Genomic DNA, 112,980 nt, shown 5'->3' on the forward strand with positions numbered 1-112,980 from the left:
AACTTTTGCCAGGCAAGCCTGCATTGCTTCCGAGTCTTTGCCCGATTTAAGCGCCGCGCAGATCTGATGACCCAATTGCACCATTTGTACGCGCTTCTCCGTGGAATCCGGTTTGGCAATGGCCTCTTCGATTAAACCGCTAAGACACCAGGATTTACTCAGTTTTTTGCCCAAGTCCTGCAAGGTAAAGCCCAGGACTTTTTTCTCGGCTTCGCGATTGTTTAACCCGCTTTTTTCGATTTGTTCGTGGACTTTTTTGGATTGCGGATTGCCGGAGCACCAGAAGGCTATATGGCCGATATTGTGCAGCAGGGCCGCGATAAACACTTCCTCGGGCGATGTGTCACCCATGCTCAGCGCCAAGTCTTTGGCTTGCACAGCAGCGTGCAGAGCCAGTGCAATTTCCCGATTGGCTCTGTCCTTGTTGGTGGACGACAGCATCGCTTCGAAAAACGAACAGGCCAGGGTCAGTTCCCGTATCACTTCTGCACCCAGCACGACAATGGCCCGCGATACGGTGCTCATCTTTTGCTTGGATGGATTGTAATAGGGACTGCTACCGACCTTAAGCAGTTTGGCGGTGAGGTTGGGATCTTGCAGAATCACCGTCGCCAGCTCGATGGCCCCCTTATGCCTGTCGTCCAACGCCGCGTAGATGTTATGCGCGGTGTTGGAGAAAATCGGCATTTCCTGCACACGTAGCAGCTCTGTCCATTCGTCCAGAGTTTGCGGTGGCTTTTGCGCGGTGCCGGTGGGGGTCATATGTTTACAAGGCTTTGATTTTGGCGAATTGCTCGTTCAGGCTTTTTAAGGATGATTGCAAGCCCGCCAATTTCTCGCGTTCTTTGTCAATCACTTCCGGCGGCGCCTTGTCGACAAACGCAGCATTGCCGAGTTTGCCTTCGATGCGCGGTAGTTCTTTTTCGATACGTTGAATTTCTTTTTCCAGTCGGGCCAATTCGGCGTCTTTGTCTATCAGGCCGGCCATCGGAATTAGGATTTTCATGTCGCCGACCAAGGCAATCGCCGATTCCGGTGTATTGTCGTCCGCCGCCAGCCAGGTAATACTTTCCAGTCTACCCAGTTTCAACAGATAGTTTTCGCCTTCTTTCAGGTAGGCCTGGTCGGTGGCGCTGCCGTTTTGCAGTAACACATTCAGAGGCTTGCCGGGGGCAATATTCATCTCGCCGCGTATCCGGCGAATGCCGAGGATGAAGTCCATTGCCCACTGAACTTGGGATTCGGCATCGGTGTTGATGGCAGTGTTGTCGTTTTCCGGATACGGCTGCAACATGATGGTGGCGGCGGTTACTCCAGCCAACGGCCCAACCCGCTGCCAGATTTCCTCGGTGATGAAGGGCATGATTGGATGTGCCAGACGCAGCACCGTTTCCAGCACTTTCAGCAAAGTCTGGCGAGTGCCGCGTTGCAAGGTTTCATCTTCGCTTTGCAGCGATATTTTCGCCAGTTCCAAATACCAGTCGCAGTATTCGTTCCAGGTAAATTCGTAGATCGCTTGCGCGGCCAAATCGAAGCGATAGCTATTGATTGCATCGGTAGTTGTAGCGATGGTGCGATGCAAGCGAGACAGAATCCACAAGTCGGCTTGGCTATAAGTGCATTCCGCGCAATCGATGCCGTTATCCTGTTCTTCGGTATTCATCAGCACGTAACGCGCCGCGTTCCACAATTTGTTGCAGAAGTTGCGGTAGCCTTCGGTGCGCTGCAAGTCGAAACGAATATCACGGCCAGTCGATGCCAAGGATGCGAAAGTAAAACGCAACGCGTCGGTACCGAAGGATTGAATGCCGTCCGGGAATTGCTTGCGGGTGGCTTGTTCAATCTTCTTAGCCAGATGCGGCTGCATCATGCCGGACACACGTTTGGCCACCAAGGCTTCCAAGTCAATGCCGTCGATGATGTCGATCGGATCGAGCACGTTGCCTTTGGATTTGGACATTTTCTGGCCTTCGGCGTCGCGTACCAGGCCATGGATATAGACTTCCTTGAACGGCACTTCGCCTTGGAATTTCAGGCCCATCATGATCATCCTGGCTACCCAGAAGAAGATGATGTCAAAACCCGTGACCAATACGCTGGTGGGATAATGTTTCGCCAATTCAGGGGTTTGTGCCGGCCAACCCAGGGTCGAGAACGGCCATAAAGCCGACGAGAACCAGGTATCCAGCACGTCCTCATCTTGCTTCAACGGGTAATCAGCAGCCAGGCCGTGCGTGGCGCGAATTTCCGCTTCGGAATGGCCGACATAGGTATTGCCCTGGTCGTCGTACCAGGCCGGGATACGGTGGCCCCACCAGATTTGCCGGGAGATGCACCAATCCTGGATGTTGCGCATCCACTCGAAATAGGTGTTTTTCCAGTTGTCCGGCACGAATTTGATTGCACCGGTTTCGACGGCTTCGATGGCTGGTTTAGCCAGCGGGGCGATTTTCACGTACCACTGGTTGGTCAACAGAGGTTCGATCACCGCGCCGGTACGGTCACCGCGCGGCACCATCAACTTGTGGTCGGCGATTTTTTCCAGTAAGCCTTGCGCATCCAGATCGGCGACGATTTTCTTGCGGGCTTCGAATCTGTCCAGGCCGATATAGGCATCAGGAATAATCGTAAAGCCGTCGTCGTTGCCGCGTATCGCCGCATCGACGGTAAAGATATTGATCAAGCCGCCATGCGGCAGGTCGGCGATGGCCGAGATTTGTTTGTGTCGCGACCAGACTTCGTAGTCGTTGAAATCGTGGGCAGGGGTGATTTTTACGACACCGGTACCGAATTCAGGATCGACATATTCATCGGCAATAATCGGAATGCGGCGACCGGTCAGCGGCAGTTCGACAAATTCGCCTAGCAAATGTTTGTAACGTTCGTCATCGGGATGAATCGCCACGGCCGCGTCACCGAGCATGGTTTCCGGGCGGGTGGTTGCCACCAACAAATGGCCGGTACCATTGGTCAATGGGTAACGCATATACCACATCGAACCGTTTTCTTCTTCGGACAGCACTTCCAGGTCGGAAACGGCGGTGTGCAATACCGGGTCCCAGTTCACCAAACGTTTGCCGCGATAGATCAGGCCTTCTTCGTACAATTTGATGAACACTTCCTGCACCGCGTCCGACATGCCGTCGTCCATGGTGAAGCGTTCTTTCTCCCAATCCAGCGACGAACCCATGCGCCGCAACTGGCGAGTGATGGTGCCTCCGGATTCTTCCTTCCATTCCCAGACTTTCTCGATAAACGCCTCGCGGCCAAGGTCGTGGCGAGTTTTGCCGTCGGCGTTGATGATGCGTTCCACCACCATTTGCGTGGCGATACCGGCATGGTCGGTGCCGGGTTGCCAGAGGGTGTTGTAACCTTTCATCCGATGATAACGAGTCAGCGCATCCATGATGGTGTCCTGAAACGCATGCCCCATATGCAAACTGCCGGTGACGTTGGGTGGGGGAATCATGATGCAATACGACTCGCCATCTTGCTTGGCCGCAAAGTAGCCACTCTCTTCCCAAAGTTGATACCAGCGTTGTTCGATAGCGTGCGGGGAATAGGTTTTTTCCATGTTTTGTGTTGGATGAGCTGGGGTTTAAATTAGGGTTAGTATTTTAACCGTAAATGCGCGAGGGGATAGAGTTAAACCCATCACGGGTGAAGGGTCAGGTTGTTGTCGATATTTCTGTTTGGCAGTGACCTGCCTATCGGATAGAGGATGCTTGCTTTGGCGCAGGAAAGTTATTGTTAGCGTAACGCACAAACATATATCATCGCTTCCTTGATGATATACGGAAACTACTAAATTACTTGTTAGGTCTATGAATAGCTTTATTCGCAAGCACCCAAATTTGAATCATGGCCTTCGATTGCTGAAGGTCCAGTGGTGGCGATTATCTGAGTGCAGAGTTTGGAGGCATCTGCGAGCAGTCACCGCAAGAGAGCATTTACATGCGCATAAAAAGGACTACCGTGTGTTGCCTTGTGCCGCATTACTTCGACGACGCCGAATTCAGCTAGCAACGTATTTCGCTTCACAAGGATTAGCTATCGATCCAGCCTTACTCCAGTACACTTTACCCAAGGAGTCTTCTGGTTACTGGCTTCAGGAAATCTGTCCGATTAAAGGTCCTAACAACGCCTTTTAGAGAGATCTCGGAAAGCGCTGCGCACTTCCCTTGACCTCTCAAGGCGAACGTTAGAGCTTATCAAGGCTGGACCAATGACGATTGAGAAAGATGACTGGCGATTGAGTTTTGGCAAGGAACCATCCTTCTATAGCCACTACAAGTGGTCCCTGAAGAAATGGACAAGAACTCATCCGCAGTGGGATCACGATCATTGCGAATTCTGCTGGGAGAAAATATCGGACATTGATAGCCCAGGCATCGAACACGAGGGGTGGTCCGATGACGAGGAAACTTATTGGGTCTGTAAAACGTGTTTTGAGGATTTCAAGGAAATGTACAAATGGAGCTTAAATTGAGAACTCGTAGGACTGTAGGCTGGGTTGAACAGTGTGAAACCCAGCATTAAAGGCCTTTTGCTGGGTATCGCTATCGCTCAACCCAGCCTACAGGGCTATCGCACCTACCACATATCTACCCGATCATGATTCTCCGCGACCTCACCCAACAATACGCTTCGGAAGGCCGAATCGAAACCATCGTTTTGCGTCCGGCGCGCGGCGAGCCGGCGGTTGTGGTCGATGAAGCCCGCGCTGAGCCGGGGCGTGGATTGATTGGCGACCGGCGGGCAAACGCCGCTCGTTCCGGTAGGCAATCGTCAAAACGCGAACTGACTTTGTTTCAAGCCGAGCATTTACCCATTGTCGCCAACTGGTGTGGACTCGCGGAATTGGAACCGAGTCGGCTACGGCGCAATCTCGTGGTTTCGGGACTCAACCTTATCGGTATGCGCTCGCCGTTCCCGGATATTGTGTTGGAATGGGCCGTGGGTGATCAGGTGATTATTCAAGTCACCGGGCCTTGCGATCCGTGCTCGAAAATGGCTGCCGTATTGGGGATGGGGAGTTATAACGCGCTACGCGGACATGGTGGGATGACGGCGCGAATTTTGGCGGGTGGCGCGATTCGAGTAGGTCACCGGGTGCGCTTGAACGCGATCCGGCATGTGGAATAATGTAGGCTGGGTTGAGCAGCGCGAAACCCAGCATTGAAGGCGTTTTGCGGGGTATCGTTTCGCTCGACTCAGCCTGCAACGGTCACGCCCTTTGCCGCTGCAACACCATTGCTGTTTTGGTGAAGGCCTGCAATACCGGCCCCGCCCCGGCAATAGCCACCGCATCGACTAAGCAATACCAAGCCGCTACACCGCTAGGCGGGTTGCCTTGCGGCAGGTGCGAGGCGGGATCAATCTCGGCCCAAGCCCAAGTCCCGGCGCTGGTGCCGACGATTTCCAGCCAGGAGGTGATAAAGAACGCGCCCAAGTAAACCATGGGCGAGCGGCCTTTGAACAAGTAGCCCAAGAACACCACAAACAGCACCGCGCCGATGATGTCTAATCGCCCGAGGCCGCTCAACCCCCACGCCACCCAGGTGCCGCAAGCCGCCACAACCAAAACCGCAATGCGGCGGGCGTGTTGCTGAAATAGTCCGGAGCGGCCCAATGCGACGGCGGTGAGATACACCAGTCCGTGGCCGGCCGGTACGTAAGCCGGAACATTGCCGAAGCGGTAGATATAGCCTTTCATGTACACGGATGCGAAGTATTCGCCGATCACCGCAAAGGTTACCGCTACGGCTACTTGGGTGCGCACATATTTGCATTCGCCGCGCAACCAGGCTATCAAAAACAGCCAGCCGAAAAACGCCAGAACGTATTGCATAAATTGCGGCGCGAAGCCGTCCATCGTCAAACAGATGGTGGTGGTGACAAAGGTAAACGCGGCAATCTGATAATCGCGTTTATTGTGCTCAGCGACTGTATTGACGGCGGGGAAGTGCGGTAAGGAAAACAAACTCATGGCTTAGACAAAGGCGTAGGCGACGGCGATATAACGCAACACTTTACCTAAAAAAATCGCCAACAGCGAGGATAGGATGGAAAGGCGCAGCCAGCCGCCGGCAAAACACAGGCCGTCCCCGACCAGCGGCAGCCAGGAAAACAGCAAGGCCCAACTGCCCCAACGGCGCACGGTATTTAGCGATTTTTGATGTTGCTTGGCTAACGCTTCGGCGGGATATTTTTTGGCAGCCCATAGGCCCAGCCACCAGGTGGTCATGGCGCCCAAGGTGTTGCCGATACTGGCGATAGCGACCAACTGGCTGACGGAATGTTGTTGGCTGTTAACCAGGTAGGCCAGTACGGCTTCCGAACCGCCGGGTGCGACGGTGGACGAAATGAAAGCGCTGATAAATAATCCCAGAGGGCCGAGCGATTCTAACTGCATTTGTTTGGCTCATAAAAAAAGCCCCTGAAACTACTGTTTCAGGGGCTTTTTGCTTAGTCTTTATTTGTCCGGTAAGGCGATGACGTTTTTGCCGGATACCATTTTGATCAGCTTGCCGATCAGTTGCATGACATAGCCAACAGCGTGAGCGACTTGCTCCAGTACGGTAGCAACAATTTCGCCGGCGCTCATGCCTTTAAAGCGTTTTGCCAGCCAAGGTGCGGCAATAAAACCGATAGCCAAACCGACTACGGTGGTGCCGGAAACAATCGAATCATCGACTGCGGCAACAGGCACAGGTGCCGCTGCCACTACTGGGGCTGCCACGGGTGTGCTGGGAGCTGGCGCGTCGAGTTTAGGATCGTAGGGTCTGCCGCTGTAATCATCCGGGAAAATCGCCGCGGTTACCCCAGGAATGCTGGGCAAGTCCTCGCTGCCTTTGCCGACCTTCAATTGGGCTTTCATACCTTTTTCCATGTGTTGCGCGATGTCGCAATGCACTAAGTAGGTTTTGTCGCCCGGCGGTAGGATTAGCGTGCCGGATACTTTGCCGGGACCGCTGACTTCCAAATGGAACATGCCTTTGGGGTACAAATATTTGGGTAATCCGTGCATCATCCATTGATGACGGATTTCATCTTCATTGACGAAATGTACAGTCAGTTTGGTGCAAGGTTCGAATTGAAACTCCTGCTGATCGAACGCAAACATGGTGCCGGGGAATTTCTCGGAATATTTGTGCCCGGCATGCACGGTAATTTCCTTGGTTGCGGCAATTTTGTCGCAGCCGCCGGGCAAGGTGTCGGTGTTCTGGCCCATGACCATGCCGCCATCCATATCCATCAAATGGCCGTCGCCGTGGTTCATCATCTGATTGTGATCCTGCATTTCTTTTGCGGACGCAGCAGTCACAGATAAGGCGCAGACCAGTGTGGCAAGTGATACGAATTTGAACATTATTGCATTACCTCAAAGGGGCTTCGTGTATAGCGTGGATTATGCCGCGATAGTTCTGATTGACAAGGCTGCCGGACATGACGTTATTCCGCCGCGCAGCATAGGCGGAATAACGGTTCTTGCGGCGTAATTCTTAGATTTCTTTCGCTTTACCAATTATGCCGTCAACTTTGCGTTTGAAACCGGCGTTAGACAGATAAAGGACGTACAAGCCAGCGAACAACACCAATGCATACAAGGCATAACTACCTTTGCTGGTCGGTTGACCCGCACCGGCTTTAAAGCTCATGTGTGCATCCAATCTTTCGCCATTATCTTGCAGTAGCGTGATGTGAATCAAATGTTTGCCGGCTTCCGGCACGCCTTGTGGCAGGTTCAGAATGACGGTGCCTGATTTATGTTTTTCGGCTGCTTGGAAGAAAACCCGTTTGCCTTCAGGCTCTTTGGTCACTTCAAATTCGATAGCCATGCCGCGATAGCGTTGGTCTTGATAGTCGAAGACCAATTGAGTCAATGTGTTGATATCGGGAATATTGCCGCAGAACTCTTCAGCCGGGTAAGCGTTTGGCTGGTAGGCGGTGTAATGGATCCAGTGATCTTTTTCCAGTTCGAACTTACATTGGTCAGTATCAGTACCCGCGGCGCCACCGTGTGCCAATACTGCTGATGAAAAAATCAGGCCCAACAAGCCCAGTAAACCGTTTCTTAATATGCGAGAGCTTCTCATAAATACCCTTCCCGTGTTAATAAATGCTGTAGTTTTTATTATTTTTCATGTGGTTATACATGAACATGTTTAAATCATTGGCGAACGTAACTGCCTGATTTCGATCAAAACAGCGCTTAACTCTAGCACATCGCCCTAGCCAAAGAAAGGCTATCGTGCCGTAGTTGAGATGATCGATTCAAGCTGTAATTTTTTTTGTCAGCAATCAAAGACAATCCTTATAATGGGGTTATGAATCATCCCTTTAAATTGCCTCTGCCTGTTCAGGTCTACTGAAATATCCCCCTATCCGGTTAATTAAATAACAACAATATGTCCAAATTAATAAACTCTGCCGAATGGAATGCCGTTAAGCAACATCACCGCGAGATTGCCGGCAAATTTTGCATGAAGGATGCGTTCGATAAAGATCCGCAACGCTTCGACAAGTTTTCCGTGACATTTGGCGATTTGCTGTTCGATTTCTCTAAAAATCTAATTACCGAAGAAACTTTGCCTTTGTTGATTGAATTGGCAAGCCGCGCGGAGCTTTCCGCCAAGACCGAAGCCATGTTTTCCGGTTCCATTATTAATACCACGGAAAAACGCGCTGTCTTGCATACCGCTTTGCGCAATCGCAGCAACAAGCCGGTATTGTTTCGCGGTAAGGACGTGATGCCGGAAATTAATAAAGTGTTGGCGAAAATGCGGGTATTTACGGAACAAGTCCGTTCCGGTGCCTGGACCGGCTACACCGGCAAGACTATTACCGACATCGTCAACATCGGCATCGGCGGTTCCGATTTGGGGCCGAAAATGGTCGATACTGCATTGGCGCCTTACGGTAAAGACGGTTTGAAAGCCCACTTCGTTTCGAATGTTGATCAAACCGACATCGTGGAAACCCTGAAACCGCTCAACCCCGAGACTACCTTATTTTTGATCTCGTCAAAAACATTTACGACTCAGGAAACGATGACCAACGCCCGGTCGGCGCGTAACTGGTTTTTAAAAGCGGCGGTTGACCCGGCCAATATTTCCAAACATTTCGTGGCGATCTCGACCAATGTCGAAAAGGTCAAGGAGTTCGGTATAGACCCGGAGAACATGTTCGAGTTTTGGGACTGGGTCGGCGGCCGTTATTCCCTGTGGTCCGTGATCGGCATGTCCATTGCCCTATACATAGGCATGGACAATTTCGAAGAATTGCTGATGGGCGCGCATATCGCAGACGAACATTTCCGCAGTGCGCCATTCGAAAAAAACATCCCGGTCATCATGGGCTTGCTGGGCATCTGGTACAACAACTTTTTCGAAGCGGAAACCTACGCGATTCTGCCGTACGCGCAGTCCTTGAAATATTTTGCCGATTATTTCCAGCAGGGCGACATGGAAAGTAACGGCAAAAGTGCTACCATCAACGGTGAAAAAGTCGATTACAACACCGGTCCGATTATCTGGGGCCAACCCGGTACAAATGGTCAGCATGCCTTTTTCCAATTGATCCATCAGGGCACCAAGCTGATTCCCGGCGATTTCTTGGCGGCCGCGCAAAGCCAATACGACCTACCCGACCACCACGATATTCTGATTTCCAACTTCCTGGCCCAAGCCGAAGCGCTGATGCGCGGTAAAACCGAGGCGGAGGTTAGGGAGGATTTAAGCCATGAACCCAATCTGGATGACGCCCTGATTGCCTCCAAAATCTTCGAAGGCAACAAGCCATCCAACTCGTTTTTATTCAAAAAGCTGACCCCCAGAACCTTGGGTACTTTGATTGCGTTTTACGAACACAAAATCTTCGTACAAGGCGTGATCTGGAATATCAATTCCTTTGATCAAATGGGTGTGGAATTGGGGAAAGTGTTAGCGCGGGCGATTCTGCCGCAGCTGAAAAACGACGAGATGGTCACAGACCACGACAGCTCCACCAACGGCTTGATCAACGCTTATAAACGCCTGCGCAAATAAGCTTACACAGTAGGCTGTTTTAGAAAACGCACATTCTGTCTTTGGTGGGCAAGCCGTTTTCTAAACCTGAAGGTTGCAGCATATTTTCGCAGCCTTCAGGTGTCTTAACCCATTCAAGCATGCTCTGTCTGGTTAACCTTCCGGGTCGCGCCGCTCACAGGCGCACAAATTGATAAAAACAAAAGCTAGGCTGAGTTACTACTGAGCATAATCCCGCTTAGGGTAACGCATTAGGCTTGGTGTCATTCGGCTGTTTGCTCAACAAGACTTCGTGGATTGCGGAAATGACGGACTCCGGCTTCTCCAGTGGAATGACGTGACCGCTATCTACCCAGCGTTGAATTGCCCCCGGATATAGCCGCGCAATATCCTTGCGTTTTTGATTGGCGTCGAGCGCCAGCTCAGAGGTATCCTTAAGAGGTTGCGCAGCGCTCAGCACTATGATCGGTCCGCCGCTATAGGGCGGGGCGGCCAATACTTCGTCACCGGTCAGGTCCAGAGCGGCCAGCTCTTGTTCGGCAGTTGCCGATGTCATCAAATCGAACAGCCAGCGCACCCAGAGCGGCCAGTTCTCGATTGCCCCGGCGCCTTTGAGTTGAGCAGGATGAGTGGAATCAACCAGAATCAAGGCCGCCACTTCATCTGGATGATGCCGGGCATACCATTGCATATACAGCCCGCCCAGCGAATGCCCCACCAGCACATAAGGCGGCGTTAGGCCTTGGCTGACAAGCAATCCGCGCAACTCTTCGACAATATGCCGGCCGTCCCTCGCAGTGGCCGCCTCTTCGCTATTCCCGTAGCCGGCACGGTTGTAAACCAAGGCCGTGTTATCGCGCGCTATCGTCGGATAAATTTCTGCCCACCCTTCTAAAGCCCCGCCCAGTCCGTTTTCGAAGATGACTGGTACAGTCTGGTGTTTGCTAAGCGCAAATTCCACCTGCCGGCCGGCGACTTCTGCCGTTGTTATGGCGGGGATGGTGGCGGCGCAGCCGCTTAGCGCGATTAGCCATAGCAGAAAATTGACCGTTATGGATGGTCTAAATTTCATCGGCCGCTTCCTCTGTCAGTTGAATTAGCGCTGGGTGTGCTTCACGATGGTTATTCCTGGGGAAATTACAGGGGGCGATGATTTTGCCGACGCTTGCCGCGAGCCAGCAAACCGGCCAGACCCGCGCCGAACAGCCAAGCGGCGCCGGGCAGCGGTACCGCCGCGACATCGCCGTCGCGCACCGCCCAGACGTAATAATTGGTGCCTTTGCTGATGTAGTTTTGCATGCCGGTTGCGGTGCTCAGGTACCAGGCTTTGCTGGCGTCGCCAGCGTAACTGGTGCCTAGCCAATAACCAAAGGATTGAATATGGCTGAACAGACTTTCGTCGGCGGCAGTTGCCGGATCGTCGACGATGCCGTAGCCGGACTGCGGCCCGCCACGCGAATCGAGGGAGCCTTTGTTACCGAAGTCGCCGTAATAAAGATGCGCGAGCTCCGAACTGGCCGTGGAGACGTTGAATCCGCAATCGCTACCGCTGTATCCATAGTCGCAACCGGGCACGCCCAGGTCGTTGAAGGTCGGCAAGCGCCAATCGCTGTAGGTGGTGCCGCGCACGCTGTCCGAGTAGCTGAGACCGTCCACCCAGGCCACGGCGTTTTGCCAGCTCATCTTGCCTTCGGCGTCGAAGCCGCTGGTTTTGGCGTAATTGGCGTCCGCCAGCCAGGTGACGTTTTGCGCGCTATCGTAGATCAGGCCGCCGCCGCGGTCGAACAACTGGGCTTCGGCGCTACCCGTCGCTAGCGTGCAGAGCGCGGATAACCCGGCGCATATAGCTTTATGTTTCATCATTTTTTTCCAAAAAGTTAGTTATCGAAGGCATGTAAATACTCGTAAACCTGCCTAGCGGCACCGAGCTTAAGGAGCATTATCGGAAGGTGCGTGTAGCCAGGGAACCCTACCGGAGTAGGGTGTTGGCGCGTTAGGAAGTTTTGTTAACATGTATTTTTAATTCAACTATTAGAGCGATAATTTCAAGAGGAATTTACAATGAAACGCAGTCTGAAATGCCTTGCCCTGGGCTTAATGCTGCCGGTATTACCGGCACACGCCAGTGTTTTGTATACTCTGGTGGATCTCATGCCGGAGAGCCCGTTAGTCAATTCGGGGGCGCGCGCTGTCAGCGATACCGGGCATGTTCTGGGTTTTACGGGGGATGGTGAAAGCTTTGTTTACAAAAACAATAGTGTGAGCTGGCTGTCCGTACCCAGATATGCAAACCCTACCGGGATCAATTCAAGCGGTGTGGTGGTGGGCAATTCTGCCGGGCGCGGCATAGTGCACAGTAATGGTGTCACCCAAATAATCGGTGGTTTCAGCGGCAGTCCTTATTCCAGTGTGGCCTACGGCATCAATGACGCCGGGCAAATAGTCGGCAGTGCATGGAATGCCGAGGGCAATCAACGAGCCACTATTGCCGGTAACGGCAGCTTGACTGATCTGGGAACCTTGAATGGTGGCCAATGGAGTGCGGGGAATGCGATCAACAATAGTGGTCAGGTCACTGGCGAGAGTCAAACGCCTAATGGAGGTCACGCTTTTATTACCCGTAATGGTCAAATGGTGGATCTGGGCGCTTTTGCCTGGGGTGTCAGCAGAGGTTATGCCATCAACGACCTCGGTCAGGTGGCCGGCACATCCCATGTCACCAACAATGAAAAGCACGCTTTCATTACAACGCTTGATGACCACATGGTTGATATAGGTTTGTCCGGCTATAGCAGCGAGGCATTCGGTATCAATAATGCCGGACAAGCCGTGGGATATTTCGGCGACAATTTTGGTGGATCCAAACGTGCGTTCGTTACACTCAATGGCGTCATGACAGACTTGAACACACTGATTGCAGCCAATATCGGTTGGACGCTGATGACGGCTTACGATGTCAACAATAGTGGACAAATCGTTGGGGTGGGGATCACCGCGAACGGCGTGCAACGGGCCTTTCTATTAAATCCGATTGCTGCTGTGCCCATACCCGGCGCCATCTGGTTGTTTGGTTCTGCTTTACTCGGTTTCGTTCCGCTGCGCCTGCGGGCTCGATTCTGAAAGCGCATGGAGGTTGTGGAGCTAACGCTTAGCTGCAACTTGGACAAGCAGCTCGTTACCCGGATTTAGCAAGGTTGCCGGGATTCTGAAGACGCGACAATTGGCTGCGCCTGCAAAAAAACAACCCATAACACCGCGTTAATCTCGAGCGCTTTGGCCTCTGGAAGCCACCAAAGCGCCTTTGCTTACCTGCGTTAGGCATATTTTTCGCTCCTGTGCCCAGCGCTTCTATCAATCGGAGCGCTGGAGAATCAAAATGCTGCAAAAATTTGTAACGGTAACTTTCTTCTTGATCCTTTCCGGCTGTGCCACAACGGCAAGCAACCCTCCCGCCCAGGGAAGCAACAAAGCGGAAGGCAAAATATCAATGGCGATTGGCCGTGAAATGGGCAACTTCAAAATCACCCATTCACAGGCAACCGAAGCCCCCGCCGGTTATAACGGCATGCAGTACACCGTTAAAACTGACGACGGGGCGACCTTTAAATGTGAGATTTTAGAGCCGTCGGGGTTTGGTAAATTCGCGACCTGGGGCATGGCAAGCGGAGCGGACGCCATGTGCACCGATTTCACCAAAGGATCGAGCGACGTAGGCAAAACCAACAAGGCAAGTTGCAACGCTTTGCTGCAGGCGGCGGGCAAATGCTGAAGTAAGACTCGACACGGAGCTCAAGGCGACGCTCCGTGCTCCTTTGCCGCAGTGCCGATGGCTAGCGGAAGGTTATAAAACCGCATGTTAACGAAGGAGTATCCGGACACGAAAACCTGACTAACGGCGCCAAGGCTGGGCGGCAACAGAATCGGAATAGCAAAATGGAAAAGCTTTTTTCTAATCCTCGCCAAGATGGGGCGGTTTGCTTCTCGGACATCAGTCCAAACGGTCAACTACGCCTACTGGACTTGAGTTTCGGGCGTATCGCCTTCGGTTTTGGCTTGATCCCCGTGGTAGCGGCACCGTTTATTGTCTGGCTGCATCAAATCGACCGGGACGCTCGCGCCTTTTGGGCTTGGGCCAGTATTTTTACATTGGTGGCGCTGGCCGTCCGTCTGTTGTTCCGCCGCTATCGGCGCGACGGCGCACAACTGGGCGCCGAACGGGCAATGCACCATTGGCTGCGCAAGGTGCATGCGCTGGCGCTGCTTTACGGGTTCAGCCTGTCGGTACCGGTGATGATTATGTGCAGCGGCGACTATCCCTTTGAGTTTGCGATGCTGTTTCTGGTCACCTGCGCGTCGATAGTGGCGGGCAACGCCACCCACCAGTCGCCTATCCTGAGTGCTTTCCAACGTTTCTTCGCTGCCAGTTGGGGCGTCTCGACACTGCTAATGCCGTGGGTATTTCCAGCTCATTGGCCCTACGTGATGCCGCTGACTGCGCTCTACATTCTGTCGATTTACAAACACGCGGTGCTCGTGCACCGGTTTTTTTTGCAACAGATATTCCTGGAAGAAGGCTACCGCGCCGCCAAGGATCTAGCCGAAGCCGCCTTACGCGCCAAAAACCAGTTCCTGACCACGGCCAGCCACGACTTGCGCCAGCCGGTGCATGCCATGGGCTTTTTGATCGAATCCATTTCCCGCCGCAACCGGGATTTACTGTTAGGCCCAGCCTTACAGGATTTGCGGCAAAGCGTGCAGTCGGTCACGCAGATGTTCAACTCGCTGTTGGATTTGTCCAGGATCGAGCTGGGCGCCCAGCCGGTCAATCTACAAACCGTGGCCTTGGACCCGTTGATGAACGACGTCGCGACGCTGTTCAGGGAAGAAGCCCGCGTCCGCCAAATCGAGCTGCGCGTGCGCACCAGCGCCGGTAAAGCCTCGGTGCGCGCCGACCCGCTATTGCTGCGCCAGTCGATGATCAACCTGATGCAGAATGCCTTGCGTTATACCCAAAGCGGCGGCGTGCTGATGGCGGCTCGCCGCCGCCGCGACGCCTGGCAGTTCGAGGTCTGGGATACCGGGGTCGGCATCGCGGAAGATGACCAACAGCGGATTTACTCGCCGTTCTTCCGCCCCGAACATGCTTGGCGGATAGACAACGCCGGTCACGGCTTGGGTTTGGCGGTGGTGGCGCGCTGCGCGGATTTGATGGGCGCCAGCCAGGGCTTGAGTTCGCGGGAAGGCCGAGGCTCGCGGTTTTGGCTACGGCTGCCGTCCGCGCGCATCGAGGAGCGGCGCGCGGTGGCGCGCGACCGGGACTTTGCGCCGGCCGGCCGTGGCGAAATGCTGAGCGGCCGTTGTCTGGTGATCGACGACGAACCGCAAGTGCGCAACGCCTGGCAAGCCTTATTGAATTCGTGGGGCGTGGAAACGGCTTGCGCCGCGTCCGCCAACGACGCTTTGGCCTTGCTCGATGCCGGCTTCGAACCGCAGGCCATCTTTTGCGACCAGCGCCTGCGCGCCGGCGAAAGCGGCTTCGAGTTGTTTCAAGCCTTGCTGGAGCGCTGCCCAGACGCCGCCGGGGCGATGATCAGCGGCGAATTCGATTCGACGGCCCTGGCCCAAGCCGAGCAGGAAGGTTACCTGATACTGCATAAGCCCTTGGACCCGGAGGCCTTGTACGCCGTGCTGAGCCGGCTATTGCCATCCAATCCGCTAACAGGGATAGCCAAGAAAAATGCAATCGCCTAACAATAGTCTTGCCGGATGGCTGGGGCTGGCTTCCTCAGGTCTGTTGGCTTGGGGTAACTGGCACTACGCCCAAACGCTCCCCAACTACGACGCCATGCGCCAGACCATTAGCGAATTGGCTGCGTTCGGGACACCCTTGGCGGACCCAATCAATTACGGACTTTTCCTGCCGGTGGGCTTGATGCAATGGCTGGCGCTGGCCTGCCAGTACCGCACGCTCAAGCAGAACTCCACGCTACTCCGGGGCTTACTGGCGTTTTCCTGGGTGGGAACGGCTTATGTCTTTTGCGCGCTATTCCCGTGCGATCCCGGCTCTCCGCTGATGGGCTCCTGGCGCCAGCAAATTCATAACCTGTTCGGTGCGCTTGAATATCTGGGAGGCGGTTATGGCTTGCTGCTGTTTGGGCGTATTCCCGGCTCCCGCATCGCCATCCCTTTGAAAATTTCCGGCGTGCTGGTACTGACGGTTCTGGTGTTGCTGGCCATCCCTTTTCTGGCGGACTACAGGGGCCTGATTCAACGCATTGCCGAAAGCGTGTTGTTCGGCTGGTTGACGTTAGCGAGTGCTGTGCAATTGGCCCGCCTCTATATTGACCCCATTGCAATCGCAAGGTAACCGAATAAAAGGCGCAAGTGGTATTAAACGTTACACGACCTTGACTCTAACCAGGCTTTTTTCGTAAAGCTACCAAGCGGAAAAAAGTCCTTCATCGGGCGGTCGATAAAGCAAGCGATGCAACCGACATCTAGCTCGGGTGCGCTTAGTGGCCTAGCCATCAATGCCAAAAATCATGCAACTTCATCGAGCCGACCGATGGCGCTAATGTTTGCCGACAACCTGCTGTAGACGTCGAGCGAATTCGATGGATTTGCCGTCGGCTGGCAGCGAGTCCGGTAAATAAATCTTAGCGTTCCAAATACTGCCATCATCCGCCTCTTTACTCATACATTGCTTTTTGCCATCCGCGTTGACGACGCATCGGCGCTGGTAACCGTTGGGAAGCGTATAGGTTTCCGATTCTTGTACGGGCCTGCTATCCGGCGCCTTAAGATTTTCCGGGGCAACCGCCAATTTGCGGCGATCAAACTTATTTCCCCCTGCAAGTTCGGACGATTCTCGGGCGACTTGGCGCATATCGTCCAATACCTTGGATAGGTCGAGTTTGGCAGACTCGGGGTGTGCAGGATTCGCAGCCCCGTCGGTCCGCGGCGCGGCGTTGTTCGTTTGCCTCGGCGAAGAGCCGCCATGATCCGGCAAAATCGGCGCCGGCTTTGGTGGCGTCCTCGATCTGCCTCCAGCCAACCTGGGCGGCGGGCTTAGCGGCAACTGATTTTGCCTGCCTTGTTCCGCTAAGCGTAGGATCTTGAATTCCACCGATAGCGCTGTCAAACGGTCCGCCGATTTTCTCGGCCGGTCTATATCGGTCAACGTCAACACTATCCCAAGATGTATCGACAGAGAGACGATCAGGCATAAGACAAACTTGCGTGGCGCCGATTTGATCATTGGCATCAGCTATTGCCATTCTTGTAATGTATTACTAAACAGCGCGTTGGTCTCGGAAGATGGTTTTCGACTGGGCAAAAACAATAGATCGAGTTAACCATGGCGGGTAAAACCCAATCGACCTAACTGGCTAGTTGGCTCGCGAGCTCACCCCGATAAACGCCTGATCGCTTCGGACATCGCATTTGAGCAAATAGGTTTGGCCTGCTTGTAAAACCAGGGTTTTCTTGGGTCTATGACTCGAAAATCCTTTAAAGCAATAGACTTGAATGTCGTACTCTCCAGGCAAGACATGAATCTCGCTGGGGTAGTCCGTAAAACCCGGCCAGCCAAATGCCTTTTGTTCGCCCGCGCCGTTGGCTTCAATCTTCGTATAGCCGATGATGGTCGCGTGATAGGCATCGGCAAAAGGGGTGCCCACAACACTTTGGATTACCGCAATCTCGTCAGCGCTAAGCGTGTCGCCCGCATATTGTTTGGCTGGCGTCATAAAACCGCATGAACAGAGCATGGACGTGGCAATCATGGTCATAACATTTTTCATGGATTCTCCTTGTCATTGCCGCGCAAACGTAAAGCATGCCCACCAAGGGTTAAAACAACCATAACCGGTAACAATGGAAAGTACGTTTTCATAGCGTCGCCTCTTTTTAATTGATAAACCTAAGGTTGATGTAACGGCATCGAATGTCTTATAAAACTCGTCATGGGCTGCTTTTATTGATTAATAAATCAGTGAGATCAAAAAGCGTTCTCCAAACAGCCGTTTTGCAGGGATGAAAATGCCCGGAACCCCGATGGACGGCGACGAGCCTGGGCAGCATTATCGGAAGCGCGGTGCGGCGGCGTAACCCTACCGTAGTAGGGTATTGGGGCGCATCGGCTGTTTGTTAAGATGTAATTATTTTGCATGTTTTAGCGATAGCCTGGTTCGACGCAAAATGCCGAACCAGGCTATCGACCATTAGGGAGAGTTGAGCGTGACAAATTCGGCTAGTGCGTTGGTTATCGACGACCATCCGCTGTCGGCGAGCGGTATCGCCGATTTTTTGCTATCGCATTGCGGCTTCGGTCAGGCTCGGCCGGTATCCAGCATCGCCGAGTTTTGGGCGATTCTCGATGCCGCCCAGCCGCCGTCGTTGGCCGTGGTGGATTTTTGGCTGCCGGAAGGTGCGTCGCTGCCGTTGCTAGTGCAAATGAAACGCCAGTACCCGGCGACACGTTTGCTGGCAATCAGCGCGGACGACAATTCGGCCGTGTCGGACAAGGCACGCGAGGCCGGCGCCGACGGCTTTCTGCACAAGCAGGAAGCGCCGGAGATTTTCGGCCGTGCCGTGGCCGCGTTGCTGCGGGGTGACACTTGGTTTCACAGCGGTCCATTTGCCGTGACAGGCAGCAATCAGCCGCTCAAGGAACTGCCGGTCACCGCCGCCGAGCTGGGTTTGACCGCCCGCCAAGGCCAGGTGCTGGCGATGATGCTGAAAGGCTTGCCCAACAAACGCATCGCCTTGAACCTGTCGCTGTCCGAGCAAACCGTCAAGGAGCACGTCACCGGTATTCTGGAGCGGCTGGGGGCCCGCAACCGGATCGAGGTGATTACCATGCTGCGCGGCAAAAAGCTGGAAGGCTCCTGATGCAAGCCACACTGGCCGATTCAACGGACAGCAAGCCGCTGCGCTTTGCCGACATCAGCCCGGCCGGCCAAGCTCGATTGCTGGACATGACGCATAACCGGCTGGTGTACGGGATCACCATTATCCCGTTTGTAGGCTTGCCCTTCGTGTATTGGAAGCATCAACTCGATCAAGACGTCTTGGGATTGCTGGCGTGGACGGTGTCGTATTTTCTGGTCGTGCTTGCCGTGCGCCTGCAACAGCGGCAATACTTGCGTGACAGGGCCAGCCTTGATCCGCATGCGGCAGTCGCCCATTGGCTACCCATCATTTTGCGCATGGCCTTGGCGCATGGGCTCGGCTTGGCGGCGCTGGTGCTTATCATCGCCGGTCGGGTCCCGTTCGAATATACCTTGCTGCTTTACATGAGTTTGGCGGCAATCATGGCGGCTAACGCCACCCACCAATCACCGGTATTCAGTGCGTTTCAGCGGTTTTTCGGTGCCGCTTGGGGCGGTTGCACACTGTTGACCCCATGGGCGTTTCCCGAGCATTGGCACTTAATCATGCCTCTGTGCGTCAGTTACGTCTTATCGATACACCGGCACTCGTCGATTGCCCATGGCTTTTTCCTGCAGCAAATAAAACTGGAAGAAGATAGCGCCAAGTTGGCCGAGAATTATCGGCGCGCCAAGGAGGAAGCCGAAGCCGCCTTACGCGCCAAAAACCAATTCCTGACCACGGCCAGCCACGACTTGCGCCAGCCGGTGCATGCCATGGGTTTTTTAATAGAATCGATTTCTCGCCGCAATCAGGAACCGAGTTTGCAGCCTGCATTGCAAGATCTGCAACAAAGCGTGCAATCGATTACACAGATGTTCAATTCGTTGCTGGATTTGTCCAGGATCGAGCTGGGCGCCCAGCCGGTCAATCTGCAAACCGTGGCGCTGGACCCGCTGATGAACGATGTCGCCACGTTGTTTCGTGAAGAGGCCCGCTCACGGCAAATCGATCTTAGAGTGCGGTTGAGCGGCGGCCGGGCCTTAGTCACCGCGGATGCCATGTTGTTGCGCCAGTCTATGATCAACCTGATGCAAAATGCCTTGCGCTATACCCAGCAAGGCGGGGTGCTGATGGCGGCGCGGTGGCGCAGTGCTTGCTGGCAGTTCGAGGTCTGGGATACCGGCGTCGGCATCGCCGAAGATGATCAACAGCGTATCTATTCGCCGTTCTTCCGCCCCGAACATGCCTGGCGCATCGACAACGCCGGACACGGTTTGGGTTTGGCGGTAGTGGCGCGTTGCGCGGATTTGATGGGCGCCAGCCAGGGCTTGAGTTCGCGGGAAGGCCGCGGTTCACGCTTCTGGTTGCGATTGCCGGCCGCCGCTCCCAGCCACGAGCGGTGGGCTATGGCGGCTGACCAGCCCGTCGCACCGGTCGAGCAAGCCGCAACGCTGAGCGGCCGCTGTCTGGTGATCGACGACGAACCGCAAGTGCGCAACGCCTGGCAAGCCTTATTGAATTCGTGGGGCGTTGAAACGGCGTGCGCCGCCTCCGCCAACGATGCATTGGCCTTGCTCGATGCCGGCTTTGAACCGCAGGCCATCTTTTGCGACCAGCGCCTGCGCTCCGGCGAAAGCGGTTTCGAGTTGCTGCAAGCCTTGCTGGAACGCTGCCCGGATGCCGCCGGGGCGATGGTCAGCGGCGAATTCAATTCCCCGGCTTTGGCCCAAGCCGAGCAGGAAGGTTACTTGGTGCTGCATAAGCCTTTGGACCCTGTGGCGTTACATGCCCTGCTGAGCCGGCTATTGCCGGCGGCCGACAATAACTACTCGTAAAAGACGCCAATTCGACAATCCCAAGCCTCAACAAATGGCGTTTATTTTGCTGGGTGCGATGGACACACACCCTAAAACCAGGAGTTTGCGATGAATATTTCGAACATAGGACCCAACCTTGCCGCTAGCCGCGCAGTCAGCGGAAAAACTTTGCCGTCGCCGGCAATCGCTAAAGCCGCCGAGGTAGCCGATCAAAGCCAAGCGCCGCGGACCGTCGATATGCGCCGGGTCTCGCTCAATGAAATCAACGCCTTGATCAAATCCGGCGTGGACGGTTTGCTGGATGTCGTGCCTTATATTCCCACCGCCACCATCAACTCCTCCGGCGCAGGGGATGCCGGCGACGTGAAGGTGGATTATTTGGGCCAGATCGAAGCGCAGATCGAATTTCAGAAAAGCCGTCACGAAGACACCGCTTTTCTGGAAAAAGTGTTGAGCAACGTTAAACGTCTCGACGGCATGGCCTTGCCGCCGAAACTGGATGTGATGGCTTGAGGCCCAGGACGCTGCCATCAACAGTTTAATAACCCAGTTCCAATCTATTTATCTTAACCATGGTGCTTGACCCTGACGCAACGTCACGCTCTATGCTGGCGGCACGCATAACGAAGGAGCCAAACCATGTTGCTTAAAGTGGGCGATCTTGCCAAACGCTGCGGACTGACGGTCCGTACTTTGCACCACTATGATAGCATCGGTTTGCTTAAGCCTTCCGCGCGTTCCGATAGCGGCTACCGGCTGTATAACCGGGCGGACATTTCCAGATTGCATCAAATTCAAGCCTTACGGCGGTTTGGGCTGTCGCTGGCCGACATCGGAGACATTTTGGCAAACCCCGGACTGAATTTAGCGACTATCGTCGAACGGCAGATTGAAGCCTTGGACCAGCAGATCGCGCAAAGTAAGGCCTTGCGTGACCGCCTGTCCGGCCTGCAACTGCAATTGATGCGCGGAGAAGAACCGGAGCTTGCCGATTGGCTAACCACATTGGAGATGATGACCATGTACGATAAATATTTTTCCGCCACCGACTTAAAGCGCTTGCCGCTACTGGATATAGACGAGACCTCCACCGCCGGCGAATGGGCGGCACTGGTTCAAGCGGTGCACGAAGCGATGCAGGCCGGGGTCGCGCCCGAGAGTGCCGAGGCCCAGGAATTGGCAAGGCAATGGATCAGCATGCTGGAACGCGACACCCAAGGCGATCCTCGGCTACTCGTTAAACTCAACGCCATGATGGTCGGCGAACCGACGATGCAAGCCAAAACCGGCGTGACGCCGGAAGTCGTCGCTTACATCCAGCGCGCGTTCATCGAGACCAAATTGACGATCTACGAAAAATACCTCGCAGCCGATGAATTCAGCTTTATGCGCGAAAACTACGGCAAGCGCGCCGACGAGTGGCCACCACTGATCGCCGCGATACGCCAACACAGGGAAGACAGCACACCGCCGAACGATTCGCGCATGCAGCAACTGGCGCGGACGTGGCTGGAATTGTTCCGCGCCTACGCCGGCGACGATCCGGAAACCCACGCCAAAATTCGTGCCGCGAACCAGGCTGAACCCTACCTGTTCTTTGGTACGTTTATCGACCAGCCGCTATTGGCTTATGTGTTTCAGGCGATGGCCGAACTGCGTCAAGCCCGATTGTCGGAGAGCTGTGTAGCCTAAGGTGAATGAGCAGGTTGGCCTTCTTTTACCGAACCCGGTGGCTCAGTCTAAGAATAAGTTGCTAACCAAAATGTGAGGCTGACAGAAGTGCGAAATCAACAACGCTCTTTGTTGTTTAGGAACAGTCCGAGGGGAGAACTTTTCCGAGAGTTTGGGCGGAATCGCCCATTAGCTCAACATCGCACTTCGGCTTCAGTGACCGCAGTGGAATGGATAGTCACCTAATAGCGTTTATGTCTGTACGACCTGAGCTGGTCTTGCGTAGCCTCGATGCAGCGTTAGCGGAATCGAGGGGCTCTTCTGACCGTTATCAGACGAACATCGACAATTGAAAGGCGTTGGTCTTCGAATCCTCGATTTCATCGAGGCTACTTGCTAGTGTTCTACTAACAATAAGCTACTAATAAGACTAGCTTCACACCTTGTTATTAATAACTCGCTGCAACATTAACTAGTAGGGATACCGAAATATGTATCCTAAATAACAACCACTAGTTCATATATGTTTATTTAGCACTCCGCTATCTACTGTTAACAGAAAAATCACCTTATTGACCAATAACGAATGCCGCAATACACTATATGTGTTTGTTTTTATTGTATTATTTAATTTTAAAAAGGTAATTGCTATGGCTTTCTTAACCAAGGTTCTGAATAAAAATGTTAAACATCCATTCTGTTCTTGGAAAACCGCCTGTCTGAATTCTGAAGCATTTTCGCATATCAATGGAGCAGGCCCATTCGAAGAATATACTTGGAATGGAGATTATCTGGATGCAGAGCCAAGCGCTGGTTACGCAGAAAATATACATGAACGACATAAAGGGCTACAAGTTGAGCTGTATGAAGATAAAATTGCAATAACCTTAGTGAAATCTGGCTATGGTTTTGTTAAAGGTTACATGTATCCTAAAGAATACTTTTCGTTAGTTGAAGATCAAGTATTCAAAGTAAAGCTTGAAAAATATGAGAATGGGGAGCGTATTAGAGAGCATCTATCAAAATTACAACAGCTTAAAAGTGAATATCCAAAAGAGATTTTTAATTTAATTAAAAAAATCTCAAATAATTAACCCTTCAGGGCCGTTGGCTGGGTGGAGAGCCAGCGATACTCAGCTTTAATGGCTTCTAGCTGGGTTTCATTATCATTCAACCCAGCCTACTTCCACAAACCAGATTCAGATTAGTATCCATTAGCAGGCTGGTGAAAAACTCGAAAAGCCAAGTAAGCTAAGGCATAGATGAGCCGCCAACTGTTAAAATAGGCTACCTAAATTTGGAGCCTTTCAATGCGCGGACACGATGCTATCCAAAACAACTGGTTCAGCTACATCAACCTGGAAGACCGCATTCCCAAGCAGCATCCGTTGCGCCGTTTACGGCTGTTGGTCGATGGCGTACTGGCCTCGATGGATGCCGTCTTTGCCGCGCGTTACTCGCACACTGGCCGTCCCTCGATTGCCCCCGAAAAACTGCTGCGCGCCTTGCTGTTACAAGTCCTGTATACGGTCCGTAGCGAGCGTCAGTTGATGGAACAACTGGACTACAACCTGTTGTTTCGCTGGTTTGTTGGTTTGGGTATCGACGATGCTGTCTGGGAGCGCAGCGTGTTCAGCGCCAACCGCGAACGCCTGCTGTCCGAAGCCCTGAGTCGCGAATTTTTTGAGCGGGTACTGGCCATAGCCGAATGGCAAAATCTGGTGTCCGACGAACACTTCAGCGTCGACGGTAGCCTCATTGAAGCCTGGGCCTCGCATAAAAGCTTCGTTAAAAAAGACGGCAGCGGCCCGGACAAACCCGCCGGCCGCAATCCCGAGGTCGACTTCAGCGGCGAAAAGCGCAGCAACGCCACCCACCACAGTACGACCGATCCCGAAGCCCGGCTTTACAAGAAAGGCGAATACACCGAGGCCAAACTGCGTTACATCACCCATGCCTTGTCCGAGAATCGCAACGGCCTGATTGTCGATGTCGAAACCACTCAAGCCACCGGCACCGCCGAAATCGAAGCCGCGCAAAACATGATCAAACGCCGCGTGCCCCAAGGCGGCAGCGTCGGTGCCGACAAAGGCTACGACCAAGCGGCGTTCGTCAACGGACTCGAGTCCCGTGACATCAAAGCCCATGTGGCCCGCAAAAAGACCGGCAGTGCCGTCGATGGCCGCACCGCGCGCGGCAAAGGTTACGCCCAAAGTCTCAAGCGCCGCAAAATCGTCGAAGAAGCCTTTGGCTGGGTCAAAACGGTCGGCGGCCTGCGCAAAACTCGTCACATCGGCTTAGCCAAAGTCGCGGGTCAGGCCTTGTTTTGCTTTGCCGCCTACAACCTGACGCGCATGCTCAACCTATTGGTGTTCACGCCGAAACCGGCGTGGAGTGCACCCGCCTAGGGTGAAGTTCGCCTGAAAACCGTCCACAGACGGCTTCAGGCGAATAAAAAGCCCTTGAAACCGGGGCAAAACGCTTGAAACTCGATGTCATGACCGATTTCAACTCGAAAAAATCACTTACATCGTGGGTAAGGGGAAATATCGGCGGGTTTTTCACCAGCCTGTTAGCGGTCATTGGGAAGCTCAACTGACTGTCGCTTTAGGCTCGACTACCGATTTTAACGCCTCAAAATCAACGACTTTGGATCGAATCGTCTGCAAGATTATTTAATCGATACGGTTTATCAGTAACTTTTCCGCTTGCCGAAAATTCAAACCCAAAATACCCGATTTTTGCATGGATTGCTTCAGCGAATAGGCCAGCGTCGCGGCAAGTACTCGGGAATAGTAAGGCAGGGTTTCCATATAGACCGGCAATACATCGTCGATTTTTTCGGCTTGTTGCAGTGTCTGTTCCAGTTGCCGGCGCTGATCCGCAATCTCTTGGATAAACGCACCGTCATTGGCGCAAGCCTCGGATAAGGCCAAAGTCCAGGTTAAATCCGACTGCAATTCGCAAGTGCCTATGAATCGGCCGGACTGGCTTGACAGCCATTGTTCCGGGGCAATCAACGACAGGCGGTATTGCTCATCCTTAAAATACATCCAATACGCTTGCCCCGTGGTCGGTTTAAACCGAATTTGGCTATTGAGAACAAACAGAGAGGTAAATAAATCGCTGCTGATCTGCTGAATGGTTTTGGCGGGGGCAATCAGCTGCTTTTTGGCTTGCTGCAAACTTTCCAATACAGCAACAGCTCCCTTTCCCTGAGGATTGGCCGGTTTAATTGTTAAATTCATCATTCCAAGTATTCGCTAAGTTTACAAAAACAGTATCCAGCAGGTTTAATCAACGCAGAGAATTCGAACGATCATTGATGGTTTTCCCCTCATCCTAGCCTTCTCCCGGAGGGAGAAGGAGAGTTTATATCACGCCTATAGCGATGAATCACCGAGCGGCGGCAATCGGGTATAGTCTTTGTTTTCAAAGCCTTTCCAAATCCTCTAACACTGTTTCCGCGCGCCGGGCTATCGCCTCAAGCTCAGCCGCCGCAAACCGGTCCAGATTGCGATAGACCATACTCAGGCGCGAGTTGTGATTTAGCTTGTCGCGATGGCGGATAAAAAAATCCCAGTACAGCGCATTGAATGGACAGGCTCGCTCGCCAGTGCGGGCTTTTTTGTCGTAGTGGCAGCCCTTGCAATAATCGCTCATCCGGTCGATGTACGCGGCGCTGGATACATAAGGTTTGGTGGCCAGTAAGCCGCCATCGGCAAACTGGCTCATGCCCAGCGTGTTGGGCAATTCCACCCATTCAAAGGCGTCGATATACACGCCCAGATACCAACGATGCACGGCTTCCGGTGCCAGGCCCGCCAGTAGGGCGAAATTGCCGATTACCATTAGCCGCTGGATGTGGTGAGCGTAAGCATATTGCAGCGATTGGCCGGTGGCTGCTGCCAGACAATTCATCCGGGTTTCGCCGGTCCAGAACCAGACGGGTAATGGTCGGTCATGGTCGAAATAATTGTGCGCGGCATAGTCCGGCATCTTTGCCCAATACACGCCGCGCACATATTCGCGCCAACCGAGAATCTGCCGGATGAAGCCTTCGGCTGCCGCCAGTGGCGCATGGCCTTGGCGATAAGCCTGTTCGGCGCGTTCGACCACTTCACGCGGATTGAGCATTTTGGTGTTCAGCGCAAACGACAGCAGCGAATGAAACAGCCGCCAACTGCGCCGGCTCATCGCATCCTGAAAATCGCCGAACTGCGGCAGGCCGTCGGCGATAAAGGTGTCTAGTTGTTGCAAGGCTTCGGTGCGATTCAGCGGCCAGCGGAAATCATCGGCGTCGGCTACGCCGAAACTATTCACGCCAGCCGCGAGGATGCTTTGCCAAATTGCTGTGTGGTAGTGGCGGGGCCGAGTGTCAGTGGGTATCGGCGGCGTGCCGGGCCCGGCTTTGCGGTTGTCGTGGTCGTAATTCCATTGTCCACCCATCGGGCGCTGATTGTCTGCCAGTAACACCCGGTGTTTGACGCGCATGCGCCGATAGAACATTTCCATCAGCCAATGCGGCCGAGAGCCAAACAGCTCTGCGGCTTCCTCGCGCTGGCTATAGAAATGCTCACTGTCGCAGGCTCGGTTGCTGATGGCCAACTGTTGGCAATAGCTGCGCAATTGCTGATCCAAACGCCATTCGTCGGGGAGTTGGTATTCCAAATGCTTAACCCGATACTGCGTAATCAACGCATCCAAATTGGCAGTCAGCGATTGGCGGTTGCCGCTATCGTCAATTGGCAGGTAGTGCACGCGATGGCCTTGGGCCGACAAATGCTGAGCAAAATCGCGCATTGCCGCAAAAATGCCGATGATTTTTTGCGCATGATGCAAGACGTAATCGGTTTCCTGGCGGATTTCCATCAGCGTATAAACCACGTCGCCATTGGTTTGCCCAAACCAGCTGTGCCGCGGATTTAACTGGTCGCCCAGAATGAGCCGCAAGGTCGTCATGCGGTTTTCGCCGTGCCGCGTTGCCGGCGGCAACGCTCTGAACAATATTTCACCGTATCCCAGTCTCGGGCCCATTTTTTACGCCACAAGAAGGGGCGACCGCAGACTGCGCAGAGCTTGGCAGGCAGCAAGGCTTTTTGGTGCATTAAAAATCCAGCTGGGTTTGTACCCAGTCGCCGGCTGCGGCTTGGGTTGGTCGGCGGCGGGTGGGCTGCTTTCGCGAGCCGTGTTTCTCGACGATAGCCGCCTTGGCGGCTTTCACGTCGGCGCGGCCTCGCACTTGGTAAAGACGGGTTTTGGCCTGCCGGGTAGCGGATTCCAGATCGACCAGCGGTTCGGCAATATCCACACCGACCCTCACGCCGCATTGTTGTTGCAGTTTTACCGGCATCCGCCAGGGTTCGAATAGCCATTCTTTGGGCACGCTGCGTAAGGCCGGCAGCCAATGTCTGACAAAATGGCCGTGCGGATCATGGTCGCGGGCCTGTTTGATCGGGTTATACACCCGCGTGGTGTTAATGCCGGTGGTGCCGGCCTGCATTTGCATCTGGCTCCAGTGGATGCCGGGTTCGTAATCCAGAAATTGCCGGGCCAGCCAAGTGCCAACCGGTTGCCAATGCAGCCACAAAGGATAACTGGCTACCGATACCAGCATGGCCCGCAAGCGAAAATTCAGCCAGCCGGTTTGATTCAACATCGCCACACAAGCATCGACCAGTGGCCAACCCGTCTGGCCTGCGCTTAAGGCCTGAAAATGCGCCGGATTCCAGTCCGCTTCGCGCAAGCCGTCATAGCCGCGATGCAGATTGGTAAATTCCAGTTCCGGTTCGCTTTCCAGCTTTTGCATGAAATGGCAATGCCAATACAAGCGGCTGACGAAGGCCGTCAAACCGGCACGACGGGCATCGCCGCGCGGTAAAGCAGCCAACTGGCGGCGGGTGGCTTGCACGACCTCCCGCAAACTCAAACAGCCTAAGGCCAGATAAGCAGAAAGCCGCGAACAGGCCGTCGGTGCGGATAACGGCGAGGAAATCCCGCCGCGATAAGAGCCGCAACGCTCGAACAGAAAGTCGCGCAAGGTTTCGATGCCTTGGCGGCGGCCGCCCAGTTGCCGCAGCGGCAGGTCGGGCTGAAGTAAGCCCAGGGATTTGGGTTTGGGCCAGGTGAGAGGTTCAGGTAGCGCTATCCAATCGCAAACGGGAGGTTCCAGGCAGGGTTCGGCCATCAGCGCGTCCCAATGTGCTTTCCACAAGTCTCGATTTTGCAAGCGCCGCACCACACCGAATTGAGCAAACTCGTGCCAACACAGACCGTGTTCCCGGCACCAGCCTTGCACGGCCAAGTCGCGCTGAAAGCTCAGCCAGTTGCCGGTTTCCTGATGCGAATACAAAGCCAGGAAGGGCGCCTCCTGCCAGAGCCGCTGCAAAACCGCCACTGCTTCGCCCACTTCGATACGCAAGCCGCCGCCGCGTTTGCGCAAGGCAAGTTCCAAATCAAGCAGGCTTTCGCGTAAAAATTGGTAGTGTTGCGTGGCAACGTCGTCGGCCGCCCACAAGCTGGGTTCGATGATGAACAAACACAGCACCGGCGCGTTGCGGCTGGCGTAAAGCAGCGGTGCATGGTCGTGTACCCGCAGATCGCGCTTGAACCAGACCAGGTTATAGCTCATCGCTCAGTGCCAACCCTGGCGCCAGTTGTTGGTATTAAGCAAATCCCGCCACGGCATTACTTGCGCTCGTTTGCTATACACCGCCTCCAACTCGATCATTTCCAGCGGTACGTCCGGGTCGTTCGGCCACAACAACTTGCTGACAATGAAGTGTTTTTCCTTGTTTTGCGGGTAACGGCGGTCCATTTGCTGAGCAGTAATTTGTTCGGGTTCAGCCTGGGTGATTTGGCGGTCGGCATGGCTTGGTCTGCTTAAGGAATATAGCTTCCGAGCATACCAGCCGATCCCGAAATGGCGAGATCGGCGCCATGCCGAAGAATCAATTTCCTGGCTGTAAGGTTACTTCGACGTCCCGTTTATTGCCGTTATTGACGACCTGGATTTTCACGACATCGCCAACCTTCTGGTCGTCCAGGCGGGCGAACAGTTTTGAGAGCGTATCGACGTCCTTACCGTTAATGGCGACGATGATGTCGCCCGGCACCATGCCGTTGGCCGTTATCGATACGCCTTGTAGGCCGGCTTTTTCCGCCGCCGAACCGGGTTGCACCCGCAATACTGCGACGCCGGCTGTGCCGGTGAAAGCCGCTAACTGCTCGTTCATCTGTTGGTCTATTTCGATACCCAAGGCCGGACGGATGTATTTGCCTTGTTTAATCAATTCCGGCACGACCCGCATCACCGTATCCACCGGCACCGCAAAACCGATGCCGGCGGAGGCGCCGCTCGGGCTGTAGATTGCGGTATTGATGCCGATCAACCGGCCGGCGGAATCCAGCAGCGGGCCGCCGGAGTTGCCGGGATTAATCGCGGCGTCGGTTTGAATTAAATGTTCGACGGCCGGACCTTCCTGACCGCCCAGGGAGCGGTCCAGCGCGGAGACGATACCGCCGGTCAAAGTCCAGTCCAAACCAAATGGGTTACCGATCGCAAACACTTTCTGCCCGACTTTCAGATCGCGGCTGGTGCCGACCGGTACTGGCGGCGGCCGTTTGAAGCCGACGCCGATTTTCAATACCGCAATATCATGCACCTGGCTGGCGCCAACCAGAGTGGCCTTGTAATCGCGGCCGTCGGCCAGTTTTACCGTGGCTTCATTGGCGCCGGCGATGACGTGGAAATTTGTCACCACGTGGCCGGCTTCGTCCCAGATAAATCCGGAACCGGTACCCTTTGGCACTGAAAATACGTCGCGGGTCCAGACATTGCGCACCAGCGTGGCGGTGCTGATGTAAACCACCGAATCTCGCGATTTTTCGAACAGTTCGATGGTGCTTTTTTCGTCCGCTGCCAAGTCGCCGCGCGCGGCGACGGTTCTGACCGGGGCGGATTCGGTCGCCGGTGCTCCCGGCTGCCAATGCCAAAGCAATATCAGCGCTGCGGCGACTGCACCGGCGGCGAATACACGTTTAATGAATACATCGGGCGAATTGGGATGATTGGGATGTTGCATGTCGGCCTCCGGTTTGTTGGTTCCTACCCAGAATCGTGCGAACAGATCAATACTGTTTTAAACGGCGGCAGCGCGGGATATTCAATTCCACTGAGCCGCTACGACGGCAAAATGGGAGCGCGTTTAGCAAATTTCAAGCGAGTCAGATACGTGTGTTTTTAATCAACAGTGGATGTAGGAACTATCGTCAATTCGCAAAGTCTCGAAAACGCCTGGATCGTTTGCCACTGGATAGGAGTGATCATCATGAAACGAGTTAAAAACACGATAAAACTCGCCATATTTGCCGTTTTGAGTATGGGATTAACAGGTGCCGCTATTGCTGAACATCATGAAAATGCCACGCTCAAAGCGCCATTGCAAACCGAGGAAGAATCTGAAGTGGAGCTTTACGATTACCACTCGGGTGTGACGTATACCGGTACGCTACAGCGTTTTATGTTTCATCGGCATTTGGAAAATGTAACCGAAGAGTCTGAGAATAGACATTCAGAATCGACGCAAATGAAGTAAACAGGCTGTGTAATTGAGAGTTGAAGACAGTTTAGGCAGGCATGATCAATAAAAAATCCTGCTCGCCAAAGCATAAAAGAGTTAAGAGGGTTGTTATCAAGGTACTTTACGCATCAATAACTGCAAGCGGATCCAGGCAATCGGCAGGCAGCTATTCGACACGCTGGCAGACAGGCCAATAGAACAAATTGTTCGGGTCGGATGTATTATCGGTTTTTCGACTGCTGGCGTCTGGCTTTGAAAAAATCGCTGAGCAGTTCCGCGCAATCCGCCTCCAGAATCCCCCCCGTCCATTCCACGCGATGATTTAAGAACGCCGCGTCGCTGAGTTGCAGCGCATGGCAGACCGCGCCGCGTTTGGGATCGTAAGCGCCGAATACCAGACGTTTGACGCGGGCGTGGGCGATGGCGCCCATGCACATCACGCAGGGTTCCAAGGTGACGTAGAGGGTGGTGTCGATTAGCCGGTAATTGTTTAAGGCTTGGCCGGCCTTGCGTAGCGCGACCATTTCCGCGTGGGCGGTGGGATCGTTGCTCTGGATGGGTTGGTTCCAGCCTTCGGCGATGCAGCGGCCTTCATAAACCAGCACCGCGCCGACCGGCACTTCGCCTTGGCTTTCGGCGCGCTGCGCCAGACGGATGACATGGCGCAGCCATTCCTCGTCGGTCATGTTAAACCGTGGCTTTATTCAGGCGGTCGTTGACCGCTGCCCAGGCTTCGTTGTCGGGCGGCTGTTCGATCAGAATGGTGTCGAGTTGCAGGTTATCCAGGGCACGTAGCGAGCTGTACAACGCCGGTTCGTAAAGTTCGGCATCGGCCGGTAATCTGAGTAAATGCAGGCAGGGAATTTCGGCGATTTCCGTGCTGAAGGCCAGGATGCCGATGTGTTTGCCTTGCGCGCACAAATCGTCGGTCATTGCGATCAGGGTGTCGGCCGGGCACAGCAAGGCCATGGTATTGGGCGCGTAATGTACCGCCATCATGCCCGGCGCCCGAATTTTGGTTTGCGACGACAGCCGAATGTCGGTATGCAGCACGGCTTTCAGTTGGCTGCGGGTAATCCGGCCGGGCCTGAGAATGGCGGGGATGCCGTCGCTGAGGTCGATGATGGTCGATTCCACGCCCACCGAACAAGCGCCGCCGTCCAGGATGCAGCCCACGCTATCGCCGAGTTCCTCCGCGACATGCTCGGCTTGAGTTGGGCTGATATGGCCGAAGCGATTGGCGGATGGTGCGGCGATGCCGCCGCCGAAGGCTTGTAATAATTGCAGTGCGACCGGATTTGCGGGTACCCGTAAACCCACCGTATCCTGGCCGCCGGTAACGGCGGCCGGTACGGTCGATTTTTTATTCAATATCATGGTCAGCGGGCCGGGCCAGAAGTGTTCAGCCAACCTTAATGCCGCCTCCGGCACGGCTTCCGCCCAATCATGCATTTGTGCGGCGCTGGCAATATGCACGATCAGCGGATGATCGGCTGGCCGGCCTTTCGCGGCAAAAATTTTGGCAACCGCATCGGGATTGGCTGCATCCGCGCCCAGTCCGTATACGGTTTCGGTTGGAAAGGCGACCAATTGGCCTTGCCGTAACAGTTCGACGGCGTGGCGGATGGATTCTTCGGTGACGGGTTTAGGATTCAAAGTAATCAGGCGAAAGATAAAAATCTAAAAAGACGAGCAGCCGACATAATTGTAGTGGCGAATTCATTTGCCAAAGTAAGCAGCTATAAATATATGGAAGCCATCCTCACGGCAAACACGCCATTTTACCTTTCGCCTTTAGTCTTTTCTCCTAATTAATTTCGACCAGCACCTCATTAGGGTTAACTGCGTCACCTTTTGCCACATAAATGGCTTTGACGATGCCGGCTATCGGCGCGGTGATCTCAGTTTCCATTTTCATGGCTTCAGTCACCAGCAAAGATTGACCGGCATTGACTTTTTGACCTTCCTTGACCAATACGTCGATGATATTGCAGGGCATGCTGGTGACCACATCGCCCGGCTCGCTGGGGCGGCGGCGTTTGCTGGCGATGGCACTTTGCACCGCGCCTTGGGCGCCGCCGTCTAGCACGATTTCGTCCAGGGTTTCGATGACGATTTCTTCCGGCATGCCGTCCACGGTGAAGTAAAAATGCCGCAAGCTTTGGTTTTTCGGCCCGGCACCGGTGACTTTCACGTGGTAAGACTCGCCGTGTAGCGCTACGTTGAATTCCGTGGGGGCTTTTTTCACTTCGGCGGACGCCGGGGCTTCGTCCAACTCCAGGGGTTCGGCTACCAGACTGTCGGTGGAACGCAGCTCCAGAAATTGTTTACCGATTTCCGGGAACATCGCGAAGCTCAGCACGTCTTCGTCATTCATCGCCAGGTGGGCGATTTCGTTGCGCAGGTGTTCGAATTCGGGTTTGAGTAAATCGGCCGGACGGCACTCGATCACTTCTTCTTTACCCACGGCCTTGGCTTGCAGTTGGGCGTTAACCGGCGCCGGGGCTTTGCCGTAGCCGCCGTGCAAATAGCGTTTCACTTCGTTGCTGATGGTTTCATAGCGCTTGCCGGTCAGCACGTTCAACACGGCCTGGGTGCCGACGATTTGCGAGGTGGGCGTGACTAATGGCGGGTAGCCTAAGTCTTTGCGGACTTCGGGAATTTCTTTGTACACCTCGGCCATGCGGTCCAGGGCATTGCGTTCTTTTAACTGGTTGGCCAGATTCGAGATCATGCCGCCCGGCACTTGAAAGATGTGGACGCGGGTGTCGATGCCGGTAAATTCGCTTTCGAAGCGGCGGTATTTTTTTCGCACGTCCAGAAAGTACTGATTCACGGCTTGCAGTTTATCCAAATCCAGGCCGGTGTCGTAATCGGTGCCGCGCAGGGCGGTGACTAAGGATTCGGTCGGCGGGTGGCTGGTGCCGCCAGCCCAAGAGGACAGCGCAGTATCGACATGTTCGCAGCCGGCTTCAATAGCCTTGAGCTGGCACATTTCCGCCAAGCCGGCGGTAGCGTGGCAATGTAGGTGCAACGGCAAATCGACGGCATCTTTCAGGGCTTTGACCAGTTCGCCGGCGACGTAAGGGGTCAACAGACCGGCCATATCCTTGATGGCAATCGAATCGCAGCCCAAGTCGGCCAGGCCTTTACCCAATTTGATGAAACTGGCGATGTCATGCACCGGACTGGTGGTATAGCAGATGGTGCCTTGGGCGTGTTTGCCGGCCTCGCGAGTGGCCTCGATAGCGGTTTCCAAGTTGCGGATGTCATTCAGTGCGTCAAAGATACGAAACACGTCCATGCCGTTGCGCGCGGCCGTTTCGACGAATTTACGCACCACGTCGTCGGAATAATGCCGATAGCCGAGCAGGTTTTGGCCGCGCAGCAGCATTTGCAGGCGGGTATTGGGTAGGGCGGCTTTCAGCTTGCTCAGCCGTTCCCAGGGATCTTCCTTTAAAAAGCGCAGACAGGCGTCGAAGGTGGCGCCGCCCCAGCATTCCAGCGACCAATAGCCGATGTCGTCCAGCATGGCGCAGGCTGGCAGCATGTCTTCGGTGCGCATGCGGGTGGCGATGAGTGATTGGTGGGCGTCGCGGAGGATAACGTCGGTTACGTAAACTTTGCTCATTGGGGTTCCTTGGGTTTACAGGCCAGTATGAGAGGCGACAACGGCCGCCAGCACGCTGGCCAGAATTTCCGGTCGCGGCTTGTTGGAATAGTTGATCAGGTCGGGATTGGCTTCGACAAAGCCGGTGTTGAACCGACCGCGGCGAAAATCCGGATGACCGAGAATTTTTAAGTAATACGGAATCGTGGTTTTGATGCCGAACAAGCCCATATCTTTCAAGGCTCGCTCGCCCCGATTTATCGCGTCTTCCCAGGTCATCGCGCTGACGATGACTTTAGCCAGCATCGAGTCGTAAAAGGGCGGGACTTCGTATCCGGTATAAATTGCGGTGTCTGTACGCACGCCGGGGCCGCCGGGGGCGTAGTAACGGGAAATGTGGCCGAAGCTGGGCAGGAAATTGTTTTTAGGGTCTTCGGCGTTGACGCGGAATTGAATGGCATAACCGCGACGCACAATTTCTTCCTGTTTGAAACGCAGCGGTAAACCGGCGGCAACCCGGATTTGTTCCTCAACAATATCCACACCGGTGATCGTTTCGGTGATGGTGTGTTCTACTTGCACCCGGGTATTCATTTCCATGAAATAAAAACGGCCGTTGGCGTCCAACAGAAACTCCACGGTGCCGGCATTGGTGTAACCGACCGCTTTCGCCGCCATCACTGCCAAGCCTCCCAGATACTGGCGTTGCGCTTCATCGAGTTGCGGTGATGGGGCGATTTCGATCAGCTTTTGGTTCCGCCGCTGCACCGAGCAATCGCGCTCATAAAGATGGATGGTGTTGCCGAAATGGTCCGCCAATACCTGCACTTCGATGTGGATCGGATTGACCACGCATTTTTCCAAAAACACGTCGGCGCTGCCGAAGGCCTTGGTGGCTTCGGAAATTACCCGCTGATAGTTTTGCCGCAGTTCGTTGGGGGTGTCGCAACGCCGGATGCCGCGCCCGCCGCCACCTGAAGTGGCCTTCAGCATGATCGGATAACCGATTTGTTCGGCCACCTGCAAGGCATGCTCGACGCTATCCAGGTTACCGTCCGAGCCCGGCGTGACGGGTAAACCGGCGGCTATCATCGCGCTGCGGGCTTCGGTTTTGTCGCCCATGCGTTGGATCACTTCGGCGGAGGGGCCGATAAACACCAAGCCGCGTTCCTGGCAGGCTTTGGCGAACTGGGCGTTTTCTGACAGGAAACCGTAGCCGGGATGAATGGCGTCGCAGCCGGTGCGCAAGGCTAAATCTACCAAGCCGTAGATGTTTAAATAGCCGGCCAGCGGCTCGCTGCCGATGTAATGCGATTCGTCAGCTTTTTTGACGTGCAAGGCAAAGCGGTCGGCTTCCGAATAAATAGCCGCTGAACGAATGCCCATTTCCGCGCAGGCCCGAATGATTCGGACAGCAATTTCGCCGCGATTGGCGATCAGTATTTTGCGTAACATGATGCTCCCGAGTCTTAGTGTTCAGTCACTTGCCTACTACTCTAACAATTTATGGCTATCTTTCAACAAGAAAACCGCCGTTTGCCGATGGGAGATTAGCCTTTAGCTTGGGTGGTGGCGGTGTTGCCGGCCACTGGATTCAGACAGAAAATACTGGTTATTTCCGCGATGTTGGCTACTACGACTTTGATGAAGTCGCTAGCCGCTAAGTTGTTGTGTTAGCAGCATTTAATTGGCTTTTTGTGGCTTCTATACCAACAAGTTTAAAGGGTGGATGGGAAATGTTGATATAAAACAGCCTCTTGCAATTGGCACGCATAGTGCTATCCTCCTGTGTATGGATGCCTATACCATAAGCCGTTGCCAGCCGTAATCGGTCCGGTTTGTGCGAATAGGGTTTCACCTCTTAACTAATTGATTAATTCTGGGGTTTTAATATGGACACAAACAAGCCGTTACTTTCCGCGTTATTTTTTATTGGTCTATCGTTTTGGGGGATACAGCTTGCGCAAGCAGCTACGACCGAAAATACGTTAAACCCGCTCGAATCCTTCCAAACGATTTTGCCGGATTTGCCAAGTGCTTACCAGGAGCAGCCATTGAATCCAGTAGCGGATAAGCCCTTGCAGGACTATGCGCTCACACTGTTTACACGGGTCAAGACCCGTGCGGTCGTAACATTTCAGCAAGCCTTGTCGGACATAGCAGGGCTTGGCGATATGGTTTCGCAAATGGGTTTACTTGGCCTGCTTGGCACGGTTTTCCAGCCAGTGATAGACGAAAGCAAAACAGCTGAATTGAAAGCCGCCTTACCCACGGCGGCCTGGTTTTTTCTCAGCGGCATGCTGGGTGTTCTGGGCTTGAAAAAACGCAGCAATTTGCTGGATACCAAAGCGGTTTTGAATTCAGTCCGGTAAGCGCCGTTATAGATGTGCTGAGGGTTTGGGCAGTGCGCGTGTTGCCCAAGCCTCAACTTTTCCTGCTCCTTCAATCCTGTTATAACGACGCTGTCGTTTGGTATTGCAGCAAGTTTGCACCGATAATAGTTTTCGATTGTCGCTGATGCCTTTGCTAACGATAGTTAGGCCTGGCTAATCATTTCCTGCACTTTTTCGAGAAAGCCTATGTCCGCTGTTGCAGACCATTTTGTCTATGGACCTATCCAACCGGCGGATATTCCGGATTGCATTCGGATTGCCGTTGCCAATTTCGAGGAGTTTCAGCAACACCCCGAATACATCCAGCAGTGGTTCGAGCGCCGTATCGCGCATAACCCCTGGCAGAACGCTTTGCCGTGCGTCGGCGTCGGGGTTTGGCACAATGGGAGTTTGGCCGGTTTCCGGGCCATGTTCGTACAACCCTGGTGGTTGAACGGCGAATCCGTAACGCTTGCCTTCGGTTCCAATACCTGCGTCGATGAACAGTTTCGCGGGCAGGGCTTAGCCACCAAGCTGATCGAACACAGCCTCGAATTTGCCCGTTTCAACGGCACGGTGACTGCCGGCGTGATTACCCAGAAAGCCTTCAAAAAATGCGGCTTCGTACCGATCGGCGGTAGCGATAACGACTTTTATCGTTTGCGCGTCGGTTATCGCGGCTCCTGGGAGAAACGCGCCGGCAAATCATTGGGCTATTGGTTGGGCAGCCTATTTGACATCAACTTGCGCTTACGGAATGTCAAATTGCGTAGCGGCGGTTTTACCTTAGCGGAGGTTTGGCATTGCGACACCGAGTTTGATGCGTTGTGGGAGCGGGTCAAAGCGGGCTACACCTCTTGTCTGGAACGTAGTAGCCGCTACTTGAATTGGCGTTTATTCGATTTTCCGACCTGTCCTTTAAGGCTTTTCGCGCTGCGCGACGCTGCCGGCAAATTGCGCGCTTATGCCATCTGGCATCAGCAAAGCTTTGGAGAGGCTATCAGCATGGCCGTACTGCGCGATGTGTTTTATCCCTTGGACGATGAGCCGGCCTTACAGACCCTGTTGTATTACCTATTTGCTTATTGGCGGGAGAACGGGGTTAGTTGGGGGAGCCTGGAAGTCGCCTCGCCGTCATTGATTAGTCTGTTCCGCAGTCTTGGCTATGAAAAGGTGCCGTCGCGCGGTAATCGGTATTGGATCTACAGTGAGCCGCCGCTAGCCGACAATATTTTGCAAAATTGGTACCGCAGCGGGATCGATGGCGATTATTTTGATCATCCACTGTAATATTGCCCAATCCAACATTCTAAATTCGGTCTGCCGCCTATGTTAAACGCCTCCGTGATTATCAGCACCCGCAACAGAGCGTCGATATTGCCGCGCTTGTTCGACGCATTGGCCGCCATGCGCCTGAATAACGAGACCCGCTGGGAATTGCTGATGGTTGATAACGGCAGCAGCGACGACACCGTTGCGGTGATCTCTGCCGAAGCTGAGCGTGGTCGGTTGCCGGTGCATTGCGTCTCGGAGCCGATTCCCGGTAAGTCCCGCGCTTTGAATCGCGCCATCAAGCAAGCGCAAGCTGAGTTATTGGTGTTCACCGACGACGATGTCGAACCGCAGGCAACTTGGTTGCAGGCTTACATTGATGCCGCCGCGCTGCATCCGGAAATCGACGGTTTTGCCGGCAAAGTATTACCCAAATGGCTGGGCGACATCCCCGCCTGGCTGCATACAGAAGGTGAGTTTGCCTTGCCGCGCGGCATTACCAATACCCGCGATTTTGGTATGTCTCAGCAAATTTTGGATGAACAGGTGATTCCGGGTGGCGTCAACACCGCGTTAAGAGCCGAGGCCGTAGCCAAAAACGGCTGGTTTCGCGAAGAACTGGGGCCGGGTACCTCGGTACCGTTTACGGAAGACACCGAATACATGGGCCGTTTTCGGCGTGGTGGCGGCGAGTTTTGGTATGTGCCGGAAGCATTGCTGTATCACTGCAACATCCCGGAGCGGATGACTAAAGCCTATGTCTGCCGCTGGATGTTCGACGTGGCCCGCTGTCAGGTGCTGGCTTATGCCGATGTACCTGCCGGGAAGAACATAGCCGGTATCCCGCTATATTTGCTGCGGCATTACCTGAGCAGGATCGTGAGTTTTTGGTTGGAACCGCGCGAGCAGCAACGCCTGCAAAAAAAAATGAAATGGATGTTTACGGCCGGCGAAATCGCCGGTTATCGGCAACTGCCGGCGTTTAAGCAAACGTTGGCGGCAGATTAGCGACTTGCCTACAGCAAGGCTTGTAAATATCCCCAAATCTTTTCGGCAATCACCGGTTGTGCCAGCTCATTCGGGTGCAGGCTGTCGGCCTGCATCATCTCCGGGTTTAATGCTACCTCTTCGAGGATAAACGGCACGTAAGGGATCTTCAATTCCGCGGATAGCTGCGGAAAAACCTCGTAAAACATCTCGACATAACGCTTGCCGTAATTGGGCGGAATCTTCATCCCCAGCAGCATCACTTTGGCGCCGACGTTTTGCGAACGCCGGGTGATTTCGGTCAGATTATTTTTCATTTCCGCCGGCGATAAACCGCGTAAGCCGTCGTTGGCGCCCAGTTCCACCAACACAATATCCGGTTTATGCCGCGATAAAATTTGCTCCAGTCGCGCCAGGCCGCCAGCGGAAGTATCGCCGCTGATGCTTTCGTTACTGATAACATAGCCGCTATGCAGGTCGGTTAGCTTGTTTTGCAACAAAGCCACCCAGCCAAGCTGAACTTCGATGCCGTAACCGGCACTAATACTGTCACCCAATACTACTATCGATTTCGCCATGGCGCTGATTGGTAGTAAACCCAGAATTACGGCAAGGACCACGCTATACATGTTGAATACTCATATTGATAAGACCAGTTCCCCGATTATCGTTACCGAACAACTCGGTAAATCGGTGCCAACTTCCGAAGGCATTTTACACATCTTGTCCTCGGTGAATTTAATCATCAATCCGGGCGAGAGTTTGGCCATTGTCGGCGAGTCCGGTTCCGGTAAATCCACCCTGCTCAGTTTGCTGGCTGGATTGGATACGCCCAGCACCGGTCGAGTGGTGGTCAACGGCCGCGATCTGACCAAGCTGGACGAAGACGGCCGCGCCTTGTTGCGCAACGAATTGGTCGGTTTCGTGTTTCAATCCTTTCAACTGCTGCCGGGGTTGACGGCTCTGGAAAACGTCATGCTGCCGCTGGAACTCAGCGGACATGCTCAAGCGGCGAGCGCTGCCCGGGCCTTGCTGGATAGAGTGGGCTTGTCGCAGCGCTTGACGCATACCCCCAAACAATTGTCGGGCGGCGAACAGCAACGGGTGGCTTTAGCGCGGGCTTTTGTCACCCAGCCTACCATCCTATTTGCCGACGAACCGACCGGTAATCTGGACAGCAAAACCGGTGCGCACATCATCGATCTGCTGTTCGAGCTCAATCAAGAACAACATACCACTTTGATTTTGGTGACTCACGACATGACTTTGGCCGGACGTTGTCAACGCACCATTCGCCTGGACGCCGGGAGCGTGGTATGAAGCGCGTCAATCTAGCCATGAAACTGTTGTGGCGCGATAGTCGTTCCGGAGAGCTGACCTTATTGCTGCTGGCTTTGCTGATTGCGGTCAGCAGTTCCACCGCTATATCGCTATTCGCTGATCGCTTGCATCGGACCATGACGGTGCAAGCCGCCGAGTTTTTAGCCGGTGATCTGGTGGTGGCTGCGCCGGCGCTCATAGTCGATACCTGGTTGGCCAAGGCCGGCGAATTGGGCTTATCCCATTCGCAAACCAGCGAGTTTGCCAGCGTTTTGCTGGAAAACCAGGAAATGCTGTTGGCTTCGGTAAAATCCGTCAGCAGCGGCTACCCGCTGCGCGGGAAATTGAAAACCAGCGATGCCGAGTCGCAGGATGAAATCGTCGCCAGCCAGGGTCCGGAACCCGGCTCGGCTTGGGTAGACAAGCGCATACTACCGGCTCTACATCTAAAAATCGGCGATACGCTAACCGTAGGCGAAAAACCTCTGACCATCGGCCGGGTGTTGAGCTACGAGCCGGACAAGCGCGGTGACTTTTACAGCTTTTCGCCGCGGGTGATGATTAATCAAATCGATTTGGCTGCCACCGGCGTCATTCAACCCGGCAGTCATGTGCGTTACGCTTTCCAGTTCAGCGGCGACGAACAGGCTTTACTTGCCTTTAAAACCTGGTTGAAACCGCAACTGAACAGTTCGCAAAAAATCCTGGATATACATGAGGATCGCCCGGAGCTGGGATCGGCATTGCAGCGCGCCGAGCGTTACCTGGGCTTGTCCAGTATCGTGGTGATCTTGATTGCCGGCGTGGCGATTGCGATGGCTACCCGCCGTTACACCGAGCGGCATTTCAACGCCACTGCCTTGTTGCGTTGCCTGGGGTGTAAACAAGCGGAAATTGTCTGGCTGTACGGTTTGCAGTTTTTGGTGTTGGGCCTGTTAGCCAGTAGCGTCGGCTGCGGCTTGGGCTGGTTGGCGCAATTTGGTTTATTCGAGCTGTTAAAATCCTTGTTGCCGGAAGAGTTGGCCAGTCCCAGCTGGTTGGCGGTATTTTTTGGCTTGACTTCGGGCTTGGCAATCTTGCTGGGTTTTGCTTTACCGCCGTTGCTGCGCTTGCAAAAAGTCTCACCGTTGCGGGTATTGCGCCGTGAGTTGGAACCCTTACCCACCAGTGGTTGGTTGATTTACGGTTTGGCGCTGGCGATTATCGGCGGCTTGATTTGGCGCTACACCCAAGACCCGAAAATGACATCTACCATATTGGGGTTGGGTGCGCTAACACTATTGGGTGTAGGTGGCGCGGTATATGGTTTGTTATTGCTGGCGCGCAAGCTGTTGCCGAGGATGGGCTTGAATTGGCGTTTTGGCTTGCAGGGATTGCTGAGGAACAGCCAGGCCAGCGTCAGCCAGATATTGGCTTTCAGCATCACGCTCACCGCCATGGCCCTGAGTTTTACGGTGCGCAGCGATTTGATCGACAACTGGCAACAGCAATTGCCGGAACAGGCGCCGAATCATTTCGCCTTGAATATCCTGCCGGAACGGCAGCAGGCATTTCAAAGCGAATTGCAGCAGGCGCAAATCCCCAGCAGCCGGTTTTATCCGGTGGTACGCGGACGCCTGGTGACGATTAATAACGAAGCGGTGCAAGGCCGGGTCAGCAAAGACACCCAGGGCGAAGGCGCCACTCAACGCGAATTGAGCCTGACCTGGGCGGTGCAATTGCCGGACGATAACAAAGCCACCGATGGCGGTGCTTGGCAAGCCGATCGGCCGGGTCTGGTATCGGTGGAGCAAAAACTGGCGGAAAGCTTGAAAATCAAGGTGGGCGATGAATTGACCTTTACGGTGGGGAGCGCGCAATTCAGTGCCAAGGTTTCCCAACTTCGCAGTGTGCAGTGGGATACGATGCGGCCCAATTTTTACATGATCTTCTCGCCCGGCACGCTGGATAACTTTCCGACCATGTACATGACCAGCTTCTATTTGGCCGATACCCAAAAAATTCTGTTGAATACGTTGCTGAAAAAATATCCGGCGATCACGATATTGGAAGTTGATCAGATCTTGAAACAATTCAAGATGATCCTGACGCAGTTGACCAAGGCCATCAATCTACTACTGTATTTTGCCTTGGCGGCTGGTTTTACCGTGTTGTTTGCCGCCGTCTACGCCACGTTGGATCAACGGATCTACGAAGGTGGGCTGATGCGGACTTTGGGCGCTCGGCGCGGCTTTTTACGTACCACGCACGTGATTGAGTTTGGCTTGCTCGGCACCTTGGCTGGCGTCATGGCGGCTCTGGCTAGTGAAGCGATTCTGTATGCGTTGTATACCCGCGTGATGCAGATCGATTATCGTCCGGGCTACCATTTGTGGGGAGCATTGCCGGCGATAGGCGCGATAACGGTGGGGCTGGCAGGGTACTGGGGGGTTAGGCAGGTGGTCAATCAGCCGCCCCTGCAAGTATTGCGGCGTTAATCTCCGGCGCTTTGGTATTACTTCCGCTCTCGGCTTTCTCGCCCGACTTGTCTCAGCGTATGATTGCCGCTTTAATTTTGCACCCCATGGCACGAAGTTCGGCCTTTCCCTTTTAAGGACCATGCATGAAATATAGAGATTTACGAGACTTTATCGCCCAGCTGGAAAAACAGGGCGAACTGAAGCGCATCAAACAGGAAGTCGATCCGGTGTTGGAAATGACGGTGATTTGCGACCGGGTATTAAAACAGGGCGGCCCGGCTTTGCTGTTCGAAAATCCGAAAGGTTCCAACATTGCCGTGCTGGGCAACCTGTTCGGGACGCCGAAGCGGGTGGCGATGGGGATGGGAGCCAAAGATGTGTCCGAATTGCGCGGTATCGGCGAGTTACTGGCCTATCTGAAAGAGCCGGAGCCGCCGAAGGGCATGAAAGACGCGCTGGAAAAATTCCCGGTATTCAAGCAAGTGTTGAATATGGCCCCGAAAATAGTCAGTTCCGCGCCCTGTCAGGAAGTGGTTCGGGTCGGCGACGAAGTCGATTTAAGCGTTTATCCGATTCAAACCTGCTGGCCGGAAGACGCCGCGCCTTTGATTACCTGGCCGCTGGTGATTACCAAAGGGCCGAACAAAGACCGGCAAAACCTGGGGATTTACCGCCAGCAAGTCATAGGCAAAAACAAAGTCATCATGCGCTGGCTGGCGCATCGCGGCGGCGCATTGGATTTCAAGGAATGGCAGCAAGCGCATCCTGGCAAGCCGTTTCCGGTTGCAGTGGCTCTAGGAGCGGACCCGGCGACGATATTGGCGTCGGTCACACCCGTGCCGGATTCTCTGTCCGAGTATGCCTTCGCGGGTTTGTTGCGCGGCAGTAAGACCGAAGTGGTCAAATGTTTGTCCAACGATTTACAAGTGCCGGCCAGTGCGGAAATCGTGCTGGAAGGCTTTATTTATCCGGGCGAAACCGCGCCGGAAGGGCCGTACGGTGATCACACCGGTTATTACAACGAAGTCGATGAGTTCCCGGTGTTTACGATCGAACGCATCACTCAGCGGCAGGTGCCGATTTATCACAGCACCTACACCGGCCGTCCGCCCGATGAACCGGCTATTTTGGGTGTGGCCTTAAATGAAGTCTTCGTGCCCATCCTGCAAAAGCAGTTTCCGGAAATCGTTGATTTCTATCTGCCGCCGGAGGGCTGTTCCTATCGGATGGCGGTGATCAGCATGAAGAAGCAATATGCCGGCCACGCCAAGCGGGTGATGCTGGGTACCTGGTCGTATTTGCGCCAATTTATGTACACCAAATTTGTGATCGTGGTGGATGACGATGTCGATGTACGCAATTGGCAGGACGTGATTTGGGCGATTACCACCCGCATGGACCCGGCGCGCGATTTGACGATTTTGGAAAACACGCCTATAGATTATCTGGACTTTGCTTCGCCGGTGTCGGGCTTGGGGTCCAAGGTCGGTTTCGATGCGACCAACAAATGGCCGGGCGAAACCAGCCGGGAGTGGGGGCGTCCGATTGTAATGAGTGAGGATGTCATCAAAAAAGTCGATTCTATGTGGGATACCCTATTTAACTAGGGTAGACTGCCGGTTCGCTTGAATAACGGTACAGTTCCTAATGAAAATATTGGTTGTCGACGATATCTACGAAAACAGGCTATTGCTCGACAAATTACTGAGCAGGATGCAGCATGAAGTCATTTTGGTCGAAAATGGGGAGCAGGCGGTTCACGCTCTGGCCAGCGTAAATCCCGATCTGATTCTGATGGATATTATGATGCCGGTCATGGATGGCCTGGAGGCTATCAAAGCAATTAGAGAGCGAACCCTGGACAAGTGGGTGCCGATTTTTGTGCTCAGCGCGCTAGCCGATGACCAAAATGTCTTGGATGGGCTGCAAGCCGGTGCTGACGACTATCTGCAAAAACCGTTCAGTCGCGCTGTTCTTGCCGCTAAATTGGGTTCGGTGCAGCGTGTGATCGATATGCAAAATCTGATTATTGCCGATACTCAGCTACTTAAAGCCTATCGCGACGAAAACGAAGCGGAGCAGCAGTTTTTACAGAGTATTTTTGAAAGGTTAATTAAACAGAGCGATCTGAAAGACGATCATTTGCAGTTTTGGTTATTGCCGGCCAAACGCTTTAGCGGCGATTTGATTTGCGCCAGGCGCGTCAGTAAGCAACAAATTTACTTTATGCTCGCCGATTCGACCGGCCACGGCTTGGCGGCAGCGTTACCGACGGTGATTGTCAATCAGGCATTCCAGGCGATGACGAAAAAGGGCTTGGCCGTACCCATCATCGTCCGCGAGATCAATCGCCTGGTGCATAGCCAGATGCCGACGGGCCGTTTCGTAGCTTTGGTATTGGGCATGATAGATGCTGAAAAAAAGACGGTGGAGTTGTGGAATGGCGGCTTACCCGATGTTTATGCGCTGGATGGCGATGGCAAGCCGGTTCACACCTTTCGTTCCTCACACCCCTCTGCCGGCATTCTCGATAACCGGCAATTCGACGATACTTGCGAAATCTGGCATTGGCGGGAGGCTTGCGAGTTATTTATGTACTCTGATGGCTTGACCGACACCCTGGGTCCTGACGGCGGTTTATTCGGCCAAGAGCGCGTCCTGCAGATTCTCAAAACGGCGCCGCCTGGCGCTGAAGTGGCGGCGATCCAACAGGCCCTGGAAGCGCATATGCTGAACCGGGAAGCGCAAGACGATATTTCCTGTATGGCCATTCGCTGCCGCTGAATATTTCGACGTTGGGCCGGCTGGTTTTTATTTCTGGAATCTTTTGGGCTGTTAGATTGAATGCTGGCGTCAGGCTGTAAAAAGCAGACTCAACTAATTTGTCTATACTGAGAATCTCGCGGATAACCCATTCAGCAGGCGCGGCTCGGTACGAGTCGGACTGCTAGGTTTTCGCTCCCAACTTCATGATTCTTTGAAAACAGCAACGTGGACTTAAAACAGCATATTCTGCAAGCCGCCATTCTCATCGTCGACGACGAACCCGCTAACGTCAAATTGTTGGAAAAAATTTTGCAGCGCCAGGGTTATCGGAATATTCAATCGACCTGCGATTCTCGCGAAGTGACTTCTCTGTGTGATACCACGCGATTCGATGCCTTTTTGTTAGACATCCGCATGCCGCATTTAAGCGGCTTCGATGTCATGGAACAATTGCAACAGCGTTTCAGAGACGACTATTTACCCGTGTTGGTGCTGAGTGCGCAACCGGACATGGAGACCCGCTTGAAAGCGTTGAGTTTGGGGGCTAAGGACTTTTTGACCAAGCCCTTCGATCAACTGGAAGCCGTTACCCGCATCCACAATCTGCTGGAAGTGCGCTTGATGCATAATCAGATACGCGATCAAAACCGCCTTCTTGAACAACAGGTTAAAACCAGAACCGACGAATTGTATCGTACTCGTCAGGAAGTCATACGCAGACTGGGGCTGGCCGCCGAGTATCGGGATAACGAAACCGGCAACCATATCATTCGCATGAGTAAATATGCGCAGCTGTTGGCTTTGGCGTATGGCTTAACTGAGCAGGAGGCTGAAATTATTCTGAATGCGGCGCCGATGCACGATATTGGTAAGATCGGTATTCCGGACCGGATTCTGTTAAAAACCGGCAAGCTCGACCCCGAAGAATGGCGGATCATGCAGACCCATGTGCAAATAGGCGCCAATATTTTATCCGGCTCGCCGACCGAGTTGATGCGGGCCGCGCGTACCATAGCGCAACATCATCATGAAAAGTGGGATGGCACCGGCTATCCGAATGGCTTGCGGGAAGAAGATATATCTATTGCCGGCAGAATTTGCGCGCTAGCCGACGTGTTTGACGCGCTGACGTCGCAACGACCGTATAAGCCGGCCTGGGCGGTAGAAGAAACGTTGGCTTATATCGCCTCGGAATCCGGCAAACACTTCGACCCTAAATTAGCGCCGCTGTTAAAAAAGAATTTGCCGGAAATTTTGATTATCAAAAGCGAATATGCAGACGCCGAGGTTATTCGGGATTTGAACTAATCGCGGGTTGTTTTAAGTATTTAAGCTGTGCGAATCGATTCCACACCGCTAATCAGCTCGGCTGAAGCCAATTCCATGCCGCGCTTGAAGTAATCGCAGGCTTGATCCTTGTCGCCCTTGCTAAACAATAATTCGCCCAGTAATTGGTAGGTCGCCACCGACGCTTCGGTATTCAGGCTTTTCAACAAATACTGTTCGGCTTTCTCCATTTGCTCGGCTTTCAAAGCCAACTTGCCCAGTACTCTTAACAATACAGCGTTGCTGGGGTAAACCGCCAGCCATTGTTCGACCGACTGCAATTGCTTGGCTTTATCTTCGGCTTCAATATTGGAAACCAACACCAGCAAGGTGTCGTCCCAGTGCCGGCCCAATTGCTTGAGCATCGCCGATTCCACGCTACTACCGGCACCGGCGGCAATCATCGCCGCAAAATAGATATTGGCGATGCCCGGCAGAGTCTTTATGTGATCGGGGATGCCTTCCCAGCAGGTTTGGATCGTCTGGCGGTCACCCTGGGCGATGGTTTGTTTCAGCAGTCGGCTGAAGGTTTCCGTTTCCAGCAACTTAACTTCGGTTTCCATCAACACTTTATGCTGTTGCAGCGAAGGCAGTATCTTGCTCAAGCCTTCCCAGTCGCCAAGATGTTGATACGCCTGGTGCATCATTTTCAGCACCCGCGCATGGCCGGGATTGATTGAATGCAATTTGCCCAGGGTTTCCAAGGCTTGCTCGAATTGTTTTTCAGACAGATGCAATTCGGCTTGGGTCAAGCCGACGGTCATATTGGTGTCCGAGGATTGTTCGCTGGCTTTTTGCAGATACTCGTCGCGCTTGTCCAGTGCGCCGCGCGATTGCGCTGCTCTGGCGGCCGTCAAATAATGCAGTAATGGTGCACCGCTATGCGCGGCATGCTTGATCAGCACTTTCTCCGCGCGCTCCCAATTGCCGTCTGCCGCATCGAATAAGCCGGCCACCAGGGCTTCCTGTGAACGATTGAAACGAATATTGCGGCGACGCTTGGCAAATTGGTTGGGCATGCGAATCAACACGCCCATCAAGCGGAAAAAGTTGTAAAGAACGAAAAAACCGATCACTTGCGCAACCGCAAATACGGTCAAAGAGGTTTCCAACGACCAGTGGCCGAAACCGATTAACACATAACCGGGATCGTTTTGTTTGACCAGCCAGCTGTGCAGCAAAAACGCCACCAGAACGGCGCAAAGCAAGGAGCCTAGAAAATACATGAGATTTTTCATAATGCCACTCGCTTATTGCTGGCCGGCAGAGGGTATTGCCGGCGAGGCCGTTTCCGCTGGCGGATTATTCAGCACGGCTTTATCGGATTCGATACGCAATTTACTGATGTCTTTCAGCAGCTTTAACGAACCGCTGACATCCGGATATTGGCTGCGGATTTGCACACTCGCCAGTTTGTCCAGTTCAGCCACGAAGTTATCGGTTTGCTGATTTTCCGCGAAATTTTTCTTCAGCCATTGTTTGGCGTCGGCGATGCTGCTGGCAAACAAGGTATCGTTTTGTTGTACCAGGGCAATTTCGATCATTTCCAGCCTGACTTTCAGCTGCTGCTTGATAAAGTGCGCTTCTTCGGGGGTCAAGATGGCATTGACCGGCTGTTCGGTGTGGCGCAACACGACATAGCCTTCCAACTGTTTGGCCACCGTATTCAAGATTTCATGGCCGTGTTCGGATAGGTCGCTATTGGGTTCGGGCTTTTCCGGCTGCTTGCCTGCGTGCGGCAGAAATACCGATAAGCCTTCCACTGCATCCTGTAAGTGCTGGATGCCGCTGTAGATGCCGACGATGTCCGGTACGGTGGCGCCGTTTAACAAGGCGATTTCCTTGGCAATTTGCTCACGGACTTTAAATACCGCCGCGTCGCCGCTTTCTCTTAGCCGTTGATCGGCCGCTTCCAGCGCTTCGCGGGTGGTGGTGACGTCACCGACCAAATGCAAACGCTGATTGGCAACGGTCAACAGATATTCGGCATCGGCCAGTAGCCAGTCGCCGCGGGTTTTACCCAGCTGCCGTTGCAAAGCCACAATGGAGGCTTCCAGCTCTTTGCGCGCCGTGCTCAGGCGCTCATCATGCAGCTTGGAAAAATCAGCCAACGTTTCATTAAAATGGTTATCTTTGCCGGTCATTTCGGCATTGACGTTGGCGATTTGCGTTTGCACGCTATTCAACTGTTCGCGCAGGCCGTTAAGTTCTTTGTCCAGTTCCAGTATCTTCAGGTTATCCTGATTGTTTTCGGTATCTTGACTGAAGCGCAATTGCTGGAAAAAGAAAAAGCCTGCACCCGCCAAAGCAATCACCAATACGATAGAGGTGATGCCTATCCACAATCCGGCGTGAGACTTTTTAACCACCACTACCGGAGCTGGATTTTCTTGTTGTTCTTCAATTACTTCGGCCACTGTTTTCCCCGTTAAATAACGTCGTCAAGGTCTCTAAAATCGCTGCATCCGTGGGCTGTGCGCTCACTGCAATCTGTTTAAATCCGAAATCTTCGGCCGCTTGGCCGATCCGCTTGCTCACGACGACTAAAAGTATCGATTTCAACCATACTATCGACTCGTCATCCAGCATCGCCAACAAGTTTTGTAAAGCTTCGACGCTGGTGATCGTCACGGCAGCCAGTTGCCCTTGGGCTATGTCGGTCCGTAAATCCTTGCTGTCTGCCATCGGCTGCCGGCGGCTATACACTTCCAGATAACTCGCTTCCGCGCCGCGGCTGCGCAAGCTCTCTGCCAGTTTTTCCCGGCCACCGACACCACGCACAATGACGCAGCGCATGCCGGCGACAGCGTGCAATTCAGGTTCAGCCAATAAGCCTTCGCTGTTGAATTCGCTGGCCGGCACGCAATCAACCGGCCATTCCGCTTGCTGCAATGCGTTGGCGGTTGCGGCGCCGACAGCCGCGACTTTGAATTTACGCAAGGCCGGCATTTTGCCACCGAACGCCTTGATAGCAAAATCCACCGCGTTGGTGCTGGTAAAAATCAGCCAGTCGCTGGCGGCGGCTTGGCCTAGCAAGTCCGGATCGGGCTGGGTTTCGACGATTTCCAGTGTTGGAAAGCGTATTGGCACGCCGCCCTGTTGTTCAATCAAATGACATAAATTCTCAGCCTGAGCGGCGGGCCGCGTTACTAGAATGCGTGCACCGTTTAAAGCCGAGTTCACTGGTATAGCTCGCGCAATATCCTGTCCGCGCCTTGCGCTAATAAATCCTCGGCAACGGTTTTGCCCAACGCTTCGAAGTCGCTAAGGCTGCTTTCCGCCTCGGCTCTATATAACAAAGTACCGTCGGGGCTGCCGACCAGGCCGCGTAGCAATAAACGCTCGCCTTTGATTTCAGCAAAACCGGCAATCGGTACCTGGCAGCCGCCGTTGAGTCGGGCATTCATCGCTCGCTCGGCGCCGACCCGGATGCTGGTGTCCTCGTCGTGCAGTACCTTTAAATACTCGTGAATCTCGGCGTCGTCGATCCGGCACTCGATGCCGATAGCGCCTTGGCCCATCGCCGGCAGGCTTTCTGTCGGCTGCAATTGAGCGGTGATTCGTTCGCCCATTCCCAGACGTTTCAAACCGGCCGACGCCAGGATGATTGCATCGTATTCGCCGGCATCCAGTTTAGCTAGCCGCGTGTTGACGTTGCCGCGCAAACTCAGGATTTCCGCATTCGGGAATTTTTCCTTGATTTGGCATTGGCGGCGCAAGCTGGAGGTGCCAATGCGCGCGTTAGCGGGCAATTCGGCCAGGCTGCGATAGTGATTGGAAACAAAGGCGTCGGTCGGATCTTCTCTGTCCAGAATTACCGCCAGATGCAAGCCTTCCGGAAACTCCACAGGTACGTCCTTCATGGAATGCACTGCGATGTCGGCTGTGCCTTCCAGCATGCCTTGTTCCAGTTCCTTGACAAACAAACCCTTGCCGCCGACTTTGGCTAGCGGTGCGTCGAGAATTTTATCGCCGCGGGTGACCATTTTGACCAATTCGGTTTGTAAGCCGGGAAATGCCTGTTGCAGCCGTGCCGCGACATGCTCGGCCTGCCACAAGGCCAGCGGGCTTTGCCGGGTAGCGATGCGAATAATTCTGTCTGCCAAAACTGCTCCTGCCGATTGCTGGCGGGCGTCTAAGCTGCGCCCTTTGTTGAGAATAAATGTTGTCTATTGTAATCCGATTTAGGGGGGAAGGTGGGTAGAAGTTATAAGCGTTGCAGAGACGGCGGGAATGGGGCGAGAGAATTGGCTTCAAACGTTGTTCTTGGTTAAAGTTCTCTAATTTCAACAATCAGACGAATTTTAAATTCGCGTCCATTGGAATATGTACGAACTTTTACTACTACTAGCGGGAGCAGCCATTGCGATTTATATCGCTGCTCAGTGGTTGATATATTTTGTGCAGATCAATTCTTGGCTAGCCTTATCTCTGGCCTTGTTGGTGCTGGTTTTGTTTTCAGTCGGATTATGGCTAAAAGTCCGCGTCTGCGGTTACATATTGGCCGCCATTGCCAGCGCCGTCTGTGTGTTTGCGCTTTCAGGTGATATTCGCGTTCTGTTTCCCTATTGACGAACGCATGCGCATTGATCAGGCAATACCTACCTAATCTCAAACAACTCAAAATGCTCGCTTGCAGCATGTGGATTGACGATTACTTCGGAGACTTTGGCCAACATCGGCCCTTTATGGCACCACGCCACCAGTTTTTGCAGGTCGTCAGGATGGCCGTTGCCGATGATTTCCACCGAGCCGTCGGCCAGATTTCTGACAAAACCTTTCACATTTAACTTCACCGCCTGCTTCTGGGTATAGGCGCGAAAATACACGCCTTGGACCCGGCCCTTGACGATGATGTGTAGACACTCGCTCATCGCGTAATCCTCCAGCAATAATGAATTTTTTGATCGCGGGCAAAATCCTCCGGAATGGTTTTCGCGCTGATGTCTTCTATCTGCAAATCCGCCAAGGCCTGTTTGTCCAATTTGAAGCGGCGGAAGTTGGTGGAAAAATACAGCACGCCTTCCGGTGCCAGCAAAGCTACGGCATTGCGCAGCAAATGCAGATAATCGTTTTGAATATCAAAGGCTTCGTCCATTTTTTTGGAATTGGAAAAGGTCGGTGGGTCGAGAAAGATTAGATCGAACTGCACTTTGTCTTTGGCGCCGGCTTGTTCCGCCAGCCATTCCACGCAATTGGCACGCAGCAGTTTGTGATCACCTTGGATGCCGTTTAAATCAAAATTGCGTTTGGCCCAGTCCAGATAGGTGTTGGACATATCGACCGTGACGCTGGACGCCGCGCCGCCGACTGCCGCATGCACGCTGGCGCTGCCGGTGTAAGCAAACAGGTTCAGGAAGCGCTTGCCCTTGGCTTGCTTTTGTATCATCAACCGAATCGGCCGATGGTCCAGAAACAGACCGGTATCCAGATAATCCTCGAAATTCACCCAAAACTTGCAACCGCCTTCCTCGACGATATGAAAGCGGCCGGATTCTCCCTGCTTTTCATATTGATCGGTGCTTTTCTGCTTGCGGCGGATTTTTAGAAACACCTGTTCCTTGGGTATTTCCAATACTTTGGGAATTTCCACCATCGCCCCAGCCAGGCGTTGGTTGGCTTTGGCCGGATCGATGGTTTTCGGCGATTCGTATTCCTGGACGTTGACCCAGGTCTTGTCGCCCTGATAGACATCCACAGCTACCGCGTATTCCGGCAAATCGGCGTCGTACAGCCGGTAGCAACTGACCTGGTTTTGTTTGGCCCATTTGCCGATTTTTTTCAGATTCTTGCGCAAGCGGTTGGCGAACATCTCCGCTTGATTGTCGGGCTGCTCGGTTTCGGTGCGCCGGCTGATTTGCTCGATGCGTTCTTGCTGGGATTTGGCTTTGGGTTCGAAGAAGGTCTGTTCTTCGATATTAAAACGCAGCAATTTGCACTCCAGCGCGCCGTTGAACAAGGTAATCGGCTTTTGCGAACGTACGCCCAATCTAAAACCCAGTTCTGGATTGCTGATGATCATCGCCACCTGCCAACCGACGAAGCGCTGTTTTAGTACCTCTCCAAAGCGGCGATACAATTCGGAAGTTTCCGTCTCGTCGCCCAGCCGTTCGCCGTAAGGCGGGTTACAGGCGATCAGGCCCTTGGGCCAACTTTCCGCCGCGGTCGCATCGGCGATGTCGCGCCGTTCGATATGAATCTTGCCGACCAAACCGGCGTTTTCCACGTGTTGCAAGGCGGCTACCACGGTGCGCCGATCCTGATCGAAACCGACAATGACCGGCATTTTGCTCAAGCCAGTATCGCGGCGTTGCTTGGCTTCGTCCAGCAAACTTTGCCAGAGGGCGGCATCGTGTTTTTTCCAACCCAGAAAGCCGAAGTAATCACGCTGCAAACCCGGTGCATAGTCTGCAGCGATCATTGCGCCTTCTAGTAGCATCGTTCCTGAGCCGCACATCGGATCGAGCAAGGATCCGCCTTGTTCGGCGATTTTCGGCCAGCCGGCGCGCAGTAAAATCGCCGCCGCGAGGTTTTCTTTGATCGGCGCAGCAATGTTGACGTCGCGGTAGCCGCGCTTGTGCAAGCTCTCGCCGGACAAATCCAGGCTCAGTTGGGCGGTTTCGTTGTGCAAATACACATTGACGCGGATGCTGGGCCGGTCGGTATCGATATTGGGTCGCTTGTTGAACTTGGCGCGCATCTGATCGACGATGGCGTCCTTGACTTTCAAGGCGCCGAAATGGGTGTTGTTGATGGCGGGATTGTTTTTGCTGCTGAACGATACCGCCAGGCTGTCGTCCGGTTTGATGTGTTCGAACCAGTTGATTTTTTTGACGCCGTCGTAAAGGTCTTGCTGGGACTTGACCTCGAAACTGCTCAGCGGCAAAAACACCCTGTTGGCGGTGCGCGACCACAGGCAGATCCGGTAAGCCAGCGCCAAATCACCCTCAAAAGCCACGCCGGCCATTTTTTCGCGGACGTTCTGGCCGCCCAGGGCTTTGATTTCGTTGGCAAGGATGCCTTCCATCGCTTTAGGCGTGGTGGCAAAAAGTGGGTATTGGCTCATGGTTGACGGCTGGGTACGGAATGGCTGGCTAGGATACTAAAATGTGCTGCGACTGCGGCGGATATTTTTATAGCAAAATTGCAAACCACGGTTCCATTCGACATCGTTCGCCCGGTCTGCCGAAAGATATGCCGGTGATGACTTGGGTTGGGATAACAGCAAGTGCGCCAATCGCGAGCGCTACGCACCACTCCGGCTCGTTGCTCGTTCTGACTGTCGATAGCCCGGGTGCTTGTGTCTCGGCGCGCTGAGACAGATACCCAATCAATCAATAGTTGTCGAAGCGGTTTACAATCGCTTCGACAAGGTCGCGCGCTGAAATGCTAAAGATTTGAGGTGGAAACCAAATTTTATAGTGGCCGATTTATTGCTTGATAAGCATCAATGTTCTACAACTCTGAAGACGGCCCTGGCTATGCATCCGCAAAAATACTCCGAAACCTACTACGACCCGCATCAACGCATCCGCGCCTGCAAAATCACTCCCGGCGAATATTGTGTCACCAATTCCGGCGAGCTTATTGTTACCGTGTTGGGGTCCTGCGTGATTGCCTGTATTCGAGATAGGCGGCGGGGCATAGGCGGGATGTATCAATTCATGGTGGTGAACGTCAACGAAGACCAGCCGCTCAATCAACGCATGGAGAACATGGCTAGTAACGGCATGGACAATTTCATCAAGCACCTGGTCGGCATGGGTGCGGAAGAGAGCGAGCTGGAAGCCAAAGTGTTTGGCGGCGGTAATATTCTTAACGGCATGCAACGCAACAATGTCGGCGCGCGTAGTGCGCAGTTTTTACGCAGTTATCTGGCCGGCCGGAACATTCCGGTCCTCGCTGACGACATGCTCGGTATCTATCCCCGCAAAGTGTATTTCTTTCCGGAAACGGGGGAGGTGTTGGTGAAAAAGCTCAAGGATATAAAAAACGAAACTATTTTGCAGCGGGAGCAGGAATATTCTCACAGGCTGTTTGCTAGGGTGTTGGCGTAAGAGGTAGTGTCGCTAACGCGACGGTTTTTTTGAATGTCGGTTCGCGGACCGACAGCCGCGATACTTTTCTTTGCTTGTCCAAAGAAAAGTATCCAAAAGAAAAGACACCCGGACGCCGCTTGTTTCCTGCGCTCCGAAGCTTTTGCCGGGGGTTGCCGAAAGGGGCTTCCTGCCCCTTCGTCAACGCGCCGCATCCCTGCGGCGCCCCTACGGGCTGATCCCGTCAAAAGCTCCGGTGCTCGGCGCGGCATACGGGAGAAACCCACTAGCAAGCTCGAATGTTTTCACAATATTTTTGGATTTGGTGGAGTAGCTTCGAATAGCGAAGTCTATTCGGAGGAAAGAAAAATATTCCAAGCATTCTCGGGCAAGGCATACCCTGAAGGACTTAATTCAGCATGCGTTCGATTAGGCTACGTTAATCGGACGCATGGCTTTTAGGTGTTTGGCGCGGCATGGGGGACAGGGGATTCGGGTTATACATTTTGTTTTTTAGGCTTTACACCCGAACGAGACCTTAGTTGGTTAAGTAACCCCGGCAAAGTACCCACTTCAAGTATTAATCTAGGCAACACATCAAGGAAAAGGTGAGTGCCATCGTAGAACTCGTTAGCAATTCGAAGGACCTCTAACTCATTGATTTGAGTTATCGATCTGTATTGCATTAGCGCATCTGGGTCTCTATGAGCAATAGTGGAGTTACGCAGCGATACAAACTGTTTCTGAGCTTTCTGTTGGGCGGTGCGAACTGCTCGAAGTGCTTGCGCTGATTGGCGCTTAGCCTCCTCGGAAACACCAGAATTTTCGAGCGCGGCTCGCAATTTTAATCCCGCAACTTTGTCCAGATCGAGTTCATGAATTGTTAAGAGAATCATTCGGGCGCAAAGAGACCTTTTCCATGGATCTGGATGGGTAAGAGCGTCTATCTTTACAGACTGAATGTCTCTATCAGCAATAAGAAAGAACAATCCGATGTTAAATAGGGTGGATGACGACTCAAATCCAAGATTTCGGCTTTTAGCGGTTTGTTTAGCAAATTCGGTAAGCGTATTCTCAATCGCCCTTTCTCTTTCTCGTTCCTTGAGTGGTAGTACTCGTCGCATAACAAACCTAGCTAACCCTCTGCTTTTACTTTGCATGCGTAGCCGAATATATCTTTTAATTAGGTACGGGTCTTGCTGAAGTAATTTCTTTCGTTTATCAATCATCATGTAGTATGAAGTAGCCTAACATTTGATTGAATAGCTTTGATTGATATATTCCTAAATTGAATAGTATCCATTTTTAATTTGGTTGTGGAGTCTAACTGGAAAAGCATTTCTACACGGCAGATATTGTTCGGGCCGGAAAAACAATATTCCAACTTGCTTAAGGATGATGATCTACTTGTGTTAGTTTGACTTGTAATCTCGGGATCGGTTTATCCCGTATGCCGCGCCGAGCACCGGAGCTTTTGGCGGGAATAGCCCGCAGGGGCGCCGCAGGGATGCGGCGCGTTGACGAAGGGGCAGGAAGCCCCTTTCGTCAACCCCCGACGAAAGCGAGGAGCGCAGGGAATAAGCGGCATCCGGGCCGCCTTTTCTTTGGATACTTTCTTTTGGCGGAGCAAAAGAAAGTGTCTCGGCTGTCGGGCCGAGACCCGACTTCTAAACAAACCGTCGCGTTAGCGACACCAAAAATCAGTTGACCTTAATCAACTCAACATCAAAAATCAACGCCGCATTAGGCCCAATATCCCGTCCCGCGCCACGCTCGCCGTAAGCCAGGTTAGAAGGAATAAAGAAACGGTATTTCGCGCCTTCTTTCATCAATTGCACGCCTTCGGTCCAGCCCGCGATGACGCGGTTCAATGGGAATGTGGCTGGCTCGCCGCGGCCGTAGGAACTGTCGAACTCTTTGCCGTCGATGGTGGTGCCTTTGTAATGGACGGTGACGTTGTCGGTGGCTTTGGGTTGGGCACCGGTGCCTTCGGTGAAGACCAGATATTGCAGACCGCTGGCGGTGGTTACCACGCCGGCGGTTTTGGCGTTGTCGGCCAGAAATTTTTCGCTGGCGGCTTTATTTTCGGCTGGGGTTGGGGCGTTGGCGTTGGCCAGTGAGAACATAGCAAATCCTGTAATAAATGCGATTAAAATGGCGATGACACGTTGTTTCGTGGATTTCATGAAAACTCCCGATAGATGATTGGGGCGGCTAGTTTATCAGTTTTTTTGTTCCAGCTCCTGCCGGCAGCTTGCCAGTTGCGCGTCGTAACGCAAGGCGCGCTGATGGACTTTTTGCGCGGTATTCATCAGCCATTGCTTGGATAAAAAGCTGTTTCGCTGATAGCCGCCTAAGCCTTCGTGATAGGTTAAATACAGATTGTTGGCGTCTGAGGTGGGGATGCCCAGCTTGCGGTTGCTGGTGGCGCAATACCAAGCCACAAAGTCGCAGCTGTCGGCAAAATCTTCTCTATCGGCCCAGCCGTTGCCGGCTTTTTGCTGATAGTCCGCCCAGGTTTCGTCCTTGGCTTGCGGGTAACCGTAAGCGCTGCTGGAACGAAACCAAGGGATAAAGCCGAGAATCAATGGCCGGGGCGGTTGGGCGTCGGCGACGAAGCTGGATTCCTGATGGATGATCGCCATCTGCACCGCAATGGGCACGCCCCAGCGCCGCGCGGAGCTTAAGGTTGCTTGATACCAATCGTCTTTTTCCCGGAAGATTTGACAGATATTTTCCGGGTTTTTTGGTGGCATGGTTGTACACGCCGATAAAACGGCTAGACTAGCCAGACAAATTATTCTGCTTTTCATATCCCAATAAATTAGATTGCTAAAAGGATTTACCTTTAAAAGCCCTGCCAAACAGAAGGATTATTATGCCAACAACCGAAAAACGCGCCTATCGCAAAAACCTGGCTAGCCAAGGATTGCTGTATTTGGGCTTTGAAGAGCACGAAATTTGGGTCGTGAATCTGTCGCTTTCCGGCTTGCTGGCAGTGCTGAAGGTCGAGCCGCAGGTCAATGGCATCAAAGACATTTTTAATGCTTTGCAAGTTTCGCCGATAGTCGATTTTTATCTGCCGAGCATGCGCTTGGCTGGAGAGGCGGAAATGGTGCGCGCTGAAGCTACCGAGGGCGGATTTGAAATTGCCATCGAGTTTCGCAACTTGTCTTACGATACCGATAATTTACTCTACAGCCGCCGCGCCTACCGCAAAAACATGACCGCTCCCGGCCATATTGTCTTCAACGGCAACGATTATGCGTTCAATACCGAAAATGTCTCGGTGGATGGTTTGATGATACGCATGCTGGGCAGAATTGAAGTGGCGGACGGTACGGTGGCCAAATTCGATTACAAGCACTTGAATCTGGAAGGCGAGGTTAAGGTAGTTTGGGTCGATCACGACGAGATTTCCACGCTGATGGGCTTGCAGTATCTGCATTTGCAGCGTGACTACATTAAGGGGATTCCTAATTTTAGCTATCCGCCGTTGGAAGCAGGTTAAACTATTTCGCTTTCTAACGCGCGGTCGGGCTGAGATTTAAAAACGCTGCCGATTGCGCTTCGTCCAAAAGTCCGTCGCCAATTGTTGGGCTTGTTCTTGGTCGTCGGCTTTGCCGATTAGCTTCAATGCCACCGCCGCAGTCGCTATCACGGTTGCCTCGCCAAATTCGTCGTTAAGCTCTCCACGCCAGCATTGCGCCAATAACTGCGGGTCCATGTCTTCGGCTTTCATGTGTCGGCGTTCGAATAGGGCCGGCCAGGTCTCGTCGTTAAGCTCGCCGTTATTGACACTTTGCACCAGACACTCGACGTCCGGATTGCGCTCGGTTTCGCCGCCTTCGCCTTTTAACACCGCCATGTATTTCTGGTTCAGTAACAGCGCGGCTTTTTGATGAACCTGCCGGTAGCTGGGATGGAAAATGCCTTGAATGCTGGCTGTGGCGTCGAACGGGTTCAACAATCTAACCAAAGTATGTACTGGCGAACGCAAGCCCATAATCGGTCGCAGATTGATCATGTCGTACAGTTTTGGGCAAATATATTCCAGCGACAGATAGCTGAAATTGTCGTGCTGCAATTGCTGGCCGGCTTCGGTTATTGACGTGGCAGCCTTGATGCCTAATGCTTGCAGCACATTTTCGGTGTACAAACGCCCTTCGGTATGGCCGCCGGCGCCGTGCATGAAGACCCTGATGCCGTTCTCGGCCAGCAGTAATGTGGATAATAAAAACCAGGGCAGATGGCGGCGTTTGCCGGCGTAAGACGACCAGTCCAAGTCCACCGCCACTTTGGATTCGAAGGCGAAGCTTTCCCGCGCGGCTTGCACGAAGCCGGCTAGCTCTTCGCAGGTTTCTTCCTTCACCCGCATCAGCATCAAAAATGCGCCGAGTTGAATCGGCTCGACCTGGCCGTCGGCCAATATCATTTGCATCGCCCGATAGGCTTCGTCTTGGGTCAGCGGCCGGGCGCCTTTCTTGCCCTTGCCGAGTATCTTGATAAATTCCGCGAACGGATGTTCCTGGGTCAACAAGCTCATGAGAATGACAGTGGGAAGTAATGATCGATCAGCAATGCCGCGAAAATCAGCATCAGATAAACAATGGAGTAGCCGAAGGTGCGCATCGCGGTTTTATTGTCTTTTTTACGCATCATTTGCACGGCGTAATAGATAAAACCCAAGCCTAATACCACAGCGGCCAGCAAATAAATCACGCCGCTCATGCCGGTTAGATAGGGCAGCAGCGTACTAATCAGCAACAAAATGGTGTAAAGCAAAATCTGTAGGCGGGTGAATTCCACGCCGTGCGTCACCGGCAGCATCGGGATGGAAACCTTGGCGTATTCCTCGCGTTTGGCGATGGCCAAAGCCCAGAAATGCGGCGGGGTCCAAACGAAGATAATTAAAAACAGCAACAACGCATGCGGATGCACTTCGCCGGTAATCGCCGCCCAGCCCAACACCGGCGGCGCTGCGCCGGCCGCGCCGCCGATGACGATATTCTGCGGCGTTAATTTTTTAAGGTATACCGTATAAATCAGCGCGTAGCCGATCAGTGACAAAAAGGTCAGAAAGGCGGTCAATACGTTGATTTTGATGGTCAATATCGCCATCGCTACAAGGCCGATAAAGCTGGCGAATACCAATACCTGGTGCGAGTTCAAATGACCGGTGGGTAGTGGTCTATTCTTGGTGCGGCCCATTTGCGCATCGGCTTTTTGGTCGATGAAATGATTGATCGCCGCTGCCGAGGATGCCGCCAGGGCGATGCCTATGCTGCCGTAGAAAAAGTTATCCAGCGGCGGCATGCCTGGTACGGCCAGCAACATGCCGACGATAGCGGTAAACACGATCAATGCCACGACTCTGGGCTTACAGAGTTCTAAGTAGTCTTTCCAGGATAGCGCTGAAGTGGTGTCGGTCATCAAGTACCAAATAGATTTGCGGGTCTTTAAACATATAGAATAACAGTGAACCATTGATTATTAAAATAATCACAAGCGCTCACCATCTTTTAGTCAACGAGGGATTTATGAACTATAGGCTCGCGGCGTTAGCGCTGCTTTGCCCTGCTGTCGCGGCGCATGCCGAGGCCGGCAAGGTACACGAACATGTTTTCAGCAACGGCTTGAAACTACTGGTAAAGGAGGACCATCGTTCGCCGGTGGTAGTATCGCAAGTTTGGTACAAGGTCGGGTCCAGTTACGAGCCCGGCGGCATCACCGGTATTTCGCACATGCTGGAACACATGATGTTCAAAGGCACCCAAAAATATCCGGCTGGCGAGTTTTCCCGAATCATCGCCGAAAATGGCGGCAACGAAAATGCCTTTACCGGTCAGGATTACACCGCTTATTTCCAAACCTTGGAAAAATCGCGTCTGGAAATCAGCTTTAAACTGGAAAGCGACCGGATGCGCAATCTGGACTTAAAAGCCGAGGAACTGAAAAAAGAACTGGAAGTAGTGACCGAAGAACGGCGCATGCGCACCGACGATCAGCCTCGTTCGAAAGTACATGAGCAATTCATGGCTACGGCTTTCACCAACAGCCCATATCAAAACCCGGTTATCGGTTGGCCGTCCGACATCGCCAATTATAAAGTCGAAGACCTGCAAGCCTGGTATCAACAATGGTACGCACCCAATAACGCCACGCTGGTGGTGGTGGGTGACGTCGATGCGTTGCAAGTCGAAAAGCTGGCCGAGCAATATTTTGCGCCGCTGCAACCCAGCGTGTTGAAGCCTGTGAAACCGCAAGACGAAAGCGAACAACGCGGCGTGCGGCGCATCACCGTGAAAGCGCCCGCCAAACTGCCCTACCTGATGATGGGCTATAAAGTCCCGGTACTGAAAACCGCCAAGCCGGAATGGGAGGCATACGCGCTGGAAGTGCTGGCGGGTGTGCTGGACGGTGGTGATAGTGCCCGGCTGTCTTCACGCCTGATCAGAGGCAAGCAAATTGCGGTGTCGGCTGGTGCGGGTTACGACTTCACTTCGCGCTTGCCCGAGGTGTTCCTGTTGGAAGCCACCCCTGCCGAAGGTAAAACCGTATTTGATCTGGAATATGCTTTGCTGGACGAGGTATATCAACTCAAGAACCAGTTGATCGACAAGGATGAATTGCAACGCATCAAGGCGCAAGTATTGGCCAGCGCGGTCTATCAGAAAGACTCCAACTTCTATCAAGCCATGCAATTGGGCACGCTGGAAACCGTGGGTATCGGCTGGCAGAAAGCTGACGAGTATGTCGATAAGATCAATCAAGTCACCGCCGAGCAGGTCAGGGAAGTGGCGCGTAAATACTTGATCGAAGACACGCTCACCGTCGCCTATCTCGATCCGCAGCCGATCACCCAAGCCGCCAAACCTGCAAAAGCCATAGGAGGCCATCATGCGTTTTAATTTAATTGGTTTGGCACTATTGCTGTTGAGCCAGACCGTTTGGTCCGCCGCGAAAATCGAAAACTGGCAAACCCCGCAAGGCAGTAGGGTTTACTACGTGCGCACCGCCGGCTTGCCGATGGTCGATGTGCGGGTGGTATTCGATGCCGGCAGCGCCCGCGACGAAGCGCAGTTCGGTGTCGCTGCGCTGACCTCCGCCTTGCTGGATAGTGGGGCCGGCGACTTGAGCGCCGACGACATCGCCCAGCGTTTCGAATCGGTAGGCGCCAATTATTCAGCTGGTGTCAATGAAGATATGGCTTGGCTGGCGATACGGACCTTGACCGAAAAAGCCTTGTTCGACAAAGCTTTGGCGACCTTCGAGACCGTATTGAGCAAGCCGGCCTTTAATCAAGCCGATTTCGAGCGGGAAAAAGCCCGCACGCTGGCCGGTTTGAAACACCGCGAAGAATCGCCGGGCGAACTGGCCGGCATCGCGTTCAACAAAGCCTTGTACGGCGATCATCCCTATGCACATCCGGAAGCGGGCGTGGTGGAAACCGTGGCCGGTTTTAGCGCCGACGATCTGAAAAGCTTTTATCAAAAATACTATGTGGCGGCCAACGCCATGGTAGTTATCGTCGGTGACGTTAGCCGCGAGCAAGCCGAACAAACCGCTAACCAGGTACTAAGCAAGTTGCCGGTTGGTAGCAAGCCCGCCGAAATTCCGGCGGTGACGATGCCGAATAAAGCCAGCAAACAGCACATCGAGTTTCCGTCCACGCAAACCCACGTACTGGTCGGCTTGCCCGGCACCTATCGCAAGGACCCGGATTATTTTGCCTTATATGTGGGTAACCATATTCTGGGGGGCGGCAGCATGGTTTCTCGTTTGTTCGAAGAGGTGCGGGAGAAGCGCGGGCTGGCCTACGGTGCTTACAGCGTATTCGCTCCGATGTATCGGCAAGGCCCGTTCATGATGAGTTTGCAAACCCGCAATGACCAAACCGAACAGGCTTTGGATGTGTTGCTGAAGACCTTCAACGAGTTTCTCGATAAAGGCCCCAGCGATAAGGAACTGACCGCCGCCAAGCAAAACATCACAGGTGGTTTTGCGATGCGCTTCGATACAAACAGCAAGCTGACCGATTACGTAGCGATGATTGGGTTTTATCAGCAGCCGCTGGACTATCTGGATACCTTTCAGAGCAATGTCGAAGCTGTCAGCATCGAGCAAATCAAGGATGCGTTCAAGCGTCGGGTAAAACCGGAGTTGTTGCAAACCGTAACGGTCGGTGCTGGTAAATAAAATGTCTAACCAAATCCGCATCATCGGCGGCGAATGGCGCAGCCGGCAAATCGTATTCGACGACGCGCCGGGTTTGCGACCGACGCCGTCGCGGGTGCGGGAGACCTTGTTCAACTGGCTGCAAGCTGATGTTCTGAATAGCCGCTGTCTGGATTTGTACGCCGGTAGCGGCGCGTTGGGCGTCGAAGCTGCCTCGCGCGGTGCTAGGCACGTGGTGCAAGTGGAAAACAACCCTGCCAGTTGCCAAAAGCTGCGCGAGAACATCGCTAAACTGGCGGCGACACAGATTCAGGTGGTACAGCAAGACGTTGGGCAATTTCTAAACGCGCCGGCTCAACCGTTCGACTTGGTGTTCCTCGATCCGCCGTTCGGACAAGGTTTGATCGGGCAGACCTGCCGACTATTGGACGCCCAAGGCTGGCTGGCCGATTACGCCAAAATCTACCTGGAATGTGAGCGCAAGCGGCCGTTGGATGATCTGCCGGTCGGCTGGCGATTGTTGAAAGCCAAGACGGCTGGCGAAGTCAGCTACCACCTGCTGCAAAAGCAATCGGATACTTTTGCCGCGGCGAATGGTTTAAAATAAGCCGCTTTTGCCTGTTTCCAAAGCCGATGAACATTACCGCGATTTATCCCGGCACCTTCGATCCCATCACCAATGGTCACCTGGACTTGATCCACCGCGCTTCCCGGCTTTACCGGCATGTGATTGTTGCCGTCGCGGTCAGCCGCGGCAAACAGCCACTGTTTTCCTTGGAAGAGCGCGTGGCGTTGATTCAGGAAGTGGTCACCGAGTTCAGCAACGTCCGCGTGATTGGCTTCGACACCTTGTTGGTCGAATGTGCCAAGCAACATCAAGCCAGCGTCATCATCCGCGGCTTGCGCGCGGTGTCCGATTTTGAATACGAATTTCAATTGGCCGGCATGAACCGCCGTTTGTCGCCCGATATTGAAACGGTGTTTCTGACCCCGGCCGAACAATACGAATTTATCTCGTCCAGCATGATCCGCGAGATCGCCCAATTGAACGGCGATGTGTCCAGCTTCGTGCCTGATGTGGTCAAACAACGCTTAACCGAAAAATTTTCCGAGGAGTAATTATGGCGCTCATTATCAGCGACGACTGTATCAACTGCGATGTCTGCGAACCGGAGTGCCCGAACGGCGCCATTTCGCAAGGCGATGATATATACGTGATCAACCCGTCCCTATGCACCGAGTGCGTCGGTCATCATGACAAGCCGCAGTGCATGGAAGTTTGTCCGGTGGATTGTATCGATAAAGATCCGGATGTGGTCGAGGACAAGGACAGCCTGTACAAGAAGTATTTGAAACTGACAAGTTAACAACTGGACTGCCTCGAAAAACTCTTAGCCCCCCGCGCCCGAATGTGGGGGGCTAGGTTTTACGAGAACGATGAAACAAATGCTTTTTGATGAGCTCGTTATTTTTCTTTCGATAACTCGTTTTTAGGTATTAGATTTAGTGGCATTAATATATAAACTCTCTACGGGACGCCACCAGTCGGTACCATCAATGTTGTATTGAGCTTCAATATCGCCTATCTCGGAGCGATTGATCTGCGTGAAACCAGCTTCCGATAAAGCGAGCTTCAACGTTTCGAAATCCCAGGCAAACTTGTGGTCGTCGTCCATTCGGAACATTTGGTTAATGATTTCCATTTTTGTGTCGTATGGCTTTGGGCTGCCTCCCAAATTTTTAAGTTGTTCGAAAAATTCTTTGTCGTCAAAGCAGTAAGCTTTCAAGTATTTTTCAGCGTCGGGCACGATTAGTCTGAGCGTGGCGCCATTTTCGAGTAGTCGATAGCACTCTCTAAGTAATTTTTTCGCATAGGAGTATTCCAAATGCTCTAGAAAGTGTTCGCAATGAATGTGCTTAGCACATTGACTATTCAGCGGAATAAGATTACGCAAGTCATGAAAGTAGACACCCTGGCTGTCCGTCATGTCTATATTGATCCAGTTTTCTTTTGCAAGGTTTCCGCAACCGAAGTTAATTAGAAGTTGATTTCCACTCGCTTTTTTAAGTTTTCCCCTAGAAATCAGTCGTCGGCGAAAATTTGTTAGGAATTGTATCCAGAGATTAATGTTATTTCTCAGATCACGCCATCCGGCATGTCCAAAAACCGTTTCTGCTACGTTATGGATCACTTGTTACTCCCAACCGAATAATTAAGCTAAAGTCCATTAAACAAAATTAAAGTTTCCTTTTCTTTCAATTATTACACACGCATTCAAGAGCAGTGGTAATGATCCGTTTTAAAACGTTATTCTTAGGAGATCGATATGCTCAAAAGTGTTGGCTATGCTGCCTACAACCCGCAAACCCCGCTGCGCTCGTTTCATTTCGAACGCCGGCAACCCGGTTCCGAGGATGTGCGTATCGAAATTCTGTATTGCGGGGTTTGCCATAGCGACTTGCATCAAGTACGCAACGAATGGCGCGGCACGACATTTCCGATAGTGCCGGGCCACGAAATTGTCGGTCGGGTCGTGGAAGTCGGCTCCCAAGTGACTCATTTTAAGGTGGGTGATTTGGCCGGGGTAGGCTGCATGGTGGATTCCTGCGGCGTCTGTCCCGATTGCCTTGATCATCAGGAACAGTTTTGCGACCAAACGGTGTTCACTTACAACAGTCCGGACAAATACACCGGCAAAATGACTTACGGCGGCTACTCGAATCAGATCGTGGTCGATCAGGGGTTTGTGTTGCAAGTGTCCGATAAGCTGGAGTTGGCGGCGGTAGCGCCCCTGCTGTGCGCCGGTATTACGACCTATTCGCCTTTGCGGCATTGGCAAATCGGCAAGGGCCATAAGGTTGGCATCGTCGGTTTGGGCGGTCTGGGGCATATGGGCGTGAAGTTTGCCCATGCCTTTGGCGCGGAAGTCGTGCTGTTTACGACATCGCCAGGCAAGGAAGCGGATGCCAAACGCTTGGGGGCGAGCGAGGTAGTAATTTCAAAAAACGCCGACGAGATGGAAAAGCATTTAAACAGCTTTGATTTCATTTTAAATACCGTCGCCGCGCAGCACGATCTGGATCAATATTTAAGCCTGTTGAAGCGCGACGGCACGATGTGCCTGGTCGGCGTACCGTCCGAGCCGCATCCCTCGCCGAACGTCGGCAACCTGATATTCCGTCGCCGCGCACTGGCTGGGTCGCTGATCGGTGGCATCCGTGAGACCCAGGAAATGCTGGATTTCTGCGCAGAGCACGGCATCGTGTCCGATATTGAGCTGATTCCGATGGCCGGCATCAATGACGCCTATCAACGTATGTTGAAAAGCGACGTGAAATACCGCTTTGTGATCGATATGGCGACCCTGCCGGGCTGACGCACTATCCCAAGCTCCTAAATATCGTCGCTCCCGCGCAGCCGGGAGCCCAGTTGCTAAACTGGATTAGCGATGAGTCCTCGCAATGCCGGATGGCCCAGGTTTTGGCCTATCCGCATCCCTAGCAAAACATTTGACCTATAATCACCTTCTCTCACTTTTCTTGGCTTGTTGGGCAGAGAAGGAATGCGTTTGAGCTTTTACCGATTTATTTTTCTGACAGCAATTATTGCCGTGGCGGGTTGGGCTGGGTTGCGCCTAGCCTTACCGCCAGGCTATGCCAGTCCGATTTGGCCGCCGGCCGGCATTGCGCTGGCAGCGGTGTTGCTCTGGGGTAAGAAAATCTGGCCGGCGATAGGGTGCGGCTCGTTCCTGACCAATCTCTCGCAAGGATATGATTTAAGCGGCGAATTAACGCCGCCGACGGTCTTCGTCGCGATGGGCATCGCGATCGGCAGCACATTGCAAGCATTGACCGGTGCTTGGCTGTCGCAACGCTTTCTAGGGACCGGCGTACCGCGTTTGGATAAAGGCAAAAACATTTTTCGGTATGTGTTACTAGTCGGGCCTTTGACTTGCTTGATCGCCGCCACCGTCGGGGTCAGCACCTTGCTTGGATTCGGTGTTTTAACCGATGCCAATGTTTTGGTGGCTTGGTGGAATTGGTGGATAGGCGATTGTCTCGGAGCCATCATTATATCGCCTTTGGTTTTTTGCTGGTTTGCAGAGCCAAGAGCGCTTTGGCGTCCCCGGCTGGTAGGTGTGGCTATGCCGCTGGTAGCCATGTTGGCCGGGCTGATCATTACTTTTCTATTGGTTTTGCGAGCGGAAGACAGTCGGCTGCAACTGCAATTTGACAGCAATGCCGGTGCGGTTAATAAAGCCTTGGCAGACAACTTTTCCGCCGTGTTAAAAGCGTCTTTTTCGCTCAATAGTTTCTTTCAAGCGGCCGGACCGGTAGACCGGGATAAATTCGGCGTTTTTGCCAATGGCATCCTGACACAGAATCCGCACATTCAAGCGCTGAGCTGGGTATCGCAGATCCCCAGCGAACAGCGGGCGTCTTACGAACAATCGATCCGCGACGAAGGATATAAAGATTTTACGATCAAGGAATTAGGTGCGGATCGCCAGTTCACCAAAGCTCAGGAGCGTACCGAGTATTTCCCGGTTACCTTTATCGAGCCTTTATCAACCAATAAGCTGGCGCTGGGCTTTGACTTGAATTCGGAGGCCAATCGCCGAGCAGCGCTGACGGAAGCCAGGGCCAGCCAAGCAGTCAGCGTCACCCGGCCTATTCAACTGGTGCAGGACGGGCAAGCCAATCAAGCCTTATTGCTGATGATGCCTGTATACTTGACTAATGCCAACAGTTCGGAGCCGGCGTTTAGCGGGTTTTTGTCTACAGTGGTGCGTATCGATTCCTTGGTGAAGGCGGCCATGCAAGACTTAAATCTTGACGATATGAACGTGGCGCTACTGTATTACGATGCGGAAAACCAAGCTATACCGTTATACGGAGCGCTGAAAGCATTGACGACCGGTGTTAATGAGTTCAGGCATTCCATCCGTTTTGGCAATCGCTTGTTGGAAGTGATTGTCCAGCCGGAAGCCGTATTCATTGCGACGCATGCCTCCTGGTTACCGTGGCTGGTGTTGTTGGGCGGATTGCTGTTTACCATGCTACTAAGCGTGTACTTGTTATCCGCCACCGGCAGGGCGGCTATGGTGGCGGCACTGGTCGATCAGCGCACCGCTCAGCTTGATGCGGCAAACTCAAGTTTAAAGGATGCGTATATTCGTTTGGCGGAAAAAGGCCAAAAGCTCCGCGACTTATACGAGCTGTCGCCCTTAGGCATCGCTTTGCTGGACGTGCACGGCAAATTCGTTGAATTCAATCATGCTTTTCAACGCATGACCGGTTACACGGAAGAAGAACTTCAACGGCTCGATTACATGAGTTTATCTGCCGATAAAGACCAGAGTTTGGCCGAACAATTAAGTTGGTTAGCCAGAACCGGGCAGTATGGTTCGGACGAAGCGACGTTTATCCATAAAAGAGGGCGGCCGGTATCGTTGCAACTAAGCGGCACCAAAGTCGCCGGTACCGAGGATCAGGATTATATTTGGTTTATTGCCGAGGATGTCACCCAAGCCAAAGCCAATAAAGAAGTGCTGCGACAAAGTGAGTTGAAGTATCGAAAGCTGTTCAACAGTTCCAGCGATGCGGTCATGATGGCCGATAGTAGTGGATTTCTGGATTGCAATCAGGCCACCTTGGATTTGTTTGGTTACGACGCTGTGTCCGAGTTTTGCCGCTTGCACCCCGGTAAAGTTTCGCCGCCAAATCAGGCAAACGGCAGGGATTCGGTAGAATTGGCGAACGAGTATATGGCTACGGCGATCAAAAACGGCCACTTGGAATTCGAGTGGCTGCATAAGCGTGCCGACGGTCGTATTTTTCCGGCTTTGGTGACGCTGGCGCGGGTTAGTCTGGACGGCCACTTGGTATTACAAAGCGTGGTGCGCGATCTAAGCGAGCAAAAGCGGGTGGAGCAGGCCTTGATCGAAGCCAAAGAAACCGCCGAGAGCATGGCAGCCTTCAAATCGGAGTTTCTGGCGAACATGTCCCACGAAATCCGCACGCCGATGAACGCGGTGATCGGGTTGTCGCAGTTAGCATTGAATAAGCCGGTATCCGCTGAGGTAAGAGATTATCTGCAAAAGATTTACAGCAGTTCCGTCAGTTTACTCGGCATACTCAACGACATTCTCGACTTCTCCAAAATGGAGGCCGGTAAACTGGGACTCGAACAGGTCGAATTCAACCTGAATACCGTATTGGATAACCTGCATAATCTGTTTGCCTTGTACGCCGCGGAAAAATGCCTGGACATCAAGATAGACGTTGCGCCGGATGTGCCCTTAAGTTTGGTGGGGGATGCGTTGCGTTTGCAACAGATTCTCTCCAATCTGGTGGGAAATGCGCTGAAGTTTACTGAGCAAGGCAGTGTCAGTTTGCGGGTGGCCTTGCTGGATTTAAACGAGGCTCAAGCCAGGCTACGATTTAGCGTTGTGGATACCGGTATCGGTATTCCCGAAGCGGATCTGCCTAAGTTGTTCCATTCCTTCAGTCAGTTGGATGCGTCGATTACTCGCCGCTTCGGTGGTACAGGCTTGGGCTTGAGCATCAGCCAAAAGTTGCTGCAACTAATGGGCAGCGATTTTCATGTCGAAAGTAAGCCGGGGCAGGGTTCGAATTTTAGTTTTGACTTAATTCTGGGCGTTAGCGCGCAGCAAACCGATTTGCCGGCGGCGCGGCCGGATACCGACACCCAGGCCGGTGGCTTGTCTAAGACGCTTGCCGATCAAGGTAGCGCATTGCGGGGCATGCGTATCTTGGTGGCCGAAGACCATGCTATCAATCAGAAAATTTTGCAGGAATTTTTGGCCTTATGCGGGGTTAGTGTCGATCTTGCCGGTAACGGCCGTGACGCCTTGGCCATGCTGGCAGAGCACGCTTATGATGCAGTGCTGATGGATATTCATATGCCGGTGATGAGCGGCCTGGCCGCCACCGAACAGATCCGCCTTAACCCCGAGTATAAATCGCTACCGATTATCGCGCTGAGTGCTGGCGTGACCCAAGAGGAGCGGGACAAATGCCTGGCCAGCGGTATGAACGAGTTTGTGGTCAAGCCGATTCAGCCGATGCAGTTGGTTAAGGTGTTGTGCCAGCAGATAGGTCGAAGTCCGATTGGCGCTTCGGTAAACGGGCCTGTTACAAATGCGCGTGACGTTTCAGCGTTTTGCTTACGAGATTTGCCCGGTTTTGATTTCAGCAACACGCTGGATTTGCTGGATGGCGACGAAAGCTTTTTGAGCGAGTTGCTGGGCAGTTTCAGAAATAGCACCGCAAGCACCTTGATAGCGCTGGATGATTTGCTGGAGAAGCGCGATTTGCAAAAGGCGCGAGACGTGCTGCACGGTTTGAAAGGCGTTGCCGCTAACTTGGGGGCAAATCGTGTGGAGCAGGCCGCGACGAGATTTTGTCTGTCACTCAAGCAGGACAGTTTAAATCCTGCTGACTACGCCGAATTCAAACGGATAATGACCGAAGCGCTGACTGCACTGGAACCGTTGGGATAGTCGCTTGACATTGTTCCTGATGGAACAGTGTCTACAGCTGGTCCCAAAATATCGTCTGAGTCAGGTCCAGTTTATCGGTGTAAAATCCGCCGCCATATTGCCTTTAGTTCAAATTCCCGCCAAGGAGAACGCACAATGAACGATCTGGTGTTTTATACCAATCCGCAGTCGCGTGGGCGCATCGCTCACTGGATGCTGGAAGAAATCAGCGAGCCTTACGAAACGGTCTGGTTGGCGTTCGGCGCCGAGATGAAAAATGCCGACTATCTGGCTGTCAATCCAATGGGCAAGGTGCCGGCGCTGAAACACGGCACAGCGTTCGTCACGGAAACTGCCGCCATTTGCGCGTATTTGGCGGATCGCTTTCCGCAGAAAAATCTGCTGCCGGCCGCAAACCATCCCGCGCGCGCCGACTATTTCCGTTGGTTGTTTTTCGCGGCCGGTCCGCTGGAGCAAGCCGTTACCGCCAAGACGCTGGGTTGGCAAGTGCCAGAGGGCAAAAGCGGCTTTGTCGGTTTCGGTAGTTACGAAGCGACCTTAGCCGCCGTCGAAACAGCCCTGCGGCCCGGACCTTACATTTGCGGCGAGCAATTTACCGCCGCGGACGTGTATGTCGGCTCGCAGCTGGGTTGGGGCATGATGTTCGGCAGCATCGAGAAACGTCCGTTGTTCGAGGATTATGTGGCGCGCATCTACGCCCGCCCGGCAGCCCTGCAAGCCATTCGTCTCAACGAAGAATATTTGCAACAGCGCCAGGTCTGATCGATTGGATAATAGAAAGCATCCATCCATGACAGTGTTGCGCACCGAGGCCCCCATTGGCGTATTCGATTCCGGCGTCGGCGGCCTGTCCGTGCTGCGAGCCATCCGTGCGGAACTGCCCATGGAAGACTTGTTGTATGTGGCCGATTCCGGCTACGCGCCCTACGGCGACCGCGACGCGGAGTTTATTGCGGATAGGGCGACAACGATCACCGAGCGGCTGCTTGATGCCGGCGTGAAGGCCATCGTAGTGGCCTGCAACACCGCCACCGTGGTCGCAATCGAAAAACTGCGCGCGTGGTGTCCGGTGCCGGTAGTAGCGATGGAGCCGGCCATCAAGCCGGCGGCGCAAACCACCCAATCCGGAGTGGTCGGCGTACTGGCCACCAGCCGCACGCTGGCCAGCCCCAGCGTCGCCAGGCTGTGCGCGGCCTATGGTCAGGACATTGAAATATTGTTGCAGCCTTGTCCCGGTTTGGTCGAACAAGTTGAAAAAGTCCAATTGCACAGCGATACGACGCGCGAGCTTTTGGTTGGTTACCTGTCGCCGTTGCTGTTGGCTGGTGCCGATACCATCGTATTAGGCTGCACGCATTACCCGTTTCTGGCAGAGCTGATTCGGGACATTGTGGGGCCGGATCTGACGATAATCGACCCGGCCACCGCCGTGGCAAAAGAGCTGGTGCGGCGTCTGCAAGGCAACCTTAGGCCTGATTCCGGCGAGCGAACCGCAGAGGTCCGCTTTTTTTCCAGCACCGCGGTCGAAGAGGCCAGCCCGATCATATCCGCGCTCTGGGGTAGCCCTGTGCTTGTTCAGGCGATTGCTCGGAGCGCTAAGGGCAAGCAGATCGGTTCGGCAGCTTTGGGCTAGTCTCCCCGGATTTTTAATAAACCGTTCGAACCGGTTTTCTTCCATTTGCAGGCCACCATGAACGATAAACACACTCCAATAGCCGTGTCGGCGGCAGATGTCGAGCCACGCACCACCTCGCTGTATCCGGAACCGTTTGCCTCGCGCATGACGGGACGGGAGAAGCGCCGCCTTGGCGATTTATTTGATCTGGCAAACTTCGGCGTCAATCTAAGCACGCTAGCACCCGGCGCCAGATCGGCGTTGCGGCACAGCCATTCGCGGCAAGACGAGTTTATTTATATATTGCAAGGCCATCCGACATTGGTGACGGATGCAGGCGAAACCGAGCTGGCGCCGGGTATGTGCGCGGGATTTAAAGCCGGCACCGGCAATGCGCACCAGTTGCTGAATCGCTCGAACGCAGACGTGCAGTATCTGGAAGTTGGGGACAGGACGGCCGGAGACGCAGTCATTTATCCGGACGACGATTTACAAGCGATGTCAGTCGACGGGAGCTGGCGTTTTGCCCACAAAGACGGCGAGCCATACTAAAAAACGGAGTTTGCATGCCACACGTATTAATCATCCATGAGGTCGCCGACTATCCGGCCTGGAAGCAGATTTTCGATCAGGCCGCCGAGATCAGAAAACGCGCCGGAGAAATCAGCTACCAACTGCTGCGCTACGACGACGATGCCAATAATATCGTGCATTTTTCTGCCTGGACCTCGCTGGACAACGCCCGGCGCTTTTTCGAATCCCCCGAGTTGGTGGAAATCAGAAAACAGGCCGGGGTAAAAGCCCCGGAATTTATCTATTTGCAAGAGATAGAGCGGGGCATGCTTTAATCTCGGCCTTGCTGAATGCTACTGGTATAAGCGTTGCTGCCTCTGTTAGCAACGAACTGTAATCGGTAGCGCTGACGAAGATGTGCTAGCGCAATGAAACCTCAGATTAGTATTGTCATTCCGGTAGTCAACGAGGCGGCGCGGCTTGCCGATACGTTGCAAGCCTTGCAGGTGCTGAGATCGCGCTGCGAATTGCTGGTGGTCGATGGCGGCAGTCGTGATGCCAGCCCGCTTATTGCGAAGCCTTTGGTCGATCAGATTTTGCCCAGTCAGCCTGGCCGGGCCAGGCAGATGAACCTGGGTGCGCATCACGCCCAAGCCGACGTGTTGCTGTTTTTGCATGCCGATACCCGGCTGCCGGATCAGGCTATCGCTTTAATTTTGTCTGAGGTCGCGCAAGGCTGGTCGTGGGGGCGTTTTGATGTGCAATTCGACAGCCCACAAGCCATTTTTAAATTGATCGCCGGCATGATGAACGCGCGCTCTCGCTTGACCGGTATTGCTACCGGCGATCAGGCCATCTTCATAACACGCCAGGCATTTCAGGCTGTGGGCGGTTTTCCGGAAATTGCGTTGATGGAAGATATTGCCATCAGTGCGGCGCTGAAAAAGCTCGGTAAACCTTGCTGTTTAAAGACTAAGGTCGTCACTGCCGCGCGGCGTTGGCAACAACACGGTATCCTCAGAACGATCTTATTGATGTGGTGCTTGCGGCTGCGGTATTTTTTCGGAGCTAATCCGGATGAACTGGCAGCGCGGTATTATCGGAGGCAGTGATGGAAGCAATGGTGCGCTTGAGCGTGTTTTTGGGGATATTTTTGCTAATGGCGGCTTGGGAGTGGCTGCGGCCAAAGCGGCGATTGGCGGCAAAGCGCCGCCGCCGTTGGCCGGTCAATTTGGGACTGGCGATTCTGAATGTCGGCGTGATGCGGCTCAGCATGGGTGCTGCGGCCTGGCTGGCGGCGAACTGGGCTGCCGAGCAACAAATCGGCGTATTCAATACGTTGTCGGTGCCGAATTGGCTGTCGATAACACTCAGTTTGCTGCTGCTGGATTTGGCCATTTACGCCCAACATATTGCCGCCCATCGCTGGCGCTGGTTTTGGCGGCTGCATCAGGTACACCATAGCGATATGGATTTCGATACGACGACTGCCGTGCGCTTTCATCCCCTGGAAATCATGCTATCCATGCTTTACAAGGTCGCGCTGGTGCTGTTACTCGGGGTCGATCCGCTCGCGGTGATCGCTTTTGAAGTGATATTGAACGGTTGCGCGTTATTCAATCACGGTAATGTCGGCTTGCCGCCTGCGCTGGAGCGCGGCTTGCGCTATTTGATAGTGACACCCGACATGCATCGCATTCATCACTCTGCATTTCAACCGGAAACCGACAGCAACTACGGCTTCTCGCTGTCATGCTGGGATAGATTGTTCAAAACCTATTGTCCACAAGCGCGCGAAGCACAGGCTGCCATGATGATAGGTTTGTCCGAATATCGCGATAGTGCGCAGTTGGGCTTTGTAGGCCTGTTGGCGCTGCCGTTTCGCCGTCTACGCAGTCGATAAGCCCAGTTAAACCGGCTTGCGGTTTGGCTTATTGGGTTGTTTCCTTGTAGCGATTAATCAATGTGTTTTTAGTGTCATTGTTAATTAATGTCGGCGGGCATATAGTCTAAATGCCTTAATTACTTCGGGAAGCGACCATGAAACGCTTACATAAAGACATTTTGACCGGGCTGGTGTTTGTGACCGGCGTTATCGAGTTTATTTCGGGCGATTTTATTGTTTCCTCGGCCTTGTTCGCGGCGACCACTTTTGCCAGTACTATGGGTTCGAGTCGCAAAAAACCGTAGGACTGGATTGTCCTGCGGCGTAGCCGAACCGGCAGATGTTTTGATAAATGCGTTCAGCGTTAGGTTTTCTGGGTAATATTGGATTATCCGCGCCGCTTGCATAAGCAATGTTTTACAATATTGCGATGCAATTAAACTTTGACCGGCTGCGGTAAATGGCTGACGCGAAAACTTATCTGAATGTACCCTATGCCGAAAAGGATGCGGCGAAAGCGCTTGGCGCCAGATGGGATGCTGCTGTCAAGAAATGGTATGTCCCCGCCAATAAAGACGTGGCGCTGTTTGCCAAATGGCAGGTGGAGTCAGGTGTTGGTCAATTGCCCGGCGGTGAGCCGAAAAATTCAAAAGCCGACAGTGTCGTCGGTGGCACAACCCGATCAAGCGATAAAAACTTCGTAGCCTATGACGGAGACGAGCCGCCATGGGATTGAAGCAAGCGGTGCGCGGTTTTAGCTTATGCGTCCGTTAAAATACCTAGCTGGCTATGCGCCCGCCATCACGGTGCAAGTGCATGCGCTGATCGACAGCGACAAACTGCCCGAGTTGCTGCTGAAAAAATATCCCCGGCCGCATGATATAAAGACCGACAAGGCGCTTTATGTCTACACGATGGATCTTAAAAATCAATTTCTGCGGCAATCCAACCCTCTCAGCAAAGTCGTTTACGACGACAAAATCGATGTGTTACATCAGGCCTTGGGCTTACATTCCGTGGTCTCTCGGGTGCAGGGCGGCAATTTAAAAGCAAAAAATGAAATTCGTATCGGTGCGATCTTTAAAATTGCGCCGCCGGAGTTTTTGCAGATGATCGTCGTTCATGAGCTCGCGCATCTGCGTGAAAAACAGCATAACAAGGCTTTTTACAAATTATGCGAGCACATGGCGCCGGACTATCACCAATGGGAATTTGATATGCGGCTTTATCTGACCTGTCTGGATTTGGGCCGGACGATTTATTGAGTCGATCCAAGCGCCGCGGGCGAAGGATTTACGGCCGTGCTTCGCGAATGAATGGTTGTGTGCAGCCATCAAGCAGCGATTTCTTAATTTTGCCTGGCTATAGTGGCACTATTGCGTCAGAATTTACTTACTTTTATATAGACATTTTTATGGGAGAAACAGCATGCGCGTAGCAGAGTTAATGACCACCAAGGTATTTACCGTAGAACCGCACGATCTGATCGATCGCGTGTTCTTTTTGATTCATTACGAGAAAATCCGCCACTTGCCTGTGGTTGAAAAAGGCAAATTGGTCGGTATCGTTTCCGACCGGGATTTATATAAAGCCCTGGGCCCCAAAAGTAATTCCAATGCGGTGGAAGCTTGTAAAGACAGCACCCAATTGCACGTGGTCACGCAAAAAGTCGTGCATATCATGCATCGCGGCGTTTATACCGTTACCCCGGAAACGCCTGCCTCGGAAGCGGCGGCGATGATGGCGGAACACCGCGTCGGCGCGCTGCCGGTGGTGGAAAAAGACAAACTGGTAGGCATATTGTCCGCTACCGATATTTTAAGAGTGTTTGCCAAGTTGGAACGCGCGCACGAAAAGCTGGAACAACAGATCAAGGAAGGTGCTGCGCACGGCTAAGATCGGATGGGTTTACGGCGCAAACCGTCAGAAAGTAAATGGGGCGATGCTTATTGTTTCGCCCCGGGCCAAAGCCTCAACCGGTAATCGCGGCTCTTTTATCCACTAAGTAAATCCAGTCGTCTTGTTCTTTAACTTTCAGCGGGGTCAGTTTTTTGCCCAGGCAGATTTCGCTTAAAGACTCGCCGCTGATCGGGTCGTAGCAAATGCTGTGCATGGAACACTGCAAATAGCGTCCCGATTCGTCGAAAATGTTGCTGTTCTCACAATCCAATGCCCTAGGCATGTGGACGCATTGGTTCAGATAAGCGTATACCTCGCCTTGGAAACGCACCAGAACCGCAGCGCGTGGCGAGCCGCGATAGAGCAGTTCAAACGGAAATTTGCCTAGCTCGGGAACTTGTTGAGCAGGGCAGATGGCAAATGGGTGTTTCACCGACATGATTGTTTATCCTCCCCCACGATTGCCAGCAAACCTTGGGCCACAATGCTGTATTTTTTCGATGGATTTTCGGCAATTGAACAAGCGGACGGCGTTACTCGGCAAATCAAACTGACAGCGGATAACTAGCAGTCTTTACCTTCAGTGTTCGCTTGGCGGTCCAGCTCCTGCTGTTCATTGCGAATCAGCCAGTCCAGCACCAAGGCATAGCTGGTGGCCAGCAGGGTCGGGCCGATAAATACGCCGATAAAGCCAAACGCTAACAGCCCACCGAAGATGCCGAACACGATCAACACGAACGGCAATTCCACTTCCCGGCTGATCAAAATCGGCCGTAGCCAGTTGTCGATGGTGCCGACGAATAACAAAAACCACAATGCGATAAAAACCGCCCAGCCGGTTTCGCCTTCTGCCAGCAGCCACAAGGCAATCGGCAGCCAGATCACCGTGCCGGCCGCTGGAATGATCATCAAAAAGAACGCGATGACGCCTAGCACAAAGGCGTAAGGCACGCCGGCAATCACAAAACCCAGGATAGAAGCCAGTGCTTGTACCAGCGCGGTGCCGAGGATGCCGTATACCACTGCGCGCAGACTGGAACGCACGATATGCAGGATGCGTTGGGTACGCTCGCCGGCCAAGCGTTCGACGCCAATCACGACATGCTGAGCAACGTGTTCGCCGTCGCGATAGAAAAAAAATAGCACCAAAATAGCCAGGCCCATATGCATCAGTTCGCCGGCCAAGCCAATGCCTTGTTGCAGCAACCAGCTACTGGCGCCCAGCGCATATTGCCGGGCCAGATTGACGAGGCGGCTGGAGTCTTCGCCGACACTTTGCCAGGCGGCAACAGCGTTGTCGCCGACTACCGGCAACGATTGCAACCAAGCCGGAGGCTCCGGCCACACATGCCGGCTTTGATTAAGCCACTGCAGCAAGTGGTTTATGTCTTCAGTAAATGTCAGCGTGGCGGCGACGAACGGCGTCAGCAGTAATATGCCTATCGGCAGGACCATGGCGGTGGCGGCCCAGTTGGCGGTCAGCTTCCAATCGCGCAAACGCAAATACAGCGGCCAGGTGACAAAACACAGAATCGCCGCCCACAACAAATCGAAAATAAACGGTTTTAATACCTGATAACAGGCAAACAGCAGCAGGCACAAGGCTGCCAGACTGGCGATTTTTTCGTAACGGGAAATCTGGATAGGCATGATCGAGTAGGCGGCAGCTAACTGAATTGGAATGAATATCCGGAGTTTACGGCATTATCGGTTAAGCCGGTATGACAGCCGGCGAATTAAACAATGCTTGCTTGTCCGGCGGCGCTTTACATAGAATGCGGTAGCCTTTATCTGGAGCCTTACCGTGAGCCAAGCCCGAGAGTTTATTCCGATTAATATCGCCGTGTTGACGGTCTCCGATACTCGTACCGAACTGGACGACGTATCCGGGCAAACCTTGGTCACCGGTTTAACCGATGCGGGGCATAACTTGATCGACAAAAAAATCGTTCCCGATGATATTTACCAAATCCGCGCCGCGGTCAGTCAATGGATCGCCGATCCGCAAGTCAATGCGGTTATTACCACCGGTGGCACCGGCGTGACTGGCCGCGACGGTACGCCGGAAGCGATTCAGCCGCTGTTGGATAAAGTGTTGGATGGCTTTGGCGAAGTGTTTCGGATGATTTCCTACCAGGACATCAAAAGTTCGACGATGCAGTCGCGGGCTATAGCCGGCGTGGCCAACGCCACTTATATTTTCTGCGTGCCGGGTTCGTCCGGTGCTTGCCGGACTGCCTGGGAGTCCTTAATCAAGGAACAATTGGATTACCGCACCCGGCCGTGTAATCTGGTGCAACTGATGCCGCGCCTGCTGGAGAAATGATGCGTCCGCCTTTTTTGTTTCTGGCCGCCGTCGGCGGATTTATAGGCGTGGCGATGGGCGCGTTCGGCGCGCACGGCTTGAAGCATTTATTATCCGAGCATCTGCTGGAAGTTTATAAAACCGCGGTAAGCTACCAGATGTGGCACGTGTTGGTTCTCGCTTTGATCGCAGTGTTACCGGAACATAAATTATTGCGAATGGCCGGCTGGTGTTTGGTGGCGGGCGTCGTGCTGTTTTCCGGCAGTCTATACTTACTGGCGATATTGAATATCGGTTGGCTGGGTATGATCACGCCGTTGGGCGGCCTGGCTTTTTTAGCGGCATGGGCCTTATTGGCTTATGTGGCTTGGCAGAAAAACCAGGAGTTGTAGATGGACACTAAACCGCCCGTTCGACCTTCCATGCCGCCACCGGCATCTTCCCGGCCCAGCGCTAACCGCAATTTGCGCGAGGAAGGCCACGAAGTAAAAGTACCGCCGATTCCGGAAGATGCCATGCTCAAAGTCCTACACGCGGTCATTCATTTCGCGGTCAGAATATTGGCGGTGCTGATGGTGTTGGTTATCTTGTGGGGCGTGGCTGACGTGGGCTACGTGATGTACCAACGGGTGGTCGCGGCACCGTTTTTGATGCTGACGGTCTCCGACATACTGGTGATCTTTGGTTCATTCATGGCCGTGTTGATCGCGATAGAGATATTTATCAACATCACGCTGTACATCAAGCACGACACGCTACCGATTAAAATGGTCATAGCCACTGCCTTGATGGCCGTGGCCCGAAAAGTCATCATGCTGGATTTCAAGGATTTGGATCCGGCTTATATTACGGCTATCGCTGCGGTCATCGTGGCGCTGGGCCTTACTTACTGGCTGATTTCTTATAAACCGCCACAACCTGTCAAACAAGACGAGCGATAAATGATGCGCGATGCAAGCCCGCAAACGGTTTTCCTGAAAGACTATACCCCGCCCGAGTATCTGATCGAGCAGATTGAACTGAATTTCGATTTGGACGAGCAACACACGCAGGTCCACTCAACCTTGAGTCTGCGCCGCAATCCCCAAAGCCAGGACAGCAGTGCCGCATTGACCTTGCTCGGCGAGGAATTGCAGTTGGTGAGTATCGCGATAGACGGCCAGGCACTGGAACAGAGCCAGTATTTGCTGGGCGAGGAAGCCTTGGTCGTGCATGAAGTGCCGCAGGATAGGCCGTTTCAAATCGTCATCGAAAATGTCATCAATCCGCAAGCCAATACCGCGCTGGAAGGTTTGTATTTATCCAGCAGCATGCTTTGCACGCAGTGCGAGGCACAGGGCTTTCGGAAAATCACCTGGTTTTTGGACCGGCCGGATGTGATGAGCCGTTTTAAAACCACCTTGACTGGCGATAAGAGCAAATATCCGGTCTTGCTGTCCAACGGCAATAAGGTCGGGCAGGGTGATTTGGAAAACAACCGGCATTGGGTGAGTTGGGAAGATCCCTTCGCCAAGCCTTGTTATTTGTTTGCCCTGGTGGCCGGGCAACTGGAATGCGTGGCCGACGAGTTCATCACCATGACCGGTCGGCGGATCGCGTTGGAAATATTCGTCGAGCAGCACAATGTCGACAAATGCGACCACGCCATGCAGTCTTTAAAAAACGCCATGCGTTGGGATGAAGAAACTTACGGTTTGGAATACGACCTGGATTTGTACATGATCGTTGCGGTCGACCATTTCAATATGGGCGCGATGGAAAACAAAGGCTTGAACGTATTCAACACCAAATTCGTGCTGGCCCGGCCCGACACCGCCACCGACAGCGATTACGAGCACATCGAAGGCGTGATCGGTCACGAGTATTTCCATAACTGGTCCGGTAACCGCGTTACTTGCCGCGACTGGTTTCAGTTAAGTTTGAAAGAAGGCTTTACTGTGTTCCGCGACCAGCAATTCAGCGGCGACCGCACGTCGCCGGCGGTAAAACGCATCGAAGACGTCAACGCTTTGCGCACCCGGCAGTTTGCCGAAGATGCCGGCCCGTTGGCGCATCCGATTCGTCCGGAAGCCTATATCGAAATCAACAATTTCTACACGCTAACCGTCTATGAAAAAGGTGCGGAAGTAGTGCGGATGCTGCACACCTTGCTGGGCGCGGCTGGTTTCAGGAAGGGCTGTGATTTATATTTCCAGCGCCACGACGGCCAGGCGGTGACTTGCGAGGATTTCGTCAAGGCTTTGGAAGACGCCAATGGCGTGGAGTTGAAGCAGTTCAGACTTTGGTATTCGCAAGCCGGTACGCCGGTGTTGACGGTGAGCCAGCAATACGATTCCGAATCTCAACAACTGCATTTGACCATTCAACAAAATTGTCCGCCTACGCCTAATCAACCGGTGAAAGCGCCGCTACATATCCCGGTAAAACTGGGTTTGCTGGCTGCCGACGGTTCGGCTGCGCAGATTCATTACAACGGTTCCAGTCAGGCGGAAATTACCTTAAATGTTACGGAAGCGGAGCAAACTTTTAGCTTTGATAAGTTATCTCAGCAGCCGGTCGTGTCACTATTAAGAGGTTTTTCCGCGCCTGTTACCTTGAAGATTGAGCGTAGCCTGGAAGAATTGGCGTTTTTGCTGCGGCACGACAGCGATACATTTAACCGCTGGGAAGCGGGACAGCAACTGGCCGTGCAGGTAATTTTCAAGCTGATCGATGCGATAGAATTGGGCCGGCCTTTGCAACTGGAGCCGGTTATCGTCGATGCCTATCGCAGCGTGTTGACCGATAGCGGCGGTGATTTGTCTTATCAAGCGTTGTTGCTGGCGCTGCCGGAAGAAAGTTATTTATCCGGGCAAATGGCTGTTATTGATGTTGAAGCTATCCATCAAGCCCGCGAGTTTGTCAAAAAGACCTTGGCAGACCAATTGCAAGCCGAGTTTAAGCAGTTGTACCAGCAACATCACCGCGACGAATCCGGTAGTTTCGATGCCGGTGCGGTCGGGCGGCGGCGCTTGAAAAATGCCTGCTTGAGCTATTTGAGCAAGCTGGAAAATCAGGATGTTTATCATATCGCCGAGCAGCAGTTTTATAGCGCCCGGAATATGACCGATCAGTTGGCGGCGTTGTCGGTCATCGTCAACAGTAACCATCCGGCCAAGGCCAGAAGTCTGGATAGTTTTTACGTGCAATGGCGGCAGGAAGCGCTGGTGATAGACAAATGGTTTACCTTGCAAGCCACAAGCAGCATGCCCAATACCTTTGCTACTGTGCAGGCCTTGATGAAGCATCCGGCTTTCGATATGAAAACGCCCAACCGCGTGCGCTCATTGATTGGTGCCTTCAGCCAGGCCAATCCACTGCATTTCCATGCCATAAACGGCGAGGGCTACCGCTTCCTGGCCGACCAAGTGTTGGCGCTGAATACCCTCAATCCGCAAATCGCCTCGCGGATGGTCACCGGGCTGGCGCAATGGCGGCGTTATGATGCAGCCCGGCAGGGCTTGATGAAACAGCAATTACAGCGTATCGTCGCTACCGAGCATCTGTCCAAGGATGTCTATGAGATCGCCAGCAAGAGTTTGGCGTAGTTGTCACAATCACGTAAACTAGCGCCGAAATAAGCCATCCGCATCAAGCATGAACCCACGCACCGCCCAGGTTGAGCGCAATACGCTCGAAACCCAGATCAAAGTTTCCATTAATCTCGACGGTAACGGCTCGGCTTCGTTTACCACCGGTTTGCCGTTTTTGGACCACATGCTGGATCAGATAGCCCGGCACGGCTTGATAGACATAGAGGTTGTCTCGCACGGCGACCTGCACATTGATGCCCATCACAGCGTGGAAGACATCGGCATTACGCTCGGTCAAGCCTTTGCCAAAGCGCTGGGCGATAAAAAAGGCATTTACCGTTACGGCCACGCTTATTGCCCGTTGGATGAATCGTTATCGCGGGTGGTGGTGGATTTCTCCGGCCGTCCGGGCTTGTTCTATCAAGTGGAATTCAAACGCGCGTTCATCGGTAATTTCGACGTGGATTTGTTTAAAGAGTTTTTTCAAGGTTTTGTGAATCATGCCGGCGTGACCTTGCATATCGATAATATCAAGGGCGGCAATGCGCATCATATTGCCGAAACCGTATTCAAGGCATTCGGCCGGGCCGTGCGGATGGCAATCAGCCATGACGAGCGGATGGCCGGTATCATGCCTTCCACTAAAGGCAGTCTATAATTCCCCCATTTTTCGCCTAGAAACCCCGACCTTGTATCTCTAGTTTTATGTCATCAGTAGCCGTTATCGATTACGGAATGGGAAATCTGCATTCCATTGCCAAAGCGCTTCAACATGCCGATAGCCGGGTAAACGTACAAATAACGGCTGATGCCGCAGTGATTCGCTCGGCGGATCGCGTGGTGTTTCCGGGGGTCGGCGCGATACGTGATTGTATGCAAGCCTTGAACGAGAGTGGTTTGGCGGATGTGATCCGTGAAGTAGCGCAAAGCAAGCCTTTTCTGGGCATCTGCCTGGGTATGCAGGCCTTGCTGACCGACAGCGAGGAAAACGACGGCATCGCCTGTCTGAACTTATTTCCTGGCCATGCGCGCCGTTTTGCTGACCACATGCTGGATGCCGATGGCAATGTGCTGAAAATTCCGCACATGGGCTGGAATCAGGTCAAACAACATCCGCATCCGCTTTGGCGCGACATTCCGGATCATAGTCGCTTTTATTTCGTACACAGCTATTATGCGGCGCCGGACGATTCGCGCCACAGCGCCGCAACGGCCGATTATCCGCAAGCCTTTACCTGCGCACTGGCAAAAGAGAATATGTTTGCCGTGCAATTTCATCCCGAAAAAAGCCAGACTGTAGGATTGCAGCTATTGCAAAACTTCCTGGCTTGGGATGGGACCGCGTAACTCCCCAACCCTTAGATGTTGGCTTTACTAACCTTTAGATTTAGTGTTTTAACTGTCGAGATTTAAATATGTTGCTGATACCCGCAATTGACTTGAAGGAAGGAAAATGTGTCCGTTTGCGCCAGGGTCGTATGGAAGACGATACCGTATTCTCGGACGATCCGGTGGCTGTGGCCGGGCGCTGGGTTGAAGCAGGGGCGAAGAGATTGCATCTGGTCGATCTGGACGGCGCCTTCGCTGGTAAACCGAAAAATGCCCAGGTTATTAACGCCATCGTCCAGGCTTATCCCGATGTGCCGGTGCAAATCGGCGGCGGTATCCGAGATGAAGACACCATCCAGGCGTATCTGGAAGCCGGTGTGCAATATGTGATTATCGGCACCAAGGCCGTCAGCGAACCGCATTTCGTGCGCGACGTGTCGATTGAGTTTCCCGGCCATATCATCATCGGTCTGGATGCCAGAGACGGCAAAGTAGCAATCGACGGCTGGTCGAAACTGTCCCGCCACGATGTCATCGATCTAGCACAAAAATTTGAGTCCAACGGCGTTGCCGCCATTATCTACACTGATATTTCCCGCGACGGCATGATGCAGGGCGTCAATGTCGAAGCCACTGCAAAATTGGCGCGCTCGGTGCACATTCCGGTCATCGCCTCCGGCGGTATCACTAATTTGGACGACATTCGTGCGCTGGGCGAGGTGGCCCACGAAGGCATCATGGGTGCCATCACCGGTCGGGCTATTTACGAAGGGACGCTGGATTTTGCCGAAGGCGAAAAGCTCGCCGAGTCTTTCGGTGGAGCAGATGTCTGAGCTAATGCTGCTAAATCGTAAACCATGAGCCTAGCCAAACGTATTATTCCCTGCCTGGATGTCGATAACGGCCGCGTCGTCAAAGGCGTGAAGTTCGTCGATATTCGCGATGCCGGTGACCCGGTGGAAATCGCCCGTCGCTACGACCGAGAGGGTGCCGACGAGATCACCTTCCTGGACATCACCGCGACCCACGACAACCGCGACACCATCGTACATGTGGTCGAACAAGTGGCCAGCGAAGTATTCATTCCGCTGACTGTCGGCGGCGGCATCCGGGTGTTGGAAGACATCCGCCGCATGCTCAACGCCGGCGCGGACAAAGTGGGCATCAACAGCGCTGCGGTATTTCGCCCGGAGTTTGTTAAGGAAGCGGCTGAAAAGTTTGGTTCGCAATGTATTGTGGTGGCTATCGACGCTAAAAAAGTCAGTCAGGAAGGCGAGGAAAACCGCTGGGAGATCTTTACCCACGGCGGCCGTAAACCGACCGGTATCAATGCCGTCGAATGGGCCGTCAGAATGAAAGACTACGGCGCGGGTGAAATTCTTTTGACCAGCATGGACCGCGACGGCACCAAATCCGGCTTTGACTTGGCTTTGACCCGCGCCATCAGCGAAGCGGTCAGCATTCCGGTCATCGCTTCCGGCGGTGTCGGCAATCTGGACCATCTAGCCGACGGCATTACCCAAGGTAAAGCCGATGCGGTCTTGGCCGCCAGCATATTCCATTTTGCCGAATACACGATAGAGCAGGCCAAGAAACATATGCAATCCAGAGGCATAGAGGTGCGTTTATGAAAGTTGCCTGGCTGGACGAAATCCAGTGGACCGAAGACGGCTTGGTGCCGGTCATCGCTCAACTGCAGGATAGCGGCCGGGTGGTGATGTTTGCCTGGATGAACCGTGAATCGCTGGTCTTAACGGTCGCCGAAGGTTATGCGGTATATTGGTCCCGCTCCCGCAACCGTTTGTGGCGCAAGGGCGAGGAGTCCGGGCATAGGCAAAAAGTCATCGATATGCAATTGGATTGCGATGCTGATGTAATATTGCTTAAAATTGAACAGGAAGGCGGCATCGCCTGCCACACCGGTCGGGAAAGCTGTTTTTACCGCAGCCTGAAAGATGGTGCATGGCAAGCCACCGAGCCGGTACTGAAAGACCCCAAAGCCATCTACAAATAGACAATCACACGCCGGCATAGCTCAGCAGGTAGAGCAGCGCACTCGTAACGCGAAGGTCGTAGGTTCGATTCCTATTGCCGGCACCATTTAAATCAACACTCTATCCTTTTTAGACATTTGCAAAAGTTGCTTCGTTATACTCGCGCGCGGGATGTCGGGGAGTTTGATAGCGCGTGCAAAGATGCGGATGGTCTATAGACTTATACCGTTTTGGCCGGCCAGTTTTGGTTAGTCCCGACCCTATAGGCCGCAACCGCTAATTTTAAGCGCCGTCCGGACGCTTTAAATCCTGACTTTTTATCCGAAGGTATTCAAATCCTTTCCTTGCACTTTACAGAGACAACACATTTTGAGTTTAAATAGTTACCAGTCGGTTGATCGCGAACAATTAGCCAAAGACATCAGCCAAATTCATAAACAAGCGTTAGCCGATATTGGTCCTGCCGATTTCGAACATTTAAAAAAAGTCGAACGTTGGGGCAAGGTTTGCTCTCTCGTGGGTTACGCGACCGCCTGGATTTTTCCCAACCCGATTTCCGCGTTGTTGATCAGTCAGGGCAGTTTTTCCCGCTGGACCGGGGTAGGTCATCCCATCGTGCATAAAGCCTTCGATAAAATGCGGGACGTGGACAAAAACTACACCAGCAAGAAGTTTGCAACGGGCTGGCGGCGGTTTTTGGATTGGCCGGATTGGATGACCCCGGCCGGCTGGCATCACGAACACGATTTATTGCATCATTACAACCTGGGTGAGGAGACCGATCCCAACAATGCCCAGCACAATATGGAATGGCTGCGGCAATCCAAACTGCCGATGTGGCAACGCTATGCCATCGTGGCGTTGTTTTCCGGTATCTGGAAAATTATTTATTACACGCCGCGCACGCACAAAGAATTGGTTTTAAACGCCGCCCGCCTGCAAGGTAAACCCAAGCCCGAGACCACACGTATTGGTGCCTGGAGCTTGTTTACCCCGCAAGGTAAGGCGCTATGGCTGCAAAGCGTATTGCCTTATAGCGCGTATCGTTTTGTATTAATACCGCTGCTATTCTTACCGCTGGGCGGGGTTGCCGCTGTCAGCGTATTGATCAATTCGATTCTGGCGGAAATTTTCACCAATATGCATAGCTTTTTGGTGATGATCCCCAATCATGCCGGCGATGACGTGATGATGTTCGATGAAAAATCGCATAGTAAAGGCGAGTTTTATCTGCGGCAGATTTTGGGTTCGGTCAATTATCCAACCGGGTCTAATTTCAATGATTTTTTCTACGGTTGGTTGAATTATCAAATTGAGCACCATTTATGGCCGGATTTGCCGCTAAGCCAATACCAAAAATTGCAGCCGCAAGTGAAAGCGCTGTGCGAAAAACATAATATTCCTTACTGCCAGGAATCGGTATTTAAACGCATGCTGAAAGCCGCGGATATTATGGTAGGCAAAACCTCAATGCTGAAGCCGGCGACTGTTTAATACGTCCAGCGCGAGTTGTTTAAATAACCCACTGAATCAAACTTTATGTTTTAGGCGAAGAGCCTATGCGATTCTGGGTGACTGGCGATGCGCGCTAATTTATGTCAATGCAGTTAATCTGCCCACAAACGAGTGTAATCAACGAAAATACTATGAGCGACATCAGAGATATCAAGCCCGAACCCATCGCAGCAAAACCAAACTGGAATTACGACTCGTACTTTCTAGCCCAGCTTGAACGGATCAATCAGCAGACCGCTATTAAGAAGCCGAAAAAGCGCGTTGTCGATGCCGCGCCGAAAGACAACAACGATGCGGCGGACGAGCAGAATAAATAGTTAACCCGGGTAAACCGTGCAACGCGGTTTAGTCGTGTTACGCCGCCTTTTCGCGGAGGACTGCCAGCGGTTTTGTGTAAACGCATTCAGGCAAGGTTCCACCTGATTTTTCTGGACCTGCCGTGTCGTTGAAAGCAGCGATAAACTTGGCGAGAGGGTGCGTTCGCTATTTGCCGGGATTGGTTTAGTTACTGGCGTACAGTGTAAGCACGGTGGCTGGTCAGGTTCGTAAAGCGTTGCATCTCTATCGTCAAGGCGACTAACGAAACGGCATAAAAATGTGCGCACGGACTACACATTTTTCCATATCGCAGTAATATCGTCACTTAAAGAGTCTGTCGGAGCGCAAAATGTACTGCCCAAACTGTGGAAAACAAAACCCGGACAATGCAAATTTCTGCCTTGAGTGTGGCGCAGCCATGCAAGTGAATAACGGCTATCGCGGGCCAGTGGCTAACGGACGGAATATGACGTTTACCGAATCGGTGTCCGGCTGTTTTGCAAAGGCATTTGTTTTTACAGGTAGAGCATCACGCGCTGAATACTGGTGGTTTGCGCTGTTCACGCTATTGGTATCGATGATGGCGGGAGTCATTGATCAATCGTCCTACGGCGAGCCGGCTACCGTCACGGCGATCACCAACTTGGTTATTCTATTTCCTTCGCTGGCCGTTAATATCCGCCGATTACACGATACCGGGCATAGCGGCTGGTGGTATCTGATTATTCTGACCATCATCGGCATCATTCCGTATTTCATCTGGATGGTGTCAAAAGGCGATGACCGTGCAAACGAGTACGGGGCTCCGCCTGTTTAACCCCCTTCATTTTAAACTTCGTCGATCAGTCAATTAGCCGGGATGATAACCACTATTGCGTTGCTCGCATCGCTAATATTAAACATTATTCTGGTCGGGCTGCTGGTCTTAAATGCCAGAAAAATTCGACGAAAAAATCAAAATCAGAAACAGCCCACCCTTAGAACGCCTGCGAACGTAAGGACAATTTCCTGTCCATCCTGTGCGCAACGCATTAAATTTACGTTGCCCATCGAGGGTAACAAAGCGCGATGCCGACGCTGTCAAGCTCAGTTCAAACTGGATACCGATGAGCATCGGAATGTGTATATAACCGAAATAAAACTGCCTGAAGAGGGTCAACACATCAAATCGTTAGCGGATTGTTATTTAATTCTTGGTCTAACTGCTGATGCCATACCGATAGACATCAAAGCGGCGTACAAAAAGAAAATTTCCGAATACCACCCGGACCGAGTCGGCGTGTTTGGCGAAAAAATCAAACAACTCGCCGAGGAAGAAACCCGACAAATCAACGCCGCCTACGCCATGCTGCAAGAGCAGGGCATGGTGTGACATCGCCAAGTTGGTTTTAGGATGATTGGCGCTGACAAAAGCTAAACGATTTTAACCGGCCATCGGTTTTTAACATTGGCGTGTAAGCATCACCAGCGGCGTAGCACTTAACAAACGCCGAACTCTTGCTGTGCCGGATCGACTCAGCATTTATGAATACCTGCAAACGACTACACTACCTGGCGGCGTAACATATCTGTCGGATATGGGTTTCAATCAAATCAAGGACTGAGCGTGACAGCATCGTATTTCCAATATTGGGGTAAAGCCGAGCCAGAAGCCGATGACGGTCTGGCTTACCATTGAGTGGATGTGGTGGTGGAGTGGAAATTGTTTAAGTTACTGACCGGCAACGATGGTTCACTGAAGTTGCGTATTCGACCCTTTGCGGACTGCCGTTCAATTTGATCTAATGACGGGTATTCGTCCATTAAAGCTCATTTTAATTTATTTCAAACTCTAGTTTATAAAACATCGAAAATGTCAGAGCCCAATATTTCAGGATTTCGAGATCAGCCAGAACGAAACGCTAGTGGTTCGGTTTATACAGGACGATTGTGCTGTGACGATGTGCAAGTCACTGGCGAAGGAGCAGAAGCGCTTGTCACCTTTACTGTTACAGTTAGACAGCTTATAGATGCGGCAAAAACCGAGATGCTTTGGACTGACCAAGATGTTCAGCGAGGCGTGAAACCTGAAATCACTTCTAAAGTTTCCAAAGAACTTTCTCTGTCAAAAGGTTACCCAGACAGTGACATCTATATATTTAATGCTGTGTCAGCAGATGAAATGACTGAAAAGTTGCTGCGTGGCCAACGACTTTTTATTAATCCGCTCGTTTGGAATCTACGCCCTGGGAACTTTGATGCTTATTACGACGCTGCGGAAAGAAAAATATACATTTATGATGGAAAAATTTATCTACCTGACTCTCACCATCGTCACCAAGCGATTCTGAAGGCTGGTGATATTTACAAGTCGGCACCCAACGAGTTTCCGCACTTTGATCTAAATAAACAATTCAAGGTTGAGCTATATTTCCTAAAAAAATCTGATGAAGGAAATTATTTTTTCGATAAGAATCAAAGACCAACTCCAACAGCAAAATCTAAAGCCTATGACTTAACGTCGTTAGATGATCTTTCCGTTCTTGCGAAGAAAGTAATTGAACTGACCCCGTCGCTACACAGCAATGTCAATCGCGTTACTGACCGCCTAACTTCAAAGAATCCAGACGTTGTAACTCTTTCGACTTTGAGAGAAACCTTAAAATACGCAGCAGATACTGAATCCTTCGACGAATCTGAGATTGATGGGTTTGCTCATGTTGCGGCAACGCTTTTGCAATTGCTCACAAAGGTAAGGCCGGAGCTTGGGTTGGTGTCCGTGCAGGAGCGTAAGCAAATAAGATTAACTTCTCTCGTGGATGCTCCTATCATGTTTCAGGGCTTCGGTGCTTACATCAGTGATTTTAGTGAAGATGTTGTCGAGCTTGGGCTGCAAAAAGCTACCGAGAAATGGAGTCAGCGATTGGAGAGGATTCGATCTTCAGAAATATATTTTCATGGAGATTGGAGCGGGGATCTGTTTGAAAAAGCCAATCCACTTTGGAGCAGGCTCGGTATCTTGAAGCCAGGGGTTTCAGGCAGACCAACTGTAAGCAATAACCGGGCTGCTCGAATTCAGGTTATAAAAGCTTTAAGAATAGTTGCGGCCAACGACAGTAACAATCGAGACTTAACTGTTTTGATGCCATGAAGACAAAGGAACGCTTTGCGTCATTGCTCGATGGGCGAAATGTCGCTCCATTAACAGAGCGTGAGAAATCTCGTGCATCAAATGTCTTTTTAGGCATGGATCCACTAGTAAGCGCTCGATATGAAGCTGGATCCAGAACCCGGTTCATTGAAGCGGTAGACGATGATGGGGAGGAATATGGTGAAATTGTCTTCTCTGACGATATTTATCCAGGCACAAACCTTGTCAACCCTAATGCTTCTCTTTCACTACCGGGAGCCGCAGCTCACGAACTGTCACATTACCATCGATGGAGGAACAAATCAGAGTTACCTCATGGAGAGTTAACACATATAGACGAGGCAATGACAAGTTTGGAGGCAGCTCTTCGCTTTTCAGCGAATTTGGGACAGGGAGATATACAAGGACTAATCTCCGACTCACTGCACCGCTTGCGATTGTATTTGGCTGAGTTAGAAAACCAAAACGAAACATAGGGCCGTAGGATGTGATGAACAGCTTGAAGCGCATCGTTCGCGATTGATGTGGTTCGTGCCTCATCGCATATATGGACTCCTCCCCAATTGCAAGCCAAGTGTTATCAAAATTGATGTTTCCAACAGAGATCGAGATTGCAGCCATATATTCGGTCTCTTGATGAAGGTGTTTGATTGACCTTCGGACCCTGATGAATCTATCCGCGCGCTTTTTCCACTATCATCCTAACGGTTTCTTGAGAACCTATGCGCGGAACGGGATTTAAAAGCACCGGTCTGACCTGTTGAATGTCATCACTTTTGAGTTACTTGCCTCCGCAATCTGTTGAACTCTGTTGATTGTCTGGTACTACACCGGATTGAGGGTTATCCACGCTTTGTTCGCGCCGGAACCCTTCTCTCGTGTGAAGGCGTGGGCAAAGGGTGGATAACCCGGCTTCGAACGGTGGTTATGCCCTCGCTTGGTATGCTTTGCCCTGCGTCGCCATTGCCCAAAGTATCCGGGCATTCTTGTTGGCCAGTGCCACGGCGGCTTTGTTGAAGCCTCGTCGTTCGATCGGACCTTGCAGCCAGCAACTCAGCGGATCGGTCTTGCCGCCACACACTTTCAGCACTGATCGCGCACCGTGGATCAACAAGGTGCGCAAGTAACGGTTGCCGCGTTTGCTGATGCCCAGCAATACCTGTTTGTCGCCGCTACTGTGCTGCCTGGGTACCACGCCCAGGCTGGCGGCGTAATCACGTGCTCGGGTATAACCCTTGCCGTCGCCAATGTCCGAAGCTAGGATGGTGGCCGTGATCGGCCCAATACCTGGCACGTCCCGAAACCGTTTGCTCAGCGCATTTTGCTCGCATAAGCGGCTAATACGTTGTTCGTGGGCCTTAATGTCAGCATCAATGGTCACCAGACGTTGATACTGTTCGGCAAACAATTCGCGGCCCGTGGACGTTAGTGCATTGGCAGCGTCTTCCAGAATCAGCGGTAAGGCTTTGCGCACGCTGTTGAGGCCTGTTGCCAACACGATGCCGCGTTCCGCTAAAAAACCGCGCATCTGGTTGGCCAGCGCCGTGCGCTCGGCTACCCGTTCCTGACGCAAGCGGTGCAACATCTGCATATCTTGTTGAGCATCGTCTTTCACCGCTACCGTCCGTTTGTTGGGCCGGGTGACCGCCGTGAAAATGGCTTCCGCATCGTTAAAGTCGTTCTTGTTGCCGACCACAAAAGCCTTCACAAACTTGGCATTCAGCAGCACGACTTCGTGACCGAGTTTGGTTAGCTCCCGCGCCCAGTAGTGAGCGCCGCCACACGCTTCTAGTCCAATCAGACTGACCGGCAAGTTGGCGAAATAGCTCAGCATCTCAGCTCGTTTCAGTTTCTTTTTCACCGGTTTGTCAGTCGCCGTCTGGCTGTACAGATGAAAAATGCTTTTTGCCGTATCCAGACCCACTACGTTACTATTCATTTCGGACTCCTCGTCGCTCCGTTTAAATTCTCTGGTGCAGTATGACACCGCGAGGGGTGGAGAGGAGTCCATGTCATCATCCTACGTCTACTATGGGCTGAACATTCGCCGGCCGGGTCGTCTCGTTGTGCGGCTATTGACCGGTCGGCGACGTTGATGGGTTTCGATTGGAATACGCTGTTGGTTTAGGCATTGGAATCGGTGGCGGATTTCATCGGAATACTCAAGCTGCAAAACGCTCAGCTTTGTATGGTTTACAGCAAAAGGCCGCCCAAAAAGGCGGAAAAATCCGGCTTCAGCTCCGTTAATTTCACAGGGGAACTGCAAATCAACGACTCAGAAAAATTCCGTTAAACCCTTTTTGGTGGCCTGAGTTGGACCAAGGCCTTAGATTACGGCTGGCTGATGGTAATACAACCGGGTAATGGGTAGTCATTGGGGGGGCAACGCTTTGTGGGGGCTTACAGAGGGATTGTCGGTGCGCACAAGCGTTTCGGAGGTGCCGACGCGCGTTCTGTGGACGCCCCCAAACGGTCTGTGCGTGCGTCCAGACCTCCCGTGAGTGCCGCCAACCGTTTCGGGCGTACATCCGACTCTCCCGTGCGTACACTAGAATGCTTCGTTGGTACGCTCGAACCTTCTATGGTTGCCCATGAAGGCTTCGTTAGTGTCGCTTTTTCCGGATTGATTTTGCTCGTACCGCGAACAAGAAATGAAACCGGCGATACGCTTTCGGTTGCGTGCCAATCCGATCAAAACTATCAAAGACAGCAGCAAAGGTACGGTCGAAAAACAGGGCAAGACCTTTACCAAAACCGTCCGTGTGCCGTTGTTGCATGAAGAGCAACAACAAGCCTGGTTGGAATGTAAGCTTCAGGATTTTGCTCCGTTGGAAACTTTGATCCTCCAACCTGAACCGGTGACGTATTTTCGCAAAGCCAAGGAAGGTCGTAGCGGCAAAATACAAACGGTTTTGTTTGATGGTGTCATCACGGTAACCGATCCGGCCGAATTCGAATCGCAAGTGATGCAAGGCATTGGCCCGGCCAAAGCTTTCGGTTGCGGCTTGTTATCGATTGCCAGAGCGTGAGATCGACTTATGCAAATCATTTTCTGCCAAACCCTGTTCACCGGCCTGGGCCGGGCAAGGCGTTTGGCTGTGGTTTGTTGATGGTGCGGCGGTTATAATTCGGACTTAATTCAGTCTGAATTTATTTCATTGCGAGCAGAACCAAATGAAACTATCCGAAAACATAAAACCCATCAGTTACTTAAAAGCCAACGCCGCTGAGGTGATCGAAAAATTAAAAACCGATCATCAGCCTATGATCATCACCCAAAACGGCGAGGCGGCGATGGTAGTTCAGTCGGTTGCCGATTACGAGCAGACCCAGGAAACCTTGGCCTTGCTGAAAATGTTGGCGCAAAGTCAGCAAGCGCTAGCGGAAGGCAAAACGGTGTCAAGCGCAGAGGCGTTTAGTCGTTTACGCGAACGGCGCGGCTTGGCATGAGTGTCTCGGTAAGGCTGACCGAACCGGCCTTGGCCGATTTGCTGGCTATCAATGATTATTTCCTAGCGGAAGTCAGTGATAAGGTGGCAGCAAAAATCATTGATGCCCTCGAAACAGCCGTCAATAGCCTCGCGGATTTGAACGAGCGTGGAACCGTACCTAAAGAGTTACTGGGTTTGGGCATACGCCAATATCGACAAATCATCGTAAAACCCTATCGCATCATCTATCAACGCATGCCTGAACAAGTGGTCGTCCATGCCATTCTGGATGGGCGGCGCGATATGCAAACGCTATTAACCCAGCGTCTGATCGGAGTTCTCTAGCAGACACAACCAAGAAAATTAAGGACGAACCGCTTCGCTAGAGGTTTGTCAAACGGTGCCCGGCGCATTCCCCGCACCGCGGGGATGAGCCGACGTTCGGGTGGAAGCGATTGTAGTCTGTACGGCGTTCCCCGCACCCGCGGGGAGGAATGACTTACTGCTGTTGCCTTTCATAATATCGATTCGTGACACTGGTGTAAGTGTCGAGGCATGGAATGCGGGGCGTATTCTGTTACAACCGCTATTTCTGATCGGCTTGCCGGCAGGGAAATTGCTAAAATGCCTTGTTCGCCGGCGAAATGGAGGTTCTCTGGTATTCGTTGCCCCAGTTTGTATTGGCTCGGTTCCCCGGGATTAGAAGAGGAGTTTATTTGATGTTGCAGCAACACTTCGCCGAAGTTACCAGGGTCGATGCGCTGGAGATGATGGCCTTAAGCGGCCGCAAGTGCTGCGGATTTGTTGTTGTCATTAAATTGATATGAATAATATTCCACCCAAACGCGGCCTGGGCCGCGGGCTTGAAGCTTTATTAACCGATATGCCGGTTAAATCAGCAACGGATAAACCAAGTATTAAGGCTGATGCCGTTCCGGGGCGAGCCGTCCGCCAAGAAAATAGCCATTTGCTTCAAGAAGCCGAAGTGTTAAAGACCCTGTTGGAGGAACTTGAAAACGCCTTGAGTGACTTCAATCCGGATTAGCCTGTTTATTAGTCTTTAAGTATCGATTTTCCAGCTATGACCATAGCCCAGCAGCTTTTTGGATTTCTGCTTTCGCGGGTATGGCGACTCCAGAGACGTTAAGGGGCAGGCTAATATTAAATGCCCATTTGATCGGGGTTTCGGAAGCGGGTTTGCCAGGCATGGCAAAACACTATTTGCTACTAAAGGCCTCTCGGCAACATTGTACGCAGAGTCAAGATAGGGCAGGAAACATGTCAAATGGCGCGCCCGAGAGGATTCGAACCTCTGGCCTCAGCCTCCGGAGGGCTGCGCTCTATCCAGCTGAGCTACGGGCGCAATGTGATTTGCGGTCAAGCGGTGTAGGCTTTTTACCTTAATCCTGAAAACCTAAGAGGATTTACTTTCAGGATATATAACGGCTACTGGGCCGAATCGGGTAAGCGCGCCATTATAAGATTAAATGCCGTTAAAGTCATCGCCAATCCGGGTTTAAACGGCGGATTTTCCTTTATTGAGTTTTGCCAGCAGTTGTTTTTGCCGATTCAGCCGTTCGGATTTTTCCGCTTCCGCTCTGGCTTGGCGCCGGTTTTTGGCTTGGTGGCGCTGTCTGGATTGATCTGCATTAGCTATGGTCCATTCGGTGTTCGTCGATGCAACCATGCTGATGCAGTTGACGGGGCAGGGCGCGACGCATAATTCGCAGCCGGTACACAATGCGGCGATAACGGTATGCATATGCTTGGACGCACCGAGGATGGCGTCGGTCGGGCAAGGCGGCAGGCATTTGGTGCAGCCTATGCAGGCGGCCTCGTCTATCACGGCTACGTGTAGCGGGTGCTGGACACCGAATGCCGGATTCAAGGGCTTGGCGGGTACTTTTAATAAATCGGCCAGCAACTGGATGCCTTGGTCGCCGCCCGGTGGGCACTGGTCTATGTCCGCTAGACCGTTACTGATGGCTTCCGCATAAGGTCGGCAACCCTGATAGCCGCATTTACGGCATTGGGTTTGCGGTAGTAGCGCGTCGATTTGGTCGGCTAGAGATGCCTCGCTTCGCTCGCTCATTGCCAATTAATTAGTCTCCACAGCTTCGCGTTATTTAACCCGCATGCCCGGCTGCGCGCCTTGGTCCGGCGATAGCACCCAGATGTCTTTGCCGCCGGGGCCTGCCGCCAGCACCATGCCTTCCGAGGTGCCGAAGCGCATTTTGCGCGGCTTTAGATTTGCCACTACCACTGTCAGTTTGCCTTCCAACTCTTCCGGTGCGTACGCTGATTTTATGCCGGCGAAGATGTTGCGGGTTTCACCGCCCAGATCGACGGTCAGTTGCAGCAGTTTTTCCGCACCTTCCACCGATTCGGCTTTGACGATGCGGCCGATACGTAAATCTATTTTGGCGAAATCTTCGATCTCTATCGCTTCGGCAATCGGCTCGGCTATCGCTTTTGCTACTTGCTCGGGATTGTTTTCCACTGCGGCAGCTTGTTTGCCTGGCTTGGCTACAACCGGTGGCGTCTTTTCCAGATTTTCTTTGGAGGCTTCTACAATCGCGGCGATTTTGTCCGGCTCTACGCGGGTCATCAACGGTACGAAGCTGTTGATTTTATGGTCGAGCAGCGGTTGAGCATCGCTCGGCCAGCTTTGCGCCGGGATGTTTAAAAAGCTTTCGGCATTGGTTGCCAGCGTTGGAATGACCGGGCGTAAATATACGACCAGCAGTCGAAACAGGTTGACGCCCATGCTGCATACAGCATGCAGCTCGGCATCTTTGCCTTCTTCTTTGGCGATCAGCCAGGGCTTTTTCTCGTCGATATACTGATTGGCTTTATCGGCCAGCGCCATGATTTCGCGCATCGCTTTACCGAACTCGCGACTTTCGTATAAATCGGCAATCGTGCTGTTGGCGTCGACAAACTGCTGGAATAAGGCCGGTTCGGCGCATTCTGCCGAAAGCAGGCCGTCGAAACGCTTGGCGATGAAGCCGCTGCAACGGCTGGCGATATTAACCACTTTGCCGACCAAGTCGGAATTGACGCGCTGGCTGAAATCGTCGAAGCTCAAGTCGATGTCATCGACGCCGGCGCTGAGTTTTGCGGCGAAGTAATAGCGCAGATATTCCGGATTGAGATGGTCCAGGTAGGTGCGGGCCTTGATGAAGGTGCCGCGCGATTTGGACATTTTCTCGCCGTTGACGGTTAAAAAGCCGTGGGCGAAGATCGCGCTGGGTGTTCTAAAGTCTGCGCCGTGCAGCATGGCCGGCCAGAACAGGGCGTGGAAGTAAATGATGTCCTTGCCGATGAAATGGTACAGCTCGGTGGTGCTGTCTTTTTGCCAAAACTGGTCGAAGTCCAGGCCTTGGCGGTCGCAGAAGTGCTTGAAGCTGGCCATGTAGCCGATGGGCGCATCCAGCCAGACGTAAAAATATTTGCCCGGCGCGTCCGGAATTTCGAAACCAAAATACGGCGCGTCGCGGGAAATATCCCACTGCTGTAGGCCGTTTTCCAGCCATTCGGCCATCTTGTTGCTGACTTCCGGTTGCAAGTGGCCGGCGGTGGTCCAGTCGCGCAGCATCTCGGCGAAATGGCCGAGTTCGAAGAAATAATGCTCTGAATCTTTTTCGATGGGGCGTTCGCCGGAGATGGCTGAAACGGCGTTTTTCAGTTCGGTGGGCGAATAGGTGGCGCCGCAGGCTTCGCAGCTGTCGCCGTATTGGTCGGCCGCGCCGCATTTCGGGCATTCGCCCTTGATGAAACGGTCCGGCAGGAACATGTTTTTCACCGGATCGTAGGCCTGGGTAATGCTGCGTTGGCTGATGTGGCCGCCGGCGCGCAGGCGTTTGTAGATCAGCGCGGAGTATTCTTTGTTTTCGGGCGAATGGGTGCTGTGGTATTGGTCAAACGCGACACCAAACTCCTGGAAATCAGCGCGATGCTGCTTTTCCACATCGGCGATCAGTTGTTCCGGGGTAATGCCTTCCTTGTCGGCTCTAAGCATGATCGGTGTGCCGTGGGTGTCGTCGGCGCAGACGTAGTAGCAATTTTGCCCGCGTTGTTTCTGGAACCGCACCCAGATGTCGGTTTGAATGTATTCGACAAGGTGGCCCAAGTGGATAGGGCCGTTGGCATACGGTAAGGCGCTGGTAACAAGGATTTTTCGGTTAGACATGGGGTTAAAACAGCCTGGGAAAATGAGGGCGGATTATGGCATAAATCGCCAGGGCTTTCATGGTTTGGGCAGCGGTTTGCCGATTGCCGGCGCGTTACCCTGATGCGGGGGCTAGGGATGTTTGGTAATAGGGATCAGTAAGGTACAATCCCAACCAAGCCTCCAGCTTAAGCGCTATACCGTCCGGCATGGCATACTTAAAGTCGGATCGGCCTTAGCCCTTTTTGAATCACTTAAACTTATAAGAAGAGGTAACATCATGAGAAAAACGTTGTTTCTGGCCATCGCGATGCTGGCTTCCGGTACTGCGGCGGCGGCTACTGACCATTATCTGTTGCGCGACGGCAATCATGTACAGCATTTGAAGATTACGACCTTGGGAAAAGACATTAACGCCACGGTGGATGTGGATTTCGAACCCAATCCCGATGAAGCCGGCAAGCACGCTTGTTCCGCAACGGTATCCGATGAGGCTAAAAGTGTTGGTGAAAACGAATTGGTCTTGAAAAAGCACATTGAGGGCGAAGCGCGCTCGTGCTCAGTGAAAATTCATCTGACGCCTAACGGTGCCAAGCTGGAGCAATCGGACGAATGTACTTATTTCGCAGCCGGTATCTGCAGTTTCTCCAGCAATGGTAAGGAACTGGTCAAAATCAAATAAATCCCTGGCGCAATGGCTTTGGCTTATTGCGCCGTATTTTCTCCAACAAACCTGCCTGGGCTGTCCCGCTGTGTTTTGCGGCCATTTGTTATTAACGCTTTTTGTCAGCCGCATTTAGGGCTTTTTGTGCAAAATTGTGTGATATGCCGCACTGTAGAGACATATTGTCGCGCGGCAATCGGCCACATTTTAAACGTTAGGATTCTTTGCTAGATTATCGCCAGCTCATGCGGGTTTGCATGGGCGTTAATCGTTCCCCCGATAATCGAGAAGCCAAGGAGTTTTTATGAAAAAAGCACACATGATGATAATAGCCGCTGCCGTTGCCGCGCTGGGTTTGACTACGGCGTTGAATGTTACTAATGCCAATGAAGCGGCTGGCGAGGATGTCAAAACCGTCGCTTGGTATGTGGCCAACATTAAAGAGGCGCGTACCCAAAACCAAGCTTGTCACGATGATCCGGCTATTCAAGGCAGCGCTAATTGCGCTAATGCCTTGCACGCGCTGGAAATTACCTTCAAAGGTGGCAACTGATACCCGTTGAACCTATTCGGTTCGACAACTTGCCGGCCAAGACTTTACGAAACGATTAATCCAATTCTTACATATCGTCGCTCCCGCGAAGGCGGGAGCCCAGCGGCTATGCCGGATTAGCTGAGAATTCTTTAACGGTTGCGACCTTCTCAGGAATGACGAATCCAGGGAGTTTAAGAGTCGGTTTGATAGAGGGTTTTGAGCGGTTTGGTTTGACTGAGATAATTGTTTTTTGGCGGTCACTGCCGCCTGTTTTGTGACCGGATAATCTCCCCTCGATTGTCTGGATAGCGTTTACCGGCGTGCTTAGTTGACAGCTGTCGTCTAATTAGGCAAGCCGGCAAACGCAATGCAAATTCCCTCTTTCCGAGTACTTTCTTTAGTCGCTGCGGATGAATAGTCGCTAAAGCGCATGATTTTAGCGGTAACTTTTAAGTCCTTCCTTTCTTCATTTCCATAGCACGTGGTCGAGCGGCAAGTGAAGTCTCTGAGCTAGCGTTGGCTGCTACTGAAATAATTCTCAAAACTGAAAATCTGCTAAATTAACCTTTCAATTTGTCAGATAATTCGGCCATTAGACCATGTACAAAGCCAGCCAAAATCAAATTCATATTTCTGCCAACTTGGGCGAATACGCTATTCCGCCGTTAAAAGATATGTTGGTGTTAGGCAAGGAGTCTCCGATTGGCTGCATCGCCATGCGCCGGGCAATCGAACTATTGGTAAAAGCGCCGTTTGAGCATATTGAGTTTGATGACGATGTGATCAGTGATCTTTTGGTAAGACAGAGCTTGCTAAAACGTATCAGCAAGGCTGCGTTAATCGATTTCGTGTTGACTCAGATAAAGCCCTTGATGAGTGCCGATGAAATATTGCATGCGGAGATGGATATTTCCGTTCAGCTAAATACCAAGTTATGAAACAACTGGCGGTTGGCGATTGTTTATGGCCGCACGTTCGTCGGGTTATGGAGGAGGAGCGGCCTTGCAGCGTTGAGCGCAATATCGTTTTTGCCGTTTTTCGGGAAGCGCCGGTGGAAGAGTTTTGCGGTTTGGCCACCGATCACGATATATCAAAACATCCCAATTGGATTTTTGCAGATTTGGTCGAGCATCGGCCTATGCTTAGTGTCGCTCCTAAGCTTGGCGTCCGCAAAGCGCTATGTCTGATGGATGAAAATCAGCTGGGAGCCTTGGCTGTGCTCAACAAAGGTCAATTCGTTGGCGTGGTTACCCGGCAAAGTATTTTGGAAGTTCTGCTGAACCGTGAGCGACTGCTGCTGAAAGAGACTATGCGCCTTAAAATTGCGGCGGAAACCAACCACGAGCAAACGGTGGTTTGGGTTGGGCGTCTGGCCGCATTGAACGACGCTGCGCGCAGCTTGCTGGGGGTGCTGGCCCATACATCAATCGAAACCGAGTTATTGCAGGCCGGCATTGATGCGCTTTGTAATTTGTTGGATGCTCGTTATGGTGCTATTGGGATAGTTGACAACGGCGGCGCGTTGACGGAGTTTATTTATGCCGGTATCAGCGACGAGCAAGCTCAGCAAATAGGTCATTTACCTGAGGGGAGGGGCTTGTTGGGGGTAGTCATTGAGGAAAACGTCTCCTTGAGGCTTGCGGATATGGGCAAGGACCCGCGCAGCGCCGGCTTTCCACCACATCATCCGCAGATGACATCCTTATTGGCGGTGCCTATTTCTCATCAAGGCCGGGTGTATGGGCGTATCTATCTCAGCGATAAATACAGTGGTGAGCTGTTTACCAAGAACGATGAAGAGTTGGCGTTGAGTTTTGCGCATTCGTTGTCGCTGGTAATCGATAATGCCCGTGAAATTGAGGAAGTGAAACGCGCACGGCAACGCCTGGATTATATTGCCCATTTCGATGCGCTTACCGAGTTGCCGAACCGGACTTTGTTAACCGATAGAGCCTTGCAGTTCATTACGCAAGCGCAGCGCAGGCAAGGCATTATCGCGTTTCTATTTCTCGATCTGGATAATTTCAAGGCGATCAACGATACCTTTGGGCATGCCGTGGGTGATGAATTACTCAGAGCTGTTGCCAAGCGAATTTCCGGTTGTTTGAGGGAAGGCGATACGCCCTCCAGGATGGGCGGGGATGAGTTTATTATTATGCTGCCCAATATTGCAGATAGTCTGGATGCCGCCAAAGTGGCCATCAAAATATTACATGCCTTGAACGAGCCTTTACAGGTTCAACAGCATCAAATCTATTCACGGGCCAGTATTGGTATCAGTATTTATCCGGATAATTCGCTTTCGTTCGACGAATTGCTGGCGCAGGCCGACTCTGCTTTGTATCACGCCAAAAAGCTGGGCAAAAATAATTACCAGTTTTTTACCCCGGAAATGAACAGCGCCGCTCAGCATTATCTGAAGCTGGAGCATCATTTGCGCCAGGCTTTGGATTTGGATGAACTGGTATTGCACTATCAGCCGCAGGTGAAAATCGATAGCGGTTGCATCATCGGTATGGAGGCGTTAATACGTTGGCACAATCACGCCATGGGTATCGTCATGCCGGATCAATTTATCGGCTTGGCTGAAGAAACCGGGCTGATCGTGCCAATTGGGGCTTGGGTATTGCGAACTGCATGCAAACAGGCACGGGCCTGGCAGTTGGCCGGTATGCCGACTCGAATTGCGGTCAATTTGTCCGGGCGGCAGTTTCACCGCTTCCAAGATCAGCGCCAGTTGCTGGATGTGGTGTTGGATGTGCTTAAAGAAACCGAGCTTTCGCCGGAGTTGCTGGAGTTGGAGATTACCGAAAGCATCTTGATGCATAAGCTGGATACGACGCTGGACACGCTGAGTCAGATCAAGCAGCTGGGAGTGCGGATTTCGGTGGATGATTTCGGTACCGGTTATTCTTCGCTCAGTTATTTGAAGCGTTTTCCGCTTGATACCTTAAAAATCGATAAATCGTTCGTGAAGGATATTTGCACCGACGCCAACGATAGAGCGATTGTGTCGGCTATTTCGGCCATGGCGGGCCAGTTGAAGCTGGAGCTGGTGGCCGAAGGCGTCGAAGATCAGAGTCAGTTGGATTTTTTGGGCGGACAACAGTGCAATTACGGACAAGGGTATTTTTTCAGTAAACCCGTGCCGGCCGAACAGGCATCTGCCCTGTTGCGGCAGTCCATGTTGCAACAGCAATAAGGCTTGGCTGCGCTCAGTTTCTTGAAGCCTGCTTCGGATCGATAGCTTTAACGTCCATGTCGAAATTCAGCTTGATGCGTTGTGCAACGGTTTTGGCTTCTTTCTTATTCTTAAACGGTCCGGCAACCACTTGAAAGCTACCATCCTTGGCAATTTTACGGGCGGGAATCGGCGGCCCTTGGTGATTGAGCATGGCTGCCAGCTTTTGGGCGTCGGTCTCATTTTCGAAGCTGGCGGCCAGAATGGACCAGTCACTGTCGCTCAATTCGTCGATGACCGGTTGACCGAAGAATTGCTCAGGATGGGCAAGTTGCACCGCATCGGCTGTGAGTTCGGGTAGGTCGGCACTGTTCGGCAAGACCGGGGTGGGGACGCCGTCGGCGCGTTGTAAAATACGCTCGACTTTGCTCCAATCAACCGTTGCCTGTTTTTCGGAGGCTAGCTGTTGCAATTTTTTCCGAATATCTTTTTGTAGCTGTTTTTGCTGTTTTTCCCATTTGTCTAAGGGGCGATGAGCTTCCAGATAAAGCATGTCATCTTGCCAGGTTGCCATGTACGGCTGGTGGACGATGCGAACCGGGGTGCCGACTTCTACTTTGTTGAACAAGACTTCTATATCTTCAGGGTATAGCTGTACGCAACCATGACTGACTTGTAAACCAATCCCGTAAGGCTTGTTGGTGCCGTGGATCAAATAGCCGCTGAAACCCAAGGGCATGGCGTAGCTGCCCAAAGGGTTGTCCGGGCCGGAACGTATCACTTTTGGTAGTGGGTCTCCCAATGCCTGATGTTCGCGGTGGATCGATTCCGGTACCGTCCAGTCCGGATTGGCCTTTTTTGCGACAATTTGGGTTTGTCCTAACGGCGTGTTCCAGCCTTGGCGGCCGATGCCCACCGGATACGTCAGCACGGTATTGGCTTGATTTTTGGGGTAATAGAACATGCGCATATTGGCCAGATTCAACACGATACCTTTGCGTGGGGCGTCGGGGAGCACGAAACGCAAAGGCAGCAACACGGTTTGCTCGGCGGGCAAGGTCCATGGATCGAGATGGGCATTGGCGATGGTAATGTCGTTGTAACCCAAACCGTAATGGCGGCCGATGTCGGACAGCGTATCGTTTTCGCGGCTGCTGATACTGGCTAGCGTACCGACCATGCCTTGGCCGCTGTTCAGGTTAAACTCATGACTGGCAATACTGTCCGGTTTGGAGTTCCAGACGATGTGTTCCGGCTGGTTGTCGGAAAACAACGGTATGCTTTGACAGCCGCTAAGCAGGGCGCTGACTACTGCCACAACGAAGACTAGCGGTATCGGTGAAACAGTACGGTTTTGAATGACTGCTGACATGTTTATGATAGGCGCAGATAGTGATGGAGCGGATGGTTGAAGGTAAGCGATCCAAATTAAAATCAGATGAAGGCGGCATTAAGTCTTAATTAAGAATTAACTATTAAGGCTAATTGTTAAGTCGTTACGATAAAGCATTATTCTGCAAGAGAAAACTATTTTTTAACAATGGGGCGGATTTAATGGCGTCCTTTTAAGGTGTTATCATATTCACACTATTTTGCTTGGTTATTATTTCCCCTTACTTCGGAGTTCCGCATGGCGAGCATTGACAAAACGGCTGTCGAAAATTTACTTAAACACTTTATCGATCCGAATGTGGAAACCGACTTGGTTTCGGCAAAATCCGTTAAGAAAATCAGTGTGGACGGCAGTGATGTCAGCGTGGTTATCGAGTTGGGTTACCCCGCTAAAAGTTATCTTGAAGCACTGAAGGGGGCGGTAACACAGCGTCTGCAAACTTTGCCGGACGTCGGCAAACTGGATGTGTCGGTCAGTTTCAATATCGTTTCGCATTCGGTGCAAAAGGCGCTGAAGCCCTTGCCGAATGTGAAAAACATCATCGCAGTGGCCTCCGGCAAGGGCGGGGTCGGCAAGTCCACCACTTCGGTGAATCTTGCTCTGGCCTTGGCGGCCGAAGGCGCTAATGTCGGTATTCTGGATGCCGATATTTACGGCCCCAGCATTCCGACCATGCTGGGCTTGTCCGGTAAGCCCGACAGTCCTGATGGCAAAAGTATGTTGCCGAAAATCTCGTTCGGCGTGCAGACCATTTCGATCGGTTATCTGATCGATCCGGATCAGCCGATGATCTGGCGTGGACCCATGGTTACCGGTGCTTTGCAACAATTACTGAATCAAACCCAGTGGCAGGATGTGGATTATCTGATCATCGATCTGCCGCCCGGTACCGGCGACATTCAGCTGACATTGGCTCAACAAATACCAGTGAGTGGTGCGGTGATCGTCACGACGCCACAGGATATTGCCCTGATTGATGCGCAACGCGGCTTGGGGATGTTCGAAAAAGTCAACGTGCCTATATTGGGGTTAGTGGAAAATATGAGTGTGCATATTTGCAGCAATTGCGGGCATGAAGAAGCGATTTTCGGCCAAGGCGGCGGCGTAGCGATGGCAATCAAGAATAAGCTGGATTTGTTGGGCTCTTTACCGCTGGATATTCACATCCGCGAGTATGCCGATAGCGGCAGGCCTACAGTGGTGGCCGATCCGGATGGTCGGCCGGCGCAAATCTACAAAGCGATTGCCCGCAAAATGGCCGCCAAGTTGGCGATGCGCGCGCGGGATTACAGCGGCCGGTTTCCGAATATTGTTATCCAGAATACTTGATGGTGTTTCAGTGATAGAGATGGTGCCGAAAAATTGAACACTTGGTTAAGTGAAAAACCCTGCTACTTTTGAACGTCCGCAAGGACAAAGCAATGGAGCAGAAGATGTCCAAAAAACCGAGAAGAAAACATTCACCGGCCTTCAAAGCCAAAGTTGCGCTGGCAGCACTGGCTGGCGATAAAACCCTGGCCCAATTGACCCAGGAGTTCGAGGTCCATCAAAATCAGATTGTCGATTGGAAGAAGCAGCTGAGCGAGCGGGCTGCCGAAGTGTTTGGGAAACCCGCGGAGTCCGAATCGCCCACCGTCGATTTGCAAGCCCTGCATGCGAAAATCGGCCAACTGACATTGGAGAATGATTTTTTAGGGAGCGCGCTCACCAAGGCGGGATTGCTGAGCGCAAAGCGATGATCGACCGTCAATCCAAGTTGCCGCTTGGTCGGCAGGCCAAGCTACTGGGCATCAGTCGCGGCAGTGTGTACTACCTGCCCAAGCCGGTTTCGGAGCCCGAGTTGGACATCATGCGCAGACTCGACGAACTGCACCTGAAACACCCGTTCATGGGCGCTCGCCAGTTACGGGATCAGCTCAATCTGCAAGGCATCCCCATTGGCCGCAAACGGGTGAAAACCTTGATGATGAAAATGAGCATTGAGGCGGTGTACTGCAAGCCCAATACCAGCAAGAAGACGCCGGGACATGAAATCTATCCTTACTTGCTGCGCGGCATGACCATCAACCGTGCCAATCAGGTCTGGGCGCTGGATACGACCTACATCCCGCTGGACAAAGGCTTCGCTTATTTGACGGCGGTCGTCGACTGGGCCACTCGCAAAGTCCTGGCCGCCAAGGTCGCGATTACCCTGGAAGCCTGTCATGCGGTGGACGTGTTGGAACAGGCTTTCAAACGCTACGGCAGACCGGATATCGTCAACACCGACCAAGGCAGCCAGTTTACCGCCAAGGCGTTTGTTGATGCGGTGAAAGGCCAGGGCTGCCAGCTGAGTATGGACGGTCGCGGCGCCTGGCGGGATAATGTCTTCGTCGAACGGCTATGGCGATCGGTCAAATACGAGTGGGTTTACCTGCATGCCTACGATTCCGTCGGCCAAGCCCGCGCTTCAATCCTGGAGTATTTCGAGTGGTACAACCACGAACGACCGCATTCCCGATTGAAACGAAAAACGCCGCATCAGGCGTATAACAGGCTGGTGAAAAACCCGCCGATATTTCCCCTTACCCACGATGTAAGTGATTTTTTCGAGTTGAAATCGGTCATGACATCGAGTTTCAAGCGTTTTGCCCCGGTTTCAAGGGCTTTTTATTCGCCTGAAGCCGTCTGTGGACGGTTTTCAGGCGAACTTCGCCCTAGGTGGGCGCACTCCACGCCGGTTTCGGCGTGAACACCAATAGGTTGAGCATGCGCGTCAGGTTGTAGGCGGCAAAGCAAAACAAGGCCTGACCCGCGACTTTGGCTAAGCCGATGTGACGGGTTTTGCGCAGGCCGCCGACCGTTTTGACCCAGCCAAAGGCTTCTTCGACGATTTTGCGGCGCTTGAGACTTTGGGCGTAACCTTTGCCGCGAGCGGTCCGGCCATCGACGACACTGCCGGTCTTTTTGCGGGCCACATGGGCTTTGATGTCACGGGACTCGAGTCCGTTGACGAACGCCGCTTGGTCGTAGCCTTTGTCGGCACCGACGCTGCCGCCTTTGGGCACGCGGCGTTTGATCATGTTTTGCGCGGCTTCGATTTCGGCGGTGCCGGTGGCTTGAGTGGTTTCGACATCGACAATCAGGCCGTTGCGATTCTCGGACAAGGCATGGGTGATGTAACGCAGTTTGGCCTCGGTGTATTCGCCTTTCTTGTAAAGCCGGGCTTCGGGATCGGTCGTACTGTGGTGGGTGGCGTTGCTGCGCTTTTCGCCGCTGAAGTCGACCTCGGGATTGCGGCCGGCGGGTTTGTCCGGGCCGCTGCCGTCTTTTTTAACGAAGCTTTTATGCGAGGCCCAGGCTTCAATGAGGCTACCGTCGACGCTGAAGTGTTCGTCGGACACCAGATTTTGCCATTCGGCTATGGCCAGTACCCGCTCAAAAAATTCGCGACTCAGGGCTTCGGACAGCAGGCGTTCGCGGTTGGCACTGAACACTGTGCGTTCCCACACGGCGTCGTCGATGCCCAGACCGACAAACCAGCGAAACAACAGGTTGTAGTCCAGTTGTTCCATCAACTGACGCTCGCTACGGACCGTATACAGGACTTGTAACAGCAAGGCGCGCAGCAGTTTTTCAGGGGCAATCGAGGGACGGCCAGTGTGCGAGTAACGCGCGGCAAAGACGGCATCCATCGAGGCCAGTACGCCATCGACCAACAGCCGTAAACGACGCAACGGATGCTGTTTGGGAATCCGGTCTTCCAGACTGACATAACTGAACCAACTGTTTTGGATGGCATCGTGTCCACGCATGGGGGGTTCCAATTTAAATAGCCTATTTTACCCATTGGCGCCGGTTAGTTGTCTTGGATTGCTTAGGTTTCCGAGTTTTTCACCAGCCTGATAACGATGGGTTGCCAACCCTCAAGTTGGTCGCCTAAACCACGGCAGGGATTTCACTTTAAATTCCGGATTTGCTGTTCAAACAGATGGGGCCACTTCTATCGCCGCATGACTTTTTACATTGAGGCGACAACTAGTTTGAAATTTTCCGCAGCCGATGCATCGCCTACTTCGTTACATGACTGCATTACCCCAATGTGTAGACGCGCTGAATCAATCTTGCCCCATGTTGCAGGTCAGTTTCTGGATGGCGCTGGTAAGTGGAACGATGAAATTATCTATTACACCTTAGAAGCGGCAATCAATGAAATCAAAGACATCAGGGAAGTGATTAATAGTTATTACGAGGCACCTCGTAAAAGTGATAAGCCGAAACCGGCGGTAAATCCTCCCTCCGATATTGATCAGGAATTATATTTAGCCGCTAAAGCTGAGGTAGAGAAAATCTTAGCGGAACGGGAAGCCAAGCCTAAAAAGAAGAAATCAAAACCAATCTAACCAAAAGCCAGAGCCGGCCAAGTGCCGGCTTTTTTGTGCCTGAAGCTATTCAGCAAAAAACATCTTTAGTGCGATATGAGAGCTCTGCGAACTGAAATAGTGTGTTGTGCTATTTTAGTTTTTGCGTAAAATCTAAAATATCAAGTGAGGTTGTTTTAGTTTCAGGGAAAAGCCAAGGCGATGAAAAATTTTAAAGCGGGTCAAATCGTCCAGCAAACACATTATAAAAGTTTCCAGCCGAGCACCATCAATCGTGCTTGGGTACTGGATAACATGGAGTTGATTCAACTACTGGGGCAGGCGGATCGGGAATTAGGCCGGTTGGATATGTATTCTGACTACATCCCTAATATTGATTTATTCATTCGCATGCACGTATTGAAGGAATCCACTCAATCCAGCAAGATCGAAGGCACGCAGACCAATATGGAGGAAGCGTTGCTCGAACAGGAAGATGTTGCATTGGATAAACGGGATGACTGGGAAGAAGTGCAAAATTATGTGGCAGCGATGAATGAGGCGATTGCGAATTTGCAGACGCTACCTTTTTCAGCTCGCTTAATCCGTGAGACTCATAAAACCCTAATGCAGAGCGTGCGCGGCAAGCATAAGCAACCGGGCGAGTTTCGGCTCAGCCAGAATTGGATAGGTGGGGCAACGCTTAATGACGCAGTGTTCGTGCCGCCAGTACATACGTCTATCAGTGAGTTAATCGGCGATATTGAGCTGTTTGTGCATAACGATGTTCAGTATTTTCCCGAATTGCTTAAAATTGCCTTGGTGCATTACCAGTTCGAAACCATTCACCCTTTTTTGGACGGCAATGGCCGCGTAGGAAGGTTGTTGATTACACTGTATCTTGTGAGCAAGGGGATATTGAAGAAGCCGGTGTTGTATCTGTCGGATTTTTTCGAACGCAATCGCTCGCTTTATTACGACAATCTAATGCGGGTAAGAGAAAAAAACGACTTGCTGCAATGGTTCAAATTTTTTCTGGTTGGTGTTATCGAAACTGCGCAAAACAGCATTACCACTTTTGACAATATTCTGAAGCTACAAAAGATTGTAGATAGCCAAGTACAGACCTTGGGCAGCAGGGCTGCCAATGCACAAAAAATCATTAATTATTTGTACCAGCGTCCGATGATTGATGCTTCCAAGGTAGGTGATGTGGCAGAAATATCCGCTGCGTCAGCATACAAACTGATTGCTGATTTGGAGCAGTTTGGCATTTTGAAAGAAATCACCGGCGGCAAACGCGGCAAAATGTATCTGTTTGATGATTACTTGCAGTTGTTCAGATAGCGCAGGTTTAACCGGAAAAAGGGTAAAGAGAAGAAATTCCGAACTAATGCCCCCTGTTTTGTCCCCTGTTTTTGGCTTTAAGTCCTACAGGCCTTGATAATAAAGGCTACAAGTATTGTTATCCAGAATACCTGAGCTTGATGGCAGACGACTTGGCTAGTCGCGAAGTCGTCTGGTCTCAGACCAATACTAAATTATCGCGATGGATAAGTTCGTCTTCGTCGGCGTAGCCCAGCAAAGTTTCGAATTCGCTGCTGGGTTTGCCGGCGATTTTATTGGCGTCGTCCGCGCCGTAATTGATTAAGCCGCGGGCGATTTCATTGCCTTGCAAATCCAGGCAAGAGACTAGGTCTCCACGTTTAAACGAACCTTGTACGCTTTTAACGCCGACTGCGAGCAGGCTTTTGCCGGCATCTTTCAGGATTTTTACCGCGCCATCGTCCAGTACCACACTGCCTCTTAGTTGCAATTGCCCGGCCAGCCATTGTTTGCGAGCCACTAGCGGGGCAATATTCGGTATTAAATAAGTGCCTAAGTCATTGCCGTCGAATACCGCGTGGATGACGTTGTCAATTTTGCCGGATACAATCACTGTTGCTGCACCGGAGCGCGCAGCCAGCCTGGCGGCGCGGACTTTGGTGTACATGCCGCCACGTCCAAGGCCGCTGATGCTGCCACCTGCCACTTCATCAAGTAACGGTTCGTTGACGCGAATCTCGGATATCAACTTGGCATTAGGGTTTAGGCTGGGATTGGCGTCGAATAAACCGGTTTGATCGGTAAGAATGATCAACAAATCGGCTTCTACCAAATTGGCAACCAACGCGCCCAAGGTATCGTTGTCGCCGAAGCGGATTTCTTCGGTAGCGACGGCATCGTTCTCATTGATGACCGGTACGACACCGAAATCGAGCAGCGTGAGTAAAGTACTGCGGGCGTTCAGGTAACGCTGGCGGTCGGAGAGATCGTCATGGGTCAACAGTACTTGCGCGGCTAGCAGGCCGTGCACTTGAAATTCGTCTTCAAAGCGTCTGACCAAGCCCATTTGCCCTACTGAGGCGGCGGCTTGCAGTTCATGTAAAGTTTTCGGGCGGGCTTTTAGCTTTAAGCGGGACATGCCTTCTGCGACGGAGCCGGACGATACCAGTACCACGTCGACGCCTTGGCGTTTGAGGGCGGCCATTTGCGCGACCCAGCCGGCGATGGCCTGTTTATTGAGGCCGCGCCCGCCGTCGGTTAGCAGCGAGCTGCCGATTTTGACGACAACGCGCTGAGCTTGCGAAAACTCAGAACGGCTCATGGCGCGGCTCCTGTGCTTGCTGATTCTGCTCGGCCTTTTGTTGGTCGAGAAAGTCCATGATGGCGTACATCAGTGCCTGAGTGCCTTGATTTTTTAAAGCGGAAATCAGGAATACCGGGCCGGTCCAATCGAGTTCTTCGACGATGGCTTGGCAATGTTGCTCGACTTCGTCGTCAGGTACATTGTCGATCTTATTTAATACCAGCCAGCGTGGCTTACTGGATAGATCTTCGCTCCATTTTTCCACTTCGTGGATGATTTTACGCGCAGCGCTGACGGGTGTTTCGTCGCTTTCGTAGGGGGCGATGTCGACGATGTGCAACAACAAGCCGGTTCTGGATAGATGTTTTAAAAACTGCAAGCCAAGGCCTGCACCTTCTGCAGCGCCTTCGATGACGCCGGGGATATCGGCAATGACGAAGCTGCGTAAATCATCGACACGCACGACGCCCAGGTTGGGGTGTAAGGTTGTGAATGGGTAGTCCGCGACTTTGGGGCGTGCGGAAGAGACGGTGCGAATCAGGCTGGATTTGCCGGCATTGGGCATGCCGAGCAAGCCAACATCGGCGATGACCATTAATTCCAGGCGCAACATCCGGTGCTCGCCTGCAGAGCCTTTGCTGGTTTGTTGGGGCGCGCGATTGACGCTGCTTTTGAAGCGCGTGTTGCCGAGGCCGTGGAATCCGCCTTTGGCGACTAATAGTTGCTGACCGGGTTTGGTTAGATCGCCGATTTTTTCGCCAGTGTCGGCTTCGTAAACGATGGTGCCGGGTGGGACCGGGACGAAGCAGTCGTCGCCTTTCTTGCCGGTGCAATCGCGGCTGCCGCCGTTTTGTCCGCGTTGGGCTCGGTGTATTGAGTGGTAGCGAAAATCCACCAGGGTGTTGACGTTTTCGGTGGCTACCAGATAAACACTGCCGCCGTCGCCGCCGTCGCCGCCGTCCGGGCCGCCCAGGGGAATATACTTTTCACGGCGAAATGAGGCTTTGCCATTGCCGCCGTCGCCTGCTTCTACGCGGATTTCCGCTTCGTCAACAAATCTCATAATCTACCGGTATAAACAAAAAAGCCCCGCTGAAAACGAGGCTTTTATTTTTAGTTGTGCCAATCAGCACAGCCAAAGAAATTTACGCTGCTGCAATGCTGACGTATTTGCGGTTTTTAGGGCCTTTTTCTTCAAAAACCACTTTGCCATCGATTGTTGCAAACAAGGTGTGGTCTTTGCCGATGCCTACGTTGGTGCCAGGGTGGAACTGGGTGCCGCGTTGACGAACCAGAATGTTGCCGGCTTTAACCACTTGACCGCCGAAACGTTTGACACCGAGGCGCTGAGCCTGAGAGTCGCGGCCGTTACGAGTACTACCGCCTGCCTTCTTATGAGCCATTTCTTATCCTCGTTATATTAAGCAGAAATGCCAGTAATCTGGATTTCTGTGTAGTATTGACGATGCCCCATTTGTTTCATGTGGTGCTTACGTCTTCTGAATTTAATGATTCTGACTTTTTTGTGTCTGCCCTGGGAAACCACGGTCGCAGTCACTTTGCCGCCTTCGACAAATGGCTGACCTACTTTTACGGAGTCGCCGGATTGGACCATCAGTACTTTGTCGAACTCTACGCTGTCGCCTGCGCCCAACTCAAGTTTTTCTATTTTTAAGGTAGTACCCTCTGCGACCCGATACTGTTTACCACCTGTTTGAATTACCGCATACATCAGCG

At 52.8% G+C, this 112,980-nt stretch carries 112 protein-coding genes, 2 tRNA genes and 1 pseudogene (1 of these 115 running past the window's edge); 71 read left to right on the forward strand and 44 right to left on the reverse strand.

Going from position 1 to position 112,980, the window contains the following annotated elements; all coding sequences use genetic code 11:
• Together JWZ98_RS01570 and JWZ98_RS01575 are read right to left on the reverse strand one after the other, a co-directional pair.
• Positions 1–762 carry the 5' portion of an HDOD domain-containing protein gene (locus JWZ98_RS01570; protein ID WP_205452771.1) on the reverse strand. Its footprint begins 681 nt before the window's first position, so 762 of the gene's 1,443 nt are visible here — the first part of the coding sequence; it begins with the start codon at positions 760–762; its stop codon lies beyond the left edge, outside the window.
• Positions 763–766: 4 nt separating this feature from the next.
• Positions 767–3,574 carry a valine--tRNA ligase gene (locus JWZ98_RS01575; RefSeq protein ID WP_205452775.1) on the reverse strand — a complete coding sequence of 936 codons (2,808 nt, stop codon included), beginning with the start codon at positions 3,572–3,574 and terminating at the stop codon, positions 767–769.
• Between the two features lie 651 nt (positions 3,575–4,225).
• Here JWZ98_RS01575 and JWZ98_RS01580 point away from each other — a divergent pair.
• On the forward strand, positions 4,226–4,489 hold the full coding sequence (locus JWZ98_RS01580) for a hypothetical protein (protein WP_205452777.1): 264 nt from the start codon (positions 4,226–4,228) through the stop codon (positions 4,487–4,489).
• 125 nt (positions 4,490–4,614) lie between these two features.
• Positions 4,615–5,145: an MOSC domain-containing protein gene (locus JWZ98_RS01585; RefSeq protein WP_205452778.1), complete on the forward strand. Its 531-nt coding sequence runs from the start codon at positions 4,615–4,617 to the stop codon at positions 5,143–5,145.
• Positions 5,146–5,227: 82 nt separating this feature from the next.
• Here the strand turns inward: JWZ98_RS01585 and JWZ98_RS01590 are convergent, their stop codons facing one another.
• The 4 genes from JWZ98_RS01590 to JWZ98_RS01605 all read right to left on the reverse strand — a co-directional run bounded on the left by JWZ98_RS01590 (position 5,228) and on the right by JWZ98_RS01605 (position 8,099).
• Positions 5,228–5,989 carry a hypothetical protein gene (locus tag JWZ98_RS01590; protein WP_205452780.1) on the reverse strand — a complete coding sequence of 254 codons (762 nt, stop codon included), beginning with the start codon at positions 5,987–5,989 and terminating at the stop codon, positions 5,228–5,230.
• 3 nt (positions 5,990–5,992) lie between these two features.
• Positions 5,993–6,415 carry a YqaA family protein gene (locus JWZ98_RS01595; RefSeq protein WP_033158518.1) on the reverse strand — a complete coding sequence of 141 codons (423 nt, stop codon included), beginning with the start codon at positions 6,413–6,415 and terminating at the stop codon, positions 5,993–5,995.
• 60 nt (positions 6,416–6,475) lie between these two features.
• Complete coding sequence (locus JWZ98_RS01600) at positions 6,476–7,372, reverse strand: multicopper oxidase (protein WP_033158519.1); 897 nt, start codon at positions 7,370–7,372, stop codon at positions 6,476–6,478.
• Positions 7,373–7,505: 133 nt separating this feature from the next.
• Entirely contained in the window at positions 7,506–8,099 is a 594-nt protein-coding gene (locus tag JWZ98_RS01605) for a hypothetical protein (protein ID WP_205452782.1), read from the reverse strand.
• Positions 8,100–8,411: 312 nt separating this feature from the next.
• Here JWZ98_RS01605 and pgi point away from each other — a divergent pair, with 312 nt between their 5' ends.
• The gene (gene pgi / locus JWZ98_RS01610) at positions 8,412–10,049 is read left to right on the forward strand and encodes a glucose-6-phosphate isomerase (protein WP_171696783.1); all 1,638 of its coding nucleotides are present in this window, start codon (positions 8,412–8,414) and stop codon (positions 10,047–10,049) included.
• A gap of 217 nt (positions 10,050–10,266) precedes the next feature.
• On the opposite strand, the gene JWZ98_RS01615 is transcribed toward pgi, so the two are convergent.
• Together JWZ98_RS01615 and JWZ98_RS01620 are read right to left on the reverse strand one after the other, a co-directional pair.
• Positions 10,267–11,100 carry an alpha/beta hydrolase gene (locus tag JWZ98_RS01615; RefSeq protein WP_033158522.1) on the reverse strand — a complete coding sequence of 278 codons (834 nt, stop codon included), beginning with the start codon at positions 11,098–11,100 and terminating at the stop codon, positions 10,267–10,269.
• A 65-nt stretch (positions 11,101–11,165) separates the two neighbouring features.
• Positions 11,166–11,891: a DUF1566 domain-containing protein gene (locus JWZ98_RS01620; protein ID WP_084153405.1), complete on the reverse strand. Its 726-nt coding sequence runs from the start codon at positions 11,889–11,891 to the stop codon at positions 11,166–11,168.
• A 198-nt stretch (positions 11,892–12,089) separates the two neighbouring features.
• On the opposite strand from JWZ98_RS01620, the gene JWZ98_RS01625 reads away from it, so the two are divergent.
• From JWZ98_RS01625 to JWZ98_RS01640, 4 genes are all read left to right on the forward strand, one after another.
• Positions 12,090–13,148 carry a hypothetical protein gene (locus JWZ98_RS01625; RefSeq protein WP_205452783.1) on the forward strand — a complete coding sequence of 353 codons (1,059 nt, stop codon included), beginning with the start codon at positions 12,090–12,092 and terminating at the stop codon, positions 13,146–13,148.
• Between the two features lie 256 nt (positions 13,149–13,404).
• On the forward strand, positions 13,405–13,797 hold the full coding sequence (locus tag JWZ98_RS01630; protein WP_051670333.1) for a hypothetical protein: 393 nt from the start codon (positions 13,405–13,407) through the stop codon (positions 13,795–13,797).
• Between the two features lie 164 nt (positions 13,798–13,961).
• Positions 13,962–15,779 carry a hybrid sensor histidine kinase/response regulator gene (locus JWZ98_RS01635; RefSeq protein ID WP_205452784.1) on the forward strand — a complete coding sequence of 606 codons (1,818 nt, stop codon included), beginning with the start codon at positions 13,962–13,964 and terminating at the stop codon, positions 15,777–15,779.
• Complete coding sequence (locus JWZ98_RS01640) at positions 15,766–16,395, forward strand: DUF998 domain-containing protein (protein ID WP_205452785.1); 630 nt, start codon at positions 15,766–15,768, stop codon at positions 16,393–16,395. Before JWZ98_RS01635 ends, JWZ98_RS01640 begins: the two co-directional genes overlap by 14 nt.
• Before the next feature lie 204 nt (positions 16,396–16,599).
• On the opposite strand, the gene JWZ98_RS01645 is transcribed toward JWZ98_RS01640, so the two are convergent.
• Both JWZ98_RS01645 and JWZ98_RS01650 read right to left on the reverse strand, forming a co-directional pair.
• Positions 16,600–17,292, reverse strand: a complete 693-nt coding sequence (locus tag JWZ98_RS01645) for a hypothetical protein (protein WP_205452786.1) — start codon at positions 17,290–17,292, stop codon at positions 16,600–16,602.
• 124 nt (positions 17,293–17,416) lie between these two features.
• Positions 17,417–17,830 carry a hypothetical protein gene (locus JWZ98_RS01650; protein WP_205452787.1) on the reverse strand — a complete coding sequence of 138 codons (414 nt, stop codon included), beginning with the start codon at positions 17,828–17,830 and terminating at the stop codon, positions 17,417–17,419.
• A gap of 436 nt (positions 17,831–18,266) precedes the next feature.
• Here JWZ98_RS01650 and JWZ98_RS01655 point away from each other — a divergent pair, with 436 nt between their 5' ends.
• From JWZ98_RS01655 to JWZ98_RS01680, 6 genes are all read left to right on the forward strand, one after another.
• Positions 18,267–18,920 (forward strand): response regulator transcription factor, encoded by a 654-nt coding sequence (locus JWZ98_RS01655; RefSeq protein ID WP_033158526.1) that lies wholly within the window; start codon positions 18,267–18,269, stop codon positions 18,918–18,920.
• Positions 18,920–20,737 (forward strand): hybrid sensor histidine kinase/response regulator, encoded by a 1,818-nt coding sequence (locus JWZ98_RS01660; RefSeq protein WP_033158527.1) that lies wholly within the window; start codon positions 18,920–18,922, stop codon positions 20,735–20,737. The genes JWZ98_RS01655 and JWZ98_RS01660 overlap by 1 nt, the downstream gene beginning before the upstream one ends.
• 90 nt (positions 20,738–20,827) lie before the next feature.
• Positions 20,828–21,232, forward strand: a complete 405-nt coding sequence (locus JWZ98_RS01665; protein ID WP_033158528.1) for a hypothetical protein — start codon at positions 20,828–20,830, stop codon at positions 21,230–21,232.
• A 126-nt stretch (positions 21,233–21,358) separates the two neighbouring features.
• On the forward strand, positions 21,359–22,411 hold the full coding sequence (locus JWZ98_RS01670) for a MerR family transcriptional regulator (RefSeq protein ID WP_033158529.1): 1,053 nt from the start codon (positions 21,359–21,361) through the stop codon (positions 22,409–22,411).
• A 551-nt stretch (positions 22,412–22,962) separates the two neighbouring features.
• Entirely contained in the window at positions 22,963–23,484 is a 522-nt protein-coding gene (locus JWZ98_RS01675; RefSeq protein WP_205452789.1) for a hypothetical protein, read from the forward strand.
• Positions 23,485–23,700: 216 nt separating this feature from the next.
• On the forward strand, positions 23,701–24,798 hold the full coding sequence (locus tag JWZ98_RS01680; protein ID WP_205450272.1) for an IS5 family transposase: 1,098 nt from the start codon (positions 23,701–23,703) through the stop codon (positions 24,796–24,798).
• Between the two features lie 267 nt (positions 24,799–25,065).
• On the opposite strand, the gene JWZ98_RS01685 is transcribed toward JWZ98_RS01680, so the two are convergent.
• The 5 genes from JWZ98_RS01685 to JWZ98_RS01705 all read right to left on the reverse strand — a co-directional run bounded on the left by JWZ98_RS01685 (position 25,066) and on the right by JWZ98_RS01705 (position 30,474).
• Complete coding sequence (locus tag JWZ98_RS01685; RefSeq protein ID WP_033158531.1) at positions 25,066–25,641, reverse strand: DUF2452 domain-containing protein; 576 nt, start codon at positions 25,639–25,641, stop codon at positions 25,066–25,068.
• A 181-nt stretch (positions 25,642–25,822) separates the two neighbouring features.
• The gene (locus JWZ98_RS01690; protein ID WP_205452791.1) at positions 25,823–27,427 is read right to left on the reverse strand and encodes a cryptochrome/photolyase family protein; all 1,605 of its coding nucleotides are present in this window, start codon (positions 27,425–27,427) and stop codon (positions 25,823–25,825) included.
• Positions 27,428–27,497: 70 nt separating this feature from the next.
• A complete protein-coding gene (locus JWZ98_RS01695) occupies positions 27,498–29,021 on the reverse strand; it encodes an FAD-binding domain-containing protein (RefSeq protein WP_205452793.1) in 1,524 nt (507 codons plus the stop codon).
• Between the two features lie 3 nt (positions 29,022–29,024).
• Positions 29,025–29,207 carry a TIGR02450 family Trp-rich protein gene (locus JWZ98_RS01700; protein ID WP_240348176.1) on the reverse strand — a complete coding sequence of 61 codons (183 nt, stop codon included), beginning with the start codon at positions 29,205–29,207 and terminating at the stop codon, positions 29,025–29,027.
• 133 nt (positions 29,208–29,340) lie between these two features.
• The gene (locus tag JWZ98_RS01705; RefSeq protein WP_205452795.1) at positions 29,341–30,474 is read right to left on the reverse strand and encodes a trypsin-like peptidase domain-containing protein; all 1,134 of its coding nucleotides are present in this window, start codon (positions 30,472–30,474) and stop codon (positions 29,341–29,343) included.
• Positions 30,475–30,720: 246 nt separating this feature from the next.
• On the opposite strand from JWZ98_RS01705, the gene JWZ98_RS01710 reads away from it, so the two are divergent.
• A complete protein-coding gene (locus JWZ98_RS01710) occupies positions 30,721–30,987 on the forward strand; it encodes a hypothetical protein (protein WP_205452797.1) in 267 nt (88 codons plus the stop codon).
• A 206-nt stretch (positions 30,988–31,193) separates the two neighbouring features.
• Here JWZ98_RS01710 and tadA read toward each other — a convergent pair whose 3' ends face one another.
• The 4 genes from tadA to JWZ98_RS01730 all read right to left on the reverse strand — a co-directional run bounded on the left by tadA (position 31,194) and on the right by JWZ98_RS01730 (position 36,037).
• Positions 31,194–31,658 carry a tRNA adenosine(34) deaminase TadA gene (tadA, locus tag JWZ98_RS01715; RefSeq protein ID WP_205452799.1) on the reverse strand — a complete coding sequence of 155 codons (465 nt, stop codon included), beginning with the start codon at positions 31,656–31,658 and terminating at the stop codon, positions 31,194–31,196.
• A gap of 1 nt (position 31,659) precedes the next feature.
• Positions 31,660–32,628 carry an L-threonylcarbamoyladenylate synthase gene (locus JWZ98_RS01720; protein WP_205452801.1) on the reverse strand — a complete coding sequence of 323 codons (969 nt, stop codon included), beginning with the start codon at positions 32,626–32,628 and terminating at the stop codon, positions 31,660–31,662.
• Between the two features lie 151 nt (positions 32,629–32,779).
• The gene (gene oadA / locus JWZ98_RS01725) at positions 32,780–34,603 is read right to left on the reverse strand and encodes a sodium-extruding oxaloacetate decarboxylase subunit alpha (RefSeq protein ID WP_205452804.1); all 1,824 of its coding nucleotides are present in this window, start codon (positions 34,601–34,603) and stop codon (positions 32,780–32,782) included.
• 15 nt (positions 34,604–34,618) lie between these two features.
• On the reverse strand, positions 34,619–36,037 hold the full coding sequence (locus JWZ98_RS01730) for an acetyl-CoA carboxylase biotin carboxylase subunit (protein WP_033158539.1): 1,419 nt from the start codon (positions 36,035–36,037) through the stop codon (positions 34,619–34,621).
• A 17-nt stretch (positions 36,038–36,054) separates the two neighbouring features.
• On the opposite strand from JWZ98_RS01730, the gene JWZ98_RS01735 reads away from it, so the two are divergent.
• The 4 genes from JWZ98_RS01735 to JWZ98_RS01750 all read left to right on the forward strand — a co-directional run bounded on the left by JWZ98_RS01735 (position 36,055) and on the right by JWZ98_RS01750 (position 39,234).
• Complete coding sequence (locus JWZ98_RS01735) at positions 36,055–36,246, forward strand: hypothetical protein (RefSeq protein WP_129871326.1); 192 nt, start codon at positions 36,055–36,057, stop codon at positions 36,244–36,246.
• Between the two features lie 228 nt (positions 36,247–36,474).
• Positions 36,475–36,954 carry a hypothetical protein gene (locus tag JWZ98_RS01740; RefSeq protein ID WP_033158540.1) on the forward strand — a complete coding sequence of 160 codons (480 nt, stop codon included), beginning with the start codon at positions 36,475–36,477 and terminating at the stop codon, positions 36,952–36,954.
• Positions 36,955–37,161: 207 nt separating this feature from the next.
• Positions 37,162–38,244 (forward strand): GNAT family N-acetyltransferase, encoded by a 1,083-nt coding sequence (locus JWZ98_RS01745; protein WP_033158541.1) that lies wholly within the window; start codon positions 37,162–37,164, stop codon positions 38,242–38,244.
• Positions 38,245–38,283: 39 nt separating this feature from the next.
• Positions 38,284–39,234: a glycosyltransferase gene (locus JWZ98_RS01750; protein ID WP_033158542.1), complete on the forward strand. Its 951-nt coding sequence runs from the start codon at positions 38,284–38,286 to the stop codon at positions 39,232–39,234.
• Between the two features lie 8 nt (positions 39,235–39,242).
• Here JWZ98_RS01750 and JWZ98_RS01755 read toward each other — a convergent pair whose 3' ends face one another.
• Positions 39,243–39,842 (reverse strand): arylesterase, encoded by a 600-nt coding sequence (locus tag JWZ98_RS01755; RefSeq protein WP_084153408.1) that lies wholly within the window; start codon positions 39,840–39,842, stop codon positions 39,243–39,245.
• Here JWZ98_RS01755 and JWZ98_RS01760 point away from each other — a divergent pair.
• From JWZ98_RS01760 to JWZ98_RS01780, 5 genes are all read left to right on the forward strand, one after another.
• Positions 39,841–40,533 carry an ABC transporter ATP-binding protein gene (locus JWZ98_RS01760; RefSeq protein ID WP_033158543.1) on the forward strand — a complete coding sequence of 231 codons (693 nt, stop codon included), beginning with the start codon at positions 39,841–39,843 and terminating at the stop codon, positions 40,531–40,533. The genes JWZ98_RS01755 and JWZ98_RS01760 overlap by 2 nt on opposite strands.
• On the forward strand, positions 40,530–43,010 hold the full coding sequence (locus tag JWZ98_RS01765; RefSeq protein ID WP_205452805.1) for an FtsX-like permease family protein: 2,481 nt from the start codon (positions 40,530–40,532) through the stop codon (positions 43,008–43,010). The genes JWZ98_RS01760 and JWZ98_RS01765 overlap by 4 nt, the downstream gene beginning before the upstream one ends.
• Before the next feature lie 125 nt (positions 43,011–43,135).
• The gene (gene ubiD, locus JWZ98_RS01770) at positions 43,136–44,599 is read left to right on the forward strand and encodes a 4-hydroxy-3-polyprenylbenzoate decarboxylase (RefSeq protein WP_205452812.1); all 1,464 of its coding nucleotides are present in this window, start codon (positions 43,136–43,138) and stop codon (positions 44,597–44,599) included.
• Positions 44,600–44,639: 40 nt separating this feature from the next.
• Complete coding sequence (locus tag JWZ98_RS01775; protein ID WP_205452815.1) at positions 44,640–45,776, forward strand: SpoIIE family protein phosphatase; 1,137 nt, start codon at positions 44,640–44,642, stop codon at positions 45,774–45,776.
• A 207-nt stretch (positions 45,777–45,983) separates the two neighbouring features.
• Entirely contained in the window at positions 45,984–47,066 is a 1,083-nt protein-coding gene (locus JWZ98_RS01780; RefSeq protein ID WP_033158548.1) for an HD domain-containing phosphohydrolase, read from the forward strand.
• Positions 47,067–47,086: 20 nt separating this feature from the next.
• Here the strand turns inward: JWZ98_RS01780 and JWZ98_RS01785 are convergent, their stop codons facing one another.
• The 4 genes from JWZ98_RS01785 to hemC are packed head-to-tail and all read right to left on the reverse strand — an operon-like array spanning position 47,087 to position 51,190.
• A complete protein-coding gene (locus JWZ98_RS01785; protein WP_205452816.1) occupies positions 47,087–48,322 on the reverse strand; it encodes a heme biosynthesis HemY N-terminal domain-containing protein in 1,236 nt (411 codons plus the stop codon).
• A 12-nt stretch (positions 48,323–48,334) separates the two neighbouring features.
• A complete protein-coding gene (locus JWZ98_RS01790) occupies positions 48,335–49,501 on the reverse strand; it encodes a uroporphyrinogen-III C-methyltransferase (protein ID WP_205452824.1) in 1,167 nt (388 codons plus the stop codon).
• Positions 49,485–50,267: a uroporphyrinogen-III synthase gene (locus tag JWZ98_RS01795; RefSeq protein ID WP_205452826.1), complete on the reverse strand. Its 783-nt coding sequence runs from the start codon at positions 50,265–50,267 to the stop codon at positions 49,485–49,487. Before JWZ98_RS01795 ends, JWZ98_RS01790 begins: the two co-directional genes overlap by 17 nt.
• Positions 50,264–51,190: a hydroxymethylbilane synthase gene (gene hemC, locus JWZ98_RS01800; protein WP_205452827.1), complete on the reverse strand. Its 927-nt coding sequence runs from the start codon at positions 51,188–51,190 to the stop codon at positions 50,264–50,266. The genes JWZ98_RS01795 and hemC overlap by 4 nt, the downstream gene beginning before the upstream one ends.
• Positions 51,191–51,410: 220 nt before the next feature.
• Here hemC and JWZ98_RS01805 point away from each other — a divergent pair, with 220 nt between their 5' ends.
• The gene (locus JWZ98_RS01805) at positions 51,411–51,656 is read left to right on the forward strand and encodes a hypothetical protein (protein ID WP_205452829.1); all 246 of its coding nucleotides are present in this window, start codon (positions 51,411–51,413) and stop codon (positions 51,654–51,656) included.
• Between the two features lie 29 nt (positions 51,657–51,685).
• On the opposite strand, the gene JWZ98_RS01810 is transcribed toward JWZ98_RS01805, so the two are convergent.
• On the reverse strand, positions 51,686–51,958 hold the full coding sequence (locus tag JWZ98_RS01810) for an acylphosphatase (protein ID WP_205452831.1): 273 nt from the start codon (positions 51,956–51,958) through the stop codon (positions 51,686–51,688).
• Complete coding sequence (gene rlmKL, locus JWZ98_RS01815; protein WP_205452841.1) at positions 51,955–54,150, reverse strand: bifunctional 23S rRNA (guanine(2069)-N(7))-methyltransferase RlmK/23S rRNA (guanine(2445)-N(2))-methyltransferase RlmL; 2,196 nt, start codon at positions 54,148–54,150, stop codon at positions 51,955–51,957. Before rlmKL ends, JWZ98_RS01810 begins: the two co-directional genes overlap by 4 nt.
• A 415-nt stretch (positions 54,151–54,565) precedes the next feature.
• Between rlmKL and JWZ98_RS01820 the strand changes: the two genes are divergently transcribed.
• Positions 54,566–55,141, forward strand: a complete 576-nt coding sequence (locus JWZ98_RS01820) for a chemotaxis protein CheD (protein WP_033158609.1) — start codon at positions 54,566–54,568, stop codon at positions 55,139–55,141.
• 476 nt (positions 55,142–55,617) lie between these two features.
• Here JWZ98_RS01820 and JWZ98_RS01825 read toward each other — a convergent pair whose 3' ends face one another.
• The 3 genes from JWZ98_RS01825 to JWZ98_RS01835 form a co-directional block, all read right to left on the reverse strand.
• Positions 55,618–56,352 carry a Con-6 family protein gene (locus tag JWZ98_RS01825; protein ID WP_205452843.1) on the reverse strand — a complete coding sequence of 245 codons (735 nt, stop codon included), beginning with the start codon at positions 56,350–56,352 and terminating at the stop codon, positions 55,618–55,620.
• Between the two features lie 468 nt (positions 56,353–56,820).
• On the reverse strand, positions 56,821–57,306 hold the full coding sequence (locus JWZ98_RS01830) for an FKBP-type peptidyl-prolyl cis-trans isomerase (RefSeq protein ID WP_205452845.1): 486 nt from the start codon (positions 57,304–57,306) through the stop codon (positions 56,821–56,823).
• 36 nt (positions 57,307–57,342) lie between these two features.
• Positions 57,343–57,933 carry a hypothetical protein gene (locus JWZ98_RS01835; protein WP_275899161.1) on the reverse strand — a complete coding sequence of 197 codons (591 nt, stop codon included), beginning with the start codon at positions 57,931–57,933 and terminating at the stop codon, positions 57,343–57,345.
• A gap of 65 nt (positions 57,934–57,998) precedes the next feature.
• On the opposite strand from JWZ98_RS01835, the gene JWZ98_RS01840 reads away from it, so the two are divergent.
• Positions 57,999–58,631 carry a PilZ domain-containing protein gene (locus JWZ98_RS01840; RefSeq protein ID WP_205452847.1) on the forward strand — a complete coding sequence of 211 codons (633 nt, stop codon included), beginning with the start codon at positions 57,999–58,001 and terminating at the stop codon, positions 58,629–58,631.
• A 36-nt stretch (positions 58,632–58,667) separates the two neighbouring features.
• Here JWZ98_RS01840 and JWZ98_RS01845 read toward each other — a convergent pair whose 3' ends face one another.
• Both JWZ98_RS01845 and cyoE read right to left on the reverse strand, forming a co-directional pair.
• Entirely contained in the window at positions 58,668–59,666 is a 999-nt protein-coding gene (locus JWZ98_RS01845; protein ID WP_205452848.1) for a glycosyl transferase family protein, read from the reverse strand.
• Complete coding sequence (gene cyoE, locus JWZ98_RS01850) at positions 59,663–60,553, reverse strand: heme o synthase (RefSeq protein WP_205452849.1); 891 nt, start codon at positions 60,551–60,553, stop codon at positions 59,663–59,665. Before cyoE ends, JWZ98_RS01845 begins: the two co-directional genes overlap by 4 nt.
• 107 nt (positions 60,554–60,660) lie before the next feature.
• Between cyoE and JWZ98_RS01855 the strand changes: the two genes are divergently transcribed.
• Genes JWZ98_RS01855 through JWZ98_RS01875 form a run of 5 tightly spaced genes read left to right on the forward strand, consistent with a single transcriptional unit; the run spans position 60,661 to position 64,665 of the window.
• A complete protein-coding gene (locus JWZ98_RS01855) occupies positions 60,661–62,031 on the forward strand; it encodes a pitrilysin family protein (protein ID WP_205452850.1) in 1,371 nt (456 codons plus the stop codon).
• Complete coding sequence (locus tag JWZ98_RS01860; RefSeq protein ID WP_205452851.1) at positions 62,021–63,319, forward strand: pitrilysin family protein; 1,299 nt, start codon at positions 62,021–62,023, stop codon at positions 63,317–63,319. Before JWZ98_RS01855 ends, JWZ98_RS01860 begins: the two co-directional genes overlap by 11 nt.
• 1 nt (position 63,320) lies before the next feature.
• Positions 63,321–63,905, forward strand: a complete 585-nt coding sequence (gene rsmD, locus JWZ98_RS01865; protein ID WP_205452854.1) for a 16S rRNA (guanine(966)-N(2))-methyltransferase RsmD — start codon at positions 63,321–63,323, stop codon at positions 63,903–63,905.
• A 26-nt stretch (positions 63,906–63,931) separates the two neighbouring features.
• The gene (coaD, locus tag JWZ98_RS01870) at positions 63,932–64,417 is read left to right on the forward strand and encodes a pantetheine-phosphate adenylyltransferase (RefSeq protein WP_033158564.1); all 486 of its coding nucleotides are present in this window, start codon (positions 63,932–63,934) and stop codon (positions 64,415–64,417) included.
• 2 nt (positions 64,418–64,419) lie between these two features.
• Positions 64,420–64,665: a YfhL family 4Fe-4S dicluster ferredoxin gene (locus JWZ98_RS01875; protein WP_171696737.1), complete on the forward strand. Its 246-nt coding sequence runs from the start codon at positions 64,420–64,422 to the stop codon at positions 64,663–64,665.
• Positions 64,666–64,788: 123 nt separating this feature from the next.
• Here JWZ98_RS01875 and JWZ98_RS01880 read toward each other — a convergent pair whose 3' ends face one another.
• Entirely contained in the window at positions 64,789–65,490 is a 702-nt protein-coding gene (locus tag JWZ98_RS01880; RefSeq protein ID WP_205452855.1) for a hypothetical protein, read from the reverse strand.
• 135 nt (positions 65,491–65,625) lie between these two features.
• Here JWZ98_RS01880 and JWZ98_RS01885 point away from each other — a divergent pair, with 135 nt between their 5' ends.
• From JWZ98_RS01885 to JWZ98_RS01940, 12 genes are all read left to right on the forward strand, one after another.
• Positions 65,626–66,675: an NAD(P)-dependent alcohol dehydrogenase gene (locus JWZ98_RS01885; protein WP_033158566.1), complete on the forward strand. Its 1,050-nt coding sequence runs from the start codon at positions 65,626–65,628 to the stop codon at positions 66,673–66,675.
• A gap of 186 nt (positions 66,676–66,861) precedes the next feature.
• Positions 66,862–70,824: a CHASE domain-containing protein gene (locus JWZ98_RS01890; RefSeq protein WP_205452859.1), complete on the forward strand. Its 3,963-nt coding sequence runs from the start codon at positions 66,862–66,864 to the stop codon at positions 70,822–70,824.
• A gap of 135 nt (positions 70,825–70,959) precedes the next feature.
• Complete coding sequence (locus tag JWZ98_RS01895; protein WP_205452861.1) at positions 70,960–71,586, forward strand: glutathione S-transferase family protein; 627 nt, start codon at positions 70,960–70,962, stop codon at positions 71,584–71,586.
• Between the two features lie 28 nt (positions 71,587–71,614).
• Positions 71,615–72,457 carry a glutamate racemase gene (gene murI / locus JWZ98_RS01900; protein ID WP_205452862.1) on the forward strand — a complete coding sequence of 281 codons (843 nt, stop codon included), beginning with the start codon at positions 71,615–71,617 and terminating at the stop codon, positions 72,455–72,457.
• Between the two features lie 57 nt (positions 72,458–72,514).
• The gene (locus JWZ98_RS01905) at positions 72,515–72,991 is read left to right on the forward strand and encodes a cupin domain-containing protein (protein WP_275899162.1); all 477 of its coding nucleotides are present in this window, start codon (positions 72,515–72,517) and stop codon (positions 72,989–72,991) included.
• Between the two features lie 14 nt (positions 72,992–73,005).
• A complete protein-coding gene (locus tag JWZ98_RS01910) occupies positions 73,006–73,287 on the forward strand; it encodes an antibiotic biosynthesis monooxygenase (RefSeq protein ID WP_205452870.1) in 282 nt (93 codons plus the stop codon).
• A gap of 93 nt (positions 73,288–73,380) precedes the next feature.
• Complete coding sequence (locus tag JWZ98_RS01915; RefSeq protein ID WP_205452872.1) at positions 73,381–74,064, forward strand: TIGR04283 family arsenosugar biosynthesis glycosyltransferase; 684 nt, start codon at positions 73,381–73,383, stop codon at positions 74,062–74,064.
• The gene (locus JWZ98_RS01920) at positions 74,064–74,855 is read left to right on the forward strand and encodes a sterol desaturase family protein (protein WP_205452874.1); all 792 of its coding nucleotides are present in this window, start codon (positions 74,064–74,066) and stop codon (positions 74,853–74,855) included. Before JWZ98_RS01915 ends, JWZ98_RS01920 begins: the two co-directional genes overlap by 1 nt.
• A gap of 137 nt (positions 74,856–74,992) precedes the next feature.
• Positions 74,993–75,142, forward strand: a complete 150-nt coding sequence (locus JWZ98_RS01925; RefSeq protein ID WP_165385908.1) for a hypothetical protein — start codon at positions 74,993–74,995, stop codon at positions 75,140–75,142.
• 155 nt (positions 75,143–75,297) lie between these two features.
• Positions 75,298–75,573 (forward strand): DUF5710 domain-containing protein, encoded by a 276-nt coding sequence (locus JWZ98_RS01930; RefSeq protein ID WP_205452875.1) that lies wholly within the window; start codon positions 75,298–75,300, stop codon positions 75,571–75,573.
• Between the two features lie 25 nt (positions 75,574–75,598).
• Positions 75,599–76,102: a YgjP-like metallopeptidase domain-containing protein gene (locus JWZ98_RS01935; protein ID WP_205452877.1), complete on the forward strand. Its 504-nt coding sequence runs from the start codon at positions 75,599–75,601 to the stop codon at positions 76,100–76,102.
• A 163-nt stretch (positions 76,103–76,265) separates the two neighbouring features.
• Complete coding sequence (locus JWZ98_RS01940) at positions 76,266–76,733, forward strand: CBS domain-containing protein (RefSeq protein WP_205452879.1); 468 nt, start codon at positions 76,266–76,268, stop codon at positions 76,731–76,733.
• Between the two features lie 76 nt (positions 76,734–76,809).
• Here the strand turns inward: JWZ98_RS01940 and JWZ98_RS01945 are convergent, their stop codons facing one another.
• Both JWZ98_RS01945 and JWZ98_RS01950 read right to left on the reverse strand, forming a co-directional pair.
• Positions 76,810–77,175 carry a Rieske 2Fe-2S domain-containing protein gene (locus JWZ98_RS01945; RefSeq protein ID WP_205452881.1) on the reverse strand — a complete coding sequence of 122 codons (366 nt, stop codon included), beginning with the start codon at positions 77,173–77,175 and terminating at the stop codon, positions 76,810–76,812.
• A 125-nt stretch (positions 77,176–77,300) separates the two neighbouring features.
• On the reverse strand, positions 77,301–78,386 hold the full coding sequence (locus JWZ98_RS01950; protein WP_205452884.1) for an AI-2E family transporter: 1,086 nt from the start codon (positions 78,384–78,386) through the stop codon (positions 77,301–77,303).
• A 154-nt stretch (positions 78,387–78,540) separates the two neighbouring features.
• Between JWZ98_RS01950 and moaB the strand changes: the two genes are divergently transcribed.
• The 16 genes from moaB (at position 78,541) to JWZ98_RS02030 (ending at position 91,375) form a co-directional block, all read left to right on the forward strand.
• Positions 78,541–79,062 (forward strand): molybdenum cofactor biosynthesis protein B, encoded by a 522-nt coding sequence (gene moaB, locus JWZ98_RS01955; RefSeq protein WP_205452885.1) that lies wholly within the window; start codon positions 78,541–78,543, stop codon positions 79,060–79,062.
• Positions 79,062–79,433 carry a DUF423 domain-containing protein gene (locus JWZ98_RS01960; protein ID WP_205454373.1) on the forward strand — a complete coding sequence of 124 codons (372 nt, stop codon included), beginning with the start codon at positions 79,062–79,064 and terminating at the stop codon, positions 79,431–79,433. The genes moaB and JWZ98_RS01960 overlap by 1 nt, the downstream gene beginning before the upstream one ends.
• On the forward strand, positions 79,434–79,982 hold the full coding sequence (locus JWZ98_RS01965) for a phosphate-starvation-inducible PsiE family protein (protein ID WP_205452886.1): 549 nt from the start codon (positions 79,434–79,436) through the stop codon (positions 79,980–79,982).
• Between the two features lie 3 nt (positions 79,983–79,985).
• On the forward strand, positions 79,986–82,628 hold the full coding sequence (gene pepN / locus JWZ98_RS01970) for an aminopeptidase N (protein WP_205454374.1): 2,643 nt from the start codon (positions 79,986–79,988) through the stop codon (positions 82,626–82,628).
• Between the two features lie 49 nt (positions 82,629–82,677).
• Positions 82,678–83,271, forward strand: a complete 594-nt coding sequence (gene hisB / locus JWZ98_RS01975; RefSeq protein ID WP_033158582.1) for an imidazoleglycerol-phosphate dehydratase HisB — start codon at positions 82,678–82,680, stop codon at positions 83,269–83,271.
• Positions 83,272–83,318: 47 nt separating this feature from the next.
• The gene (gene hisH / locus JWZ98_RS01980; RefSeq protein ID WP_205452888.1) at positions 83,319–83,960 is read left to right on the forward strand and encodes an imidazole glycerol phosphate synthase subunit HisH; all 642 of its coding nucleotides are present in this window, start codon (positions 83,319–83,321) and stop codon (positions 83,958–83,960) included.
• 68 nt (positions 83,961–84,028) lie between these two features.
• The gene (gene hisA, locus JWZ98_RS01985; protein ID WP_026147134.1) at positions 84,029–84,775 is read left to right on the forward strand and encodes a 1-(5-phosphoribosyl)-5-[(5-phosphoribosylamino)methylideneamino]imidazole-4-carboxamide isomerase; all 747 of its coding nucleotides are present in this window, start codon (positions 84,029–84,031) and stop codon (positions 84,773–84,775) included.
• Positions 84,776–84,799: 24 nt separating this feature from the next.
• Positions 84,800–85,573, forward strand: a complete 774-nt coding sequence (gene hisF / locus JWZ98_RS01990; protein ID WP_205452890.1) for an imidazole glycerol phosphate synthase subunit HisF — start codon at positions 84,800–84,802, stop codon at positions 85,571–85,573.
• Positions 85,570–85,956: a phosphoribosyl-AMP cyclohydrolase gene (gene hisI, locus JWZ98_RS01995; protein WP_205452892.1), complete on the forward strand. Its 387-nt coding sequence runs from the start codon at positions 85,570–85,572 to the stop codon at positions 85,954–85,956. The genes hisF and hisI overlap by 4 nt, the downstream gene beginning before the upstream one ends.
• A 10-nt stretch (positions 85,957–85,966) precedes the next feature.
• Positions 85,967–86,042: transfer RNA gene (locus tag JWZ98_RS02000), tRNA-Thr, on the forward strand.
• A 263-nt stretch (positions 86,043–86,305) separates the two neighbouring features.
• Positions 86,306–87,430, forward strand: a complete 1,125-nt coding sequence (locus tag JWZ98_RS02005; protein WP_205452894.1) for a fatty acid desaturase — start codon at positions 86,306–86,308, stop codon at positions 87,428–87,430.
• A gap of 152 nt (positions 87,431–87,582) precedes the next feature.
• The gene (locus JWZ98_RS02010) at positions 87,583–87,768 is read left to right on the forward strand and encodes a hypothetical protein (protein WP_133120630.1); all 186 of its coding nucleotides are present in this window, start codon (positions 87,583–87,585) and stop codon (positions 87,766–87,768) included.
• A gap of 467 nt (positions 87,769–88,235) precedes the next feature.
• Entirely contained in the window at positions 88,236–88,586 is a 351-nt protein-coding gene (locus tag JWZ98_RS02015; RefSeq protein ID WP_240348178.1) for a DUF805 domain-containing protein, read from the forward strand.
• A 303-nt stretch (positions 88,587–88,889) separates the two neighbouring features.
• Positions 88,890–89,141 (forward strand): J domain-containing protein, encoded by a 252-nt coding sequence (locus tag JWZ98_RS02020; RefSeq protein ID WP_165786248.1) that lies wholly within the window; start codon positions 88,890–88,892, stop codon positions 89,139–89,141.
• Positions 89,142–89,621: 480 nt separating this feature from the next.
• On the forward strand, positions 89,622–90,899 hold the full coding sequence (locus JWZ98_RS02025; protein ID WP_205452896.1) for a DNA sulfur modification protein DndB: 1,278 nt from the start codon (positions 89,622–89,624) through the stop codon (positions 90,897–90,899).
• Positions 90,896–91,375, forward strand: a complete 480-nt coding sequence (locus JWZ98_RS02030) for a hypothetical protein (protein ID WP_205452898.1) — start codon at positions 90,896–90,898, stop codon at positions 91,373–91,375. The genes JWZ98_RS02025 and JWZ98_RS02030 overlap by 4 nt, the downstream gene beginning before the upstream one ends.
• 449 nt (positions 91,376–91,824) lie before the next feature.
• Here JWZ98_RS02030 and JWZ98_RS02035 read toward each other — a convergent pair whose 3' ends face one another.
• Positions 91,825–92,838, reverse strand: a complete 1,014-nt coding sequence (locus JWZ98_RS02035; RefSeq protein ID WP_205452900.1) for an IS110 family transposase — start codon at positions 92,836–92,838, stop codon at positions 91,825–91,827.
• 712 nt (positions 92,839–93,550) lie between these two features.
• On the opposite strand from JWZ98_RS02035, the gene cas6e reads away from it, so the two are divergent.
• The 4 genes from cas6e (at position 93,551) to JWZ98_RS02055 (ending at position 95,375) form a co-directional block, all read left to right on the forward strand.
• On the forward strand, positions 93,551–93,928 hold the full coding sequence (gene cas6e / locus JWZ98_RS02040; protein WP_240348180.1) for a type I-E CRISPR-associated protein Cas6/Cse3/CasE: 378 nt from the start codon (positions 93,551–93,553) through the stop codon (positions 93,926–93,928).
• Positions 93,929–94,073: 145 nt separating this feature from the next.
• Complete coding sequence (locus tag JWZ98_RS02045) at positions 94,074–94,349, forward strand: type II toxin-antitoxin system Phd/YefM family antitoxin (protein ID WP_205452902.1); 276 nt, start codon at positions 94,074–94,076, stop codon at positions 94,347–94,349.
• Positions 94,346–94,675, forward strand: coding sequence for a type II toxin-antitoxin system RelE/ParE family toxin (locus JWZ98_RS02050; RefSeq protein WP_205452904.1), 330 nt, complete (start codon positions 94,346–94,348; stop codon positions 94,673–94,675). The genes JWZ98_RS02045 and JWZ98_RS02050 overlap by 4 nt, the downstream gene beginning before the upstream one ends.
• 478 nt (positions 94,676–95,153) lie before the next feature.
• Positions 95,154–95,375 carry a hypothetical protein gene (locus JWZ98_RS02055; RefSeq protein WP_205452906.1) on the forward strand — a complete coding sequence of 74 codons (222 nt, stop codon included), beginning with the start codon at positions 95,154–95,156 and terminating at the stop codon, positions 95,373–95,375.
• Positions 95,376–95,616: 241 nt separating this feature from the next.
• Here JWZ98_RS02055 and JWZ98_RS02060 read toward each other — a convergent pair.
• The 3 genes from JWZ98_RS02060 to metG form a co-directional block, all read right to left on the reverse strand.
• Positions 95,617–95,693, reverse strand: a tRNA-Arg gene (locus tag JWZ98_RS02060).
• A 153-nt stretch (positions 95,694–95,846) separates the two neighbouring features.
• Positions 95,847–96,422, reverse strand: a complete 576-nt coding sequence (locus JWZ98_RS02065) for an RnfABCDGE type electron transport complex subunit B (protein ID WP_205452910.1) — start codon at positions 96,420–96,422, stop codon at positions 95,847–95,849.
• Between the two features lie 30 nt (positions 96,423–96,452).
• Complete coding sequence (gene metG / locus JWZ98_RS02070; RefSeq protein WP_205452912.1) at positions 96,453–98,522, reverse strand: methionine--tRNA ligase; 2,070 nt, start codon at positions 98,520–98,522, stop codon at positions 96,453–96,455.
• Between the two features lie 259 nt (positions 98,523–98,781).
• Between metG and JWZ98_RS02075 the strand changes: the two genes are divergently transcribed.
• From JWZ98_RS02075 to JWZ98_RS02090, 4 genes are all read left to right on the forward strand, one after another.
• Entirely contained in the window at positions 98,782–99,183 is a 402-nt protein-coding gene (locus tag JWZ98_RS02075) for a hypothetical protein (protein WP_033155831.1), read from the forward strand.
• Between the two features lie 286 nt (positions 99,184–99,469).
• A complete protein-coding gene (locus JWZ98_RS02080) occupies positions 99,470–99,718 on the forward strand; it encodes a hypothetical protein (RefSeq protein ID WP_033155832.1) in 249 nt (82 codons plus the stop codon).
• Between the two features lie 581 nt (positions 99,719–100,299).
• Positions 100,300–100,638 (forward strand): hypothetical protein, encoded by a 339-nt coding sequence (locus tag JWZ98_RS02085; protein WP_033155833.1) that lies wholly within the window; start codon positions 100,300–100,302, stop codon positions 100,636–100,638.
• Entirely contained in the window at positions 100,635–102,902 is a 2,268-nt protein-coding gene (locus JWZ98_RS02090) for an EAL domain-containing protein (RefSeq protein WP_205452913.1), read from the forward strand. The genes JWZ98_RS02085 and JWZ98_RS02090 overlap by 4 nt, the downstream gene beginning before the upstream one ends.
• Before the next feature lie 13 nt (positions 102,903–102,915).
• Here the strand turns inward: JWZ98_RS02090 and JWZ98_RS02095 are convergent, their stop codons facing one another.
• Positions 102,916–104,253, reverse strand: coding sequence for a L,D-transpeptidase family protein (locus JWZ98_RS02095; protein ID WP_205452920.1), 1,338 nt, complete (start codon positions 104,251–104,253; stop codon positions 102,916–102,918).
• Positions 104,254–104,511: 258 nt separating this feature from the next.
• Between JWZ98_RS02095 and apbC the strand changes: the two genes are divergently transcribed.
• On the forward strand, positions 104,512–105,603 hold the full coding sequence (apbC, locus tag JWZ98_RS02100) for an iron-sulfur cluster carrier protein ApbC (RefSeq protein WP_205452921.1): 1,092 nt from the start codon (positions 104,512–104,514) through the stop codon (positions 105,601–105,603).
• A 104-nt stretch (positions 105,604–105,707) separates the two neighbouring features.
• Positions 105,708–106,804, forward strand: a pseudogene (locus tag JWZ98_RS02105) (IS3 family transposase); the annotation flags it as partial.
• A gap of 166 nt (positions 106,805–106,970) precedes the next feature.
• Here JWZ98_RS02105 and JWZ98_RS02110 read toward each other — a convergent pair.
• Positions 106,971–108,068 carry an IS5 family transposase gene (locus JWZ98_RS02110; RefSeq protein WP_205452922.1) on the reverse strand — a complete coding sequence of 366 codons (1,098 nt, stop codon included), beginning with the start codon at positions 108,066–108,068 and terminating at the stop codon, positions 106,971–106,973.
• Positions 108,069–108,266: 198 nt separating this feature from the next.
• Between JWZ98_RS02110 and JWZ98_RS02115 the strand changes: the two genes are divergently transcribed.
• A complete protein-coding gene (locus tag JWZ98_RS02115) occupies positions 108,267–108,656 on the forward strand; it encodes a hypothetical protein (protein ID WP_205452923.1) in 390 nt (129 codons plus the stop codon).
• Between the two features lie 180 nt (positions 108,657–108,836).
• Complete coding sequence (locus JWZ98_RS02120; RefSeq protein ID WP_205452924.1) at positions 108,837–109,961, forward strand: Fic family protein; 1,125 nt, start codon at positions 108,837–108,839, stop codon at positions 109,959–109,961.
• A gap of 178 nt (positions 109,962–110,139) precedes the next feature.
• Here JWZ98_RS02120 and proB read toward each other — a convergent pair whose 3' ends face one another.
• The 4 genes from proB to rplU all read right to left on the reverse strand — a co-directional run bounded on the left by proB (position 110,140) and on the right by rplU (position 112,975).
• Positions 110,140–111,261, reverse strand: a complete 1,122-nt coding sequence (proB, locus tag JWZ98_RS02125; protein WP_205452925.1) for a glutamate 5-kinase — start codon at positions 111,259–111,261, stop codon at positions 110,140–110,142.
• Positions 111,248–112,306: an Obg family GTPase CgtA gene (cgtA, locus tag JWZ98_RS02130; protein WP_205452927.1), complete on the reverse strand. Its 1,059-nt coding sequence runs from the start codon at positions 112,304–112,306 to the stop codon at positions 111,248–111,250. The genes proB and cgtA overlap by 14 nt, the downstream gene beginning before the upstream one ends.
• 82 nt (positions 112,307–112,388) lie before the next feature.
• Positions 112,389–112,646 (reverse strand): 50S ribosomal protein L27, encoded by a 258-nt coding sequence (gene rpmA, locus JWZ98_RS02135; RefSeq protein ID WP_205452929.1) that lies wholly within the window; start codon positions 112,644–112,646, stop codon positions 112,389–112,391.
• Positions 112,647–112,663: 17 nt separating this feature from the next.
• Positions 112,664–112,975, reverse strand: a complete 312-nt coding sequence (gene rplU, locus JWZ98_RS02140; protein ID WP_033156113.1) for a 50S ribosomal protein L21 — start codon at positions 112,973–112,975, stop codon at positions 112,664–112,666.
• Positions 112,976–112,980: the final 5 nt, after the last annotated feature.

Source organism: Methylomonas sp. EFPC1 (assembly GCF_016925515.1).
GTDB lineage: Bacteria > Pseudomonadota > Gammaproteobacteria > Methylococcales > Methylomonadaceae > Methylomonas > Methylomonas defluvii.

What these genes read in the sequence shown, in the direction of transcription:
- JWZ98_RS01575 (WP_205452775.1), bottom strand. Translation starts at nt 3,574, where the DNA reads ATGGAAAAAACCTATTCCCCGCACGCTATCGAACAACGCTGGTATCAA.
- JWZ98_RS01580 (WP_205452777.1), top strand. Translation starts at nt 4,226, where the DNA reads ATGACGATTGAGAAAGATGACTGGCGATTGAGTTTTGGCAAGGAACCA.
- JWZ98_RS01585 (WP_205452778.1), top strand. Translation starts at nt 4,615, where the DNA reads ATGATTCTCCGCGACCTCACCCAACAATACGCTTCGGAAGGCCGAATC.
- JWZ98_RS01590 (WP_205452780.1), bottom strand. Translation starts at nt 5,989, where the DNA reads ATGAGTTTGTTTTCCTTACCGCACTTCCCCGCCGTCAATACAGTCGCT.
- JWZ98_RS01595 (WP_033158518.1), bottom strand. Translation starts at nt 6,415, where the DNA reads ATGCAGTTAGAATCGCTCGGCCCTCTGGGATTATTTATCAGCGCTTTC.
- JWZ98_RS01600 (WP_033158519.1), bottom strand. Translation starts at nt 7,372, where the DNA reads ATGTTCAAATTCGTATCACTTGCCACACTGGTCTGCGCCTTATCTGTG.
- JWZ98_RS01605 (WP_205452782.1), bottom strand. Translation starts at nt 8,099, where the DNA reads ATGAGAAGCTCTCGCATATTAAGAAACGGTTTACTGGGCTTGTTGGGC.
- pgi (WP_171696783.1), top strand. Translation starts at nt 8,412, where the DNA reads ATGTCCAAATTAATAAACTCTGCCGAATGGAATGCCGTTAAGCAACAT.
- JWZ98_RS01615 (WP_033158522.1), bottom strand. Translation starts at nt 11,100, where the DNA reads ATGAAATTTAGACCATCCATAACGGTCAATTTTCTGCTATGGCTAATC.
- JWZ98_RS01620 (WP_084153405.1), bottom strand. Translation starts at nt 11,891, where the DNA reads ATGATGAAACATAAAGCTATATGCGCCGGGTTATCCGCGCTCTGCACG.
- JWZ98_RS01625 (WP_205452783.1), top strand. Translation starts at nt 12,090, where the DNA reads ATGAAACGCAGTCTGAAATGCCTTGCCCTGGGCTTAATGCTGCCGGTA.
- JWZ98_RS01630 (WP_051670333.1), top strand. Translation starts at nt 13,405, where the DNA reads ATGCTGCAAAAATTTGTAACGGTAACTTTCTTCTTGATCCTTTCCGGC.
- JWZ98_RS01635 (WP_205452784.1), top strand. Translation starts at nt 13,962, where the DNA reads ATGGAAAAGCTTTTTTCTAATCCTCGCCAAGATGGGGCGGTTTGCTTC.
- JWZ98_RS01640 (WP_205452785.1), top strand. Translation starts at nt 15,766, where the DNA reads ATGCAATCGCCTAACAATAGTCTTGCCGGATGGCTGGGGCTGGCTTCC.
- JWZ98_RS01645 (WP_205452786.1), bottom strand. Translation starts at nt 17,292, where the DNA reads ATGCCAATGATCAAATCGGCGCCACGCAAGTTTGTCTTATGCCTGATC.
- JWZ98_RS01650 (WP_205452787.1), bottom strand. Translation starts at nt 17,830, where the DNA reads ATGAAAAATGTTATGACCATGATTGCCACGTCCATGCTCTGTTCATGC.
- JWZ98_RS01660 (WP_033158527.1), top strand. Translation starts at nt 18,920, where the DNA reads ATGCAAGCCACACTGGCCGATTCAACGGACAGCAAGCCGCTGCGCTTT.
- JWZ98_RS01665 (WP_033158528.1), top strand. Translation starts at nt 20,828, where the DNA reads ATGAATATTTCGAACATAGGACCCAACCTTGCCGCTAGCCGCGCAGTC.
- JWZ98_RS01670 (WP_033158529.1), top strand. Translation starts at nt 21,359, where the DNA reads ATGTTGCTTAAAGTGGGCGATCTTGCCAAACGCTGCGGACTGACGGTC.
- JWZ98_RS01680 (WP_205450272.1), top strand. Translation starts at nt 23,701, where the DNA reads ATGCGCGGACACGATGCTATCCAAAACAACTGGTTCAGCTACATCAAC.
- JWZ98_RS01685 (WP_033158531.1), bottom strand. Translation starts at nt 25,641, where the DNA reads ATGATGAATTTAACAATTAAACCGGCCAATCCTCAGGGAAAGGGAGCT.
- JWZ98_RS01690 (WP_205452791.1), bottom strand. Translation starts at nt 27,427, where the DNA reads ATGGGCCCGAGACTGGGATACGGTGAAATATTGTTCAGAGCGTTGCCG.
- JWZ98_RS01695 (WP_205452793.1), bottom strand. Translation starts at nt 29,021, where the DNA reads ATGAGCTATAACCTGGTCTGGTTCAAGCGCGATCTGCGGGTACACGAC.
- JWZ98_RS01700 (WP_240348176.1), bottom strand. Translation starts at nt 29,207, where the DNA reads ATGGACCGCCGTTACCCGCAAAACAAGGAAAAACACTTCATTGTCAGC.
- JWZ98_RS01705 (WP_205452795.1), bottom strand. Translation starts at nt 30,474, where the DNA reads ATGCAACATCCCAATCATCCCAATTCGCCCGATGTATTCATTAAACGT.
- JWZ98_RS01710 (WP_205452797.1), top strand. Translation starts at nt 30,721, where the DNA reads ATGAAACGAGTTAAAAACACGATAAAACTCGCCATATTTGCCGTTTTG.
- tadA (WP_205452799.1), bottom strand. Translation starts at nt 31,658, where the DNA reads ATGACCGACGAGGAATGGCTGCGCCATGTCATCCGTCTGGCGCAGCGC.
- oadA (WP_205452804.1), bottom strand. Translation starts at nt 34,603, where the DNA reads ATGAGCAAAGTTTACGTAACCGACGTTATCCTCCGCGACGCCCACCAA.
- JWZ98_RS01730 (WP_033158539.1), bottom strand. Translation starts at nt 36,037, where the DNA reads ATGTTACGCAAAATACTGATCGCCAATCGCGGCGAAATTGCTGTCCGA.
- JWZ98_RS01740 (WP_033158540.1), top strand. Translation starts at nt 36,475, where the DNA reads ATGGACACAAACAAGCCGTTACTTTCCGCGTTATTTTTTATTGGTCTA.
- JWZ98_RS01745 (WP_033158541.1), top strand. Translation starts at nt 37,162, where the DNA reads ATGTCCGCTGTTGCAGACCATTTTGTCTATGGACCTATCCAACCGGCG.
- JWZ98_RS01750 (WP_033158542.1), top strand. Translation starts at nt 38,284, where the DNA reads ATGTTAAACGCCTCCGTGATTATCAGCACCCGCAACAGAGCGTCGATA.
- JWZ98_RS01760 (WP_033158543.1), top strand. Translation starts at nt 39,841, where the DNA reads ATGTTGAATACTCATATTGATAAGACCAGTTCCCCGATTATCGTTACC.
- JWZ98_RS01755 (WP_084153408.1), bottom strand. Translation starts at nt 39,842, where the DNA reads ATGTATAGCGTGGTCCTTGCCGTAATTCTGGGTTTACTACCAATCAGC.
- JWZ98_RS01765 (WP_205452805.1), top strand. Translation starts at nt 40,530, where the DNA reads ATGAAGCGCGTCAATCTAGCCATGAAACTGTTGTGGCGCGATAGTCGT.
- ubiD (WP_205452812.1), top strand. Translation starts at nt 43,136, where the DNA reads ATGAAATATAGAGATTTACGAGACTTTATCGCCCAGCTGGAAAAACAG.
- JWZ98_RS01775 (WP_205452815.1), top strand. Translation starts at nt 44,640, where the DNA reads ATGAAAATATTGGTTGTCGACGATATCTACGAAAACAGGCTATTGCTC.
- JWZ98_RS01785 (WP_205452816.1), bottom strand. Translation starts at nt 48,322, where the DNA reads ATGAAAAATCTCATGTATTTTCTAGGCTCCTTGCTTTGCGCCGTTCTG.
- JWZ98_RS01805 (WP_205452829.1), top strand. Translation starts at nt 51,411, where the DNA reads ATGTACGAACTTTTACTACTACTAGCGGGAGCAGCCATTGCGATTTAT.
- JWZ98_RS01810 (WP_205452831.1), bottom strand. Translation starts at nt 51,958, where the DNA reads ATGAGCGAGTGTCTACACATCATCGTCAAGGGCCGGGTCCAAGGCGTG.
- rlmKL (WP_205452841.1), bottom strand. Translation starts at nt 54,150, where the DNA reads ATGAGCCAATACCCACTTTTTGCCACCACGCCTAAAGCGATGGAAGGC.
- JWZ98_RS01820 (WP_033158609.1), top strand. Translation starts at nt 54,566, where the DNA reads ATGCATCCGCAAAAATACTCCGAAACCTACTACGACCCGCATCAACGC.
- JWZ98_RS01825 (WP_205452843.1), bottom strand. Translation starts at nt 56,352, where the DNA reads ATGATGATTGATAAACGAAAGAAATTACTTCAGCAAGACCCGTACCTA.
- JWZ98_RS01830 (WP_205452845.1), bottom strand. Translation starts at nt 57,306, where the DNA reads ATGAAATCCACGAAACAACGTGTCATCGCCATTTTAATCGCATTTATT.
- JWZ98_RS01835 (WP_275899161.1), bottom strand. Translation starts at nt 57,933, where the DNA reads ATGAAAAGCAGAATAATTTGTCTGGCTAGTCTAGCCGTTTTATCGGCG.
- JWZ98_RS01840 (WP_205452847.1), top strand. Translation starts at nt 57,999, where the DNA reads ATGCCAACAACCGAAAAACGCGCCTATCGCAAAAACCTGGCTAGCCAA.
- JWZ98_RS01845 (WP_205452848.1), bottom strand. Translation starts at nt 59,666, where the DNA reads ATGAGCTTGTTGACCCAGGAACATCCGTTCGCGGAATTTATCAAGATA.
- cyoE (WP_205452849.1), bottom strand. Translation starts at nt 60,553, where the DNA reads ATGACCGACACCACTTCAGCGCTATCCTGGAAAGACTACTTAGAACTC.
- JWZ98_RS01855 (WP_205452850.1), top strand. Translation starts at nt 60,661, where the DNA reads ATGAACTATAGGCTCGCGGCGTTAGCGCTGCTTTGCCCTGCTGTCGCG.
- JWZ98_RS01860 (WP_205452851.1), top strand. Translation starts at nt 62,021, where the DNA reads ATGCGTTTTAATTTAATTGGTTTGGCACTATTGCTGTTGAGCCAGACC.
- rsmD (WP_205452854.1), top strand. Translation starts at nt 63,321, where the DNA reads ATGTCTAACCAAATCCGCATCATCGGCGGCGAATGGCGCAGCCGGCAA.
- coaD (WP_033158564.1), top strand. Translation starts at nt 63,932, where the DNA reads ATGAACATTACCGCGATTTATCCCGGCACCTTCGATCCCATCACCAAT.
- JWZ98_RS01875 (WP_171696737.1), top strand. Translation starts at nt 64,420, where the DNA reads ATGGCGCTCATTATCAGCGACGACTGTATCAACTGCGATGTCTGCGAA.
- JWZ98_RS01885 (WP_033158566.1), top strand. Translation starts at nt 65,626, where the DNA reads ATGCTCAAAAGTGTTGGCTATGCTGCCTACAACCCGCAAACCCCGCTG.
- JWZ98_RS01890 (WP_205452859.1), top strand. Translation starts at nt 66,862, where the DNA reads ATGCGTTTGAGCTTTTACCGATTTATTTTTCTGACAGCAATTATTGCC.
- JWZ98_RS01895 (WP_205452861.1), top strand. Translation starts at nt 70,960, where the DNA reads ATGAACGATCTGGTGTTTTATACCAATCCGCAGTCGCGTGGGCGCATC.
- murI (WP_205452862.1), top strand. Translation starts at nt 71,615, where the DNA reads ATGACAGTGTTGCGCACCGAGGCCCCCATTGGCGTATTCGATTCCGGC.
- JWZ98_RS01905 (WP_275899162.1), top strand. Translation starts at nt 72,515, where the DNA reads ATGAACGATAAACACACTCCAATAGCCGTGTCGGCGGCAGATGTCGAG.
- JWZ98_RS01910 (WP_205452870.1), top strand. Translation starts at nt 73,006, where the DNA reads ATGCCACACGTATTAATCATCCATGAGGTCGCCGACTATCCGGCCTGG.
- JWZ98_RS01915 (WP_205452872.1), top strand. Translation starts at nt 73,381, where the DNA reads ATGAAACCTCAGATTAGTATTGTCATTCCGGTAGTCAACGAGGCGGCG.
- JWZ98_RS01920 (WP_205452874.1), top strand. Translation starts at nt 74,064, where the DNA reads ATGGAAGCAATGGTGCGCTTGAGCGTGTTTTTGGGGATATTTTTGCTA.
- JWZ98_RS01925 (WP_165385908.1), top strand. Translation starts at nt 74,993, where the DNA reads ATGAAACGCTTACATAAAGACATTTTGACCGGGCTGGTGTTTGTGACC.
- JWZ98_RS01930 (WP_205452875.1), top strand. Translation starts at nt 75,298, where the DNA reads ATGGCTGACGCGAAAACTTATCTGAATGTACCCTATGCCGAAAAGGAT.
- JWZ98_RS01935 (WP_205452877.1), top strand. Translation starts at nt 75,599, where the DNA reads ATGCGTCCGTTAAAATACCTAGCTGGCTATGCGCCCGCCATCACGGTG.
- JWZ98_RS01940 (WP_205452879.1), top strand. Translation starts at nt 76,266, where the DNA reads ATGCGCGTAGCAGAGTTAATGACCACCAAGGTATTTACCGTAGAACCG.
- JWZ98_RS01945 (WP_205452881.1), bottom strand. Translation starts at nt 77,175, where the DNA reads ATGTCGGTGAAACACCCATTTGCCATCTGCCCTGCTCAACAAGTTCCC.
- JWZ98_RS01950 (WP_205452884.1), bottom strand. Translation starts at nt 78,386, where the DNA reads ATGCCTATCCAGATTTCCCGTTACGAAAAAATCGCCAGTCTGGCAGCC.
- JWZ98_RS01960 (WP_205454373.1), top strand. Translation starts at nt 79,062, where the DNA reads ATGCGTCCGCCTTTTTTGTTTCTGGCCGCCGTCGGCGGATTTATAGGC.
- JWZ98_RS01965 (WP_205452886.1), top strand. Translation starts at nt 79,434, where the DNA reads ATGGACACTAAACCGCCCGTTCGACCTTCCATGCCGCCACCGGCATCT.
- pepN (WP_205454374.1), top strand. Translation starts at nt 79,986, where the DNA reads ATGCGCGATGCAAGCCCGCAAACGGTTTTCCTGAAAGACTATACCCCG.
- hisB (WP_033158582.1), top strand. Translation starts at nt 82,678, where the DNA reads ATGAACCCACGCACCGCCCAGGTTGAGCGCAATACGCTCGAAACCCAG.
- hisH (WP_205452888.1), top strand. Translation starts at nt 83,319, where the DNA reads ATGTCATCAGTAGCCGTTATCGATTACGGAATGGGAAATCTGCATTCC.
- hisA (WP_026147134.1), top strand. Translation starts at nt 84,029, where the DNA reads ATGTTGCTGATACCCGCAATTGACTTGAAGGAAGGAAAATGTGTCCGT.
- hisF (WP_205452890.1), top strand. Translation starts at nt 84,800, where the DNA reads ATGAGCCTAGCCAAACGTATTATTCCCTGCCTGGATGTCGATAACGGC.
- hisI (WP_205452892.1), top strand. Translation starts at nt 85,570, where the DNA reads ATGAAAGTTGCCTGGCTGGACGAAATCCAGTGGACCGAAGACGGCTTG.
- JWZ98_RS02010 (WP_133120630.1), top strand. Translation starts at nt 87,583, where the DNA reads ATGAGCGACATCAGAGATATCAAGCCCGAACCCATCGCAGCAAAACCA.
- JWZ98_RS02015 (WP_240348178.1), top strand. Translation starts at nt 88,236, where the DNA reads ATGACGTTTACCGAATCGGTGTCCGGCTGTTTTGCAAAGGCATTTGTT.
- JWZ98_RS02025 (WP_205452896.1), top strand. Translation starts at nt 89,622, where the DNA reads ATGTCAGAGCCCAATATTTCAGGATTTCGAGATCAGCCAGAACGAAAC.
- JWZ98_RS02030 (WP_205452898.1), top strand. Translation starts at nt 90,896, where the DNA reads ATGAAGACAAAGGAACGCTTTGCGTCATTGCTCGATGGGCGAAATGTC.
- JWZ98_RS02035 (WP_205452900.1), bottom strand. Translation starts at nt 92,838, where the DNA reads ATGAATAGTAACGTAGTGGGTCTGGATACGGCAAAAAGCATTTTTCAT.
- cas6e (WP_240348180.1), top strand. Translation starts at nt 93,551, where the DNA reads ATGAAACCGGCGATACGCTTTCGGTTGCGTGCCAATCCGATCAAAACT.
- JWZ98_RS02045 (WP_205452902.1), top strand. Translation starts at nt 94,074, where the DNA reads ATGAAACTATCCGAAAACATAAAACCCATCAGTTACTTAAAAGCCAAC.
- JWZ98_RS02050 (WP_205452904.1), top strand. Translation starts at nt 94,346, where the DNA reads ATGAGTGTCTCGGTAAGGCTGACCGAACCGGCCTTGGCCGATTTGCTG.
- JWZ98_RS02055 (WP_205452906.1), top strand. Translation starts at nt 95,154, where the DNA reads ATGAATAATATTCCACCCAAACGCGGCCTGGGCCGCGGGCTTGAAGCT.
- JWZ98_RS02065 (WP_205452910.1), bottom strand. Translation starts at nt 96,422, where the DNA reads ATGAGCGAGCGAAGCGAGGCATCTCTAGCCGACCAAATCGACGCGCTA.
- metG (WP_205452912.1), bottom strand. Translation starts at nt 98,522, where the DNA reads ATGTCTAACCGAAAAATCCTTGTTACCAGCGCCTTACCGTATGCCAAC.
- JWZ98_RS02075 (WP_033155831.1), top strand. Translation starts at nt 98,782, where the DNA reads ATGAGAAAAACGTTGTTTCTGGCCATCGCGATGCTGGCTTCCGGTACT.
- JWZ98_RS02080 (WP_033155832.1), top strand. Translation starts at nt 99,470, where the DNA reads ATGAAAAAAGCACACATGATGATAATAGCCGCTGCCGTTGCCGCGCTG.
- JWZ98_RS02085 (WP_033155833.1), top strand. Translation starts at nt 100,300, where the DNA reads ATGTACAAAGCCAGCCAAAATCAAATTCATATTTCTGCCAACTTGGGC.
- JWZ98_RS02090 (WP_205452913.1), top strand. Translation starts at nt 100,635, where the DNA reads ATGAAACAACTGGCGGTTGGCGATTGTTTATGGCCGCACGTTCGTCGG.
- JWZ98_RS02095 (WP_205452920.1), bottom strand. Translation starts at nt 104,253, where the DNA reads ATGTCAGCAGTCATTCAAAACCGTACTGTTTCACCGATACCGCTAGTC.
- apbC (WP_205452921.1), top strand. Translation starts at nt 104,512, where the DNA reads ATGGCGAGCATTGACAAAACGGCTGTCGAAAATTTACTTAAACACTTT.
- JWZ98_RS02110 (WP_205452922.1), bottom strand. Translation starts at nt 108,068, where the DNA reads ATGCGTGGACACGATGCCATCCAAAACAGTTGGTTCAGTTATGTCAGT.
- JWZ98_RS02115 (WP_205452923.1), top strand. Translation starts at nt 108,267, where the DNA reads ATGACTTTTTACATTGAGGCGACAACTAGTTTGAAATTTTCCGCAGCC.
- JWZ98_RS02120 (WP_205452924.1), top strand. Translation starts at nt 108,837, where the DNA reads ATGAAAAATTTTAAAGCGGGTCAAATCGTCCAGCAAACACATTATAAA.
- proB (WP_205452925.1), bottom strand. Translation starts at nt 111,261, where the DNA reads ATGAGCCGTTCTGAGTTTTCGCAAGCTCAGCGCGTTGTCGTCAAAATC.
- cgtA (WP_205452927.1), bottom strand. Translation starts at nt 112,306, where the DNA reads ATGAGATTTGTTGACGAAGCGGAAATCCGCGTAGAAGCAGGCGACGGC.
- rpmA (WP_205452929.1), bottom strand. Translation starts at nt 112,646, where the DNA reads ATGGCTCATAAGAAGGCAGGCGGTAGTACTCGTAACGGCCGCGACTCT.
- rplU (WP_033156113.1), bottom strand. Translation starts at nt 112,975, where the DNA reads ATGTATGCGGTAATTCAAACAGGTGGTAAACAGTATCGGGTCGCAGAG.